106 protein-coding genes and 1 tRNA gene (2 of these 107 cut by a window edge) are annotated in these 115,343 nt (G+C 36.6%); 46 read left to right on the top strand and 61 right to left on the bottom strand.

Features of this window, described 5'->3' with window-relative positions; all coding sequences use genetic code 11:
- Together RNZ47_RS03755 and RNZ47_RS03750 are read left to right on the top strand one after the other, a co-directional pair.
- Window positions 1-907, top strand: the 3' portion of a protein-coding gene (locus RNZ47_RS03755; protein WP_376717812.1) for a S66 peptidase family protein. The gene continues 80 nt to the left of window position 1, outside the view; only the last 907 of its 987 coding nucleotides appear in the window; its start codon lies beyond the left edge, outside the window; the stop codon is at window positions 905-907.
- A 374-nt stretch (window positions 908-1,281) separates the two neighbouring features.
- Entirely contained in the window at window positions 1,282-1,665 is a 384-nt protein-coding gene (locus RNZ47_RS03750; protein ID WP_311936571.1) for a GreA/GreB family elongation factor, read from the top strand.
- Window positions 1,666-1,901: 236 nt separating this feature from the next.
- On the opposite strand, the gene RNZ47_RS03745 is transcribed toward RNZ47_RS03750, so the two are convergent.
- Window positions 1,902-2,678, bottom strand: a complete 777-nt coding sequence (locus RNZ47_RS03745) for a TerB family tellurite resistance protein (RefSeq protein WP_311936570.1) — start codon at window positions 2,676-2,678, stop codon at window positions 1,902-1,904.
- Between the two features lie 281 nt (window positions 2,679-2,959).
- Here RNZ47_RS03745 and RNZ47_RS03740 point away from each other — a divergent pair, with 281 nt between their 5' ends.
- The 3 genes from RNZ47_RS03740 to RNZ47_RS03730 all read left to right on the top strand — a co-directional run bounded on the left by RNZ47_RS03740 (window position 2,960) and on the right by RNZ47_RS03730 (window position 6,613).
- Window positions 2,960-3,370: a BrxA/BrxB family bacilliredoxin gene (locus RNZ47_RS03740; RefSeq protein ID WP_311936565.1), complete on the top strand. Its 411-nt coding sequence runs from the start codon at window positions 2,960-2,962 to the stop codon at window positions 3,368-3,370.
- A 146-nt stretch (window positions 3,371-3,516) separates the two neighbouring features.
- Window positions 3,517-5,637 (top strand): Tex family protein, encoded by a 2,121-nt coding sequence (locus RNZ47_RS03735; RefSeq protein WP_311936562.1) that lies wholly within the window; start codon window positions 3,517-3,519, stop codon window positions 5,635-5,637.
- Between the two features lie 106 nt (window positions 5,638-5,743).
- Window positions 5,744-6,613, top strand: a complete 870-nt coding sequence (locus RNZ47_RS03730) for a DMT family transporter (protein ID WP_311936559.1) — start codon at window positions 5,744-5,746, stop codon at window positions 6,611-6,613.
- Between the two features lie 145 nt (window positions 6,614-6,758).
- On the opposite strand, the gene RNZ47_RS03725 is transcribed toward RNZ47_RS03730, so the two are convergent.
- The 3 genes from RNZ47_RS03725 to RNZ47_RS03715 form a co-directional block, all read right to left on the bottom strand.
- Window positions 6,759-7,190, bottom strand: a complete 432-nt coding sequence (locus RNZ47_RS03725; RefSeq protein WP_311936556.1) for a TerB family tellurite resistance protein — start codon at window positions 7,188-7,190, stop codon at window positions 6,759-6,761.
- Window positions 7,191-7,457: 267 nt separating this feature from the next.
- A complete protein-coding gene (locus tag RNZ47_RS03720; RefSeq protein WP_311936553.1) occupies window positions 7,458-8,102 on the bottom strand; it encodes a porin family protein in 645 nt (214 codons plus the stop codon).
- 119 nt (window positions 8,103-8,221) lie between these two features.
- The gene (locus RNZ47_RS03715; protein WP_311936550.1) at window positions 8,222-9,004 is read right to left on the bottom strand and encodes a hypothetical protein; all 783 of its coding nucleotides are present in this window, start codon (window positions 9,002-9,004) and stop codon (window positions 8,222-8,224) included.
- Between the two features lie 243 nt (window positions 9,005-9,247).
- Here RNZ47_RS03715 and RNZ47_RS03710 point away from each other — a divergent pair, with 243 nt between their 5' ends.
- Complete coding sequence (locus RNZ47_RS03710; protein WP_311936547.1) at window positions 9,248-9,718, top strand: Lrp/AsnC ligand binding domain-containing protein; 471 nt, start codon at window positions 9,248-9,250, stop codon at window positions 9,716-9,718.
- 5 nt (window positions 9,719-9,723) lie between these two features.
- Here RNZ47_RS03710 and RNZ47_RS03705 read toward each other — a convergent pair whose 3' ends face one another.
- Window positions 9,724-10,287, bottom strand: coding sequence for a hypothetical protein (locus tag RNZ47_RS03705; protein ID WP_311936544.1), 564 nt, complete (start codon window positions 10,285-10,287; stop codon window positions 9,724-9,726).
- Window positions 10,288-10,443: 156 nt separating this feature from the next.
- Entirely contained in the window at window positions 10,444-11,985 is a 1,542-nt protein-coding gene (locus tag RNZ47_RS03700) for a glycine--tRNA ligase (RefSeq protein WP_311936541.1), read from the bottom strand.
- Between the two features lie 129 nt (window positions 11,986-12,114).
- Here RNZ47_RS03700 and RNZ47_RS03695 point away from each other — a divergent pair, with 129 nt between their 5' ends.
- Together RNZ47_RS03695 and RNZ47_RS03690 are read left to right on the top strand one after the other, a co-directional pair.
- Window positions 12,115-12,795 (top strand): ComF family protein, encoded by a 681-nt coding sequence (locus tag RNZ47_RS03695; RefSeq protein ID WP_311936538.1) that lies wholly within the window; start codon window positions 12,115-12,117, stop codon window positions 12,793-12,795.
- 190 nt (window positions 12,796-12,985) lie between these two features.
- Window positions 12,986-14,596, top strand: coding sequence for an Ig-like domain-containing domain (locus RNZ47_RS03690; protein WP_311936535.1), 1,611 nt, complete (start codon window positions 12,986-12,988; stop codon window positions 14,594-14,596).
- Here the strand turns inward: RNZ47_RS03690 and RNZ47_RS03685 are convergent.
- The 3 genes from RNZ47_RS03685 to RNZ47_RS03675 all read right to left on the bottom strand — a co-directional run bounded on the left by RNZ47_RS03685 (window position 14,583) and on the right by RNZ47_RS03675 (window position 17,050).
- Window positions 14,583-15,362, bottom strand: a complete 780-nt coding sequence (locus RNZ47_RS03685) for an amidohydrolase (protein ID WP_311937486.1) — start codon at window positions 15,360-15,362, stop codon at window positions 14,583-14,585. The genes RNZ47_RS03690 and RNZ47_RS03685 overlap by 14 nt on opposite strands.
- Before the next feature lie 5 nt (window positions 15,363-15,367).
- Complete coding sequence (locus RNZ47_RS03680) at window positions 15,368-15,844, bottom strand: hypothetical protein (protein ID WP_311936532.1); 477 nt, start codon at window positions 15,842-15,844, stop codon at window positions 15,368-15,370.
- Window positions 15,845-15,907: 63 nt separating this feature from the next.
- A complete protein-coding gene (locus tag RNZ47_RS03675; RefSeq protein ID WP_311936529.1) occupies window positions 15,908-17,050 on the bottom strand; it encodes a methionine aminotransferase in 1,143 nt (380 codons plus the stop codon).
- A 78-nt stretch (window positions 17,051-17,128) separates the two neighbouring features.
- On the opposite strand from RNZ47_RS03675, the gene RNZ47_RS03670 reads away from it, so the two are divergent.
- Entirely contained in the window at window positions 17,129-19,216 is a 2,088-nt protein-coding gene (locus RNZ47_RS03670) for a S46 family peptidase (RefSeq protein ID WP_311936526.1), read from the top strand.
- Between the two features lie 127 nt (window positions 19,217-19,343).
- Here the strand turns inward: RNZ47_RS03670 and RNZ47_RS03665 are convergent, their stop codons facing one another.
- Entirely contained in the window at window positions 19,344-20,039 is a 696-nt protein-coding gene (locus tag RNZ47_RS03665; protein WP_311936523.1) for a LytR/AlgR family response regulator transcription factor, read from the bottom strand.
- Window positions 20,040-20,076: 37 nt separating this feature from the next.
- Entirely contained in the window at window positions 20,077-21,048 is a 972-nt protein-coding gene (locus RNZ47_RS03660; protein WP_311936520.1) for a sensor histidine kinase, read from the bottom strand.
- Window positions 21,049-21,230: 182 nt separating this feature from the next.
- On the opposite strand from RNZ47_RS03660, the gene RNZ47_RS03655 reads away from it, so the two are divergent.
- Window positions 21,231-22,118 carry a thioredoxin domain-containing protein gene (locus RNZ47_RS03655; RefSeq protein WP_311936517.1) on the top strand — a complete coding sequence of 296 codons (888 nt, stop codon included), beginning with the start codon at window positions 21,231-21,233 and terminating at the stop codon, window positions 22,116-22,118.
- Window positions 22,119-22,173: 55 nt separating this feature from the next.
- On the opposite strand, the gene RNZ47_RS03650 is transcribed toward RNZ47_RS03655, so the two are convergent.
- The 4 genes from RNZ47_RS03650 to RNZ47_RS03635 all read right to left on the bottom strand — a co-directional run bounded on the left by RNZ47_RS03650 (window position 22,174) and on the right by RNZ47_RS03635 (window position 28,551).
- A complete protein-coding gene (locus tag RNZ47_RS03650) occupies window positions 22,174-23,943 on the bottom strand; it encodes a MutS-related protein (protein WP_311936514.1) in 1,770 nt (589 codons plus the stop codon).
- A gap of 145 nt (window positions 23,944-24,088) precedes the next feature.
- Window positions 24,089-24,787 carry a zinc metallopeptidase gene (locus tag RNZ47_RS03645; RefSeq protein ID WP_311936511.1) on the bottom strand — a complete coding sequence of 233 codons (699 nt, stop codon included), beginning with the start codon at window positions 24,785-24,787 and terminating at the stop codon, window positions 24,089-24,091.
- Window positions 24,788-24,885: 98 nt separating this feature from the next.
- Complete coding sequence (locus RNZ47_RS03640) at window positions 24,886-25,140, bottom strand: SWEET family sugar transporter (protein WP_311936508.1); 255 nt, start codon at window positions 25,138-25,140, stop codon at window positions 24,886-24,888.
- A gap of 363 nt (window positions 25,141-25,503) precedes the next feature.
- A complete protein-coding gene (locus RNZ47_RS03635) occupies window positions 25,504-28,551 on the bottom strand; it encodes a leucine--tRNA ligase (RefSeq protein WP_311936505.1) in 3,048 nt (1,015 codons plus the stop codon).
- A 370-nt stretch (window positions 28,552-28,921) separates the two neighbouring features.
- Between RNZ47_RS03635 and RNZ47_RS03630 the strand changes: the two genes are divergently transcribed.
- The 5 genes from RNZ47_RS03630 (at window position 28,922) to RNZ47_RS03610 (ending at window position 32,477) form a co-directional block, all read left to right on the top strand.
- Entirely contained in the window at window positions 28,922-29,800 is an 879-nt protein-coding gene (locus RNZ47_RS03630) for a cell division protein FtsX (protein ID WP_311936502.1), read from the top strand.
- 73 nt (window positions 29,801-29,873) lie between these two features.
- Window positions 29,874-30,140: a DUF3098 domain-containing protein gene (locus RNZ47_RS03625; RefSeq protein ID WP_311936499.1), complete on the top strand. Its 267-nt coding sequence runs from the start codon at window positions 29,874-29,876 to the stop codon at window positions 30,138-30,140.
- Between the two features lie 51 nt (window positions 30,141-30,191).
- The gene (locus RNZ47_RS03620) at window positions 30,192-30,989 is read left to right on the top strand and encodes an undecaprenyl-diphosphate phosphatase (RefSeq protein ID WP_311936496.1); all 798 of its coding nucleotides are present in this window, start codon (window positions 30,192-30,194) and stop codon (window positions 30,987-30,989) included.
- A gap of 1 nt (window position 30,990) precedes the next feature.
- The gene (truB, locus tag RNZ47_RS03615) at window positions 30,991-31,707 is read left to right on the top strand and encodes a tRNA pseudouridine(55) synthase TruB (RefSeq protein ID WP_311936493.1); all 717 of its coding nucleotides are present in this window, start codon (window positions 30,991-30,993) and stop codon (window positions 31,705-31,707) included.
- Window positions 31,708-31,748: 41 nt separating this feature from the next.
- Window positions 31,749-32,477, top strand: coding sequence for an energy transducer TonB family protein (locus RNZ47_RS03610; RefSeq protein ID WP_311936490.1), 729 nt, complete (start codon window positions 31,749-31,751; stop codon window positions 32,475-32,477).
- Here RNZ47_RS03610 and RNZ47_RS03605 read toward each other — a convergent pair.
- Complete coding sequence (locus tag RNZ47_RS03605) at window positions 32,461-33,078, bottom strand: thioredoxin family protein (RefSeq protein ID WP_311936487.1); 618 nt, start codon at window positions 33,076-33,078, stop codon at window positions 32,461-32,463. The two genes, RNZ47_RS03610 and RNZ47_RS03605, sit on opposite strands and share 17 nt — an antisense overlap.
- A 131-nt stretch (window positions 33,079-33,209) precedes the next feature.
- On the opposite strand from RNZ47_RS03605, the gene RNZ47_RS03600 reads away from it, so the two are divergent.
- Window positions 33,210-33,773: a DNA-3-methyladenine glycosylase I gene (locus tag RNZ47_RS03600; protein ID WP_311936477.1), complete on the top strand. Its 564-nt coding sequence runs from the start codon at window positions 33,210-33,212 to the stop codon at window positions 33,771-33,773.
- Here RNZ47_RS03600 and RNZ47_RS16260 read toward each other — a convergent pair.
- A complete protein-coding gene (locus RNZ47_RS16260) occupies window positions 33,754-33,909 on the bottom strand; it encodes a winged helix-turn-helix transcriptional regulator (protein ID WP_376717811.1) in 156 nt (51 codons plus the stop codon). The genes RNZ47_RS03600 and RNZ47_RS16260 overlap by 20 nt on opposite strands.
- A 64-nt stretch (window positions 33,910-33,973) precedes the next feature.
- Between RNZ47_RS16260 and RNZ47_RS03595 the strand changes: the two genes are divergently transcribed.
- Entirely contained in the window at window positions 33,974-34,276 is a 303-nt protein-coding gene (locus tag RNZ47_RS03595; protein ID WP_311936471.1) for a monooxygenase, read from the top strand.
- 335 nt (window positions 34,277-34,611) lie between these two features.
- Here the strand turns inward: RNZ47_RS03595 and RNZ47_RS03590 are convergent, their stop codons facing one another.
- The 8 genes from RNZ47_RS03590 to RNZ47_RS03555 all read right to left on the bottom strand — a co-directional run bounded on the left by RNZ47_RS03590 (window position 34,612) and on the right by RNZ47_RS03555 (window position 38,686).
- Window positions 34,612-35,070, bottom strand: a complete 459-nt coding sequence (locus RNZ47_RS03590) for a YHS domain-containing (seleno)protein (RefSeq protein ID WP_311936467.1) — start codon at window positions 35,068-35,070, stop codon at window positions 34,612-34,614.
- 40 nt (window positions 35,071-35,110) lie between these two features.
- Window positions 35,111-35,323 (bottom strand): hypothetical protein, encoded by a 213-nt coding sequence (locus RNZ47_RS03585; RefSeq protein ID WP_311936463.1) that lies wholly within the window; start codon window positions 35,321-35,323, stop codon window positions 35,111-35,113.
- A 24-nt stretch (window positions 35,324-35,347) separates the two neighbouring features.
- The gene (locus tag RNZ47_RS03580) at window positions 35,348-35,476 is read right to left on the bottom strand and encodes a hypothetical protein (protein WP_311936455.1); all 129 of its coding nucleotides are present in this window, start codon (window positions 35,474-35,476) and stop codon (window positions 35,348-35,350) included.
- 12 nt (window positions 35,477-35,488) lie between these two features.
- A complete protein-coding gene (locus RNZ47_RS03575) occupies window positions 35,489-35,842 on the bottom strand; it encodes a SnoaL-like domain-containing protein (protein WP_311936450.1) in 354 nt (117 codons plus the stop codon).
- A 112-nt stretch (window positions 35,843-35,954) separates the two neighbouring features.
- A complete protein-coding gene (locus tag RNZ47_RS03570) occupies window positions 35,955-36,530 on the bottom strand; it encodes a Crp/Fnr family transcriptional regulator (RefSeq protein WP_311936448.1) in 576 nt (191 codons plus the stop codon).
- A 134-nt stretch (window positions 36,531-36,664) separates the two neighbouring features.
- Complete coding sequence (gene aat, locus RNZ47_RS03565; RefSeq protein WP_311936444.1) at window positions 36,665-37,294, bottom strand: leucyl/phenylalanyl-tRNA--protein transferase; 630 nt, start codon at window positions 37,292-37,294, stop codon at window positions 36,665-36,667.
- A 92-nt stretch (window positions 37,295-37,386) separates the two neighbouring features.
- Window positions 37,387-37,764, bottom strand: a complete 378-nt coding sequence (locus tag RNZ47_RS03560) for a DUF3127 domain-containing protein (protein ID WP_311936441.1) — start codon at window positions 37,762-37,764, stop codon at window positions 37,387-37,389.
- Window positions 37,765-37,816: 52 nt separating this feature from the next.
- Complete coding sequence (locus RNZ47_RS03555; protein WP_311936436.1) at window positions 37,817-38,686, bottom strand: flavin reductase family protein; 870 nt, start codon at window positions 38,684-38,686, stop codon at window positions 37,817-37,819.
- Window positions 38,687-38,896: 210 nt separating this feature from the next.
- Between RNZ47_RS03555 and RNZ47_RS03550 the strand changes: the two genes are divergently transcribed.
- Window positions 38,897-40,054 carry a sensor histidine kinase gene (locus tag RNZ47_RS03550; RefSeq protein WP_311936432.1) on the top strand — a complete coding sequence of 386 codons (1,158 nt, stop codon included), beginning with the start codon at window positions 38,897-38,899 and terminating at the stop codon, window positions 40,052-40,054.
- Window positions 40,055-40,067: 13 nt separating this feature from the next.
- On the top strand, window positions 40,068-40,418 hold the full coding sequence (locus tag RNZ47_RS03545; RefSeq protein ID WP_311936428.1) for a hypothetical protein: 351 nt from the start codon (window positions 40,068-40,070) through the stop codon (window positions 40,416-40,418).
- On the opposite strand, the gene RNZ47_RS03540 is transcribed toward RNZ47_RS03545, so the two are convergent.
- Entirely contained in the window at window positions 40,413-40,802 is a 390-nt protein-coding gene (locus RNZ47_RS03540) for an HIT family protein (RefSeq protein WP_311936423.1), read from the bottom strand. The two genes, RNZ47_RS03545 and RNZ47_RS03540, sit on opposite strands and share 6 nt — an antisense overlap.
- A 122-nt stretch (window positions 40,803-40,924) precedes the next feature.
- The gene (greA, locus tag RNZ47_RS03535; protein WP_311936421.1) at window positions 40,925-41,398 is read right to left on the bottom strand and encodes a transcription elongation factor GreA; all 474 of its coding nucleotides are present in this window, start codon (window positions 41,396-41,398) and stop codon (window positions 40,925-40,927) included.
- A 195-nt stretch (window positions 41,399-41,593) separates the two neighbouring features.
- Here greA and RNZ47_RS03530 point away from each other — a divergent pair, with 195 nt between their 5' ends.
- Window positions 41,594-42,019, top strand: coding sequence for a Rieske (2Fe-2S) protein (locus RNZ47_RS03530; RefSeq protein ID WP_311936416.1), 426 nt, complete (start codon window positions 41,594-41,596; stop codon window positions 42,017-42,019).
- 50 nt (window positions 42,020-42,069) lie between these two features.
- Here RNZ47_RS03530 and RNZ47_RS03525 read toward each other — a convergent pair whose 3' ends face one another.
- From RNZ47_RS03525 to RNZ47_RS03490, 8 genes are all read right to left on the bottom strand, one after another.
- Complete coding sequence (locus RNZ47_RS03525; RefSeq protein WP_311936412.1) at window positions 42,070-44,259, bottom strand: TonB-dependent receptor; 2,190 nt, start codon at window positions 44,257-44,259, stop codon at window positions 42,070-42,072.
- Window positions 44,260-44,674: 415 nt separating this feature from the next.
- Window positions 44,675-45,082, bottom strand: coding sequence for an alternative ribosome rescue aminoacyl-tRNA hydrolase ArfB (gene arfB, locus RNZ47_RS03520; RefSeq protein WP_311936408.1), 408 nt, complete (start codon window positions 45,080-45,082; stop codon window positions 44,675-44,677).
- Complete coding sequence (locus RNZ47_RS03515; RefSeq protein WP_311936402.1) at window positions 45,079-46,632, bottom strand: DUF4301 family protein; 1,554 nt, start codon at window positions 46,630-46,632, stop codon at window positions 45,079-45,081. The genes arfB and RNZ47_RS03515 overlap by 4 nt, the downstream gene beginning before the upstream one ends.
- Window positions 46,632-47,201 (bottom strand): AAA family ATPase, encoded by a 570-nt coding sequence (locus tag RNZ47_RS03510; RefSeq protein WP_311936398.1) that lies wholly within the window; start codon window positions 47,199-47,201, stop codon window positions 46,632-46,634. Before RNZ47_RS03510 ends, RNZ47_RS03515 begins: the two co-directional genes overlap by 1 nt.
- Complete coding sequence (gene pnuC / locus RNZ47_RS03505) at window positions 47,162-47,794, bottom strand: nicotinamide riboside transporter PnuC (protein ID WP_311936396.1); 633 nt, start codon at window positions 47,792-47,794, stop codon at window positions 47,162-47,164. Before pnuC ends, RNZ47_RS03510 begins: the two co-directional genes overlap by 40 nt.
- The gene (locus RNZ47_RS03500; RefSeq protein ID WP_311936391.1) at window positions 47,778-48,038 is read right to left on the bottom strand and encodes a thiamine-binding protein; all 261 of its coding nucleotides are present in this window, start codon (window positions 48,036-48,038) and stop codon (window positions 47,778-47,780) included. Before RNZ47_RS03500 ends, pnuC begins: the two co-directional genes overlap by 17 nt.
- 102 nt (window positions 48,039-48,140) lie before the next feature.
- Window positions 48,141-48,872, bottom strand: a complete 732-nt coding sequence (locus RNZ47_RS03495) for a phosphoglycerol geranylgeranyltransferase (protein WP_311936389.1) — start codon at window positions 48,870-48,872, stop codon at window positions 48,141-48,143.
- A gap of 108 nt (window positions 48,873-48,980) precedes the next feature.
- A complete protein-coding gene (locus tag RNZ47_RS03490; protein WP_311936385.1) occupies window positions 48,981-49,604 on the bottom strand; it encodes a 4'-phosphopantetheinyl transferase family protein in 624 nt (207 codons plus the stop codon).
- 132 nt (window positions 49,605-49,736) lie between these two features.
- Here RNZ47_RS03490 and ahcY point away from each other — a divergent pair, with 132 nt between their 5' ends.
- Window positions 49,737-51,053, top strand: a complete 1,317-nt coding sequence (gene ahcY, locus RNZ47_RS03485) for an adenosylhomocysteinase (protein ID WP_311936381.1) — start codon at window positions 49,737-49,739, stop codon at window positions 51,051-51,053.
- 399 nt (window positions 51,054-51,452) lie between these two features.
- Window positions 51,453-51,923, top strand: a complete 471-nt coding sequence (locus RNZ47_RS03480) for a very short patch repair endonuclease (protein ID WP_311936378.1) — start codon at window positions 51,453-51,455, stop codon at window positions 51,921-51,923.
- Between the two features lie 10 nt (window positions 51,924-51,933).
- Here RNZ47_RS03480 and RNZ47_RS03475 read toward each other — a convergent pair whose 3' ends face one another.
- Entirely contained in the window at window positions 51,934-52,203 is a 270-nt protein-coding gene (locus RNZ47_RS03475; RefSeq protein WP_311936373.1) for a hypothetical protein, read from the bottom strand.
- Between the two features lie 80 nt (window positions 52,204-52,283).
- Between RNZ47_RS03475 and RNZ47_RS03470 the strand changes: the two genes are divergently transcribed.
- Window positions 52,284-52,757: a DUF1569 domain-containing protein gene (locus RNZ47_RS03470; protein ID WP_311936370.1), complete on the top strand. Its 474-nt coding sequence runs from the start codon at window positions 52,284-52,286 to the stop codon at window positions 52,755-52,757.
- 76 nt (window positions 52,758-52,833) lie between these two features.
- Here RNZ47_RS03470 and rpmA read toward each other — a convergent pair whose 3' ends face one another.
- From rpmA to RNZ47_RS03455, 3 genes are all read right to left on the bottom strand, one after another.
- Window positions 52,834-53,094, bottom strand: coding sequence for a 50S ribosomal protein L27 (gene rpmA, locus RNZ47_RS03465; protein WP_311936367.1), 261 nt, complete (start codon window positions 53,092-53,094; stop codon window positions 52,834-52,836).
- A gap of 42 nt (window positions 53,095-53,136) precedes the next feature.
- The gene (gene rplU / locus RNZ47_RS03460; RefSeq protein ID WP_311936365.1) at window positions 53,137-53,808 is read right to left on the bottom strand and encodes a 50S ribosomal protein L21; all 672 of its coding nucleotides are present in this window, start codon (window positions 53,806-53,808) and stop codon (window positions 53,137-53,139) included.
- A gap of 75 nt (window positions 53,809-53,883) precedes the next feature.
- The gene (locus tag RNZ47_RS03455; RefSeq protein WP_311936362.1) at window positions 53,884-54,336 is read right to left on the bottom strand and encodes a DUF4199 domain-containing protein; all 453 of its coding nucleotides are present in this window, start codon (window positions 54,334-54,336) and stop codon (window positions 53,884-53,886) included.
- Window positions 54,337-54,772: 436 nt separating this feature from the next.
- Here RNZ47_RS03455 and RNZ47_RS03450 point away from each other — a divergent pair, with 436 nt between their 5' ends.
- Window positions 54,773-55,267, top strand: coding sequence for a heavy-metal-associated domain-containing protein (locus RNZ47_RS03450; RefSeq protein WP_311936359.1), 495 nt, complete (start codon window positions 54,773-54,775; stop codon window positions 55,265-55,267).
- A gap of 110 nt (window positions 55,268-55,377) precedes the next feature.
- Here the strand turns inward: RNZ47_RS03450 and RNZ47_RS03445 are convergent, their stop codons facing one another.
- From RNZ47_RS03445 to mutY, 6 genes are all read right to left on the bottom strand, one after another.
- The gene (locus RNZ47_RS03445; RefSeq protein ID WP_311936356.1) at window positions 55,378-56,706 is read right to left on the bottom strand and encodes an outer membrane protein assembly factor BamB family protein; all 1,329 of its coding nucleotides are present in this window, start codon (window positions 56,704-56,706) and stop codon (window positions 55,378-55,380) included.
- Between the two features lie 516 nt (window positions 56,707-57,222).
- Window positions 57,223-58,347, bottom strand: a complete 1,125-nt coding sequence (locus tag RNZ47_RS03440) for a helix-turn-helix domain-containing protein (RefSeq protein ID WP_311936353.1) — start codon at window positions 58,345-58,347, stop codon at window positions 57,223-57,225.
- Between the two features lie 72 nt (window positions 58,348-58,419).
- Window positions 58,420-59,001 carry a gliding motility lipoprotein GldD gene (gene gldD / locus RNZ47_RS03435; protein WP_311936351.1) on the bottom strand — a complete coding sequence of 194 codons (582 nt, stop codon included), beginning with the start codon at window positions 58,999-59,001 and terminating at the stop codon, window positions 58,420-58,422.
- Window positions 59,001-60,305: a gliding motility-associated protein GldE gene (locus RNZ47_RS03430; protein ID WP_311936349.1), complete on the bottom strand. Its 1,305-nt coding sequence runs from the start codon at window positions 60,303-60,305 to the stop codon at window positions 59,001-59,003. The genes gldD and RNZ47_RS03430 overlap by 1 nt, the downstream gene beginning before the upstream one ends.
- A 59-nt stretch (window positions 60,306-60,364) precedes the next feature.
- A complete protein-coding gene (locus RNZ47_RS03425; protein ID WP_311936347.1) occupies window positions 60,365-60,817 on the bottom strand; it encodes a single-stranded DNA-binding protein in 453 nt (150 codons plus the stop codon).
- 90 nt (window positions 60,818-60,907) lie between these two features.
- The gene (mutY, locus tag RNZ47_RS03420; RefSeq protein WP_311936344.1) at window positions 60,908-61,948 is read right to left on the bottom strand and encodes an A/G-specific adenine glycosylase; all 1,041 of its coding nucleotides are present in this window, start codon (window positions 61,946-61,948) and stop codon (window positions 60,908-60,910) included.
- A 139-nt stretch (window positions 61,949-62,087) separates the two neighbouring features.
- Here mutY and RNZ47_RS03415 point away from each other — a divergent pair, with 139 nt between their 5' ends.
- The 8 genes from RNZ47_RS03415 to RNZ47_RS03380 all read left to right on the top strand — a co-directional run bounded on the left by RNZ47_RS03415 (window position 62,088) and on the right by RNZ47_RS03380 (window position 71,709).
- On the top strand, window positions 62,088-62,378 hold the full coding sequence (locus tag RNZ47_RS03415) for an HU family DNA-binding protein (protein WP_109681930.1): 291 nt from the start codon (window positions 62,088-62,090) through the stop codon (window positions 62,376-62,378).
- A 411-nt stretch (window positions 62,379-62,789) separates the two neighbouring features.
- Window positions 62,790-64,337 (top strand): Rne/Rng family ribonuclease, encoded by a 1,548-nt coding sequence (locus RNZ47_RS03410; RefSeq protein ID WP_311936337.1) that lies wholly within the window; start codon window positions 62,790-62,792, stop codon window positions 64,335-64,337.
- A 465-nt stretch (window positions 64,338-64,802) separates the two neighbouring features.
- On the top strand, window positions 64,803-65,966 hold the full coding sequence (locus RNZ47_RS03405) for a beta-ketoacyl synthase N-terminal-like domain-containing protein (RefSeq protein ID WP_311936334.1): 1,164 nt from the start codon (window positions 64,803-64,805) through the stop codon (window positions 65,964-65,966).
- A gap of 31 nt (window positions 65,967-65,997) precedes the next feature.
- Entirely contained in the window at window positions 65,998-67,098 is a 1,101-nt protein-coding gene (locus RNZ47_RS03400; protein WP_311936331.1) for a serine hydrolase, read from the top strand.
- A gap of 181 nt (window positions 67,099-67,279) precedes the next feature.
- Window positions 67,280-67,900, top strand: coding sequence for a hypothetical protein (locus RNZ47_RS03395; RefSeq protein ID WP_311936329.1), 621 nt, complete (start codon window positions 67,280-67,282; stop codon window positions 67,898-67,900).
- Window positions 67,869-69,311, top strand: a complete 1,443-nt coding sequence (locus RNZ47_RS03390) for a flotillin family protein (RefSeq protein WP_311936326.1) — start codon at window positions 67,869-67,871, stop codon at window positions 69,309-69,311. Before RNZ47_RS03395 ends, RNZ47_RS03390 begins: the two co-directional genes overlap by 32 nt.
- A 57-nt stretch (window positions 69,312-69,368) precedes the next feature.
- Window positions 69,369-70,466, top strand: a complete 1,098-nt coding sequence (gene bioB / locus RNZ47_RS03385) for a biotin synthase BioB (RefSeq protein ID WP_311936323.1) — start codon at window positions 69,369-69,371, stop codon at window positions 70,464-70,466.
- Window positions 70,467-70,839: 373 nt separating this feature from the next.
- The gene (locus tag RNZ47_RS03380) at window positions 70,840-71,709 is read left to right on the top strand and encodes a cupin-like domain-containing protein (RefSeq protein ID WP_311936321.1); all 870 of its coding nucleotides are present in this window, start codon (window positions 70,840-70,842) and stop codon (window positions 71,707-71,709) included.
- Here RNZ47_RS03380 and RNZ47_RS03375 read toward each other — a convergent pair.
- Complete coding sequence (locus tag RNZ47_RS03375) at window positions 71,702-72,175, bottom strand: regulatory protein RecX (RefSeq protein WP_311936319.1); 474 nt, start codon at window positions 72,173-72,175, stop codon at window positions 71,702-71,704. The two genes, RNZ47_RS03380 and RNZ47_RS03375, sit on opposite strands and share 8 nt — an antisense overlap.
- A 64-nt stretch (window positions 72,176-72,239) precedes the next feature.
- Here RNZ47_RS03375 and RNZ47_RS03370 point away from each other — a divergent pair, with 64 nt between their 5' ends.
- Together RNZ47_RS03370 and RNZ47_RS03365 are read left to right on the top strand one after the other, a co-directional pair.
- Window positions 72,240-74,579 carry a RemA C-terminal-like gliding motility protein gene (locus tag RNZ47_RS03370; protein ID WP_311936317.1) on the top strand — a complete coding sequence of 780 codons (2,340 nt, stop codon included), beginning with the start codon at window positions 72,240-72,242 and terminating at the stop codon, window positions 74,577-74,579.
- A gap of 193 nt (window positions 74,580-74,772) precedes the next feature.
- Complete coding sequence (locus tag RNZ47_RS03365) at window positions 74,773-76,683, top strand: RemA C-terminal-like gliding motility protein (protein ID WP_311936316.1); 1,911 nt, start codon at window positions 74,773-74,775, stop codon at window positions 76,681-76,683.
- 348 nt (window positions 76,684-77,031) lie between these two features.
- Here RNZ47_RS03365 and RNZ47_RS03360 read toward each other — a convergent pair whose 3' ends face one another.
- From RNZ47_RS03360 to gdhA, 4 genes are all read right to left on the bottom strand, one after another.
- Entirely contained in the window at window positions 77,032-79,443 is a 2,412-nt protein-coding gene (locus tag RNZ47_RS03360; protein WP_311936314.1) for a TonB-dependent receptor plug domain-containing protein, read from the bottom strand.
- A 3-nt stretch (window positions 79,444-79,446) separates the two neighbouring features.
- A complete protein-coding gene (gene recO / locus RNZ47_RS03355) occupies window positions 79,447-80,166 on the bottom strand; it encodes a DNA repair protein RecO (protein WP_311936312.1) in 720 nt (239 codons plus the stop codon).
- Window positions 80,166-82,505 carry a type IX secretion system anionic LPS delivery protein PorZ gene (gene porZ / locus RNZ47_RS03350; protein WP_311936311.1) on the bottom strand — a complete coding sequence of 780 codons (2,340 nt, stop codon included), beginning with the start codon at window positions 82,503-82,505 and terminating at the stop codon, window positions 80,166-80,168. The genes recO and porZ overlap by 1 nt, the downstream gene beginning before the upstream one ends.
- A gap of 125 nt (window positions 82,506-82,630) precedes the next feature.
- Complete coding sequence (gene gdhA, locus RNZ47_RS03345; RefSeq protein WP_311936309.1) at window positions 82,631-83,974, bottom strand: NADP-specific glutamate dehydrogenase; 1,344 nt, start codon at window positions 83,972-83,974, stop codon at window positions 82,631-82,633.
- A gap of 200 nt (window positions 83,975-84,174) precedes the next feature.
- Here gdhA and RNZ47_RS03340 point away from each other — a divergent pair, with 200 nt between their 5' ends.
- Entirely contained in the window at window positions 84,175-85,002 is an 828-nt protein-coding gene (locus tag RNZ47_RS03340) for a THC0290_0291 family protein (RefSeq protein WP_311936308.1), read from the top strand.
- An 82-nt stretch (window positions 85,003-85,084) separates the two neighbouring features.
- Here RNZ47_RS03340 and RNZ47_RS03335 read toward each other — a convergent pair whose 3' ends face one another.
- Window positions 85,085-86,275: a cystathionine gamma-synthase gene (locus RNZ47_RS03335; RefSeq protein WP_311937482.1), complete on the bottom strand. Its 1,191-nt coding sequence runs from the start codon at window positions 86,273-86,275 to the stop codon at window positions 85,085-85,087.
- Window positions 86,276-86,420: 145 nt separating this feature from the next.
- Between RNZ47_RS03335 and RNZ47_RS03330 the strand changes: the two genes are divergently transcribed.
- Window positions 86,421-87,140, top strand: coding sequence for a PdaC/RsiV family protein (locus tag RNZ47_RS03330; RefSeq protein ID WP_311936306.1), 720 nt, complete (start codon window positions 86,421-86,423; stop codon window positions 87,138-87,140).
- On the opposite strand, the gene RNZ47_RS03325 is transcribed toward RNZ47_RS03330, so the two are convergent.
- Window positions 87,120-87,584: a DinB family protein gene (locus RNZ47_RS03325; RefSeq protein WP_311936304.1), complete on the bottom strand. Its 465-nt coding sequence runs from the start codon at window positions 87,582-87,584 to the stop codon at window positions 87,120-87,122. The genes RNZ47_RS03330 and RNZ47_RS03325 overlap by 21 nt on opposite strands.
- A 109-nt stretch (window positions 87,585-87,693) precedes the next feature.
- On the opposite strand from RNZ47_RS03325, the gene RNZ47_RS03320 reads away from it, so the two are divergent.
- From RNZ47_RS03320 to RNZ47_RS03305, 4 genes are all read left to right on the top strand, one after another.
- Window positions 87,694-88,044, top strand: coding sequence for an arsenate reductase family protein (locus RNZ47_RS03320; RefSeq protein ID WP_311936302.1), 351 nt, complete (start codon window positions 87,694-87,696; stop codon window positions 88,042-88,044).
- A 174-nt stretch (window positions 88,045-88,218) separates the two neighbouring features.
- Window positions 88,219-88,551, top strand: a complete 333-nt coding sequence (locus RNZ47_RS03315) for a YtxH domain-containing protein (protein ID WP_311936300.1) — start codon at window positions 88,219-88,221, stop codon at window positions 88,549-88,551.
- Window positions 88,552-88,554: 3 nt separating this feature from the next.
- Window positions 88,555-88,902, top strand: a complete 348-nt coding sequence (locus tag RNZ47_RS03310) for a hypothetical protein (RefSeq protein ID WP_311936297.1) — start codon at window positions 88,555-88,557, stop codon at window positions 88,900-88,902.
- Between the two features lie 2 nt (window positions 88,903-88,904).
- The gene (locus RNZ47_RS03305; RefSeq protein ID WP_311936294.1) at window positions 88,905-89,105 is read left to right on the top strand and encodes a hypothetical protein; all 201 of its coding nucleotides are present in this window, start codon (window positions 88,905-88,907) and stop codon (window positions 89,103-89,105) included.
- A 177-nt stretch (window positions 89,106-89,282) separates the two neighbouring features.
- Here RNZ47_RS03305 and RNZ47_RS03300 read toward each other — a convergent pair whose 3' ends face one another.
- Together RNZ47_RS03300 and RNZ47_RS03295 are read right to left on the bottom strand one after the other, a co-directional pair.
- Window positions 89,283-91,229: a RagB/SusD family nutrient uptake outer membrane protein gene (locus tag RNZ47_RS03300; protein ID WP_311936291.1), complete on the bottom strand. Its 1,947-nt coding sequence runs from the start codon at window positions 91,227-91,229 to the stop codon at window positions 89,283-89,285.
- A gap of 10 nt (window positions 91,230-91,239) precedes the next feature.
- On the bottom strand, window positions 91,240-94,410 hold the full coding sequence (locus tag RNZ47_RS03295; protein ID WP_311936289.1) for a SusC/RagA family TonB-linked outer membrane protein: 3,171 nt from the start codon (window positions 94,408-94,410) through the stop codon (window positions 91,240-91,242).
- Window positions 94,411-94,640: 230 nt separating this feature from the next.
- Between RNZ47_RS03295 and RNZ47_RS03290 the strand changes: the two genes are divergently transcribed.
- A complete protein-coding gene (locus tag RNZ47_RS03290; protein WP_376717810.1) occupies window positions 94,641-97,646 on the top strand; it encodes a ligand-binding sensor domain-containing protein in 3,006 nt (1,001 codons plus the stop codon).
- Window positions 97,647-97,823: 177 nt separating this feature from the next.
- Here the strand turns inward: RNZ47_RS03290 and RNZ47_RS03285 are convergent.
- Together RNZ47_RS03285 and rseP are read right to left on the bottom strand one after the other, a co-directional pair.
- Window positions 97,824-97,897: transfer RNA gene (locus RNZ47_RS03285), tRNA-Asn, on the bottom strand.
- Between the two features lie 72 nt (window positions 97,898-97,969).
- Window positions 97,970-99,316 (bottom strand): RIP metalloprotease RseP, encoded by a 1,347-nt coding sequence (gene rseP, locus RNZ47_RS03280; protein WP_311937479.1) that lies wholly within the window; start codon window positions 99,314-99,316, stop codon window positions 97,970-97,972.
- A gap of 185 nt (window positions 99,317-99,501) precedes the next feature.
- Between rseP and RNZ47_RS03275 the strand changes: the two genes are divergently transcribed.
- Window positions 99,502-100,173, top strand: a complete 672-nt coding sequence (locus RNZ47_RS03275) for an SCO family protein (protein ID WP_311936285.1) — start codon at window positions 99,502-99,504, stop codon at window positions 100,171-100,173.
- A gap of 249 nt (window positions 100,174-100,422) precedes the next feature.
- Here RNZ47_RS03275 and RNZ47_RS03270 read toward each other — a convergent pair whose 3' ends face one another.
- A complete protein-coding gene (locus RNZ47_RS03270) occupies window positions 100,423-101,031 on the bottom strand; it encodes a superoxide dismutase (RefSeq protein WP_311936282.1) in 609 nt (202 codons plus the stop codon).
- Window positions 101,032-101,320: 289 nt separating this feature from the next.
- Between RNZ47_RS03270 and RNZ47_RS03265 the strand changes: the two genes are divergently transcribed.
- The 4 genes from RNZ47_RS03265 to RNZ47_RS03245 all read left to right on the top strand — a co-directional run bounded on the left by RNZ47_RS03265 (window position 101,321) and on the right by RNZ47_RS03245 (window position 109,911).
- The gene (locus RNZ47_RS03265) at window positions 101,321-104,458 is read left to right on the top strand and encodes a UvrD-helicase domain-containing protein (protein WP_311936280.1); all 3,138 of its coding nucleotides are present in this window, start codon (window positions 101,321-101,323) and stop codon (window positions 104,456-104,458) included.
- 388 nt (window positions 104,459-104,846) lie between these two features.
- A complete protein-coding gene (locus tag RNZ47_RS03255; protein WP_311936278.1) occupies window positions 104,847-106,208 on the top strand; it encodes an OmpA family protein in 1,362 nt (453 codons plus the stop codon).
- A gap of 94 nt (window positions 106,209-106,302) precedes the next feature.
- Window positions 106,303-109,062, top strand: coding sequence for a PD-(D/E)XK nuclease family protein (locus RNZ47_RS03250; protein ID WP_311936276.1), 2,760 nt, complete (start codon window positions 106,303-106,305; stop codon window positions 109,060-109,062).
- Window positions 109,063-109,911, top strand: coding sequence for an alpha/beta hydrolase family protein (locus RNZ47_RS03245; RefSeq protein ID WP_311936274.1), 849 nt, complete (start codon window positions 109,063-109,065; stop codon window positions 109,909-109,911). It abuts the gene before it with no gap.
- 19 nt (window positions 109,912-109,930) lie between these two features.
- Here RNZ47_RS03245 and bglX read toward each other — a convergent pair whose 3' ends face one another.
- From bglX to RNZ47_RS03225, 4 genes are all read right to left on the bottom strand, one after another.
- The gene (bglX, locus tag RNZ47_RS03240) at window positions 109,931-112,249 is read right to left on the bottom strand and encodes a beta-glucosidase BglX (protein ID WP_311936272.1); all 2,319 of its coding nucleotides are present in this window, start codon (window positions 112,247-112,249) and stop codon (window positions 109,931-109,933) included.
- Window positions 112,250-112,263: 14 nt separating this feature from the next.
- Window positions 112,264-113,118, bottom strand: a complete 855-nt coding sequence (locus RNZ47_RS03235; RefSeq protein ID WP_311936268.1) for an endonuclease/exonuclease/phosphatase family protein — start codon at window positions 113,116-113,118, stop codon at window positions 112,264-112,266.
- Between the two features lie 6 nt (window positions 113,119-113,124).
- Window positions 113,125-114,717 (bottom strand): glycerophosphodiester phosphodiesterase family protein, encoded by a 1,593-nt coding sequence (locus RNZ47_RS03230; RefSeq protein ID WP_311936266.1) that lies wholly within the window; start codon window positions 114,715-114,717, stop codon window positions 113,125-113,127.
- 143 nt (window positions 114,718-114,860) lie between these two features.
- Window positions 114,861-115,343: the end of a RagB/SusD family nutrient uptake outer membrane protein gene (locus tag RNZ47_RS03225; protein ID WP_311936265.1), read on the bottom strand. The gene runs 1,119 nt beyond the window's last position; the window shows 483 of its 1,602 coding nt (coding positions 1,120-1,602); its start codon lies off the right edge, out of view; its stop codon occupies window positions 114,861-114,863.

Below are 115,343 nucleotides of genomic sequence, written 5' to 3'. Positions count from 1 at the left end.
ACCACCTTATTTAAAGGCTGGAGATACGGTTGCTATTGTTGCGCCTTCGGGCATTTTAAAAAATAAATTAAAGGAAATGGAAGCCACCAAAACACTTCTTAAAAGTTGGGGCTTGCACACCGTTGTTGGAAAACATGTTTTTAACCAAGCAAATCATTTTGCGGGAACCGATAGCGAGCGTTGTGAAGACTACCAAAACGCTCTGGACGACCCTACAATAAGTGCCATTATGTGCGCTCGCGGTGGCTACGGAACGGTTAGGATTCTTGATAAATTGGATTATACAAAATTTAAAAACCACCCAAAATGGCTGATTGGATATTCTGATATTACGGCTTTGCACAATCAATTGCATAACGAAGGTTTTGAAAGCCTTCATGCTATGATGTGCACGAGTATGATTGATGATTTGGAAGCCATTAAAGAAACAATTTCAACCTTTAAAGATGCTATTTTCGGAAAGCCTTTAAGCTATACCCTAGAAGGTTCTGAGTATAATAAATCGGGCAGCAGTTCGGGACAGTTGGTTGGTGGCAACTTAACTTTATTGCATACCATGTTGGGCTCTGAAACCAGTATAGATGTGTCTGGAAAAATACTGTTTATTGAAGAAGTTGGTGAACACAAATACCACATAGACCGGATGTTACAAAGCTTAAAACGTGCTGGTTATTTCGATAACTGTAAAGGCGTAATTGTGGGCGATATAAATAAGATACGAAAAAACACAACGCCTTGGGGAAGCTCGATAGAGCAGCTTATTTTAGATGCTTTGGCAGATTATGATTTCCCGATTGCGTTTAATATGCCCGCCGGACACGAGGACGATAATCGTGCTTTGATTTTGGGACGAACAATTAAATTGACCGTTGATAAAGATAAAAGTTTGGTTGTTTTTGAGGAGTAATAAAATATAAACACCTAAAAACCAGTATGTTTTGCTAATGTCATATTTAAAGGTTATCTTTGTGCCAATTCGTGATACAACATGACAACAAATTATTTTTTATATAAACAAGCAAGTTCTGTTGAGGTATTTCAATCAATACCTTATTTGCACGATGATATTTTTTTAAATCACTCCAAAGAGTTTATTCTATAATCCCTGTCAAGACTCAAGACAGGGCATTTATACAGTTTTACAGAATACATTTTAATCATTATTTTCCTTTTTTTAATGCTGCTTTTTACGGTTAAACGCCTGCATGATTTATGCTGTGTTTAATGGTTTGGGTCAAAAACAAAAGCCTTAAAAAAAAGAAAGTTTTAAATATCAATATTATGTCAGATCAAGTTATTTTAACAACCGGAATTTACGATATGATCAAAGATCACGTAAGAAGAAAAAAAGTAACCCAACAAGAAGAAGAGCTATTGCTTGAAGAATTAAGAGGGGCAAAACAGGTGCGTCGAAGAGAATTACCAAACGACGTTGTAACGGTAAACCGTAGAGTAAAAATTATGGACCACACAGCGAATAAAGAAGAGGAATACATTTTCGTTTCAACCGATAAAAAGAATAACAAAAAGCGTAAATCTTCAATTTTAAGTGATGTTGCCGTGGCTACAGTGGGCCGAAAAGTTGGCGATATTATTACTTGGCCTTTTAGAAATGGTGAGAAAAAGATGGAGATATTACACGTTGAAGAATTTCACCAAGCTTAACTATAAGCTACTCTAATATTTTTAAAAAACCTTGGATTTATAAATCCAAGGTTTTTTGTTTTTAATAAAAATTTCTTGAAACGAACCATCCTCGAGACAGAGTCATAGAGGTATTTCGCTCGTATCATTTTGACCTTAGAATCAAAAACCGAAATTTGGTATTTAGATTCCCGATTTCTCGGGAATGACAATTTCAACGGAAACCCCGAGGCAGAGCCTCAAGGAATTCTTTTCGATTAAAACCCGCGCTCCTTTTGCAACTGCTCATAAGCCATTTGCACTTGCCTGAATTTTTCTTCGGCGCCATTTTGGTGTTCTTTACCTAAGTGAATTACTTTATCGGGATGGTATTTTTTTGCCATTTTACGGTAGGCTCTTTTTACGTCGTCGTTGGTAGCGCTTTTATCAATCTCCAATATTTTATAGGCGTTGTCGCTGCTGTTATAAAACATGGCTTTAATGCTCTCATAATCGCGCGAACTAATACCCAAATAACCAGCAATGGTATAAATTTGTTTCACCTCGTTTTCGGTAACAAAGCCATCGGCTTTGGCTATACCAAATAAAAAATGGATGAGCTGTAAACGCGATGGATGATCCATCATTTGTTTAATTTGCAAACACACCGGTCTTACCGAAATGTTTTGTTTGCTTATATTTTTAAACAATTTAAAGGCTCGATTTGCACGTTCTTTGCCGTACATGTTCAAGAATTGCTGCCGTACGAAATCCAGTTCGCGTTGGTCTTGTTTTCCATCGGCCTTGATAACTACCGATGCCAAAACCAAAAGACTTACTTCAAAATCGCCCGATTGTGTTTGTGGACGTTGTCTGGGTTGTGTTCTGTAGGTCGATCTTCCGCGGCTTTTGGATTGCCTTTCGCCCAAAAGCGGATCGCTACTACCGTTTGTCATTGAATCTATTAGGCTTCCAATGGCTAATCCGATGATGGCCCCAATTGGCCCACCGAACGACCAGCCTAAAGCACCACCTATCCATTTTGAAAAACTCATGTTGTTTTCTTGTTTTTATTATGGTTCAAATATACTATTGTTAGTTGAAATTTATAAGGTTTTGTTACATTTCGACGGTGTCTGTGTTGAGCAAAGTTGAAATGCTCAATGCAAACCCCTGCGTTAAGGATAGAAGCGGCATCCTATTGCTTTTTTGCAAAAGATATAGCGGATAGCCTGACCTTATAACGCCATAAGCGTTTTAAGGGAACGCCCTAACCCTAATTACACGTTTTTTGATTAACTTTGCAGTATAATTATTAATAATAAAAAATTAAGATATGTATCCAGCAGAATTAGTAAAACCAATGCGCGAAGATTTAACCAATGTTGGTTTTGAAGAGTTACAAACTGCCGAGGCTGTTGATGCTGCTTTAGCAAAGGAAGGAACGACTTTAGTGGTTGTAAATTCGGTTTGTGGTTGTGCAGCGGCCAATGCGCGCCCAGGGGCGAGAATGAGTTTGCAAAATGCCAAACGACCAGACCATATTACAACTGTTTTTGCAGGTGTTGATAAGGAGGCTGTTGATAAGGCACGAGAATATATGATTCCCTTTCCTCCAAGTTCACCATGTGTGGCCTTGTTTAAAGATGGCGAATTGGTGCACATGTTAGAGCGCCACCACATTGAAGGCAGACCAGCAGAATTAATTGCTGAAAACTTGGTTGATGCCTACAATGCGCACTGTTAAAATTTAGATGTATTTTAATTGGGCTAATTATGTAGCCCAAAAAAATATAAAATGAAAATTAGACCTGTTATGTTAAAACATGACGGGTCTTTTTAGTTAAATTAAGTTTGAAATCGCTTAGATTTGATTAAAATTTAGATTTTTGCATGACCTTGATTAAATATATCATCCAGCACACTAAGCTGCCAGAGCAGGCCGTAAAAAACACCATCGAGTTACTTAACCAAGACTGTACCATTCCGTTTATTTCACGCTACCGAAAAGAACGCACCGGAAATTTGGATGAAGTTCAAATTGGAGACATTGTAAAATACAAAGATCAATTTGAAGCGTTGGAAAAGCGAAAGGTTGCAATTTTAAAAGCACTTGAAGAACAAGCTGTTTTAACAGGGGAATTAAAACAGAAAATCGAATCGACCCAAGATTTAACCGCACTAGAAGATTTATACCTGCCCTATAAAAAAAGTCGAAAAACAAAAGCTGAAAAAGCGCGACAAAACGGTTTGGAACCGCTCGCAAAAATTATTATGGGTCAGAATGCAAACGATTTGGAATCTATTGCATTGAGATACGTAAAAGGCGATGTTAATTCAGTTGACGATGCTTTGGAAGGTGGGCGTCATATTATTTCAGAATGGATAAACGAGCGTACCGATATCCGGAACAATATCCGCCATCAACTAGAGCGATTTGCCATGATTTCCACAAAAGCGGTAAAAACAAAAGCAAGTGAAAACGCCCAAAAGTTTAGAGATTATTTTGATTGGGAAGAAAATTTAAGCAGAATCCCATCACACCGATTATTAGCTATTTTAAGAGCTGAAACCGAAGGCTTTATTCGCGTAAAAATAAACATAGATGACGAGCGCGCTCTAAATCACATGGAAATACGCCTTATTAAAAGCAATAACGCTTGCGCGGAACACATAAAAACCGCCATTCAAGATGCGTATAAACGCTTGTTGTTACCATCGTTAAGCAATGAAGCACTACAAATAGCCAAGGAAAAAGCCGACGAATCTGCCATTGGTGTATTCGCTAAAAACCTAAAACAATTGCTATTGGGTGCACCGTTGGGCGAAAAACGTGTGTTGGCTATCGACCCAGGATTTAGAACTGGTTGTAAAGTGGTGTGTTTAGATGCGCAAGGGCAATTAAAATACAACGAAACCATTTATCCGCATCCACCAAAAAACGATAGCCTTGGCGCCATGAAAAAAATAAGTTCGCTTGCTGATGCCTATAAAATTGAAGCCATTGCCATTGGTAACGGCACGGCATCCCGCGAAACCGAAGCCTTAATTAGAAAAATTAGATTTAAAAACGACATTCAAGTATTTGTCGTTAGTGAGGCTGGCGCGAGTATTTATTCGGCATCTAAAATCGCACGGGAGGAATTCCCCAATTACGATGTTACGGTTCGTGGTAGTGTTTCCATTGGTCGGCGTTTGCAAGACCCACTAGCGGAATTGGTAAAAATTGATGCCAAATCTATTGGCGTAGGGCAATATCAGCACGATGTCGATCAGACCAAATTACAAAAGTCGTTAGATACAGTGGTTGAAAATTGTGTGAATTCGGTTGGGGTAAACATCAATACTGCCAGCAAACCGTTATTGAGTTATGTGTCGGGAATTGGCCCCAAACTAGCCGAAAACATTTTTAATTACCGAAACGAAAACGGGTCGTTTACCTCAAGAAACGACATAAAAAAAGTACCGCGTTTGGGTGCAAAGGCCTTTGAGCAAGGTGCTGCTTTTTTAAGAATTAAAGGTGCCAAAAACCCGTTAGACGATTCGGCCGTACACCCTGAAAGTTATGGCATTGTAAAACAGATGGCGAAAGATTTGGGTAAAAACGTTGCGGATGTAATAGGGCATTCCGAATTGCTTAAAAACATAGATTTAAAACCATACTGCACCGATTCGGTTGGCTTACCGACGCTTGAAGACATTGTTAAAGAACTTGAAAAACCCGGTTTGGATATTCGCGAACAAGCCAAAGTATTTACTTTTAACCAAAATATAAAAACAATTAACGATTTGCGCGAAGGCCAATTGCTTCCGGGAATTGTCAACAACATCACTAATTTCGGTTGTTTTGTTGATGTTGGTATTAAAGAAAGCGGTCTCATCCATGTTTCAAATCTATCGGATACGTTTGTAAAAGACGTGAATGAGCACGTAAGTTTACACCAACAAATTATTGTAAAAGTTTTAGAGGTTGATGTTCCGCGAAAGCGCATTCAACTAAAGTTGCATAAGTAATAAAAACAGGATAATATACTATCATAAATTGCCAATTTAGTCTCATGAAAACGCGCTGTAGTCAACTACTTTTGCCGATTTATTTTTAGTCACTAATTTAATTCAAATGAAAAGGGCAAGAATCGCACTCGTTATTGGAATATTTTGCATTTCGGTATTCCCTATTTTGGTTAAGCTTAACTTAACGCCAGGGGTTATTTCGGCATTTTATCGAATGTTGTTTTCACTGTTGCTACTTTTACCCTATGTATTAATAACACGACAACTAAAAATTCCTAATTTAAAAATAGGGTTATTGGCGGTTTTATGTGGCGTTATTTTTGGTAGTGATGTGGCCGTTTGGAATATTGCCATACAAGAATCTACCGCTACGCAAGCCTCGTTATTAACCAATTTATCGCCTGTTTGGGTGGGTGTTTTAGCGTTGCTATTTTTAAAGGACAAGCCCAAAACCAATTTCTGGATTGGTACCGTAATTGCGGTTTTTGGAATGATTTTGTTGGTTGGTTTTTCGGTTTTTAAAAATTTAGATTTCGATTTGGCCTTTAGCTTTGGAGTACTTTCGGGGGTTTTATATGCATTTTATATGCTAATAAGCAAGGAGGTTTTAAAAAATATGGACGTTATCACTTTTATGACGATAAGTTTAGCCGCTTCTTCTTTACATTTAGGCGTTGTGAGTTATGCAATAAACGAACCTTTTTCTGGATTTTCAGATGCCGGTTGGTTGGTATTGGTTATTCAAGCTGTTGTTTGTCAGCTTTTGGCTTGGCTTCTTATTAGTTACGCCACTAAGCACATGCGCGCTACAAGGGTTTCGGTAAGTTTGCTGGGTCAAGGTATTTTAGCATCAGCTTTAGCGTGGTTATTTATTGATGAAACCATTACCCTAAACATGGTGTTGGGCGGTATTATTTTATTAATAGGCATTGGTGTTACTTTTATAGAAAAACAGCTCGTCACTTTTAAAAAATAACACGGTATATTTTTTTTAACCGAACAAAAAATGAAGGGTTTTTAAAGGTTGATGTTTCCGCGAATGCGTATTCCCTTTAATAAATACAAATAAAAAATGCGAACTTTAAAGTTCGCATTTTTTTATGTTTCGTAACAAAAAGAAACTATCTGTTCATGTTTTTCATTTCATCTTTAAAGGTGTCCAAATCAACACCGTTGCTTACCAAAGTCAAGGCTTTATCCACAATGTACTTTACGTTTTCGGGGTGAAAACCCAAGCCCACACTAATTTTACCAAGCAACACCTCTTCATGGTCGCCCTTTATATGGTCTACATAAACCATACGTGCCAAATCGTACAAACGCTCTAACCGTCTATCGTAAGACATGGGCGGATTTATGGGGTGCGATTGGTAATCTTTTAAGATTTGGTTATAATCGCCTTCACTAATACTTAAATTACGAGCCAATCTATCTAAAAAGGCTTTTTCTCCCTCAGAAATCACACCATCGTCCATGGCAATACGCACAATGGCCGCAAAATGGTTTTTATTGCGCTTTTTAAACCCACTATCAAATAAATCTGAAAACGACATATATTTTTGTTTTAAAGGTCATGCAAACCTACATATTTTTTTTAATATTCTAAACCGAAACGTTTATTTTTTTGGGTGTTACCGCAAGGGTCGCGCTTTTTGTTGCAATCTTTTTTTCGTGCCTCAAAAAAGGATTTCCACTACAATCGCTAACGCGGAAATTTGGAGGTTCGTTTAATGTTTTTAGGGGCAGTTCAAAATTCGTGAAGATTTTTGTAAGTAGGTTTGAGCTAGCAATTAATTTTATAGTTGTGGGACAAATCGTTATTATATTCCAAAATTCCATCCTAACACTAATTTTATAGTATTGGTTTTAATTGTTCCTCCAATTGGTCTAGGAACACCACCTGTATCTAAAATTCCGAAATCATCTCTTATTTCAATTGTTAAGTCATTTTTCTCATTAAGAGAAATATTAGTGCCAATTCCGAGAGAAAGTCCGAAATCAATTTTTTTCAGTTCTGTAATAAGATCACTATCGTCATTTGGGTAATCTGGCTCAATTTTATTGTTTAATAGATAGTTGAAAAACGGTCCGCCATTTATGAAAAAATTTGAGCTTTCAAATTCATATTTTAATAGTATCGGTATATTTATATATTCATAAATTTCGTTGAAATTTTCTCTTCCTGTTTCTTCTGCCTCATAATTAAAGTACGTAAGTTGTATTTTCTTAATTTTCCTTTCGTAATTTATATTAGTCTTCAAGGATAGGTTTTCTTTAAAATAATAATCAAAAGTAACTCCTAACAAATACCCAACCTTAAATTTATTGTATTTTGCATATTCGTATCCTCTAATATCTGGGTAGTTTATTCCAGCATTTAATCCAATTTTAAAATCATTTTGAGCACTTAAATTCAATGAAAACATTAATCCTAAACCGATTAATAATAATTTAATTTTGTTCATAAGGGTATTTTAATTTTGAGTGAGTTTTAATGTTTTTTGAGGAAAGTTCAAAATTCGTGAAGATTTTCAGAAGTTAGCGAGAACAAGCAATTGCCTGTGTCTGTTGTTGAACATAATGCTTATTTAGTTAATTCTATTTGAAATTTTGTAGCATCAAATGCCATTTTTAATCCTCTAAGATTAGGTTCTGTTTTATTGGTTTCAAACAATTCATTTAGATATTCGGTTTGCTTATTTATCTTGTCGTTATCTTTTTGGAAAATTTGATATTTCAAGAGAAGTAAATTCGCCATAATTTTATCTGAGACACTTAAATGGCCTTCATTTAGAATTTCGTTTAACGTGCTTTTTATCGCATTATCATTTTCGAAAAGTTCATCAAATAGATAAGCATTAGCCAAATCAGATTTATTCATCTTTGAGTAATCATTCTGATCAGACATATCTTTTCTATAGGTCATTTTGTTTCCATTTAGAAAATACCATCTCGTGTAGGAGTCATTTTCTATTTTTATTTCTTTCTCAAATTCCTTTTTATTCGCACTCCAATTTGTAAAAGCTATCAAAAGCTCAGTGCCATCATCTTTCTTCAAGATTGCAAAGCGGATTAAGTAATTCCTTTTACCAGGTTTTTCAATTTCAATGTCTAAATTATTTTCTATTGAAACATATTTTTTCAGAGCTTTCAAGATTGAAGAAACATCTTCTGGATTTGCTTCTGGAAATAAATTTTCTCTTAAAAATAGGTCGATGTACAGATAATGAGTTAAATAAAAATCATCTATTTTCAGATAATTCGACTCATTTAAATGATCCGTTTTTATCTTAATTTTTTCAGATTGAGCATATCCAAAATTTGTGAATATTGCTAATAGTAAAATCGTGATTATTTTTCTTTGCATTCTATTGGTATATATTGTGTACAACTTTTAAGTATACCAATCCGTTTTAATGATTGATACACTGCGCTAAACGAAGATAGAAGATTTTTTCTACAATTTCAAGCAATTATTTTGATTTGCGAATAAGGCTTTTTTATAACAGTTCGATTTCAATTTAAAATCAAATGTGTACTTTTATGTTTTAAAATCAAACAAAACAATACGATTTCCTTCTTTTAGGGAATGAAAAAAAATAAATTAGTTATGAAAGTTATAAATCAAAACATCCACATTGACGGTATCGATAAAAAGATACTTCGTGCCTTAATGCAAGATGCGCGAACACCAATTCTTGAAATTGCCCGTAACGTGGGTATTTCTGGGGCAGCTATTCATCAGCGTTTACGCAAATTGGAAAAATCGGGGTTAATCTCTGGTTCGAAATTTGTTATCAACCCCAAGGTTTTGGGCTACACCACGATGGCTTTTATTGGTATTTATTTAGATAAAGCCATGAGCAATCCCGAGGCCGTTAAACAGCTTAAAAAAATCCCTGAGGTTTTAGAATGCCATTACACTACGGGCAACTGGAGTGTTTTTATAAAAATTCTGTGTAAAGACAACGAACATTTAATGCATTTGCTCAACAAGGAAATCCAACCTATTTCTGGGGTGTCGCGTACCGAAACCTTTATTTCGTTAGACCAACAAATTGATAGACAGATAAGTATATAATATTTCTAAAACCTATAACCAAGTCGCAAATGCAGATTTGCTGCCACATCACTTTCGTTGTTTAAATATCCTGCGTCTTTAGCAAAGTAATATACATAGCCTATCCCTATCCCGGTTTCGTAAGTGAAGTGGTTCCCAATATTTCTTCTTATTCCCCAAGTCGGTACTATCGAAATATCACTAACAATGCGAATATTGTTATAATTGGAAATAACAAACCAATTTGGGTGATAACCTATTTTAAGTGATACAAAATTTCCGCTGTTGCCATCTACTCGTCTCGACTTGTTTTTGCGTTTATTTAGATTGTAATACCACCGAGGCTCCAAATTAATTACAGGAGCTAACAAAAACCCTGTGCCATCGTAAAAATCCCCGCCCCAAATTCCAGCATCTAACCCCAGTTCGCTTCGCAATGCAATCTGATTTGATAATTTAGATTCATTATGCATCCAGATTCCTAAAAAACCTGTTTGAATGCCATAAGTTGACTTTTCTACGCTTGTATTTTGGGACATAGAAATAAAGGATAATCCGCAAAAAATTGATGTGAGTAATATTCTTTTCATTTAGTTTTGGTTTCAGTTTTAAAAATACGGGAAAGTACTAATCAAAAATTATACCGAATAAGAAAAAACAACTTTTATTTAAAGAAAAACCCCAAACGAATGGCTTGGGGTTTAGAATTTATTTTTTTTTAAAGATTTCTGCCTTCGCAGGACTATTTACATTTTCATCAACCAAAAACGCACATCTACTTCTTGTTTTATAATTTGGCGTAAATCTTCAATTTTAACACGTTGCTGTTCCATGGTATCGCGGTGGCGAATGGTAACGGTGTTGTCTTCTAAAGTATCGTGGTCTACAGTGATACAGAACGGTGTTCCGTTGGCATCTTGACGTCTGTAACGTTTTCCAACGGCATCCTTTTCATCGTAAAACACATTAAAATCCCATTTTAAATCTTCAACAATTTGTTTTGCAACCTCTGGCAAGCCATCCTTTTTAACCAAAGGAAAAATGGCGGCTTTAACCGGCGCTAAAACACTTGGCAATTTTAAAACGGTTCGTGTTGTTCCGTTTTCTAATTCTTCTTCCTGTAAAGCGTTTGAGAATACGGCCAAAAACATGCGGTCTAAACCAATCGATGTTTCTAAAACATAGGGTGTATAACTGGCTTTTTCTTCGTGATCGAAATACTGTAATTTTTTCCCAGAGTATTCTTCGTGGGCTTTTAAATCGAAATCGGTTCGCGAGTGTATACCTTCCAATTCCTTAAACCCAAATGGGAATTTAAACTCAATATCGGCCGCGGCATCTGCATAATGCGCCAGTTTTTCGTGATCGTGAAAACGGTAATTTTCCTCGCCCATCCCTAGGGATAAATGCCATTTTAATCGAGCTTCTTTCCAATACTCGTACCACTCTTTTTGGGTACCCGGTTTTATAAAAAACTGCATTTCCATTTGCTCGAACTCGCGCATTCTAAAAATAAATTGGCGCGCCACAATTTCGTTTCTGAAGGCTTTCCCTGTTTGGGCGATACCAAACGGAATTTTCATGCGTCCCGATTTTTGTACGTTTAAAAAGTTTACAAAAATACCTTGGGCCGTTTCCGGGCGTAAATATAAATCCATGGCCGTATCAGCCGATGAACCCAACTTAGTGCCAAACATTAAATTAAACTGTTTTACTTCCGTCCAATTTTTGCTTCCGGTTAGCGGGTCGGCAATTTCCAATTCTTCAATAAGGGCTTTTACATCGGCCAAATCTTCGTTTTCCAAAGATTTTGCCATCCGCGAAAGCGTTGTGTTTATTTTTTCTTGATAACCTAAAACACGTCCGTTTGTAGCAACAAATTCGTCTTTATCAAACGCATCACCAAAACGTTTTGCCGCTTTAGCTACTTCTTTATCAATTTTAGCTTCAATTTTAGCACAATAGTCTTCAATTAAAACATCGGCCCGATAGCGTTTTTTAGAATCTTTATTGTCAATTAACGGGTCGTTAAAGGCATCAACGTGCCCCGACGCTTTCCAAATGGTTGGATGCATAAATATAGCGGAGTCAATGCCCACAATATTGTCGTTCATTTGCACCATGGCCTTCCACCAGTAGTCGCGTATATTTTTCTTTAACTCTGCGCCGTTTTGTGCATAGTCGTAAACAGCACTTAATCCATCGTAGATTTCACTACTCTGGAACACGTAACCATACTCCTTAGCATGAGAGATTACTTTCTTAAATTGATCGTCTTGATTTGCCATAAATGCAAAAATATGAAACCGTTTAAATTCAATGCTATAAATCGGTTAAATTATTGCTGCTTTTATCAAAGTTTTTGTAAAATCTTTTTTTAATTATAAATCGTTAATTTTATTGAAGAAATTAAATTTATGGGTCTTCAATCTGTTATCAATCTTTTCTTCCCTAAAGTATGCTATGCGTGCCTTAATTTATTGGAAGACAACGCCGATACCATTTGCATTGATTGCCGCCACGATTTGCCCGTTACCAATTTTCATTTTGATGATAACGATGCGGTAAAAAAAGTGCTTTACGGACGTGCAAAAGTTGAAAACGGCACTGCGCTTTTTAGGTTCGAAAAAAAAGGATTGGTACAGCACCTCATCCATGGATTAAAATACAAGGGTTATGATAATATTGGGTATTTCTTGGGAAATTGGCTTGGTGGCGAATTAAAAACGGTTGATAATTACAGTACTATTGATGTTGTAATTCCTGTGCCGCTTCATAAAAACAAGTTGAAAAAAAGAGGGTTTAATCAAGTGGCAAAGTTTGGGCAACAAATTGCGAAAGCTTTAAACACTGATTATAGAGACGATGTTTTGGTTAAAATAACCAATACAAAATCGCAAGTCGATAAAAAACGTTTTGCCCGTTGGAACAATAACGACGAACTGTTTACTTTACAAAAGGCATCAGCCATTGAAAACAAACACATTCTTTTGGTGGACGATATTATTACAACCGGCGCAACCCTCGAAGCTTGCATTGCCGTTTTAAACCAAGCAAAAAACACAAAAATAAGTATTGCAACCATGGCAATAGCCTAAGCAGATTAGCCGTTATAGCTCTAAAATTATGCAGGTTTATTCAGTAAAGTTAAATTTTGCTCCAAAAAACACAATATTTAGTTTCACTTTGGTAACCGTTTCGCTAGTATATAAATTTTCTTATTCTGTTTTTTGTGAATTTCAGAACAAAAAAATTCATGTACTTTTGCTAAAAATTTAAAATGAGTCGATGAGCAAGACCCTTTCTAACTTTATTTTTATCGCATTTATAAGCTTGGTTTTTATTAACTGTGCCAATCGGGGTACACCTGGTGGCGGACCAAAGGACGAAACGCCTCCAAGCATTGAAAAATCGACTCCGGAAAATTTCTCGACCAATTTTAAAGGCAACGAAATCAAGATTGTTTTTGATGAATACATCAAGATAAAAGACTTGCAAAAACAATTGATTATCTCGCCGCCCATGACCTATCAACCCGATATAACGCCACTTGGTAGTGCGAGCAAAGAGATAAAAATCAGAATTAACGATACGCTGAAACCCAATACAACCTACGCCTTTAACTTTGGAAATAGCATTACCGACAACAACGAAGGCAACCCATTTCCTTATTACCGATACGTATTTTCAACGGGCGATTACATAGACTCGTTAACCGTAAAAGGGCAAATTGTCGATGCTTTTAAAAGACAGCCCGAAACCTTTGTATCGGTGGCTTTATACGAAATAGATTCTACCTTTAACGATTCTATCGTTTACAAAGAAGCCCCCAAATACATTACCAATACCCTCGACAGTGTTACCACGTTTTCCATTGAAAACATTAAAGCCGGAAAATATATGCTCATGGCGTTGAAAGATGCCAATAACGACAATAAATTTCAGCAAAAGACCGATCAGATAGCCTTTCATAAAAACTTTATTGAAGTACCCAACGATTCGCTTTACACCTTAAAATTATTTTCTGAAGCACCCGATTTTAAAGCCGTAAGACCGCGTTTAGAAGCTGGCGAAAAAATTGCTTTTGGTTACGAAGGCGATTATAAAGACATGAAAATTAAAATAACTTCTGAAACTCCGGAAGATTTTAAACATCGCATTACCAAAGATGAAAAAACCGATACGCTTTACTATTGGTACAAACCCAGATTACAGGTGGACTCGTTACTGTTTAACGTGTCGCATCCCACTTTTGAAAAAGATTATACCGTGCGCATTAGCGAACAAAAAAGAGATTCCTTAATATTTAAAGCGCAACCGTCTGGAAATATTGGTTACGAAGCGCCTTTTAAGATTTTTGCCAACATTCCGTTTACCGATTTCGACGCTTCAAAAATGCGTATTTTAGATAGGGATTCCACAAATGTCGATTTTACAACAGCCTACGATACGATTACAAATACATACCAGTTCGACTTTAATAAAACCGAAGACAACAGTTATAACATACAAGTGCTGCCCGAGGCGTTTACAGATTTTTTTGAGAATAAAAACGACACCTTAAACTACGCTGTAAAAACTAAAAAAGAGTCTGATTTCGGGTCTGTACGGTTCACCCTTGTAAACGCGAAATATCCTATTATTTTTCAATTAACCAATGCCAATGGCGAAGTTAAATACGAAAAATATGCCACTAAGCCCGAACCCTTGGATTTTTTAACTTTAGATTCTGGAAAATATTTTATCAGAGTGATTTTTGACACCAATGGCAACGGCAAATATGATTCCGGGAATTATTTAAAAAAGATTCAGCCAGAACGTGTAAGCCATTTTGAATTGGATGACGACGTACGATCGGATTGGGGCTTTGTACAGACTTTAATCTTTAATGAAGAGTAAAGGCATCCCTATCATCTAAAAACTTAAGTTTATTTCGGTATTTCGAAATGTGGTTTTTTTCCAAAACAACGATTTCAGTCTGTTCTTTATTGGGTTTAAATGCTGTTATTAAATTCCCTAAAACATCGTAAACCGCTGAATGCCCTGAATACGCACTATTTACACCATCAATCCCCACGCGATTTACGCCAATGCAGTAACCCATATTCTCGATAGCGCGAGCTTTTAATAAGGCATCCCACGCCGAAACTCTGGGCTTGGGCCAATTGGCAACATATATTAAAACGTCGTAATCTTCAGTATTTCTTGCCCAAACGGGAAAGCGTAAATCGTAACAAATTAACGGGCAAATGTTCCAGCCTTTATAATTGACGATGATTTTCTCCGTCCCAGCGGCAAACACTTTATCTTCGCCAACCAAAGTAAAGGTGTGTCGTTTGTTGTAAACCGTTATTTTTCCGGAAGGCTCAACAAACAACAAGCGATTAAAATATTTGTTTTCTTCAGAAATAATTAGGCTTCCAACCATAGCGGTATTGTTTTTTGAAGCTGTATTTTTCATCCACTCTACCGTTTTACCTTGCATGGTTTCGGCTACAGCTTTGGCATTCATAGTAAAACCTGTGGTGAACATTTCGGGTAAAATAACCACATCGACCGCACTGGGAATACTTTCGATTTTTTCAGTAAAATGTTTTCGATTCTGTTCTGGGTTTTCCCAAACCAAATCCGATTGTATCAATGCTATTTTAAGTTGCTCGTGCACCATAACTAAACATGTTTTAATTTCTTTTCGGCTTTTTTATGCGCTGCTTTAAGCTTTTCAATTTTTTTAAGCCACTTTACTTCATCTTCGGGAGATAAATCACCTTTCTTTTCTAGCCTTTCGTACTTTTCAATGGCATGCTCGTATTTTTTAGCGGATTTATCAAAATTCGATTGTGCTTTTCGTTTTCTTTTTAAAGCTTTTTCAGCCTTTTTTTGCTTCTTTTCGGCTATTTTTTGACTTTTTTTAGCCTTTTTTATCTGCTTTTCCTTTTTTTCCGATGCTTTAGCCAACATCCTTTTCTTATTAAAAGCGGCCCGTATTTGCTGTTGTTCTTCAACAGTTAACGTGCTTGTAACATCAGTGCCTTTTTTTAAAATACTTTTCCCTTTTACAGTATACGTATGCCCGTTAAAATTTACCTCTTGGGCATTTAGCAAAAAGCCAAAACCCATCATGAATATGATAATAAATAGTTTCATTTTTTTCTGATTTATATGTTAATATTCTTTTTAGACACCACTTTTACAAATAAGTTACACACTTTAAATCTGGTTTAAAATCTCAGCAGCTTGCTTTAAAGTTTCATCTTTTTTGGCAAAACAAAACCTGAGCATTTTACTTTCAATTTTAGTATCATAAAAAACCGAAATGGGTATCGATGTCAATTTATTATCAACAGTTAAGCGTTTTGCGAAATCCACATCATTTTCTTGGGTAATCCCTGAATAGTCCAAAAGCTGAAAATACGTGCCTTTTGATGGCGTAAATTTAAATCGCGAATCTTTAATTAAACTTAAAAACAAATCCCGTTTTTGTTGATAAAAGGCCGATAATTCTAAATAACGGTTTTCATTTTGCAAATACGCCGCTAGTGCCTTTTGCATAGGATGGTTAACGCTAAAAACATTAAACTGATGTACTTTTCTTAACTCGCTCATCAAGGGTTGTGGCGCGCAACAATAACCCATTTTCCAACCTGTATTATGGAAGGTTTTACCAAAAGATGCCACTATAAAACTTCTGGATTTTAAGTCGGGAAACAAGCAGGCACTTTGGTGTTTTTCGCCATCAAATACCATATGCTCGTAAACCTCGTCGCTCAAAATTATAATATCGGTGCCTTTGGTTATTTGTTGCAATTGACGCATATCAGCTTCAGAAAAAACAGTGCCGATTGGGTTTTGTGGCGTGTTGATAACCATCATTTTGGTACGACTATTAATTTTCGATTTTACTTCGTTCCAATCCACTTTAAAATTAGGGGATTCCAATGCAACCGAAACTGTTTTTCCGCCGTTTAATGCAATGGCCGGTTCGTAACAATCGTAAGCCGGTCTAAAAATAATAACCTCAGCGTTGGGTTTAATAAATGCCGAAATAATACTAAAAATAGCTTGGGTTGCACCCGTGGTTATGGTAATCTCATTTTCCGGATGATAACTTGTGGCATACAACAAATCGAACTTTTTGGCAATCGCCTCGCGCAATCCTAAATCGCCTTGCATGGGCGCATATTGGTTATGCCCGTTTTGCATCGCCGAAGTAACCAAATCGATAAGGTTTTTATCCATTTTAAAATCAGGGAAACCCTGCGCTAAATTTATTGCATGATGCTTTTTAGCCAAAGCGCCCATAACCGTAAAAATGGTTGTGCCAACATCGGGTAATTTAGAAATATACCGCATTTTATAATTATTATTAGCAGTAAATTTACACAATAAATAAATGCTTTATATATTTGATTTTATTATAAAATGGACACCATGAGATTTCTTAAATTTTTATTGCTTTTTGTATCGCTAAACGCCTTTGCACAACAAGGTGGTATGTGGATTCCTTCGCTTTTGGAAGGGATGAATGAAAACGAAATGACCAGTTTGGGCAGCAAGCTAACGGCCAAGGATATTTACGATGTTAACAACTCCTGCTTAAAAGATGCCATTGGGCATTTTAACGGTGGCTGTACCAGCGAAGTGATTTCGCCCAAAGGCTTGATTTTAACCAATCACCATTGCGGATTTAGCCAAATCCAATCGCATTCCTCACTTGAAAACGATTATTTAAAGCATGGGTTTTGGGCGAAGAATTTTCAAGAAGAACTTCCCAACAACGGCTTGTTTATTGAGTTTATTGTGAGCATTCACGATGTAACCAACGATGTTTTAGCGGCCATAAATGATAACATGATCGAAAAAGAAAAACAGTCGGTTATTGATAAAACCAGCAACGGTATTTTAAAAACATGGCCCAAAGAAACTTGGCAAGACGCTAAGATTAAATCCTTTTACAAAGGCAATCAGTACTTTTTATTTGTTACCGAACGATTTGATGATATCCGTTTAGTTGGTGCACCGCCAACCAGCATTGGTAAGTTTGGTAGCGATACCGATAACTGGGTGTTCCCGAGACACACGGGCGATTTTGCTTTATTCCGAATTTATGCCGATGCCAACAACCGTCCAGCAAAATACAGCGAAAACAACAAACCGTACACGCCAAAACATTATTTACCTATATCGCTTGATGGCGTTGAAGAAGGCGATTTTACCATGGTATTTGGTTTCCCCGGTACTACCAACGAATATTTACCTGCCGTTGCCATCGAACATATTACAGAAGCCTATAACCCTACAAATATCGCCATTCGTGAAGCGGCTTTAAAAGTAATTGATGAAAAGATGAAAGCCAACGACGAGGTACGCATTAAATACGCCTCTAAACAAGCAAGAATTGCCAATGCTTGGAAAAAATGGATAGGTGAGAATTTAGGTATTGAAAAAAGCAACGCCGTTGAAAAAAGACGCGCTTTTGAAGCCACTTTTACCAAAGCATTAAAAGAAAAAGGATTGGAGAAAAAATATGGCGATATCCTTCCTGAATTTGACCGTTTGTACAAAGAATTTGAACCCGTAAACATTAAACGTCGAAATTTTATTGAAATCTTTTTAACCACTAATGAGTTGATGCAAATGACTTTTAGAACGTATCAAATCGTGGAGGCCATCAACAACAACCCCAATGTTTTTGAACCTGCCAAAGCAGATCTTACAGCAAGGTTAAAGGGCATTCATAAAAATTATAATGTCGATGTGGATAGAGGCGTGTTTAACAGCGTGATGCCTTTATATACAAATCATGTGGATGCTTCAATTTATGATAAAACTGCCTTTACGGATTTAGATTCGGCTTTAAAATTATTGGAAGGCACCCCGGAAGACGTCTTAAAAAACATTAATAACGACGCCGCTTACCAATATGCCAAACCGCTTATTGATGAGTTTTTCAATGTAATTGACAAAGAATTTCAGCAAAAAAACGAGCCGATTACGGCGCTACAAACCAGATACATGACGGCTTTAATGAAGGCTTTACCCAATGCGCGTTATTTCCCAGATGCGAACAGTACACTTCGCGTTACTTATGGTCAGGTTCGTGGTTATTCGCCCAGAGACGCGGTGTATTACAACCATGTGAGCTATTTAGATGGTGTTATTGAAAAATATATTCCTGAGGATTACGAGTTTGATGTGCCCCAGAAACTACGCGAATTATACGCTGCAAAAGATTATGGCCAATATGCTGATACCAACGGAAAAGTACCGGTTTGCTTTTTAGGCACCAACCACACTACGGGTGGGAATTCGGGAAGTCCAGCTATTGATGCGCATGGGAATTTAGTGGGCTTAAACTTCGATAGGGTTTGGGAAGGCACGATGAGCGACATGAATTACGACCCCGAAATTTGCAGAAATATTATGGTGGATGTACGTTACATTCTTTTTATAATCGATAAATATGCGGGTGCCAAACACTTAATTGATGAAATGGAATTGGTGCATCCTAAAAGATAGTTTTTAGTAACATATTATTCAGCTTATCCTGCAAGGTCTCTTTTTGACCTTGTAGGTATTTTGACAAAGATTTCTTTATTAAGCTAAAAAGACCTACAAGGTTTTTAAAACCTTGCAGGTTGAAAAATTATATAATCTTCAACTGTTTTAACAAATTCTGTTTGTAGGTTCTGCCAATGGGAATTTTATTGTCTTTTATAAAAAGTGTATTTCCTGAGATTTTATCAACAAATTTTCGATTGACTATAAAAGATTTATGCACTTGAAAAAACTGGGTCTCAGGCAACTTGGAATGCCAATTTTTTAAGGCATCAATATACGATAGCTTTTGGGTTTCGGTAACCACGGTAATGTAATTCCTATCCGATTCAATAAAAAGTATCGTGTTTAAAGTGAGCTTGTGCAGTGTTTTATCCACATTCAAAAAAATAGAGTCTTCGGCTTTTTCTTCGGTGGCGATTTTTGGCGTTTCAATTCTATCTTTTGCTTTATTGATGGCTTTTAAAAACCTATCGAACGAAAAGGGTTTCACCAAATAATCAACAATGGTATCCAACTCAAAACTAGACACCGCGTAATCGGGATAGGCCGTCGTCATAATAATTGCCGGTGGATTTGCGATGGTTTTAATAAAATCCAGTCCGGAAATATCGGGCAGATTAATATCCAAAAACACCACATCAACGGTGTTGGTATTCAAAAACGAATGCGCTTCAATGGTCGCTTTAAACGTATCGATTAAATTGAGATGAGGCACTTTATCTATAAAATGCCTTAGAATATTTTGAGCAGGAATTTCGTCTTCAATGATGATGCAATTCATATATCCTTTTTTGATGTCAGTTCGAGTGAAATTCTTTTTAATTCAAATTTAATCTTAAATACACTTTAAACGTTTCAGCTTTTAGAATTTTAAACTCGTATTTATCTTTATAAATAAGTTTCAATCGTTTTTCTAAGTTTTGCAGGCCTATTTTAAAATTGGTTTCGCTTACTTTTTCTTTATTGAAATCATTCTCGCAAATACATTCCAAAATATTGTTTTCAACATGAATAGCTATCGAAATATCGCTGTTTAAAGTACTGTGTTTAAACGCATTTTCTATGATGGTTATCAACAGTAACGGCGCGATTTTATACTGCAACGCATCAATGTTTTTCGTATAATGAATCTGTTTTGTGCCTTCTGTTCGTAGCTTTTGGAATTTCATGTAATTATCAATAAATTGAATCTCTTTTTCCAAAGAAATCGTTTCTGCATTGCTTTCGTAAAGCACGTGTTTCAAGTTGTCAGACAGCATCAAAATAAGGTCGGCGGCTTCGTTTGGTTTTTCTAAAGTATAGGAATAAATGGTATTCAAATTATTGAATAGCACATGCGGATTGATTTGCGATTTTAAGAATTTCAGTTCCATTTCGGTATGTTCTTTTTTAATCTGCACCACTTCGGCCTGTTCGTCCAAAAAACGATAGAGCATCCAAATAAACGAGAAAAAAATAAGTGGCACCAGGGTTTGCCACAAGTAGTCGCTCAAACATTTCATAATGGAGCAACCGCATTGGGCAAACACGTTACAATACAATTGGGTTGCCAAAAATGAGATAGCCGTAAACACAAAAACGTATAAAATATAAAGGCGCTTTTTAACAAAAAAGGGAAGTAGAATAAAATGGTTGGCGTAAACTATAATGACGAGAATGGAAAGGTATTGCAAAAACGGATTGTCGTGCCAATAATAATCTGAAAACAAAAAAAGCGACACAAAAATAAACAGCATCCAAAACAGGACGTGTACCAAAATTTGCGAGGTATGTTTGTGTAAAGTTGGCATTTATTCCTGCTGAAAGTAATCAGAAATGCATAAGCATCAAAAAATTATGTACAAAAAACGGTTATAGTATTGCAAACTGCATAAATGTTGCCGTTTGTAAATTTAAGTACGCTGTTTGTAAACTTTATTGGTGTGGCTTGCAAAACTGTTTTAGGTTTGAAAATCATCAAAAAAAATCAATAATGAAACGAACTGTTATCTTATCTATCCTTTTACTTAACCTACATGTTGCCTTTTCCCAAACGGTAAACAAACTAACAACCGATAAAAATGGGAACGAACTTTTATTGGGAGAAATTTCGAAATCTGACTTAACCCAAAACACATTCAACATTTGGTTTTCTAAACATTACGACGATTATTTAGTTAATAAAGGAGTTGTTAAACAAATAAAAGGTTCTTTAAAAGCTTATGAAATTAAAGTCTTTCTCGGCACTTGGTGTGGCGACAGCAAACTTGAAGCGCCTAGGTTTTACAAGGTTTTGGAAGCTGCAAAATATCCTGAAAACCAATTGCAGGTTATTGCGGTTAACAGAACTAAAGAAGCTTACAAGCAAAGTCCGAATGGCGAGGAAAAAGGATTGAACATTCATCGGGTCCCAACCTTTATTTTCTATAAACATGGTAAGGAAATCAATAGAATTGTAGAGCATCCCAAAGAAACTTTTGAGCGCGATATGTTGGCCATAGTAACCAAAAACAAGTACACGCCAAATTATATGGCGGCCAATTATATGCACTATTTACTCAGCTCGAAAACCTTGGACAGCTTAAAATTAGAAGAACCGATTTTGGTTTCAAGATTAGCGGAATTTGTAAAAGGCAGTCGCGAATTAAACACGTTTGGATATGCGCTTTTACGCTCTAATCAAACGGAAAAAGCCTTGTATGTTTTCGGTTTGAACACCAAAATATTTCCTTATAAATACAATGTTTACGATAGTTTGGGTGAGGCTTATTTTGAAACGAAAAATTACACCGAAGCTTTAAAAAACTATTACAAAGTGTTGAGTTTAAAACCAGACGACAAGAATGCCAGAGAAATGGTGGATAAGATTATGAAGTTATAAGCATGAAAATTATCTAAAAAACAACTTCAAGCTTCAGTCTTCGTGCTTCAAACTTCTAAACAATCTCCATTTTCTTCAATAAAAAAGACGCATTCATATTTTGGCAAATGCCTTGTTTCAACGTGTAATCAAAGTGAAGTTCGTCGTTTATAATTTTGGCATCAAAATAGTAGTTTTTCACATCGTCGAGTTCCTTTTCAATGTCGCACAAACTCAAATCGTGTGTGGCAATAATACCCGTGGCATTTGAAGCGACCAGTTTTTCGACAAATTTTCTGGAACCAATCGCTTTATCAGTGCTGTTTGTGCCTTTTAAAATTTCATCTAAAACAATAAAATACGGCTCGCTTTTAATGGCATCAACAATATATTTCAAACGTGTTAATTCTGAAAAGAAATACGAATTATCATCGGTTAACGAATCCGAAGTACGCATACTCGTTATCAGTTTTACCGGCGAATAATGGCTTGAATTGGCGCAAACGGGCAAGCCCACGTTAGCCATAACAATATGCAAGGACACGGTACGTAAAAAGGTGCTTTTTCCAGCCATATTTGCACCGGTAACAATAAAGAACTGTTCGTTTTCAATGGTTAAATTACTATCCACACGTTTGCTTCTATTTAGTAGCGGATGCCCTAAACCTTCTGCTTTTATAACCGTTTGCGACGTGTTGATTTCCGGAAACACAAATTCGGGATGGTTATATGCAAAACCGCCAAGTGAATTGTAGGCATCAAAAAAGGAAACCACCTCAAACCAATCTTCAACCTTAGCGCCATATTGTTTAATCCATTGCTCAATGTGGTAACTGTTTTTTATATCCGAAAGGAACAATCCGTTTCCAAAAATGGCGGAAATCAAATTATTCCTATTGTCCAAAGCATCCAACGATTTTGAAAGTTCGTTAAAAATAGACGATGCTTTTTTGGTGTCCGATTGAATTTGCTGTTGTTTTTCTTGCAATAATTCCGATGTAAAATCCTCATTTTCAATTCGCTTTAAAAGTAATGCATATTGACGAAAGGTGTCTTTTACCCTATCCGAATTCACCGAAAGCACATTGGTTTTTTTAACATAAATCCCTGTAATTCCCAAGCCAACAAACAACCAATAGCCCATAAAAACCATATCGATGAGCTTGAAAAAAGTTAATGCAAACAACGCCAAGGAAAGCAAAGTAAACACCAACGGAAACCAGCGCATCATTTTTGGTAAAAACGGTTTGTAATGTTGCAGCCAATTAATAATATCTTTTGCGGGTGTTTCAACTGCAACCAAACTTGAGGTTGCCGAATACTGTTGGCGCCATTTGGGTTTACTGCTCAATTCTTTAATAGCCGCCTGCCGTGAAACAATACCATCGGTGATATTTGCCAACAAGGCATCTGCTAATTTTTGGGTACCTTCGTTAACGGTGGTCCGGTTTATAAATTGAAAAAACGAACCGCGACCAAACAAATCGATATCCAAACTATAAAAGTGGTTGGGATCTTGAAATTCCAATCCTTCATTTCTATGATGAAAATCGCCCAAAGCTATTTTAATTTCCTCTTCATTAATCGCAACAAGTGCTTTATTAAACTTCCGTTGGGCTTTAACATCGGTATATTTTGAAAGCAAAAACACAAAAACACCAATGCCAATTATTAAAATTAAAACCGCTAGTTGCCAAAAACCAAAACTTAAATACACGCCAAAACCGGTGGTTAAAAACACGATAACCCTAAGCAGACTTAAAGTTGTCATGCGTTTGTAAAGCTTGTCGGCTTTAGTTTTATAGCTTTCTAAATGCTGTTGATAATATATTAAAGGATTGTCCATTTTTAATTTTGATTCTGTTTCCCGCAATTGCGAAAAAGATAATGTGATTGACAACCTTAAGACCACGCTTCAAAGCATGATTTTAGGTAAAGAAACAAAAAAGCCCTGAAAATTTTCAAGGCTTTTTAGCTGTATATCTATAAACTTAATCGCGGCTACCTCCAAAAACTTGTAGCGCCCAATACAACAGTGTTGCCAAAGCACCAATGGCGGCCACTAAATAGGTTCTTGCGGCCCATTTTAAAGCATCTTCAGAACCCGCATATTCCTGCTGAGACACCATGTTTTTGTTTTTTAACCACGCTAAAGCACGATTACTCGCATCGTATTCAACCGGTAATGTAATAAAGCTAAATAAAGTTGCAAAACCCATCATTACCACACCGGCAACAGCAACCCACCAGCCTAAACCTAAGCCAGCAGCACCACCCAATATGAGGCCTCCAATAATGAGCCATTGCGACATACCCGAAGTTACACTTACAACCGGCACTAAAGCAGAACGCATTGTAAGCCATTCGTAAGCCTGGGCATGTTGTACGGCGTGTCCACATTCGTGTGCCGCAACCGCAGCTGCGGCCGCATTGCGCTGGTTGTAAACCGCTTCACTTAAATTAACCGTTTTGTTTTTGGGGTTATAGTGGTCGGTTAAATGCCCCGGCGTCGAGATAACCTCAACATCGGTAATACCGTGGTCTGCCAACATTTTTTCGGCAATTTCGGCACCGCTCATCCCGTTGCGCAATTGTACTTTAGAGTACTTCTCAAACTTCTTCTTTAAGGTATTGCTCACCAACCAGCTTACCAAAGCAATCGCACCAATTAATATATAATATCCAATCATTTTTTTAAATTTTAAATTTATTTTTTCAACCTTCTTAAATATAGCAAAAATAACGCCAATTTTACGGTCTGAAGTTTTGTCAGTCTGTTAAAGTATTGCTAATTATATTTCACCTTAAAATAGATCAGCAAAAACGCTGAAACAATGGTTATCGCATTGGCGGTAATCATAGACGGGCTATCAATAAACACCCCATAAACCAACCATAATGCAATGCCCACAAAAAACATAATAAGCATGGGTAACGACAGCCCCGAAACGTCTTTGGTTTGCCACGTTTTAAACACTTGTGGTAAAAAAGCAGCCGTGGTTAAAATGGCGGCTGCAAAACCTATAATTTCTATGTAATCCATAATGTTGTTTCTTCAATAAAATAATTATTTGGGCGTTACCCCAACCCTTCGACTCAGCTCAGGGCAAGTGGGGTCGGGCTTTCACTACTCGCTCCTTCCTGCGTCGGGGAGCTCAAACATACCGTTCAATCCCTAACGCGGAACAAACCGTAATCCATTAGCCTTTTGTCATTCAATCAAATCTGTTATAATAAATTACAACTTGCACTGAGCGCAGTCGAAGTGTGGTTATCTTTTTAATTCGAACTCAAAACGTCATTGCGAAACTTTTGATAAAAAGTTGTGGCAATCTTTCAATTTGAAATTACTATTCGACAGATTCCCACGTCGTCCCGATAGCTATCGGGACTCCTCGGCATGACGTTATCCCACAATATTCACGATTTTCCCGGGCACCACAATTACCTTTTTGGGTTCGCGCCCTTGTAATTGGTCTTTGGTTTTCTCGTGTGCCAAAACCGCTTTTTCAATGTCTTCTTTACTCATATCCAAAGGCAATTCCATCGTAAAACGCATTTTACCGTTAAACGAAATCGGGTAATTCTTGCTGCTTTCAACCAAGTGTTTTTCCTCGAATTTCGGGAACGGCGCGGTTGAAATCGACCCGGTATGTCCCAATTGATGCCATAATTCCTCGGCAATATGCGGCGCATACGGCGAAATTAAAATCAAAAACGGTTCGAGTATCTCTTTCGATGTGCATTTTTGAGCCGTTAGCTCGTTAACCGCAATCATAAAAGTCGATACCGAAGTATTAAACGAGAAACTCTCAATATCTTCCTGTACCTTTTTAATGGTTTTGTGCAGTGTTTTTAAATTGTCCTTTGTTGGTTCAGCATCATTTACATGCAATCCGTTTTCGCCAACATACAATTTCCAAAGTTTTTTAAGGAAGGAATGCACACCCGTAATACCAGCGGTATTCCAAGGTTTGTATTGCTCCAATGGTCCGAGGAACATTTCGTATAAACGCAAAGAATCAGCGCCGTAATCTGAAACAATATCGTCTGGATTTACAACGTTGTATTTGGATTTCGACATTTTTTCGACGTCGCGTTTTACTTTAAATGTGCCATCTTCTTCAGTAATAAACTCAGCGTCTTTATATTCTTCTCTCCAATTTTTAAAAGCTTCAATGTCTAATTCATCAGATGAATTTACAAAAGACACATCAGTATGCAATGGCCTTATATATAGAGCAGTTACATTACAATTTTCAATATCGTCTACATATTTTTGAGACATGTCAAATTCATCCTTTAATACTTTACCTCTTAAAGATTCTCTAATAGTTTGAGTTAATTTATCTTGAATTTTGGTATTATGAAAAAATCTAGAATCTCCATACTCATGAATTTCATCTGCATTAGCAATATAGTTAAAGCTTATTATATAAATTTTGTCATATATTGGTAGTGAAACTGGAATCGAGTTTATCATTCCATCTCCTTTGTAGGTCATAAAAGGTTCTAAAACATAAACAAAAGCACTAGTCCCCAAAATCATCCCTTGGTTAATCAGCTTTTTGGCAAACTCATCAACGGGCACCAAGTTTTTATCAAACAAAAATTTCTGCCAAAAACGCGCGTACAACAAATGCCCTGTGGCATGCTCGCTGCCGCCAATGTACAAATCGACATCCTTCCAATAATTTAGTGCTTCTTGGCTTGCAAATTCGTTTTCATTACTGGCATCCATATAGCGGTTAAAATACCAGGAGCTTCCCGCCCACCCGGGCATGGTGTTTAACTCTAATGGAAAAACGTTTTCATTATCAATCAAACTATTTGAGACTACTTCCGCCTTGAGGCGGTCCCAAGCCCAAACGGTGGCGTTCCCCAATGGTGGCTCGCCGGTTTCGGTTGGTAAATATTTTTCAACTTCGGGCAGTTTAATGGGTAAATGCGCGGCATCAATCATTTGTGGCATACCATTTACATAATACACCGGAAAGGGTTCGCCCCAATAACGCTGGCGCGAAAACACCGCATCGCGTAAACGGTAATTGGTTTTTCCTTCGCCCTGACCTATTTTTTCCAATTCGTAAATAACGCGTTTGGTGGCTTTTTTATAGTTTAATCCGTTAAGGAAATCGCTATTCCCAATTACGGTTTTTTCTTTATCGGCAAAGGCTTCTTCACTTATATCAACCCCATCAAAAATATTTGGAATGGGAATTTTAAAATGTTTTGCAAAATCGTAATCGCGCTGATCGCCGCAAGGCACCGACATTACCGCACCTGTACCGTAACCCGCCAACACGTAATCGCCAATCCAAATAGGAATAGGCTCTTTTGTAAACGGATGTTCGGCGTAAGCGCCCGTAAAAGCACCCGAAATGGTTTTTACATCGGCCATTCTATCGCGCTCGCTACGTTTTGCCGTGGCTTCAACATAAGCGTCCACATCGGCTTTTTGCTCGGGTGTTGTAATTTGCGATACCAATTCGTGCTCTGGTGCAAGCGTCATGAAACTAACGCCAAAAATGGTATCGGGCCTTGTGGTAAACACAGAAATTTTAGATTCTGAATTTGGGATTTTGAATTCGACAGATGCTCCAACCGATTTTCCAATCCAGTTGCGTTGGCTTTCCTTTAAAGCGTCGGTCCAATCTATCTTATCCAAACCTTGTAGCAAACGCTCTGCATAAGCCGAGATGCGCATGCTCCATTGGGTCATTTTTTTACGGATTACGGGATGGCCGCCACGTTCTGAAACGCCATTAACAATCTCATCGTTAGCTAAAACCGTACCTAAAGCGGGACACCAATTCACCTCGGTTTCGGCTAAATAGGTTAAACGGTATTGCAATAGTATTTGTTGCTGTTTTTTAGATGAAAACGATTTCCAATCTTCAGCAGAAAACGGTTCGATATTATCATCACAAACGGCGTTTACTGTTGAGTTTCCTTCAGCTTCAAAAAGTTTTATCAATTCTGAAATATCTTCAGCTTTATCGCTGTCGTTATTGTACCACGAATTGAACAATTGGATAAAAATCCACTGCGTCCATTTGTAATAATTGGGGTCGGAGGTTCTTACCTCGCGCGACCAATCGAATGAAAACCCGATTTGATCGAGCTGACGGCGGTAGGTTTTTATGTTTTCAGCAGTTGTAATGGCAGGGTGTTGCCCCGTTTGAATGGCGTACTGTTCGGCAGGTAAACCAAAACTATCGTAACCTTGCGGATGCAAAACATTAAACCCTTGGAGGCGTTTGTAGCGTGCATAAATATCGGAAGCGATATAACCCAACGGATGCCCAACGTGCAAGCCCGCACCGCTTGGGTAAGGAAACATGTCCAATACATAATATTTTGGTTTGTCGCTACCGTTTACGGCTTTAAAGGTTTTGTGGTCGCGCCAGTAATCTTGCCAATCTTTTTCTATTCTCCTAAAATCGTATTTCATTTTCTAACAAAAAATATTAACGTCATTGCGAAAGAGTACCGTCCCGATAGCTATCGGGAGTTATCGGAACGACTGTGGCAATCTTTTGATTTGAACTTCAAAATTAACAGATTCCCACGCTCCGCTCGGAATGACGAATTCGATGGCAAATTTAAGCTTATTATAACAATGTTGAAAGTTTAAACGTTGTAATCCTTAAACATCAGTAATTATTCTAAATATTTAATTTGAAAAACGAAAAAACGCCCTTAAAAGGTGAGATTCCAATTTTCAAGGGAATGACAAATTCAATTGAAATCAAAAGACTTATCGCTTTTGAAGTCTCTTTTCAATTTCTTTACTATTTTTACACCGTTAATCCCATTATTTTATGAGTACATCTTTCGAAAAACACCAAAAACGCAGGCTTATTTCTTCCTATTTTTCGGTGGTACTAAGCATTGCACTGGTATTGTTTTTATTGGGTTTATTGGGCATGCTCATTCTGAATGCCAAAAAGGTGTCCGATCATTTTAAAGAACAGGTCGTATTAACCATTTACCTAAAAGAAAACGCCAAAGATGTTGAAGTAAAACAGCTTGAAAAAAGTTTGGCGATGGCAGATTATGTTAAATCGACCAAATATGTTTCGAAAGAACAGGCTGCCGAATTTATGAAAGCTGAAAACGGTGAAGATTTTATGGATTTTGTGGGTTACAACCCCTTGCAAAACTCTATCGATGTGCATTTAAAAGCCGATTTTGTAACCTCGGAGCATCTCGAAAAAATTTCCGCGGAAGCGTTAAATAAAAACTTTGTTGATGAAGTTACCTATGATAACGACCTGGTTAAATTGATGAACGACAACGTTAAAAAAATAAGTTTTTGGGTATTGGTAATTAGCGGTATTTTTACGTTAATAGCGGTGTTGTTGATTAATAGCTCGATACGACTGGCAGTGTATTCTAAACGATTTACCATTAAAACCATGCAAATGGTTGGCGCTACCAAACAGTTTATTCGTCGTCCATTTGTTTGGAAAAGCGTGCGGTTGGGCATTATTGGTGCGATATTGGCTTTAATTGGTATGGCCATTGTTTTGTTTTATCTTAATAAAACATTTACCGAATTAGAGTTGCTAAGCAATCCTGTTTTAGTAGGCGCATTGTTTGCTTTTATTTTTGCCTTGGGCATTATAATTACTTGGATAAGCACCCATTTTGCAACCCAGCGTTTTTTAAACTTGAAAACCGACCAACTGTATTATTAGGTATTTTACCATGGTATTAACACTTCTATTTAAATAAATCCGTTAATTTGCACTACTTATTTTATAAAGCATTATGGGAGATAAAAAACGTAAAGAAAACACAAAACCAGTTTTTGTTTTTGGAAAGAAAAACTATAAATTCATGTTTATTGGTTTAGCGTGTATCGCACTTGGTTTTATTTTGATGGCCGGTGGCGGTAGCGACGATCCCAACGTTTTTAATCCTGAAATTTTTAATTGGAGACGTATCCGGTTGGCGCCAACCTTAATTTTGATTGGTTTTGGTATTGAAATGTATGCCATTTTATTGAATCCCGATAAATCAAAGTCCAAAAAATAAATCCCAATTGGTTTTAAAACTTTACCATTTCAATTTTAATATTTTTGACCCATGGATATAATCGACTCAATCATCCTTGGCATTATTCAAGGCCTTACCGAATTTTTACCAGTATCATCCAGTGGGCATTTAGAACTGGGAAAAGCAATTTTAGGCGATAATTCAGTGCCTGAAGAAAGCTTGCTATTTACCGTGGTTTTGCATTTTGCAACCGCTTTAAGCACCATCGTTGTTTTTAGAAAAGATATTTTAGACATTTTAAAAGGCATTTTAAAATTTGAATGGAACGAAGACTTACAGTTTGTTAGTAAAATTGCCATTTCCATGATTCCTGCGGCCGTAATTGGCTATACCTATGAATCTCAATTTGCCGAGTTATTTGGTGGCAACATTAAGCTTGTTGGCTTTATGCTAATTATTACAGCGCTTTTGCTTTATTTGGCAGACAAGGCCAAAGACACCAATAAAGAAGTGTCTTTTCAAAATGCTTTTATTATTGGTATTTCCCAGGCTATTGCGATGTTACCCGGAATTTCACGTTCTGGTGCAACCATTTCAACATCGGTATTGTTGGGGAACGATAAAACCAAAGCAGCCCGTTTTTCGTTTTTAATGGTGGTGCCGTTAATCTTCGGGAAAATCGCCAAAGACATTTTAAGCGGCGATATTTCGATGGAAAGCCATAATATCACATCGCTTTCTGTGGGGTTTATCGCGGCCTTTGTAGCGGGTTTATTTGCCTGTACTTGGATGATTGCCTTGGTTAAAAAAAGCAAACTGTCCTATTTCGCTGTCTATTGCGCTATTGTTGGCGTTATTGCTATTATTTTTTCTGCACTAAACTCTTAACATGATTTCGAAAGAAGCCTATCTTTCCGGACAAGTTTTACTTATCGATAAGCCTTTAAACTGGACCTCGTTTCAAGTGGTTAATAAACTCCGTTGGGAAATCCGTCAAGCTTTCAACATTAAGAAAATAAAGGTGGGTCATGCCGGTACTTTAGACCCTTTGGCGACGGGTTTATTAGTGATTTGCACGGGAAAAATGACGAAGCAAATCGATACGTTTCAAGGACAGATAAAAGAATACACGGGCACCTTTGTTTTAGGAAGCACCACGCCATCTTTTGATTTGGAAACCGAGATAAATGAAACGTTTCCAACAGAGCATATTTCAAATGAATTAATACAAGAAACCACCAAACAATTTATTGGCGAGATTCAACAATATCCACCAGTTTTTTCAGCTTTAAAAAAGGATGGAAAACGCTTATACGAATATGCAAGAGCTGGCGAATCGGTTGATATTAAAGCGAGAACGGTAAATATTGAAGAATTTGAAATCACTAAAATTGATACTTCAACGGGGGGCAATACCGGCGCAATACATTTAGACTTTAGAGTGGTTTGCAGCAAAGGCACGTATATACGGTCTTTAGCCAACGATTTCGGTAAAGCATTACAGTCCGGTGCGCATCTATCATCACTCCGAAGAACAAGAATTGGGGCGTTTCAAGTTGCCAATGCGGTATCAATTGAAAGCTTCATTGCATCGCTAAAAGACTAAATTGTTTATTTTTACGTATATTTCATATAGAATTGCACTAAATGAACACAGATTTGAACCTAACAAATCAACATAAAGCCCTACTTATCACCTTGCTATTAGCGGGTACCGTAGTACTTTCTATTTTCAATTTAAGCCTTAAAAAACAAAGTGCATTTATGTCTGAAAGCTACTATGAAATGGAGCCCGAAGAAGAACTCACCGAAGAAGAAATAAAAATACTTGAAGCCTTAGAAAACTTAAATGCCAGTAAGGCCGAAACCAATAACGCCTATAACGAAACCAGCAACAATAAGCAGTTTGCCCAGGCCTATAAACCCATTGCACCACCAGAAGATTATGTGCCAAAAAACAGCAGTGTACCCGAGCAGAATGATGCCTTTAAGAAAGCCTATGAAAGCACTGAAGATTCTAAATTAAATACCGAAGAACTCTCGTCGTTTAGCAAAGTAAACGACCTGTTAAAAAAACAGCAAGACGAAGGCGACAACACCAAAAGCACCATTAGTTTTTCGTTGGTAAACCGAAAAAAAGTGTACATTCCAATTCCGGTTTATCTTTGCGAAATTGGCGGAAAAATAGTTATAAATATTACCGTAAATGCCCAAGGCGATGTTACTGATGCCTACGTAAACTCGTCTTCATCCACATCAAACGAATGCTTGGTAGAGCACGCTTTGGAGTATGCAAAAAACGCTCAGTTTAGTTCCGATGCCTCTAAAAAAAGTCAGATTGGTTCTATTACGTTTAACTTTATTGGCAAACGCTAGGCTGCAATTCGCACAACAATTCGGTAAGGTCGCTAATTACATTTTGCCCTTTATCGTTGTTGTACCAATGCTGCAAATCTTCTTTAAATTCTGGGGTTAATGTCCCGTATTTCGCCTTAAATCTATTTACATAGTTTGTGGCTTCGGTTGGACGTGGCCCAAATGTACATACAACATTTCCGGTTGCATTTTCAACCATGATTAACTTCGGGATTGCTCTTCCGCCGTTGGTTAAAAAAGCATTCATTAAATCTGGATTGTCATCACGAAGTACCACTCTTAAATCAATATGGCTGTTTAAATCGGTTACCTTATTTATGGCTGGCACCACATGTGCCGCATCGCCACACCAACTTTCGGTAATGAGCAACCAAGTCATGTTATCCTCAAAAGACTCAATTCTTTTTTTAGCCTCGTCCGAAATTTTTATGGTTTTATCCCAACGGTTCATCCGTCTATCGTTAAGCTTGGTATAGTCTACCATCGCTTCACTTTTATCGTCCCCAGTGGTCGAATTGTCTTCAACCAACTGCTTTACCAAACTTCTGTATTCGGGATACGACATGCTATTCTTTAAACTATTTTTTATAATAGAATCCATGATTTTATGTTTTAATGACAAAATATGATGGCACAAATTTAGTACCTTGGTATTTTATTTAAGATGATATTTGTCATGTTTTAAATTTAAACCTTACAAGCGCCCAAAATGGGCATTTAATACGTTTTAATATGGAAAAACATAAATGCGGTTGGTGTGTTGGCGACGCTTTGTATGAAGCTTACCACGATGAGGAATGGGGCGTTCCGGTTTATGACGATGCGACGCTTTTTGAGTTTTTAATTTTAGAAACCTTTCAAGCGGGTTTAAGTTGGATTACCATTTTGCGTAAACGCGAAAATTTCAGGAAAGCCTTTGATAATTTTGACTATAAAAAAATAGCCAATTACAACCAAGATAAAATGGATGCTTTATTGCAAGATGCCGGTATTATAAGAAACAAACTGAAAGTAAAAGCCACCGTTACCAATGCCCAGGCTTTTATGAAAATTCAGGAGGAATTTGGGTCGTTCTCAAAATACATTTGGGGGTTTGTTGATGGCAAACCCATTAAAAACAAACTTAAAAACTATAAAGACGCACCTGCCAACACGCCATTAAGCGATGCCCTAAGCAAAGATTTAAAAAAGCGTGGTTTTAAGTTTGTGGGCTCAACCGTGGTTTATGCGCACATGCAAGCAACGGGTATGGTAAACGACCATGAAATGGGGTGCTTTAGGTATGCTGAGGTTTGATTTTTGCAGGGTCTTGTCCGTTCGCCCATCGAATGTTTAACTCTAAATAGTTTTTTTCCTTGAAATAACCCCAATCCATTAGTTCTGCAATTAAGCTTTCCAAAGTTCTCCCGCGCTCAGTCAATGAATATTCCACTGTTTATAGTGCGAAAATAATCTGATGTGCTTAAATTTACGGTCTAATTTTTAAATTAAATATTATGGCCGTAATTATGTATGTAGATTTTCCTCATAGGGAGGTTTGGGGAAAAGAAATGGCAGTTCAAATGAAAGAACTTGCACAAAGTATTGTTAATGAACCTGGTTTTGTTTGGAAATTCTGGACTGAGAATAAGAATGAAGAAATGGCAGGAGGTGTTTATATGTTCGATTCTCGGGAAAACGCAGAGAACTATCTTAAAATGCATACAGATAGATTGGTAAAATTTGGATACTCAAATATTAAAGGAAAAGTTTTTGAAATAAATGAAGAACTTTCCAATATTTGTAAAGCTCCTCTTTAATTGATTATAGGGTTTAGATAAATATAAAATCATTTGTTGTTCTTAGTTTGTCTAAATCCTCAAATTAAGTGGAATGTTTTTTTGGAATATGAATCCGTTTTAATTCTGAAACGAGTTCGAAATAAGTGATTCATATTGAAACTTAATCAAAATTATCGCTTTCACGAAAAAGTCAAGTTTCAACTGGAAACAGTCCTTCAGGTACTCCAAAAATCATTACTATTCCCGAACAAATAGATAAATTTTTAACTGAATTTTTTTTCATCTAAAATCTTTTTGAACAAAAAAAGGCACTTGAAACTTTCTCAAATGCCCTTTTCAGAATTAGTCGCCTATTAGTCTTTTTTTAATTTAGTCCAATTGTTGTCTGCTTTGGCTACCAGCTCTTTATGATTGCCATCTAACCAAAGTTGCTGTGCATCCACTTCCAAATCATAAAGGAACAAATAATATTTTCCGTCTTTTACTACAAATTTATTTGGGTCAACTCTAAATTTTGCTCCAACGGAAATTCCAAAAGCGCAATAACCACCATATTCTGGCAAATACTTTTTTGGGTTGGCTTCAAACGCTTTTTTTTGGTCTTCGCTTGTAAAATAATAGGCCAATCCGCTATAAGTTGCCTTAAATTCTTTCACTCCTTTTTGAGCGATGCCCAAATCTAAATAAGATACCGGACTATAACCTTGTAAGGCTATTTTACTGTCGTCAATATTATGACTGGCTTTGCTTTGTGAAAAACCTATGGTTGTAAAAAGCAGCATTGTTACGAATACTATTGATAATGATTTCATGATTTTTGTGTTTTAATTTGTGAATTTTTTATTTAAGTTTTTAATTTTTAATCTTCGTTGTTGCAGCTGGTTTGTGTAAACCAACTACAGTTAAAACTGTTGCGCCCAATATCCAATAATAGTAAGCATCGGTACCTTTAAATGAAAAGATAAAAGGCACTACGAGGAATACCAGCCCAACCAGCCCATCAACTATTAAATGCCCTTTGTAGGGAATAATACGGTAAACACCCAAATGGTGGTCGGTAAGCAAGGTTAATATAAAAGCAGCAATTCCTCAGGTGACTGAAAGTTGCCATGCCAAAGGCTGCGTGCTTCCCAACCCAAATAGAAATGGCAAAACCATTAGCGCAATGGCTACTGGGTAATCCAGATAAGCATGCATTGTTTTTGTTACGAATTTCATATTGGTTTCGGTTTAAGATTTAAAATATTGTTCCTCAATGATTTTTCCGTTTTCCCAGACCGAACGGATAATTTCGTGCCATAGAATTTTACTTCCGTCTTTCATATCAAAATCAAAAGTAAATTCGGAAAAAGAAACATTTCCGTTGAGTGAAGCGTGATGTAAAGTTATTCCGTTAACGTTGGTTATGGCACCTGCAAAACCCAGCATTTTTGTAAGCATTTCAGATTTACCGTTCGTTACCGTGCCATCAAAATCTATAGTTTTAGCGTTTGAAGCAAAGTATTTTTCGGTAGCATCGACAATCTGTCCTTTTTTTACCATCTCATTCTTTGACGAGAAAATTTCGTTTAATGATTGTTCCATTTTAGTTCATTTAAATTGTTTGCCAATATTGACAGTACAAATGTCTATCAATAGCAAGCCAATAAAAATGAAGTAAATCAAGAAATTTTGTTGATGTAGTTCAACTTTTCTGCTAGGTTTTTTTATTTCTGATTCTTGACAGGAACTCTGTTGACATTCCTAAATAGGAAGCCAATGCGTATTGAGGTACACGCTGAACGAAGTTTGGAAAGTTCAACAAAAAGTTTTCATATCTAGCTTCTGCCGAGTGTATGAGATTGAACAATATTCGTCTATGTTCAAAAGCGAGACCCTTTTCGGCCATGATTCGAAAAAAGGTTTCAAATTTATGGTTGGATGCTTTTAACTCTTGTTCCTTTTCATATTCCAGTTGTAGAATAACACTGTCTTCAAGAGCAACGATAAAAAGTGTTGCTGGATGTTGGTAAATGTAACTATTGAAGTCCGAGACCCACCAATTTTCAATCGCAAATTGAAGTGTGTGTTCTTGTCCTTCATCGGATATGGCATAGGCCCTAAAAGCGCCTTTTACAACGAAATTTCTGTATCTATCGGTAAAATTCGGCTGAACAATAAATTGTCTTTTTTTTACTTTAACCTCTTTAAAGCTGGAACACAACTCCATGGCTTCGTCATCAGTCAGCGAAACAAAGTTTTGTACATAGTTTAAGAGTTGATCTTTGTTCATTTACAGAAGTTGGTTTTTTTTGCATTGCAGGTAATGCTCTAAATCCCGAAAACTATCGGGGCAGCACAAGTAATTTATACTCAACCTTAAACAAAATTATCATTTTTTCCCGAAAAGTCAAGTTACAACTGGACCTAGTCTTTCAAATACTCCAAAAACAAGTCCCTGGAAATCTCCTCGGCACCCAAACTTTCTAGGTGATTGGTGTACACTTGGCAATCTATAAGTTTGTAATTGGTGTTTTGGATAAAGGTTATAAAACCGGCTTTACTGGCATTGCTTTCCTTGGTGAACATGCTTTCGCCACAAAATACATTATTGCCCAAATCGATGCCGTACAATCCAGCAACTAGGGTGTTTTCTCGCCAAACCTCAACGGATTTTGCATAGCCCAATTCGTGCATTTTCACGTAGGCTTCAATCATATTATAGGTTATCCAAGTGCCTGCTTGTCCGCTGCGCTTTATTTTTGAGCATTCGGTAATTACAGCTTTAAATGCTTTGTTAACGGTTACGGTATAATCGCGATGACGCATTATTTGTTTCATGCTTTTGGACACTTTTAGCTTTTCCGGAAACAGCACAAATCGCGGATGCGGCGACCACCATAAAATAGGTTCTTCGGCTTCAAACCATGGGAAAATACCGTTTTTGTAAGCATGCAACAAGCGCTCGACCGATAAATCGCCACCAATGGCGAGCAGTCCGTCTGCGGTGGCTTCATTTGCATTTGGAAACCATATGTCTTTGGTTAATAGTTGCATTTATTGTAAATATAAAAACCTCAACGTTAAAATAAACATTGAGGTTGGTTTTATAAGATTCCCGCCTTCGCGGGAATGACAAACTAGTTTTATTAAAAAGGCAAATCGTCGTGATCGTCTTCTTTTAAATCGCCTGCAGGCTCAAACGCATCCATTGGCGGCACTGGTGGCAAGTTTTCGCCGGTAGCTTCAGTTTGTAAAGCCTCAATTCTCCAGCCTTGAATAGAGTTGAAATATTTGGTTTCCCCTTGTGGATTAACCCATTCTCTACCTCGTAAGTTGATGCTTATTTTAACCTGTTGACCAACTTGATAGCTGTTTAGTAAGTCTGTTTTATCTTGTACAAACTCCACCATAATATGTTGCGGATATTGCTCTTCAGTAGTTACAACTATTTCTCTTTTTCTAAACCCATTGTTTCCAAAAGTTTGAGTTTCTCCTACCATTTTAATTCTTCCTTGAACTTCCATTTAATCTATTTTTATTCTTTATTAATATTCTCTTTTTAGTATGGTTTTTAATTTAAGACAGTAATATTTTCCATGCACTTTCAACATCACCAAAACTTAAATAATTACGTGCCAATTTATGTTTTTGCCTGTGCGTTGCCGTTTTTATATTGGGGTAACGCTCACCCAAATCCTTTACAAATTCATTAACGCTGGCTTCGGTTGGTAAGGCTTCAATATTGCCCAACATGCCTAGGTCGTTTCCTGTTAAAACCATGCTGTTTTTTACAAAATCAGGAAAATTATCTACGCCAATGCCCAGTGTTGATAGCGGTTTTGGAATTTCAAAAAATCCTTTTTTAGCACGCGTATAATAACTGCCACCGGCTCGGGCCACCAAATCCAGTTTTTTCTGATTTATGGCGCCATCTTCATTTAAAACCTCATTATCGATATGTAGTTTTACAACTTCGCAAATAATTAAATTGCCTGCGCCACCTTCGGTTCCCAATTTTACAATCTCGTTAACCTTACATTCAAATTGCACAGGCGATTCGGCCACACGAAACGGTTTTACAATATCGGATTTCAACATGGTTAAACCCGCTTTTTCAAACTCGTTAACACCTTCGGCATATTCGGTACTACTCAACGATGCCTGATGCACCATATCATAATTCACCACGTTAATAACCACTTCTTTTAGGGCTTCTACATTTTCCAAGGTGTGTTTGGTGGTGTTATCTCTAACCCGACGCGCCGGCGAAAAAATCAGAATGGGTGGATTCGCACTAAACACATTAAAAAAACTAAATGGCGATAAGTTTGGGTTGCCTTCGGCATCTAAAGTACTCGCAAAAGCAATAGGTCGCGGTGCCACGGCGCTTAACAAATAACTATGTAATTTGCCTATTGAAAGGTCTTTAGGTTCAAACGACGTCATTTAACTTTTAAAGTTTCCACAAAACTAATCAAAAAAAACATGATAATTTAAACTAGTTTTCAACATTAATTTGCCGCTGTCAACAATTTACAATTATTTTCGTTCAAGGAAATGTAACAATGCCGGCAAACAACTAAAAACCGATTTACCAACAGCTTGCGCAATAATATTAGCAGATTTGCATTATATTACTGATTAATTAAAATTTGAATGATTTTTACCGAGTACAGAAATACGTTTCGTTGGATTATGATAGCCGCATCGTTTATAATCGTATCGCTTATCTTATGGAAAACCTATGAGTTTTTTCAGCATTTTAAAGAAGAGGAACGTGTGAAAATGGAAAATTGGTCGTTTGCCCAAACTGATCTGCAAAAAATGAACAACCTTAATGCTGATATGGGCAATTTGCCGTTAAAGGTGATTACGAGCAACACAACAACACCGATGATTCTCGTTGATTCGGATGGCAACATTTCGAGTTTTAACAACATCGACGAAACCAAAGCTGTAGATTCAACTTATGTTAAAAGCCTGATTTATAAATTTGAAAAAGAAAACACACCCATTCAAGTAAAACAAGATGGGAAAATTATAAGCACGATATATTATGGCAATTCACCCTTGTTAAACAAACTTGTCTATTATCCGTTTGCATTAATTTTAATTGTCGTTTTGTTCGGTGCCGTTATATTTTTCTTTTATCGCAGCAATAAAAATGCCACCCAAAACAAATTGTGGTCTGGTATGGCAAAGGAAACGGCGCATCAAATCGGCACACCTTTATCCTCTTTAATTGGGTGGACGGAGATTTTAAAAAGCGAACAGGTAAACCCCGAGTATATTGTTGAAATTGAAAAAGACGTGGACCGCCTACAAACCATTACCGAACGTTTTAGCAAAATAGGCTCCATCCCTACTTTAGAGGTTGCCGATATTATAAAAGAAACCATTGATGCTTACGATTATTTAAAATCGAGGTCCTCAAAACTCATCGATTTTGAAATTATAACCCCAAGTGGCGATATCCCGGTTAACCTCAATAAACAACTGTACAGTTGGGTTATTGAAAATCTGGTAAAAAACGCTATTGATGCCATGAAAGGCAGAGGAAAACTTAGCGTTGAAATCTCTCAGCTTGAAAACAACGTAAAAGTAAGTGTAAGCGATACCGGAAAAGGCATCCCGAAAAGTCAGTTTAAAAAAATATTCGAACCCGGATTTACCTCAAAAAAACGCGGCTGGGGATTGGGCTTATCGCTTACAAAACGTATTATAGAAGATTTTCACGATGGGCAAATTAAAGTGCTGCAATCTGAAATAAACAAAGGAACAACCATACAAATTGCTTTAATGCGAGCCGTTTAAAAATTGTTGATTTATGTCTGAAAAATTTATAACCATAAAAGAAGTTGCGCTAAATAATAACTGCCCCGAATGTTTTAGTAAAGATGGGTTACGATTAACCTTTAAACAGAAATTTTTAGATACGAAATTTTACAAATCCATTACTGCCGATGTTAGTCACAGTATTGCCTGTAAAACCTGTAATTCCACCATTTATCCTGTGCAATGGACGGATGACATTGAACGCGTTTTTGAATACCATCAAAGAGCATTCGAACCTAAAAAAGCATCAACCTATTTAAAAAAACTATCTTGGATTGCCATCCTTTTCATAGCCGTAGTTATTGCCGGCATAGTATTTACGGTGCTTTATGCCAAATTATAAATGCGCCTTTATAGCATCGGCCGTAGCTTGAAATTCTTCAGCAGTCATTTTTGTTTTTTGAATAAAGCGCGCATCTTCCATAGAATGCAACGGAATTAAATGTACGTGCACATGTGGCACTTCCAGCCCAATAACACTCATACCGACACGTTTACACGGAATAGCCATTTTGATGGCCAAGGCCACTTGTCTTGAAAATTCCATCAAACCATGGTAAGTGACGTCATCCAAATCGAAAATTTTATCCACTTCCTTTTTAGGAATGCAGAGCGTATGCCCTTTACTGTTAGGGTTTACATCAAGAAATGCTAGAAAATCATCGGTTTCGGCAACCTTGTAACAAGGGATTTCGCCATTTACTATTTTAGTGAAAATTGATGCCATAAATCTTGAGGGTTTTGAGAGTATATGTAAATATAAAAGATTCCTGCTTAACTTAAACAGGAATCTTTTCAATATATTTTCTTATTTAAAAGATTTCCGCTTTCGCGGAAATAAAAAAATATTTATCTGGAAATCTCGATAATATCAAATTTCATTACGCCATTTGGCACTTGTATTTCGGCTACTTCGCCAACCGATTTGCCCAACAAGCCTTTTCCGATAGGTGAATTTACCGATATTTTACCCGCCGCTAAATCTGCTTCGCCATCGGCAACCAAGGTATAGTTCATTTCCATGCCATTGGTTTGGTTTTTAATTTTAACTTTCGACAGCACCAATATTTTTGTGTTATCCAACTGCGATTCGTCAATAACGCGTGCACCAGCCAAGGCATCTTCTAATTTTGCAATTCGCATTTCCAACATCCCTTGCGCCTCTTTGGCGGCATCGTATTCGGCGTTTTCACTTAAATCGCCTTTATCTCTGGCTTCAGCAATAGCTCTCGACGCTTTTACGCGTTCCACATCCTTTAATTGCTTTAACTCTGCTCTTAATTTTTTTAACCCTTCTGGTGTATAGTATGATACTTTACTCATAACTTCATCGTTTATTTAATAAAAAGATGCTGAAACCAAAGATTCATGAATATCTGATTTAAATGGATATTTTATGAATAAACAAGTTCAGCACATAAAAAAAATCCCGCGTACACGAGATTGCTTAACAAATATACAAAATATTTGTCTCAATTTCCTTTTTGTTAGTAAATTGCGATTTAATTTTAAAACCTCATGAAGCCTTATTTCTATCTTTTAATTCTTATAATTTTCACGGCGTGCAGTAAAAATTCCGATGATAAAAACTGTAAATTTTTATTGGATGTAAGCGTAAATGTGACGATTAATTTAAATTTACCGCAATACAATCAACTTAATTCGATAGGAAATTCGGTTTATGTGGCCAATGCGGGAAATGGCGGAGTTATTGTTACCAATGCCGGTTCCGGGTTTTTAGCTTGGGATGCTGCCGATCCCAACCACACGCCAACTTCTTGCTCGATAGTTTCCGGCTCTGGTTTAGAGGGCACTTGCGGTTGTACTGATGCCAACAAATATAGTTTTGTAACGGGACAGCCATTAGAAAATTCAACCCTGCAATGTGGTTTAAGAAATTATCGCGTTGAACAAAACGGGAATACCCTTTTAATTTTCAACTAAAAAGCCCCAGTATAAATACTGAGGCTTTGATGTAAAATAAATCTATTTTTTTAGAACTTTAATGTTGCTCCAAGCAAAAAGTTGGTAGTTGCTTGCGGATAATAGCCAGCACCTTCAATAGTCGTGGTAACTCCTGGCGCGCTCCAAGTATCATCGTAAGTGTAATAATAGCCGTTTGACACATATTTTTCTCCAAAAATATTATTTACCAGACCAGAAAAGGCAATGGATTTAAATACTGACTTGGTTTTAATCTCGTAAGTTATATTAAAGTCATTTACAAAATAACTGTCTAATTTTGAAGCTTCCGAATCGTTATTCCCCATAAATTGTTCACCGACGTATTTACTTAAAAATGACATTTGAAAGTGTGTTGCTGGACTATAAACCAAAGCATTCGCTGCAACCAATTCCGGTGAAAATGAAATATTTGTTTTACCCAAGTTTTCCAAAACACCATCGCGCTGAAAAAACGATTCTTTGTTTTTATTCGAACTTATTGTAAAATTTGGTTGAACAGCAAACTGCTCAGAAATCCGTATCGCTGCATCAACCTCTAAACCCAATCGGTAACTATCGCCACTATTGGTTCTAATAGGTGTGCCCGTATTGTCTATGGCGCCTGTTAAAACCAATTGCTCGTTGTATAACATATAATAGGCATTGGCGTTAATTCTGAATCCTCTATTACGGTGCCTCCAGCCTAATTCGAAGTCATTTAACTGCTCCGGTTTAATATTTGGGTTGCTTTCAAAATCGCTACGGCTTGGTTCTCGATTTGCCCGGGCATAAGAAAAATACAGGTTGTTATTAGAGTCTAATTCATAGGTAATTCCTGCTTTCGGATTGAAAAAGTTATACTGCTCATCAACCAATAAATTAATCCTATCTGATGTTAACCCTGTGGTTTTATAATTTACAAAGCGCATTTGCAAATCGCCATATAAACTCACTTTATCGTTAAGTCGATAGGTAGCCTTTGTAAACAGGCTAAAGTCTTTTTTCTTTCCTTGTCCGTTATAATAATAGTTGCCAATTTCAGAATCACTTGCAAAGCGTGCCCATATTATTTCGCCAAAATGATCGCCAATATAACTGCTGTACGACAAACCAAAATTCATGTCCAATACATTCTTTTTGTAATTTACGCCCGCATTTACCACATAGAAATTGTTGTCTAACCACCGGCGACGGATTAAATCGGTTTCATCAATGGTTTCGCCACCAATATTAATTGGGGTTAAATCATATTCATCAAAAGGTTCATCTTCTTTATATTGCTCAAAATAACCGCGCCCTTTGGTATAATTCAAAGCTAGGTTTGTAGACCAATAGTTGTTGTAACGCTCGTTCCAATGTAACTGATAATGGTCTTGTTGATAGTTATCCTCTTCGTTTTCATGAAATCGGGTAACGCCATTTTCATCGGTGTATTCGCCTGCGGTATTATAAGTTCTGTGGTTTGCCAAAAGGTCTAAATCTTCCAAACCGTTCCAAGATTGATACGTAATTTCATGGCCGCTAAATGTAATGGCCTTTATTAGCGTATTACCATCCACGTAGGCCCCTTGAAGGAAATACGATTTTAAATCGGATGAAGCTCTGTCAATATAACCATCGGATTTAATTTTAGATAATCGCCCTGCAATCTCTATATTGTTATTGAGTTTACCCGTGCTAAATTTAATACTGTGCTTTCTGGTATTATAACTTCCGAAGGTGTTGGATATTTCAGCTTTTGCCTCTTCTGAAACCGCATCGGTAAGCACATTGATACTCGCCCCAAAAGCACCCGAACCGTTGGTTGATGTACCCACGCCACGTTGCAGTTGTAAACTTTCAACCGAAGACGCAAAATCGCCTAAATTCACCCAAAATGTCCCTAAAGATTCCGCATCGTTGTACGGTATGCCGTTGAGTGTAATATTGGTTGATTGCGCATTAATACCACGTATGCGAATACCTGTGTAACCCACGCCAGCACCAGCATCGGTGGTAGTAACAACTGATGGCAAATAGTTTAATAAAACAGGAATGTCCTGTCCTAAATTACGTTTTGACAACTGTTTTTTGGTAAGGTTGGAGTGTGTGATGGGCGATGTCGCATTTACACGAACGGCTTTTACTAAAACTTCGTCTAGATTTTCAATTTTTGTTGTGTCTTGCTGGGTTTGATTTTGTTGTGCTGTTGCACGGACTGATAACACTAAAAGTGTTAAAAAAAGAAAAATGTTTTTCATTACGATTATGTTTATAATCGAATAAAAAGAGGCAATTATTCTTTAATTGTTATTGATTTGTTTTTGAGCGTAATACTTATACGATATTGTAAAGTTAATTTCCATTTTGAATCCTTAATTTAAACCAATTAAAATTCAGAAGTAAAAACCAACATTGATGACCTTATCGCACTCGCTAAAAATATCCACTGGATATTTTCTTAACGCTCGATTCCTAAACAGCATTACCTGTTCTAGGTTCAATGGGTATGATCTCAGCCTTTTTGGAAGTTAAAAGTTAAACGTTTTATAGTAAAAGTATACATAGACTGTTTACTGAAAACCGATGACTGCTAACTGAAAAAGCACCCCTTTTTTGAGAACGCTGCAAAGTTAGTTAACAATTAATAATTAACAGAGAAAAAGCAATAGTTTTTTAGTCTAAGTCTGGTTTTTTTCGGTTCGCCTTTTTTTCTGAACGGTTGCGCTTGTTTTTCAATCGTTTTCTAATAACCGATTTTGGAATTCTGGTGGGAATTCTTCTTTTTGGGATAATTAACGATGTTGTTACTAAATCGAAAAACCGCTTAATTACCAAATCTTTGTTTTTGTGTTGGCTGCGGCTTTCATCGCACTGTAAAATTAGCACGCCGTCTTTGGTTAACCGATGTTTTAGCTTGTTTTGTAAGCGTTCTTTTTGATGCTCGTTAAGCGCGAACGATTCCAATACATTAAAAGTCAACTCAATTTTTGAAGACACTTTGTTTACATGTTGTCCGCCAGCACCAGAACTTCTAACGGCTTTAAATGTCAACTCTTGCAAAAGGGCTTCTTTATTAATCATGCCAAATCTTGGTGCTCGGGTTTTAGCAAATCGTTTACCGTTTTTACAGGATTAAAGGTTTCTACGGGCACTTCAACAAAAATGGAGTTCCAATAGGCCATACTGCCATTCCATAGCCCGGGCAGTTCCAGTGCTTTTATATCAACACCGTTTTGGGTTTTCATGGTTATAAAAGCCGCTTCGGGATCGACAAAATTTAAAAGATTGAATTTTTCGCCTTTGTAGTTTTTGGTGCCGCAAACCAAATCGGTTGGGTTAAAATGGGTTGCGTTTTTAACAATTTCGGCTTGTTGGGTATTATCAATATCAATTTGGGCAAACTCCGCTATTTGTAGCGATATGTTGCCGTTTTCGTCCTTAACCCAAAATGGGCCACCTCCAGGTTCGCCTTCGTTTTTAACCATGGCACAAACACGAATGGGTCGGTTTAATTTTTCCTTTAAAAACCGTTTCTTTTTATCTGAAGGTAAATCATCAAATTCATCGCCAATGGAAACATTCATTTTTGTCGATAAAAACATGGCTATGGTAAGCATATCTGCTTCTGAAACAGATTCATCATCTAATTTATGTAAAAACGAAAAAGCTTCCTCTTGGGCTTCAATAAGCACGCCGGCAATGAGTTTTTTGTACTTGACTAGTTTTTTGTTCCGATTAAAAACCACGATATTATCGACGTTTTTAATAAAAATAAGATCGCTGTTTATGGCATTCAAATTTTCAATTAACGCGCCATGGCCTGCGGGACGGAATAAAATAGAGCCATCTTCATTTCTGTAAATCTCATTATTTGTTGTTAAGGCTACGGTTTCGGTTTCTTCTTTTTGATACGAATACGTTACGTTAAAAACCGTGTTTGTTTTTTCCTCTACTTCCTTTTTGATTTTTTCTAATTCTGAATCAAAATACGGATGGTGCTTTTTAGAAACCGTAAAGTGAAGGTTCGCTTTGTTGTTTGATGAAGCGTACAAAGTCGATTCCAATAAACGCTCATGAAACGCCGTAATGGCACCCGTTTTATAGTTATGAAACGGCAGTAGTCCTTTTGGGAAAAAACTATAGTTTAAAGCATCTTCGCTCAACATGGTTTTCACAAAGGCCAAACAGGCTTCATCTTTTGTTAAACTCTCAAAATTGGGGTGTATCGCTTTTGCTTTTGATAAGACTTCGCTGTAAATCGGAAAGCTTTCTAAATTTGAAACAAAGGTTTTTATGAGCCTGTCGTTATGTCTTTTAGCATATTCTTCGATGGTTTCTTTTGAAGGGTTGTAGTTTTTTAAAAACTGAAACAAAAATTTGAACATACGCGTAGCCGCACCCGATGCGGGCACAAACATGACGATGTTTAAACTGTCTCTTTTGGCATCAAATAATGTAGCAAAATTCTGTATTTCAGTTTCATTATAACTTTTAATGCCATTTCCAATATTTGCTGCTTCCACCAAATTAGAATAAGACATCCCGTTTTTTATGCGGTTAACCTGGGCTTCAATCTGCTTTAGGGTTATGCCTTTTTTTTCAATATGTTGGATATCTTTTTCTGAAAACATTAGTTTTTGTTTTTTAGTAATTCATCAATATGTTTTACGGCTTTTTGCAATCGGGCTTGTTTATCGCCTTTTAACAAAACATAAGGTCTGTTGTTATCTTTTAAAGCACTCTCAAAAGCCCGAAACATTTCTTTTCTATGTTCTGGTTTATCACGCAAATCGTCAGCTTCCCAAGGTGTATCAATATACGTTAAAAAGTATAAATCGTAAGTGTTTTTTAAGGCGTATTTTTCCAAAATCGCGTCGCAGGTGCCTAAATAATAGGTCTCCGAATAGACTTTGGTTTCCAGCAAATCGGTATCGCAAATTAAAACGGTATTGGTTTTTTGTGCTAATTCATTTTCAAGTTTCATTTGGCCTTCGGCTATGGGCAATAAATCTTTTGGTTCGCAAGTTTTGCGCTCGTTATTCCATTTGTTTTGCAAATATTCGCGGGCATATTCGGGCACCCAAACCGAATTGTAATAACGCGCCAACTGGCGAGACAGTGTTGTTTTACCCGTTGATTCCGGGCCAAATAAAACTACTTTTATGCAGTTTGCGGGTTGCTGTTTAAGTTTTTCTTCCATGCTAAATAACCGAATATGGCGATAAAGGTAAAGCCAAAATACTGAAAACTAGTAAATGTAAAGCCTTTGTAAAAATATAACGGTATGGAAATCAAGTCTCCGACAATCCAAAAAATCCAATTCTCAAGTTTTCGTCGTGCCATAAGCCACATGCCAACAAAAAATATGGCAGTTGTAATGGTGTCTATATAGGCTACGACACTGGTCCATTTATCAAAGGTTTTATACACCAAATAAACAAATAAAAGGGTTGCTATAAATATAGCTGTGCTTATTTTTTTCTCGCTGAACGTCATTCTAGAAATTGGCGTTACCTTTGTGTCATCCACTTTTCTCGACCAAATATACCAGCCGTAAACACTCATTATAAAATAATAAGCGTTTATCATCATATCGCCCAACAATTCCCATTTAAACAATAAATACACAAAAATAATAGTGCTAATCATGCCCGTTGGAAACACTAAAACTTTATTCTGTTTTGAAAACCAAACGGAAAGAAAGCCAAAAATAACGGCTATAATTTCTAGGATAACATCAACAGTTTGATAATCGGCATATTGCTCGAATAAAAAATCAAAAATGGGGTTCATAATCCTGTCTATCTGTTTTAACTATTTTCATGTATAGCAGACCATTTTCAATGAGTTGGAAGGCCTCTTTTATTTCGTTGCTGAGTAGTTTCATCACCTCATCGTAATCGCCATAAACCTGTGTGCTCAATGGATTTTCTAGAACCTTGAGATTTGATGCTCTTAATTTTTTTATAAAATGAATGATTGCTGGTTCGAACTCGTCTTGCAACGGTGTTAATGTTAATTCTACTGATATTTTCATAATTTATTTTTGTCATTCCCACGAAGGTGGAAATCTTTATCTATTTAATGAGATGCTAAAATACCGAAACAAGTTAAGTACGGGCACCTTCAGCATGACGTTTTACTTTCTTAAGTCGTCAAAAAACGATTCGTCCTCCTCAAAGGCGGTTCCAATAACCACCATATCGGCTCCCGATTGGTACGCGCTTTCCAATTGTTGTATGTTTTTTATGCCACCGCCAACTATTAACGGAATTTTTATGTCTTGTTTTACTTTTGTAATTATTTCTGCACTTACAGGATTTAAAGCGCCACTTCCTGCTTCCAAATAGATGAGATTCATTCCTAAAAATTCTCCCGCTTTTGCGGTATCGGTTATATTTTGAAAGGCATTTCTAGCCATTGGCTTTGTATTTGTGACGCGCTGAACGGCTGTTTCCTTGCCGCCTTCAATTAAAATATATCCTGTTGAAATCACTTCCAAATTGCTGCTTTTTATTTTTGAAATAGACGCCACGTGTTTCCCAATTAAATACTCAGGGTTTCTTCCGGAAATTAGGGATAAAAATAAAATCCCATCGGCTTTATTGGTAATTTGGGATGTGTCTCCGGGAAATAAAATAACAGGTAAACTGGTCTGCTTTTTTATTTCGGAAACCACGTTTTCAGTCGCTTGAGCTTCAACGGTACTGCCTCCAACAAAAATATGGGTGGCAACCGATTGGTTTACTTTTTTAAAGAAACGCACCGCATTTTCAACGGAAAACTTTTCAGGGTCAATTAATACCGCCAATAACCTTTCTTCGGCAGAAATAGACTTTATTATGTTTTGATATATTCTTCTATTTGTCACAAATACACGAATGATGGTTTGAAAATTCCAAAAAGCAAATTCTAAATATCAAAATGCCTAAAAGTATTTTCATTTATCTGTTTTCTTTTCTCTTTCTTCTTGATTCTATTAAATGGCATACGCACAAGTAAAACCTTCAAACTCTAAAAAGCGAATATTGTACCGGTGTTTTCTGGTTTTATAATCAATCCAAGCCACGGTTTCTTCATCATGTAAATTAAAAGGAATAACCAAGCAATGCTTTTTAAAACTCAATCCCGGTGTGGCATAAAGCTTATACAACGATTCTTTTACACACCAAATAGTGGTTAGTTTTTTTATGTAATCGGCATCGTTTTCATCTAAATAATCAAACTCGTAATCAATAAATTTATGCGCGATGATATTAATTTTCTGCCGTTGTTTTTCAATATCTATCCCAACGGCTAAATCACTTACAATTACTGCCGAAAACTGAAACGAATGGGTAATCGAAATCTGTTTCCCATCTTTTAAATGGGGCTTTCCACAGTCATCGTAAAACAAATCGGCATCGGTATAACCGAATGCCTCCAATAATTTCCTAACGCTTAAAAACCCGCGTTGGTGCATTTCGCTTTTCATACCCAAAACACGCTCCAAACTTTTGGGTTTTAAGCTAACGGACTGAAACAAATCGCTATACGGCTCCGAAATCTTCCAGATTTTAACAGTAGTTTGTGAGTTTGGTGTAATGGTTTTATAAAGTGGCATTTACTATTCTGAAAGTTATTGATTATCTTTGCACTGCCTAAGGCAGATTTGGCATTTTTAATGAGCGAATTTAACTAAAATAAGTACCAAATCCCAAGGGCAATCTATATAAAAACATTAAGAAAAAAGAATATGAGCACAAAAACAATTCCTTACGTAGCCAATAAAGTGAAAGATATATCGCTTGCCGATTGGGGACGCAAAGAAATAGAATTAGCAGAAGCCGAAATGCCGGGGTTAATGAGCCTTCGTGAAGAGTACGGAAATTCGCAACCGCTTAAAGGCGCGCGTATTGCCGGCTGTTTACATATGACTATTCAAACGGCAGTTTTAATTGAAACCTTGCAGGCTTTGGGTGCCGAGGTAACTTGGAGTTCTTGTAATATTTTCTCAACACAAGACCAAGCTGCTGCTGCCATTGCTGCTGCTGGAACCGCAGTTTACGCATGGAAAGATATGACCGAAGAAGAATTTGATTGGTGTATCGAGCAAACCTTATTTTTTGGTAAAGACCGCAAACCATTAAACATGATTCTTGATGACGGTGGCGATTTAACCAATATGGTTTTAGATAAATACCCAGAATTAGCTGCAGGAATTAAAGGCTTGTCTGAAGAAACCACAACAGGTGTTCACAGACTGTACGAGCGTGTAAAAAACGGTACGTTGCCTATGCCAGCTATAAACGTAAACGATTCGGTAACAAAATCGAAATTCGATAATAAATACGGTTGTAAAGAATCTGCAGTTGATGCGATTCGTCGTGCTACCGATTTAATGCTAGCCGGAAAACGTGTAACCGTTTGTGGTTATGGCGATGTTGGTAAAGGTACAGCGGCTTCTTTTAAAGGTGCCGGAAGTATTGTAACGGTTACAGAAATAGACCCAATTTGTGCATTACAAGCGGCGATGGATGGTTTTGAAGTGAAGAAATTGGAAACCGTTGTTGCTAATTCTGATATTGTAATCACCACCACAGGGAACAAAGACATCGTTCGCGCTGAGCATTTTAAAGCGATGAAAGACAAAACCGTTGTGTGCAACATTGGGCATTTTGACAACGAAATACAAATGGCTTGGTTAAACGACAACTACGGAAACACCAAAAATACCATTAAGCCACAGGTTGATAAATATACCATTGACGGGAAGGACATTATCATACTAGCCGAAGGGCGTTTGGTAAATTTAGGATGCGCCACAGGCCACCCGAGTTTTGTAATGAGCAACTCGTTTACCAACCAAACCTTAGCACAAATCGAGCTTTGGAACAACGCCGACGCGTACCAAAACGATGTGTATATGCTACCAAAACATCTTGATGAAAAGGTTGCTAAATTACACTTGGAAAAAATTGGTGTTGAGCTTACCGAATTAAAACCGTATCAAGCCGAATATATTGGCGTAACGGTTGATGGCCCTTATAAGCCAGAACATTACAGATATTAATTTTATCATTCCCACGAAGGTGGGAATCTTATTAATCGAAACTATATTATTATAAATTAAATCCCGAGCAGCAATGTTTGGGATTTTTTTTTGCACCGTCATTGCGAGCCAGTAACTAAGCCTGCACTGAGCGAAGTGGAAATGTGCAAACTTTTAAATTGAAACTGTAAATAATTTGGGCAATTTTATTTTGGCAGAAAAAGCCAAAATAAACCGCGCTTTACACTATATCTTTTTAAAACATTTGGGTTAAGGGCAAGCGAGGTAACAATCTGTTATTCTTTTCTCTAATCAAGGTTTATAGTTTTTATATTTTTAAAAAGGATGCCGTTACAATCGCTATCGCACAATCTGCCATGGCTTGCTACACTTCCCTTTTTTCGTTATATTTATTTACAAATGGGCTATAACGAAGAAAAAATAAAAGTGCCTCGGTTTAATGAAGCGTCTGGTTTCTATACCACCAAAAAACGCTCTAAAATAATGAGCCGTATTCAAGGTAAAAACACCAAACCCGAACTGATGTTCAGAAAAGCTTTATGGGCAAAAGGCGTAAGGTATCGCGTAAACTCAAAAAAACTTTTTGGCAAACCCGATGTGTCCATTCAAAGGTATAAGCTTGCTGTTTTTATCGACGGTGCATTTTGGCACGGGTACAATTGGCAGGAAAGAAAAGCTAAACTTAAATCCAATCGCGGTTTTTGGATTCCTAAAATAGAACGCAATATGCAGCGCGATAAAGAAGTAAATTTAGAATTGAAAAATTTGGGCTACACCGTTTTCAGGTTTTGGGACCACGACATAATAAAAGAACTCGACAAATGCATTAATGATGTAATGGTATATATTCATACGGGCGAAAACCCGTGAACGATGAAAATCAATCCACCATATCCTCTTCAAAATACCACCACAAACTAGAGTCGATGGATTGCTTCATTTTATTAATATCTACATCGTCTTTCAAGAAAACCGTAATGTTTTCAGGAACTCGGTTTTGCCCAATACTTTCACTTATTTCAATCATTTCAATCTCGTTAAAATGCTCTAAATGCCTTTTTATCTTAGCACCTGAGGATTCATCACTCAAAAAAATCTTAATGGTTTGTTGGTTCGGAGAGTTTCTAATTTCTGATCTAAACGGTAGCATAATCAATAATTTTAAGTAAAACAATATGCAATAGCCTAAGTTAAGAATTTAATCAATATCTTTTGAAATAAATTTAAACCATGTCGAATAAAAAAATCAAAGATTTACATGCTTTATTATCTGAAATAGAGCAACATATACCTCTTAAGGACCAAACCAACCCTAAGGTTACTAAATCTGATATTGGTTGGCAGCTCGACCATAGCTTAAAGGTATTTAACGCCGTTTGCGAATGGACCATAAAATCGAACCCAGCAGATTATGAGCGAAAGTTTAGTTTTTGGCGCACGGTTTTATTCCCCATAGGCTATATCCCAAGAGGGAAGGTTAAAGCCCCAAAAATAGTGCGGCCGCCAAATGTTATTTTAGATGAAGACTTAAAAACCCAATTGCAAACCGCAAAAAACCATATTGATGCTTTAAAACCCTTACCTGAAAAAGCGTATTTCAAGCATTTTATATTCGGGAAATTATCTAAAAAGCAAACGCTACGGTTTTTAGAAATGCATACCAATCACCATTTAAAAATCGTGAGGGATATTTTGAAAGCATAAAAAAAACCTTTCTGTTTCCAGAAAGGTTTTAAATGCCCTGAGACATGCTCAGGGTTAATTTTAAAGAAAGTGTTTATTAAGCATCAAAAGGCTCAATAGAAACGTAAGATTTGTTGTCTTTTTTCTTTGTAAATTTTACAAGACCATCAACTTGCGCGTGCAATGTGTGATCCTTTCCTTGGTATACGTTTTCACCTGGGTGATGCGTGTTACCACGTTGTCTTATGATAATGTTTCCAGCAATGGCAGCTTGTCCACCAAAAATCTTAACACCTAAGCGTTTCGATTCTGATTCTCTACCATTCTTAGAACTACCTACTCCTTTTTTATGAGCCATTGTCTTAAGTATTTATATTGTTAATATTAAGTATATGAAAAACTATTTTTCAATACCGCCTTCTAATCTGTCTTGTAATTCTTTAAGCTCGTCCCATTTTCCATCTGCAGCTAATTTAGCTTGCTTTGGCCAAGTATCAGTCACAATGTGAGCTAATCTTGAACTTGCTTCTGAAAGAATATTACTTAAATCTTCTGGTTTTGCTTTTGCCACCTTAGCAAAAGTATCTAAACCTGCGTTTACTAAAGCTTCTGCCGCTTTAGGCCCTGCACCTTCGATTTTCTTTAAATCGTCAGCTTTTCCTGTTGCTTTTTTAGCAGCTGGTTTTGCTTCGGCCTTTGGTGCTTTTGCTTTTGGTTCTTCTTTTTTAGCTTCTTTTTTTGGAGCAGCTTTTTTAGCTCCCGAAGCAACGATGCTTTCGATTACGATTTCAGATAAAGATTGACGGTGTCCGTTTTTTACACGATAACCTTTACGTCTTTTCTTTTTGAAAACGATTACTTTATCACCTTTAAGGTGCTTTAAGACTTTTGCACTAACCTGTGCTCCGTCTATAGCTGGGGCGCCTACAGTTACTTTGTCGCCATCTCCAATTAAAAGAACGTTATCGAAATCTACTTTCTTACCTTCTTCAGTTTGCAAACGGTTAACAAAAACTTTTTGGTCTTTTTCAACTTTAAATTGATGCCCTGCTATCTCTACAATTGCGTACATAGCGAATTTTTATTAATTAAATTTGTTCAAAAAATGAGTGCAAATATACGGCTAAATAATTAAACTGCAAACGTTTTATTTCTTTTGAAGAATATTTCCGCTGTTTTTAAAAAATTGCATCACGGTTAAGGTTGAAATCACCGTTGTAGCAACCCCCATGATCGCCACAATAAATGTGACCATGCCTATATCAACATTAAAAACACCATCAATGTTTTCCAATAATTGCGATAAAAAGCCAGGGTTGACTTCGGTGGCATAAAACAAAAAGAATACCGTAAAAAAGAAGGTGGCAACAAAGCCGGTAATGATGCCTGTTTTAAAGCCTTCGCCATAAGAAAACGATTCGGCATCCTTAAGCTTTTGCAATCTAACGGCGTCAAAAACACCAAAAACGGTTATTACGGCGTTAAAAAAGCTAAAAACGGGATTTGTATGTTTGTCAAACAAGGCCAAAATTAAAAAATAAGCAATGAGTACCGCACTTGTAACGAGGCCAAAACGAATGGGAAGTGAAAGCGTTTTCATGATTTTATATCTATATATTTTTAGATTTAAATGCGCACTATAATTAGGTGGTTTGAAGATAGATTTCTCTAAATTTCGTAAAAAAAATCGATTAATAATAATTTAGCACAAACTATTTTAAAATAAACGCCTTGGCACAATACCAAAACGTATTAAAACTCAAAAAAAGAAAAACGATGTTTTGCTATTCATTTCATTCGTGGTTTTTTAATCCGTTTTAAACAAATTTTCACAGTTAGAGCAAGCCTAAAAAGAGTTATGCATTTTAAATGGACAGGGTTTAGTTTAGGTGTTTATCGAGAATTATAAAATTATACTTTTTTGTGCATTAACCGTCTTTATTTAGTAGCTTTGTAGCTACAATGGGCATGCAAAGCTTCCAAGTAAAACGCAATACATCCCATAGATTTGATAAATTAATTTAAAACACACCCAAATGAAAACATTTAAGAATATTATAGCCATTACTATAATTACACTTTTTGCTTTTAGCTGTAAAAACGAAACCAAAGCTGAGATTAAAACGGTTGAAGTAGCCTCGGAGACCGTTAAAACACTAGACCCAAATGCGACTTACGCTAAAGCGGAATTCACTATTGATGGCATGACCTGCGAAATTGGATGCGCAAAAACCATCGAGAAAAAAATAGCCAAAATGGAAGGCGTAAAATCGGCTAAAGTAGATTTTGACAGAAAACTAGCTATGGTTGAATACAACGACGCTAAGGTTACCCCAACAGCGCTTGAAGAAACCGTAACCAAAGTTGCCGATATTTATAAGGTTAGCGACATGAAGACCGTTGAAGGCTTTTCGGCTAAAAAAGCCTGTGATGCAGATTGCGCCAAAGCCTGTTGCGCCAACAAAACCGATGCCGAGAAAAAAGCCTGTGCCGCCGATTGTAAAAAGGCGTGTTGCGCTAAAAAAGCATAACTCTTTTTAAGACCTGTCAGTCCCGAAACTTCAGAACTGACAGTTTTTTTTGCTTAAAAAATTCTTCTTAACGCGTTCTTAAACGGTTTTATGGTGTTTGTATGTTTTTATTAATAAATTGGTGAAATAGATGGAATTTTAAAACTAAAATAGTAATCATCATAGTCGTCGTAGGATATTACCACAGGAGAGCTTTTAGCAAAACCATCGGCAGGCACAGGGTATTCAGATTGTATCTCGCCTGTTTCGGTGTTCAACCCAAATACCCCTAGTGGCGTATTCACATAAACTATATCATAATAATATTCTACGGTAGGCGAACTTTTTATAGGGCCAGCATTAAGATTGGTTTTCCAAATTAAAGCCCCATCGTTACTATCAATACAGTACAAAAATCCATCATCACTACCAAAGTATATTCCGTTCTCTGATGCCGTACCAGTAGAAATATTGTAAACTGGAGAGCTTTCTATAGCACCACCAGCTTGAAATTCCCAGATTACACTGCCGGTATCAGCATCTAACTTATACATTTTCCCATTGTTACAGCCTATGTAAAGCTCATTAACACCTTTTAAATCTTTAATAAATGGCGAACTTTTAAAAGCACTTCCTGAATCAAGCTCCCATATCACTTCTTTTTTAGGAATGTCTAACGCATAAAGTTTTCCTATATCATTTCCTACAATGATTTTTCCTGATGCCTCATCAAAATTCCCTACCCTTACAGTAATGTTCACAGGGCTACTTCTTACCGCTCCTCCGGTATCGAACCTCCACCATAAATCTCCAGCATAGGCATTAAGGGCGTAAACATAACCATCGTCGGCACCAAAAACTACTAAGCCATGTCCGTCCACATGTACAGCGCTACTGTGTATGGGTGCATTATTTTCAAGCGTGTAGCTCCAATATTCATCTCCGTTGCCATGTAAGCTTACAAATTTGCCTGCGGTATTGCCCGCATATACAAAATCTTCTTGTCTGTTTTCACCAGAATTTGCACTTCCATAAGTATGGTAAAAATGATACGTAAAAGCGGTAACTGTGGCGGTTAGTGCTGCACCCGTATTATAAGCCCAAAGGCTCTCAATTGGTTCGTTTATACGTTTGTGGTATTTGTGTATGTGCCCATCTCCACCTGCAAAGTAAAGTTCAAAATCTCTAGTTCCAGACTCATGACCACCATAATATGTAACAGGAGTTACGGTGCCTTCGGAGTTAGGGCCTACATTAAAATTATCGAAGGCTTCAATATCGTTTACAATGCTAAAATCTTGGTCGTCTACGCGCGAGTCCTTTAGAGCCGATAAACCATTTTCGGTAACCACATAAATATCTATGTTGAAATCTGAATCAATTTCTGATAGGGTTTCGGTTTTATCACAGGCAAAAAAACATAGTGCGCCAATGGTAATTAAAGTTTTTAATGTTTTCATTTTTAGCTTTTTTAATTAAACAATACGCTATTGTTAACACAGAAGAAAGGAGGTGCTTACCAAATCTAAGACTGAAAACTTGGGATGCAGTCCCGATTTATGGGAATATCAAAAATTAGGAATCATTAAAAGTGTGTATTTGCTTTTTTAACCCACCCCCCTCTTAATCCCCTCCCAAGAGGGGAAGCGTTGCGTGTATTTTTAATCGATATTTATTGGCAGAGAGAAATATACTTGCGGCTATTCCCCTCCTTAGAGGGTTTAGGTTTGGGTTTTATTCATAACAATTTACTGAGCTCTAGTTGAAGATTTGTTATAATAAATTACCTGTTATGTATTTTGAATGAAATTAATTTCAATAGGTCAGTTCGAGTGATTTTGAGGAACGAAAAATTGAATTGAGAACCCATTAATGGTTCAAAAATTCTTATTCTCGATACAAATTTTACTCATTTTAATCGTAAAATTCACTCGAATTGACAAATTTGGTCAAAACGCTGAACAGGTTAATTAATTCTAGTTTTCTTTCAGCTGTCCCTTTCTATATTCATGTGGCGTTTTCCCTGTTATTTTTTTAAATACATTAAAAAATGCCGATTTTGAGTTAAACCCTGCTTCCAACCCTATGGCTATAATGGTATAATTAAAAAAGTCTGGGGTATTTAATAATCTTTTTGCTTCTTCTACCCTAAACCTATTAAGGTATTCGGTAAAGCCCACACCCAATTCTGTGTTAATAATTCTAGACAAATGGCTGGTGCTTATATTTAATGTATCGGCAACACGATCTAATGTTAAGTTGGGATTTAAGTATATTTTATCCTTCTGAAAAAGATCTTCCAGCTTTTGGATGTATTCGTTTTTTTCAGATTTAAGATGTATTGGCTGTTGGGTTTTATTTACACTTCGCCGTATTGTTTTGCGTTGTTCCAATACTTTAAATTTATAAATACCTATATACCCAAGCCAATAAATAGTTGCAGAAATGCTTACCCAAAGCGCATAGAATGAGGTGCTGAAATTTGAGAAAAAAATGTTATCTATGGCGAGTACCATCCATAAAAGGGTTAAGGCTACAAATATGATTAATGTAATGGTAAGCCAATTCAAATCACCATGTATGATATTGAAATCTAAACGATTCTGGCTTTTTTTAAACTTTTTAAGCTTAAAAATCAAATAGGTTAAAATAGCAATAGTGAGTATAAGTCCGCCCAATTCCTGAACACTTAAAAAGTAGCCGAAAACCGTATAAGACACCTTATTTTCAACATGGGAAATTATACTAACCCTATAAACAAAAGTGAAGATAAGGAAAAACAAAAAAGGAATGTACAGCAGCTTTTCCTGAGTTACTATTTTTTTTGAAGGATATAAAAAGATAATGACGTAGAAATAGATAAGCACTGGTATTAAAGATCCCAAAGGAAAAAAGATGAAGTTGTGCATATCAACTCGGGTGATGATTTCGGCGTCCGACAAAAAATACTGAAGGTTGCTAAGTGTGAAACACAGAATAAGAGCAATGAGATAATAAATACATCTATGCCTGTATTTTTTAGAAGTAAAAACAACAATAGAAAATATAAAACCTTGTATAATGCCCGCCAGTATTAGGGTGTTATATATATTAAGAGTCATTAAATTTTTAATTATCTTTTATAAATATACAACTTTACACCTCTTAAGAGCAAATTGTGCGAGTAAAATGGATTAGCGCCACCTTAACGTTTCCATAATATGCTTAATGTCTTTTTGCAGATAATTTGCTGCCGGAAGAATAGAATCGTAATTGGGTTTGGCGTTAAAATATAACGAGCCCGTTAAGAAATGATTAACGCTATCGGTTACATAAAACTGTACGGGCGACGCCACATTTCCCTTTACTTCGGATAGCAAACCGTAAACCTTTCTTTTATCATCTTCAAATGGATATGCAGGAATTTCGTCTGCTTTTTTGGTGTGCTCCAAGGTGAATTTTTGGGCATCCCTTAAAAAGCTTATCAGGTTTTTTTCGTCCTTTTCAATAGCCTTATAGGTTAAAAAAATGGTGCCTTTTAACGCTGCATATTCCAAGTTTATACCGTAACTTTTTGTTGGTGCTTTGAGCTCTTTTAAGACCGTTTTTGAGGACAGTAAATTTTTCTCGAAAGTGAACGGCAATTGCAAATTGGCATCAACATATTTAGCCTTCGGGTATTCTAATCGTAATTCTGCCTTAGGTTTTGGGGTTGTTGTTTCTCCGCAAGACAAACAGACGATTATTAATAGCCAAACGTAAAAATTCTTATTCATTAAGTCTTGGTTAATTTTATGCGCTTTATACGTTTATTATCTAAAGCTTCTATAGTAAAAACGTAATTTTCGAAATTTATTTTACTGTTTAACTTCGGAAAACTTTTAGATATTTCCAGAACAAAACCGGCAATGGTTTCGGCTTCGCCTTTATTGTCCTCAAAAAGAGTATCATCTTCAACTTTAACAACCTTGTAAAAATCCTTTAAAGCGGTTTTCCCTTCAAACACATAATTGTTCTCGTCTAATTTTGAATACAATAAATCTTCATCATCAAACTCATCACTAATATCGCCCACAATTTCTTCAATAATATCTTCTAAGGAAATCAATCCCGAAGTACCTCCATATTCATCAACCACAACGGCCAAATGCACTTTTTTCTCTTGAAATTCCGCCATTAAATCATCCAGCTTTTTATTCTCTGGCACAAAAAAGGGCTCGCGCAACAAGGTTGACCAATCAAACTGTTTCCGGTCTATATATGGCAATAAATCCTTAACGTACAAAACACCTTCAATGGTATCAATATTATCTCTATAAACCGGGATTCTGGAGTAACCGTTGGCAATGATTTCGGGCATAATTTCGGCATATTTTTGCTCGATATTAAGCGCAAAAATATCTATTCGCGGCCGCATAACTTGCTTGGTATCGGTGTTTCCGAAAGAGACAATACCCTGCAATATTTTTTGCTCTTCTTTAGTCGTGTCGTCTTCGCTGGTAAGCTCTAAAGCTTGCGACAATTGATCGACACTTAAATTCGATTTTTGCTTGCCCAGTTTTTTATGAATGGCCAATGTAACACCGCGCATGGGCATACTTATAGGCGTAAGCAACACATCTAAAACACGCAACGGATAGGCCATAAACGAAGCAAACTTTAGCTTATTTCTATTGGCATAAATTTTAGGTAATATTTCGCCAAACAATAAAATAAGAAAGGTTACAATTATAACTTCTATGGCAAATTTCAATACCGGAGATGCAATGGCATTAAACAGATTGCCGCCCAAATACGCGAACAAAATAACAATGGCTATGTTTATAAAATTATTGGATACCAATATGGTTGCCAACAACTTTTTAGGGCGTTCTAAGAGTTTTGCTATAATTTGAATGCGTTTAGAATTGGCTGCCAAACCTTCGTCAATATCCGCTCTTGTGAGTGAAAACAAAGCAACTTCAGCACCCGAAATAAGTCCGGAACAAATTAACAGTAAAAACAGTAATGCAAAACCACTAACAACTGAAAAATCAATTGCCAAAACTAATGCTATAAAACTCGCGGGGTCAGGATCCAATTACCATGGTATTAGTTAAACATAGGTTTCGACACACAAATCGAGAACCACTTTTGATATTAAAACGGAAGGTCATCACTATCTTCTTCAACAGGTTTCGCCGGTCCTGATGGTTTTGCAGCAACATTGGTATTTTGCGCTGCAGGTTTATTGGCCGCATTGGTATCGCTTTCTTTTTTAGTACTTAAAAACGTAAAATCGGTACAATGGATTTCGGTCGAGTACCGGTCTGCACCTTTATCGTCTTGCCATTTTCTGGTTTTCAATCGGCCTTCAATATACACTTTATCGCCTTTGCTTAAATATTTTTCGCAAATTTCGGCACCTTTATTACGCACCACAATATTATGCCATTCGGTATTTGTAATGCGCTCGTTGGTTTGTTTGCTGGTATAGGTTTCGTTTGTTGCCAACGGAAAGCGACCAATACATCCGCCGCCTTCAAAATAGTGCATTTTTACCTCATCTCCCAAATGCCCAATAAGCATCACTTTATTTAATGTTCCTGACATAATCTTTTTTAATTTAATACTGCAAAATTACTCTTTTGCATTTGATAAACTTAAAATTAGTAAAAAAATATGACTGTTTAAAATCGAGTATCAAAAATTAAACGCCTCAATAAAGTTTCCTATTATAATTGGCACGGGAAAGTCGTGTATTTTATCAACTGAAATTGCGTTACCATTTAAACGCTCAACATTTACAATCCAGAATTTTGTGTGCAAATGCTGGTGCGATAATTTATGAACCATCACGTCCTTATTATATAACAGCAATTCAAACGGCATACCTTCCAACAAAGTATGGTTTTTTACAAGCGTTTTAAATTGGTTGTAATCTAGGTTTTTATCGGTTTCAACTAAAGGAAATTGATACAGGTTTTGCCAAATCCCTTTACCCTCGCGCTTTTCCAATACGGTTTTCTGGTCTTTTGATACGAATACCAAAAAGTTAAAATGCTTTTTTTTCGCTTTCGCGGATTTAATTTTAACCGGTAATTCGGCTATTCTATTCTTGTTAAAAGCAATGCATCCCTTATTTAAAGGGCAAATGCGGCAATCTGGATTTTTGGGTGTACACTGTACCGCACCAAACTCCATAATGGCTTGGTTAAAATTGGCCGGATCCTCTTTATCGATTAATTCTTGGGCCAAAGCCTTAAATTCCTTCACGCCTTTTGATGAATTTATGGGCGTGTCAATTCCGAAATATCGCGATAACACCCTATACACGTTACCATCAACCACGGCTGTGGCCTCGTTAAAGCAAATTGAAGCGATGGCACTGGCGGTATAATCGCCAACCCCTTTTAGTTTTAGCAATGCTTTGTAGTTGTTGGGAAATTCCCCGTTAAACGCGCTTACAATATACTTTGAAGTCGCGTGCAGATTTCTGGCACGGGAATAATACCCGAGCCCTTGCCATAATTTTAGCACTTCACTTTCATCGGCTTTTGCCAAATCAAAAACCGTTGGATATTGGGCAACAAACGCTTGGTAATAGGGCAATCCCTGTTTAACTTGGGTTTGTTGCAAAATAATTTCAGACAACCAAATAAAGTAAGGATCTTGGGTTTGTCTCCAAGGAAGCATTCGCTTATTAATTGAGTACCAGTGTTTTAGTGTTTTTGAAAAAATCATTGATTCGTTAAATAAAGCAAACAAAAATAAACGTTTATAATCTTAAATTTTAATGAATTAGGTTTGAAATATTGAATTTTAAATTCCTATATTTGCATCCCTTAAAAACTATAATAGTAACTTAAAATAATATATTAAAATGACGAAGGCTGATTTAGTAGCAAAGATTTCAGAGAAATTAGGAATTGAAAAAGGTGATGTTCAAGCAACTGTTGAAACATTTATGGAAGAAGTAAAAACCTCTTTAGAAAGTGGTGACAACGTTTATTTAAGAGGTTTTGGAAGCTTTATTGTAAAAACAAGAGCTGAAAAAACGGGAAGAAACATCTCTAAAAACACAACCATTAAAATACCAGCTCATAACATTCCTGCATTTAAGCCTGCAAAAGTTTTTGTAGAAGGCGTTAAAACAAATGTAGAAGTGAAGTAAACGAGCTTCAAACGAATTATTAATTTAAAAAGACACTATTTATGCCAAGTGGTAAAAAACGCAAAAGACATAAGGTAGCGACGCACAAACGTAAAAAACGTAGACGCGCTAACCGTCACAAAAAGAAAAAATAAACCAAAAAAGTAGTTAGATCAGCTACTTTTTTCGGTTTTAAAAAACAACAAGTTCTTTGAAATGAGTTCATTAAAATTTTTAGCGTCTTTTTTAGATGTTTTTTGAACTCCACGGATTTAAAAATCCTGTGAAATACCTTAGTAAAAGGTTAATCTTAAATCACTTAGATTAGCTTAAGGTATTCAATCCGATAATTAAAAAAACATCAATTATCAGATTAAAAATAATGTATAATCCATCTGTCGCTTATTAAAGTGATGGATTAAAATTAACTAAATGGATAAAGAATTGATCATTAGATCTAGTTCTAACGACGTTGATTTTGCCTTATTAAAAGATGGAAAACTTATTGAATTACAGAAAGATGAAGATAGTAACGACTTCTCGGTTGGCGATGTGTTTATAGCCAAAATACGAAAAGCCGTTCCTGGACTAAACGCCGCATTTGTAAATGTAGGCTACGAGAAAGATGCATTTTTGCACTATCACGATTTAGGGCCAAAACTACCTTCGCTTTTAAAATTCACAAAACGTGTAAGCACAGGTAAACTAAAAGATTTTTCTTTAAAAAACTTCCCATTTGAAAAAGATATTGATAAAGACGGCAAAATTGCCGATGTCTTAAAATCAAATCAATCGCTATTAGTACAAATAGTAAAAGAACCCATATCCACCAAAGGGCCCAGAATTAGTTCTGAGCTTTCTATAGCCGGTAGATATATTGTTTTGGTCCCTTTTTCCAGTCGCATCTCTATTTCTCAAAAAATAGAAGACAAAGCAGAAAAAGACCGATTAAAACGATTGGTTAAAAGTATCACGCCGCAAGGTTTTGGTATTATTGTTCGTACGGTAGCACAAGGCAAAAAAGTAGCTGAACTAGATAAAGATTTGCAAAATTTGCTCCAGCGATGGAATGCAATGTGCAAAAAGCTACACAGAGCACATCATCCAAGTAAAGTATTGGGAGAAATGAATAAAGCCTCGTCCATTTTACGAGACATATTCAACGACAGCTTTACAAGTATTCATGTTGATGATGAAGAGCTTTACTATCAAATTAAAGATTACGTGCAGGAAATTGCACCAAAAAAAGAATCAATAGTTAAATTGTATCAGTCTAAAGTTCCAATTTTCGAGAAATTCGGGATTGAAAGACAAATAAAAACCTCCTTTGGTAAAACCGTTTCTATGGCAAAAGGTGCGTATTTGGTAATTGAACATACCGAAGCGCTCCACGTAATAGATGTAAACAGCGGAAACCGCTCTAACAAAGCAAACAACCAAGAGGATACCGCACTTGAGGTTAATTTAATCGCCGCTACCGAAATGGCGCGCCAGTTGCGTTTACGCGATATGGGCGGCATAATAGTAGTAGATTTTATAGATTTAACAAGAGCAGAAAACAGGCAGAAGCTCTTTAATCACCTTCGCGACGAAATGAAGGACGATAGGGCAAAACACAAAATACTGCCTCCAAGTAAATTTGGCTTGATACAAATAACAAGACAACGTGTACGTCCAGAAATGAACATTAAAACCCGTGAGGAAAACCCTGACGAGATTATTAATGGTTCTGAGATTGAAGCACCCATAGGATTGGTGCAAAAAATAAATCACGATCTTGAAAAACTATTAAAAAAAGACTATAAAAAGCTGACTTTAAACACACATCCTTTTATAGCGGCCTTCTTAACAAAAGGTTTTCCATCAGTACGCTCAAAATGGTTTTTTGAGCACAAAAAATGGGTTAAAATTTTACCAAGAGATGCTTACACATACTTAGAATACCACTTTTTCGATAAAGACGGTAATCAAATTAAATAACTTAAAACGCCTTGCTAACTGTTTAGCAAGGCGTTTTTGTATTTAATAACTTTTGTCACTTCAAGTGATTACGATTATTTCTATCGGAATTGTACTTCGACAAGCTCAGCAGAACTATCCAGAAAATTTGGGCGTTACCCCACCCTTCGACTTCGCTCAGGGCAAAAAAGGTCGGGCTTTCACTACGCGCTTCCTCCTACGTCGGCGAGCTCAAACATTTAGCCTGCGGTGAGCGCAGTCGAACCGATCAATCCCTAACGCGGGTTTAGTACTTGCCACCAAGATTATAGAATTCCATTTACTTTAAACTTAATTTCGCCTCCACAAAACAGACCCTTGCGGTAGCGAAGCGGCAAACAACGAGATTGTCCAAAAACAAAAGCACAATCCAAAGTGTTTATATTTTTATATTCGGTTGTTATTATAGCACACACATAAGTATTACTTTTACCAAAACTTAAAACGTTGCAAAAACCAGTCTCCATAACCGCCATGGCATCCATTTCCCCGTTAGGAAAATCGTTGGATCACATTTGGGAAAACTATCAAAACAACCAACATTACATTACCGAGAAAAGGTTAAAAAACGAATCCGTTTTAGTGGCCCAAATTCCTCAAGAAGCAAAACAAGATATTGAAGCTTTACGGCTATCCGACAACAAATACAAATCGCTGGACAATACCGTTTTATATGCGATGTACGCCTCACGACAAGCCATAAAAGATGCCTATTGGAAAGCTTCAGACAACTTCGGCATTAACATTGGGTCGTCTCGGGGCGCCACGCAACTTTTCGAGGATTACCATAAAGATTTCCTAAAAAACAATAAAGCAAAAACCTTAAGCTCGCCAACCACAACACTGGGAAATATATCCTCGTGGGTGGCACACGATTTACAAACCAATGGCCCAGAAATAAGCCATTCCATAACCTGCTCCACAGCCTTACACGCTCTGTTAAATGGCGTGGCTTGGTTAAATTCCGGCATGTGCAATAAGTTTTTGGTTGGTGGCAGCGAAGCGCCATTAACACCGTTTACCATAGCACAAATGCAGGCCTTAAAAATTTATTCAAAAGCCAAATTAGACGAAGAATCTTTTCCCTGTCGAGCTTTAAATCTTTCAAAAAAGCAAAATACCATGGTTTTAGGCGAAGGCGCATCCATGGTTTGCTTGGAATACGGTAAAACAGAAAACGCTTTGGCTTACATAACGGGCATGGGTTACGCCACCGAAATTTTAACGCACAACATTTCCATTTCTACCGATGCCAAATGCTTTCAAAAATCGATGAAAATGGCATTGGGCAATCTAAATCCAAGCGATATTGATATTATCGTCATGCACGCTCCGGGCACCGTAAAAGGCGATCATTCGGAATATAAAGCCATTGAAGCTGTTTTTAAAAACAACGTTCCAGCATTAACAAGCAACAAATGGAAAATAGGGCACACCTTTGGAGCATCCGGCGCATTAAGTATTGAGCTGGCAATTTTAATGTTACAGCATCAAAAATTTATTGGAATACCATATTTAGAGCATCAAAACACACCTAAAAAAATTAAACATATTTTAGTGAATGCCGTTGGGTTTGGCGGTAATGCCGTTTCAATCCTGTTAACAAAATAAAATGTTATATTTATTGAAACAAATGGCTACCATGAGATATTTTGTTTTAATCGCTATAACCTTCTTTTCAAGTTGTAAAAGCGAAAGCACAGACCCTATTGAAACCGTTTTGGCTTCCAGCAACCCAAAAATTAAAACCATTGCGGATGCTATCGGGAACCACGAGGTTCAAATTTTATTTACTGAAGTTAAAAGGGAAAAGGATTCCGTTTACTTTAAAGATTACAGTTTTCAGGTTGACGACAATACCTATTTTTATCCTGCGAGTACCGTAAAATTACCCATTGCTATATTGGCTCTGGAAAAAATTAAGGACCATACGCTTATCGATAGAAACACCCTTTTTAATGTTGAAGGTGACAGTACAAAAACAACAGTATCCAATGCCATAAAAAAAATATTTGCTGTAAGCGATAACGCTGCATATAACAGATTGTTTGAGTATTTAGGTAAAGATTTCATTAACAGAAAACTGAAAGAGAAAGGCATAAACGCCAGAATTTCCCATAGATTATCGGTTGATAATTCTGCCGATTTAAAAACCAAACCGCTTATCTTTTACAATCAAAATGAGGTTATTTTTAAAACCGATTCCGTTATCAATCAACCCATAAATCCTTTAAAATTAAACAAAATCACCAAAGGCAAAGGCTATATGGCTAATGATAGTTTGGTTAATAATCCTATGGATTTTTCGTTAAAAAACTATTTGCCCGTAACCGCTTTACACCAAATTATGAAACGGCTCATGTTTCCTGAATTATATCCACATCGCCAACAATTTCATTTAACACCAATCGACAGGTCGTTTTTAATTAACACCATGAAAATCTTGCCTCATGAAGCGGGTTACACTACCGACGATTATTACGAAAGCTATGTCAAGTTTTTGGTGTTTGGCGATTCCAAAAAACCATTGCCCAAACACATAAAAATATACAATAAAGTAGGTAATGCTTATGGTTACCTAACCGATTGCGCGTATATTGTAAATGAAAAAACCAAAAAAGAATACATAATAACCGCCACCATTCACGTAAATAAAAATCAGATTTTTAACGATAATAATTACGAATACGATACGGTAGGTTTTCCTTTTTTAGCTGAGTTGGGTAGACAGTTAATTGAGTAATTCCCGTAAAATTTTACATGGTTTTGTAACAAAATACAAATCCCAACTACTTATAAGTAGAAAATAAGCTACACTATATTTTATTTCTGACAGAAATGTTACGCTTATTTTTCTTTAAAGATAAAGTTGAAAAACTTTATAAAGGTTGTATATTTATTCCGTAATAATTATCGTTTTCACAATGGCAGAATGGTTTTCAAATCTAGATTTACTTTTAAAAATATATTGGCTCATTGCCATTATAGGCTCACTTGTTTTTACCATTGTAATCATTTTAGCATTTACGGGTGGCGACACTGATGAATTTGAGGATTTAGATGCCGATACCGGTATTGGGTTTCAATTTATAACCTTTAAAAATTTAGTGGGATTTTTTACCATTTTTGGTTGGAGCGGCATAGCTTGTATTGAAGCTGGATTATCAAAACCCCTAACCGTTATCATTTCTTTATTATCCGGAATGGTGATGATGGTCATTATGGCCGCTATGTTTTACTTTATGCGAAAGCTAACCGATAGCGGTACTTTAAACTACAAAAACGCTATTGATGCCATTGGCGAAGTATATTTAACCATTGGTGCCAACCGCTCTAAAATGGGAAAAGTTAGCATACAGGTTCAAGGGTCGTTGCGCGAACTGGATGCGCTTACCGATTCTTTTACACCGCTAAAATCTGGCACCATTATAAAAGTTGTTGATGTTACCAACAACGGTATTTTAATAGTCGATCAAACAATAAAACCAATAGAACCCACAAAACCACACACTTATGAGATTACTGATAATTCAGGAGGGCTTTAATTTCGGACTCCCCATGGCGCTAATTTTTGGCGTATTATTTATATTCCTTTTTCTAATTGTATTAATAAGACGCTACAAACGCTGTCCGTCCGACCGGATTTTGGTCGTTTACGGTAAAGTTGGCGGCGGGCAATCGGCTAAATGTATTCATGGTGGTGCTGCCTTTATTTTACCTGTTATTCAAGACTACGAGTTTTTAGAATTAACCCCAATTTCCATTGAAGTTAATTTAGTAAACGCTTTATCAAAACAAAACATTCGTGTTAATGTGCCATCGCGTTTTACCATTGGTGTTTCAACCGAACCGGGAATCATGCAAAATGCTGCCGAAAGACTTTTAGGATTAGGGCAAAACGAAATTCAGGATTTGGCACAGGAAATCATTTTTGGTCAGCTGCGATTGGTTGTCGCATCCATGGATATTGAAGAAATCAATAACGACCGCGATAAATTTTTGGCCAACATTTCACAAAGTGTCGAGACCGAATTGAAGAAAGTAGGACTAAAATTAATCAACGTAAACATTACCGATATTGTTGATGAGTCTGGATATATCGAAGCTTTAGGAAAAGAAGCCGCGGCACATGCCATAAATGCCGCCCGTAAATCGGTGGCCGAAAAAACCAGGGATGGTTCCATTGGTGAAGCCAATGCGGTGCAAGACGAAAGAACCCAGGTTGCCGCTGCAAATGCCCAAGCCGTTGAAGGTGAAAACACCGCAAAAATCGCGGTTGCAAATTCCGATTCGTTACGTCGTCAACGCGAAGCAGAAGCCGAACGTGTAGCGATAGCCTCAGAAAAAGTACAAAGCGCAAAAGCCTTGCAAGAATCTTATGCTGCGGAACAGGAAGCAGAAACCGCCAGGGCCGAAAGAGAGCGCTCATCACAAATGGCCGATGTAATTGTACCTGCTGAAATAGATAAAAAGAAAGTAGAAATAGATGCGGAAGCCGAGGCCGAAAAAATTAGAAGACGCGCCAAGGGTGAAGCCGATGCGATACTCTTTAAAGCCCAAGCCGAAGCCCAAGGGTTGTACGAAGTACTAACCAAACAAGCGGCCGGTTTAGATCAAATCGTGAAAGCGGCTGGCAACAACTCAAAAGATGCGGTGTTGTTATTGATTGCCGATAAGTTACCGGAATTGGTTAAAACACAAGCCGAAGCGATTAAAAACATTAAAATCGATAAAGTGACCGTTTGGGAAAACGGTGGCGGGAAAGATGGTAAGTCGTCAACCGCAAACTTCCTTTCCGGTATGTACCAATCGGTGCCGCCTTTGCAGGAAATGTTTAATATGGCTGGCATGCAGTTGCCCGATTATTTAAAAGGAAAAGATCTTAAAGAGGAGGTCGTCAAGACAAAAAACGCCCCTTTTAAAGAGGATGTTGATAAATCTGAACATAAAGAATAAAATTAAAATTCCGCTTTTCCAGCGGAATTTTCTACTTTTACACCTATATTTAAGACTATGAGCGCAACCAAACACAACTGGACCAAAGAAGAAATTTTAGAAATATACAACAAACCATTTATGGAGCTGCTTTACGAAGCCGCTACCATACACCGAAAAAACCACGACCCAAACGTGGTGCAGGTTTCTACCCTTTTGTCCATTAAAACCGGAGGCTGTTCTGAAGATTGCGGGTATTGTCCGCAAGCGGCGCGTTACCACACCAATGTTGAGGGCAACGATTTAATGACGGTTAAACAGGTAAAAGCGCAGGCCTTACGCGCAAAATCGACAGGAAGCTCGCGCGTTTGTATGGGTGCCGCATGGCGAAATGTAAAGGACGGCGAAGAGTTCGACCAGGTTTTGGAAATGGTGCGTACCATTAACAAATTGGACATGGAAGTATGCTGTACGCTTGGGATGATTACCGAAAACCAAGCGCAGCGTTTAGCCGAAGCAGGCTTGTATGCTTACAACCATAATTTGGATTCTTCGGAAGAATATTATAAAGAAGTGATTTCTACACGTGGTTACCAAGACCGTTTGGACACTATTGATAACGTGCGCAAAACCAACGTTACGGTTTGCTCTGGCGGTATTATTGGAATGGGCGAAAATATTGAAGACAGAGCGGGCATGCTTGTGGCACTTTCCACGTTAAACCCGCAACCCGAATCGACTCCCATTAATGCGCTGGTGGCAGTTGAAGGTACTCCGCTAGAAGACCAAGAACCGGTTTCTATTTGGGAGATGATTAGAATGGTGGCCACCACCAGAATTGTTATGCCGGAAACCCAAGTGCGCTTAAGTGCGGGACGCACGCAAATGACGCGCGAAGGACAGGCCATGTGCTTTTTTGCGGGCGCCAATTCTATTTTTGCAGGCGATAAATTGTTAACCACACCAAACCCGGATGTAAACGAGGATATGGAAATGTTTAAGGAGTTGGGATTAAATCCGCAAAAGCCTTTTACCAAAAAGGTACAGCCACAAACGGTTGAAGCTGCCGAATCGAAACTTGAAGCCTTGGGCGAAAAACCAAGATGGACACGCCCCGAACACACCATTGCCCGTAACGAAGTTGCCAAGGCTAAGGCCAAAGCGATGAAACAATAACCAGAGCTTGATAAAAACGGACTTATGGCAAGCCCGCGTTAGGGATTGAAGCGGCATCCTTTTTAAAACTTGAATACAACAAAGATTGAGGGAACTAAAATTTGGCAGATTGCCACGGCCTTCGTCATCGCAATGACGATTTAAAAAGATATAGCGGAAAGCCCAACCGAAGCGATCCTGCAAGGTTTTGCCTATACTGAGCTTGCCGAAGTGAAAACCTTGTAGGTATAAGCGTAGGGAACGCCCAAAACACGATTTAAATTCCTGTTTTCACGGGAACGGCCATTCCAAAAAATACCTTGCGCCAAACTGCAAGGCCTTATTTTATATTTAACAACGTTTTATTAACTTTGATTTACTAAAAGGTTAAGCATTGGCACTAAACTTACAAGACATTCCGCGGGTAAAAACGATTTCGAAACAGGACTTTTTAACGCAGTATTTTAAACCGCAAAAGCCTGTGGTTATCGAGCGTTTTATTGAGGATTGGCCGGCTTACACCAAATGGAATTTGGAGTATATAAAAAGTGTTGCCGGTGATATTACGGTGCCGCTTTACGACGACCGACCCGTTGATTACAAAGAGGGTTTTAACGAGCCGCATGCCAAAATGAAAATGGCCGATTATGTGGATTTATTAAAGCGCGAGCCTACCAAATACCGCATTTTTTTGTGGAATATTTTAAAGGAAGTACCCCAATTGCAAAACGATTTTAGCTTTCCGGATTTTGGGTTGCGACTTATGAAAGGCTTGCCCATGCTGTTTTTTGGCGGCAGGGATTCGTACACCTTTATGCATTACGATATTGATTTGGCAAACATTTTCCATTTTCATTTTGAGGGCAAAAAACAGATTATTCTTTTCGACCAAAAACAGAACGATTATTTGTATAAAATTCCGCATTCGTTGATTACCAGAGAGGATATTGATTTTAACAATCCGGATTTTGAAAAATGGCCCATGCTTAAAAAGGCCCAGGGTTTTAAAACCGAATTAAACCATGGCGAAGTGCTGTACATGCCCGAAGGTTATTGGCACTACATGCGTTATATTACGCCCGGGTTTTCCATGAGTTTGCGTGCTATTGCCCGTAACCCCAAAAACTTTGGTAAGGCCGTTTACAACCTTTTGGTTATGCGGAATTACGACAATGCCATGCGCCGCTTAAAAGGGCAACAATGGATTGATTGGAAAAACGAGCAGGCTATTGTTAGAACCCATCAAAAAAACGGTATTACTTAATAAGCTCGTTGGCCTTTTCGTACACCAAAGCCGATTCCCAACCGCGATATAACAGATAATCGATTAATTTTTTTCGTTTCTTAAAAACGTTGGTTTCTTTAATTGTATTGACTTTTTTTTCGGCTAAACTATTGAAAACCTCGATGTACTCCTCATTTTCAATGGCGTTAAGTGCTTGATTTATATTAACTTTGCTTATGTCTTTTTTCTTTAATTCGAAAGTTAAACGGCGGCGTCCCCAACGCTTAATCCTAAACTTACCACTTACAAATGTTTTGGCAAAACGTGCTTCGTTAAGATAGTTGTGTTTTAATAGGTGTACTATTATTACATCAATAGCTTCGGGTATCATATGCATACTTTCTAGCTTTTGCCTCACTTCTTGATGACAGCGCTCTTGATACGCACAATAATGCTCCAGTTTACTGGTGGCTTCTTGTAGGGTATATGTTTTTTTGGAATACATGTTTCAAAAATAACAATTGGTACATTAATAAAAACCAAATCTTGGATATTAAAACTTAACGGTTATGAAAAAAATTACTTTATTAATATTGCTTTTAACATTTAGCTTTGGGTATGGGCAAGAAATAGCTTCTTATAGCTCTGTTGCGAATGTTGGTTGCAGTGGAATAATTTCAGCTGATTCAAATCTCAATTTAGCAAGTACTTCTGGTATTTGTAGAGGTCCTGGTATTAATGTTAATGCCGGAACAACTTACAATTCTAGAGATTGGACAACAGCTGCCACTTTAGATACGGATGATTATTTAGAATGGACACTTACCCCAAATGCTGGCTATGAAATTGATTTAGCAACAATGGATATTACATATGACAGAAGTGGGCAAGGACCAACTATGGTGGATATTCAAATTGATATAGGCTCTGGATTTTCATCAATTTTTACTGATGCCTCTGTATCTGCTGTATCAGAAGACAACAATGGCATTGATTTAACCGCTTATACTAATATCACCGGAACTATTACATTTAGATTATATGCTTTCAGCGCAACCTCAGCTAGTGGTACTTTTGACATTGAGGAAAACACTGCCACCGATAAAGGAATAGTTATTAATGGTACAGTTAACGCACTTGCTACTTGTTCATCCCCAACCGTAACATGGACAGCGGGAGCATGGTCTCCATTAAGTGGGCCAACGATAAACACTCCAGTTATTATATCCGATAATTACGACACTGGTAATGGTGGCAGTGAAGTAAGTTTTAGAGCTTGTAGCTTAACTATAGACAGTGGTGCTAGACTAACTGTTGAAAATGGCGATTTTGTTGAAGTGGAAAATGATGTTACTGTGGATGGTCAACTATATGTTGATCCGCAAGGTAGTTTTGTCCAAAATAATGATACTGCTGCGTTTAATGATAATTCTACAAATGGTGTAAGAGTTCGTAAGTCTAAAACCATGCAAAATTGGTACAGTTATACATATTGGAGTTCTCCGGTTTCTGGAACAACTATTGAAAGTACTTTTGGTATTACGCCAACCGATAGGAGATTTAGATTTGAAGCTGCTAATTTTGTTGATTTACTAACTGAAATAGGAAATTCAAATACTTTTGTTTTTGGTCCTGATGATATTGACGATGATGGCAATGACTGGGTTTCTTTTTCCTCAGGAACGATGATACCTGGTGTTGGATACGCTACAACAGGCGCTGAATTTGTTGGTCCTGGTGGTTATCCAAACCCTGAAAGTTATGATTTTTTTGGCCCTTTAAATAACGGAACAATAACTGTTTCTCTTGTAGACAATAGTGGCGGTGCTTATAATGATTGGAATCTTATAGGAAATCCTTATGCTTGCGCAATAGACGTTGATCAATTTTTCACAGTAAATAGTGGATTAGTGGATGTCGTATATTTCTGGGATCAAGCAACCCCTCCAAATAGTAATGCTGGAGGCAGTCAAAACAATAATTTTTCTGTTGATGATTATGCCATTATTAATGCAGGTACAGGGGAAATAGGTGCTCGCGGAGATACTGGAACAAGACCAACAAGACATATACCTTCTGGTCAAGGTTTTTTCGTAGAAGCATTAGCTGCCGGAAATGTAATTTTTAATAATTCTATGAGAATTACTGGGAACAACACCCAATTTTTTAAAGGCAGCAAAGGCAAAAACTCCAACCCAGTTTTAGACCCTAATAAATTATGGATAAATCTATCTTCCGACAATGGTATTTCAAATCAAATATTAATTGGCTATGTTAATGGCGCATCAAAAAATGATGATGGCACTTATTACGATACACCTAGAAATCTTTCATCCAATGTTGCAGCAATTCTTTATTCGGTTGTGGAAAATTGTGATAAAAAATTCGCCATCCAAGGCAAAGCCCCGAGCGATTTAAATGAAAACGAAATCATCGATTTAGGCTTTAAAACCGCCATTGATGTGGCAACGCTTTATACCTTTTCAATTGCGCAATTTCAGGGCGCCTTTTTAAATAACAATCCCGTTTTTTTAATTGATAATCTTTTAAATAAAACCCACGATTTAAAGGTTTGCGATTATAGCTTTACTTCAGAAGTTGGCGAGTTTAACAACCGTTTTCAAATTGCGTTTAGCGATAAGGCGTTATCTACCAACGCTATGGGTTTAAACGACAATGCCCTTAAAATTATTGAATTGGCCAACGACCACGTAAACTTTAAATTGTCGGATAATCTAAAAATTAAGTCCGTTACTATTTTCGATCTTTTGGGCAGACAACTTTACAACTTAAAAGGCGCTAACAGTTCTGAAACCTATCAGCTTTCAAAGCTTAAAAACACGGTTTATATTGCCAAGGTGGAATTATCAAACGGTGCTGTTATTACCAAAAAAGCGATTAAGCAGTAAAGCAACATCGCGTCTATACTTTGTTGATATGATTTGGCTTACCTAAATTTTTAAAAAAATTACTTGTGAGCCAATCCCTTTTTTTTTAGTTTTGTTGGCTGAGTAACTTGTCGTTATTCATCAAGTTATGATTTTGCCCCAAAAAACCTCTCCAATTTCATAATATCTCTCATTTTTTTTAAAAATTAATATTATGAATGGAATTTCCTATTTCAAAAGGCTAGGCCTTTTATTTGTTCTTTTTATCAGTGCTTTTGGTTATGGCCAATGTGGTACAGAAACCGCAACCTGGAACGGCACAACCTGGATTTGGACCGGTGGCATTACCGCAGGTACCGTACCCACAACCGGAACCGCGCTATTAACAATTATAAACGGAAATTATACCACAAATGCTACAAACGGTAGTTTTTCTACTTGTAATTTAACCGTTTTAGGCACACTCAATGTTGCCAATGGCTATTATATTGAAATTGAAGATGGGGTAACCGTAGATAACGGCAACATAAATGTAGCCGAACAAGGTGCATTTATGCAAAATGGGGTGAACCTATTGGCGGGTACTTTTATTACCTTAAATTCAGGAAGCGCTTCTTTAACTAAAACAACCCGGAATTATGTGGACAGCGGATTGCATTATACCTATTGGTCGTCTCCCGTAACCAATAATGATATCACAACGGTATTTCCTAACCCTGACGATGGTAGACGTTTTTTGTACGACGGCTCTAATTTTTTGGATGAACACACCGTAGGAACGTCTAATAATATACCCGATGATATTGATGACGATGGGAATGATTGGCAAGTTGCAACTGGCGCCATGACACCGGGTTTGGGGTACGCCGTAACCGCTGTTGCCCCGCCTTTGTTGCCATTTCCATTTCCTTATAACGACTCCGCAACTTTTACCGGGGTTTTTAACACCGGTGATATTGAGGTGACCATTTATAGAAATGATACCGAATTGATGGATAGCAACTGGAATCTGATAGGAAACCCTTATCCGTCGGCCATTAATTTAGACGCTTTTCTTGACTTAAACACCTATGATTTAGCAACCAACCCAACCGGAACAATTGGCGGTGTTGTTTATTTTTGGACGCATATAAGAACTGCATCTGGGGCAAACCCGGGAAATCAAGTGAACAATTTTAGTCAAGATGATTATGCATCAGTCAATAAATCCGGTGGAACACAAGCGGTTAATGGTGGAGAAGTTCCAAATAAATTTATTCCTTCGGGCCAAGGTTTTTTTGTAACATTTGCCAATGATGCGCCCACTACAGGTGGTGTGTTTCCGGTTTTAAGCAATACGGTTAAGTTTAACAACGACATGCGCGTTACCGGAAATAATGATCAGTTTTTTAAGCCTTCAAATTCTAAAAACAACCCAAGCATCACCAATAGATTATGGATTAATTTAACTTCGGATAACGGTGTGTTTAATCAAGTTTTAGTGGCCTATGTCGATTCTGCCACCAGTGCTTATGATGGTGAAGCTTTTGACGCGCCCAAAAATTTATCCTCTGGTGCTCCAGCGGTTTTATACACGCTAATAGACAGTTCAAATAAAAAATTCGTTATACAAGGTAAGGCACCTAGCGATTTAAATGAAAACGAAATCATCGATTTAGGTTTTGAAACCTCCATTGATGCAGCAACACTTTACACCTTATCTGTGGCACAATTAGAAGGCGATTACTTAACCAATAATACCGTGTATTTAAAGGATAACTTACTTGCTACAACCCATAATTTAACAGCTTCGGATTACACCTTTACATCTGAAACCGGTGAGTTTAACAACCGTTTTCAAATTGCGTTTAGCGATAAGGCCTTGTCTACCAACGACATCATTGAAAATGAAAATAGCCTGACTATTACCGAATTGGAAAACGACCGCGTTAACTTTAAAGTGTCAAACCATGTAAACATTAAAACAGTAAGCATTTTCGATCTTTTAGGCAGACCACTTTACAACTTAAAAGGCGCTAACAACTCTGAAACCTATCAGCTTGCAAACCTTAAAAACACGGTTTATATTGCCAAAGTGGAATTATCAAACGGCGCGATAATTACTAAAAAAGTTATTAAAAGATAATTTTATTACCCGTTGTGCATTTTGGCAAAATTCTGTCAATTCGAGTGAATTTTACGATTGAAATGAGTAAAATTTGTATCGAGAATAAGAATTTTTAAACCATAAATGGGTTCTCGATACAATTTTTCGTTCCTCAAAATCACTCGAACTGACATTTGAAATTATTTTCATTCAAAATGCACAACGGGTTTTTATTGTCATTTCGAATCATACTTCTTTGTTTGAAGCTGTAACCATAGTGTTTTGGGTTTTTAGCTTTAATTAGAAAGATTGCCACGTCGTGCCTCCTCGCAATGACGTTTTTGATTCAATAAGAAAGATACCACTTTCTTCGTCATCGCAATGACGTTACAAACTATATTTTAAGGCCAAAATAAAGTTTCTTCCTGCTGCGGCAATACCCGACGAATAGGTTTTATAGCGTTTATCCGTAATATTCTCTAAACTGGCGGTAAGTGTTGTTGACTTTGTTAATTGGTATTGCGTTCTCACATTTAACGTGCTCCACGAGGGTGCGTACGGATTGCCGTTTTCATCTATAGCATAAATGTAATCTTTCCCAATTTCAGAAGGTGCCAATTGATTAAACGCCAATTCGTTGTTGTAATTGGCAAATACATCAATTTTTAAATCTTTATAATTCCAAATTAAGTGCGTGTTTCCAAAACTAGGGGCCACATGACGAATGGGCACTTCAATATTTTCTTTTTCTTCGGTGCCACCGGTAACGCTGTATTGCGAGGTTAGTTTTAGGCTTTTGGTAATATTCATATTCAAACCCACTTCAAAGCCATAAATCCACGCTTTCGATGCATTTTGTATGGCTTGCACATTACTTAGTTCGCCATCGTACATAATCTGTGTTTCGCCATTTAAGTTGTAGTGGCGGCGTACCAAAGCATTATCTAAATAGGTGTAATAAGTGCTCATATCCAAAATAAAATCATCGCTAAAGCTCAGTTTTAAACCCAGTTCGCCACCATAGGCATATTCGGGTTTTAGGTTTTCGTTGGGCACGACCACCGACCCGGGTTCGGAATCGAATACTTTACCAATATCATCAATATTTGGTGCTCTAAAAGCTGATGAGGCATTGAGTTTCCATTGCAAAATCTTGTTGGGCGACCAACTGATTCCCGCGGTTCCGGTAAAGGCGCCTGCCTTATTTTCAGAGGATTCAAAAGGTAAATTCAAATAGGCGTTATTCGCTTTAAAATCGGCTTTTGACACAATATGGTTGAAACGTAACCCCGATTGGAAAACAAACTTCGGATTGGGTTTGTATTTAATACTCGAATAGATGGCTGCCGATTGCCAACTCGCCCCGTTTGGGTATCTCGACACGGTTGGAAAGCTTGTGCCATTGCTAATGTTTTCTTCTTCACCGTGAGACATCACCTTGTTGTAAACATATTCCAGTCCGTAGAAAAATTGCGTTTTTGAACCTAGATTTTTTTCAAAATCCAAATTAATTGAAAAGGCATCGACAGTCTCTTCCCTTATATTTCTAATATCCGATTGAAAGTCTCTATCTCTTCTGCTTTCCTGAAAATTTTGGTACGCCAAGGTCGCCTTAATTTTATTGTACAAATTAGAACGACTGCTTAGTTTGGTGGCTTGAAAATTAGACATAAACCATTGCTGCGGCCCATAATTCCATTCGGCCGAACGCAAAGCATCATTCTTGTATCGGATCAATCGGTCGTATCTTGGTATGTCGGAAGTTGTGGTGTAATGCAAGCCCAGATCGAAACTTAAATTTTCGTACGGCTGATAATGTGCTTTTTGCATCACATTTAATTGATTGTATCCCGAATACCTTTGTTTTAAAGGGTTGTTGTTCTCAATAATAACATCGCCATTAGTTGTTGCCAATGCAAATTCTGGCCTTAAATAATTATTGGGGCCATAGCTTCCCATTCTTAAATCGTTAAAATCCGTATAGCTCACATTGGTTAAAAACGCCCATTTTTTGTAGCCTAAATTAAAGTCGAAATGACCTGTTTTTTCTTCGTTTGCCGTAGCATATCGCACAATAGCATTGGCTTTAAACAAAAGGGTATCGGTATTTGACAGTTTGGGTTTTAGGGTATAAAAACTCATTACGCCGCCAATGGCATCGCTACCATAAATAACCGAACCCGAGCCTAAAGTAACTTCGGTATTCTGAATGGCAAACGGATCGATAGCTATAACATTATGCAGGTTTCCGCCCCTAAAAATAGCGTTATTCATTCTTACACCATCCACCGAAATTAACAACCTATTTGTTGAAAACCCACGAATCATTGGGCTTCCGCCTCCTAATTGGCTTTTTTGAATATACACTTGCCCGGTGTTTCCCAATACATCGGCACTGGTTTGCGGATTTGTAAATTGGATGTTTTTTGAATTTAGACTTATAATTTTCTGTGGAATGTCTTTTTTGTTTTGTTCAAACTTTGATGCTGAAATTACAATCTCTTCCAAACCTTGCATATTGGCATCTAAATACACAATATTCAATGGGTTGATTTGTGATTTTGTGAGCTGTTTTAAAATATGGGACAGATGCTGAAAATAAATGGTTTCGGTATCTGAAAAGACTTCTAAATTAGCCTCTCCGTTAAGGTTGGTAATAACACTTTTAGTTTTATCGTTATTGTAAATGGCAACACCATAAATTGGTTCTTCGGTAAGTTTATTAAGCACCTGTACTTGTTGCGCAACCACACTTTGAGACACAAAAAACATTAAAAAAACAATGTAACGAAATGGCATACTTTAACTAAAAACTTGATTAAAAATCTGGAGTGATTTTGGGGTTTTAAAACTGCCCAAATGTAATTCAAAATAAAGCAAAATCATACTTAAAAACGATTGTCTTTGTTTTGCGTTAATTTTCACTGTAGATAAGCCATCAAATGTTGTGCCCAATAAGGTTTTTAGCAGTGTTAAATTTTCTCCCGAAACCGTGTATTTTCCATATTGTTTGGTTTCAAATTTTCCATCCAATAAATTAAAATAATTATACGAACTATGGATTTCTTCGGGGTAAAAGCCTAAATACTTGGTGAGGTTTAGTAAAAAAAGCAGGTGAAAATTTGAGTATTCAGTCTGCGCATCCAACCACAATAGGGTGGTTTCGATATAACTAAATAAGTTGCTGTTTTGTTCTTCTTCTTTTAAAGTATTTGCCAATACTTCAGCCAGAAACATAGCAATGGAACTTTTATAAATATTGGCGTGTAAACTAGTGTACAAATGATGGAGCTTAACCTCTTTTATACCTTGTAAAGAACGGTTTTCTTTATAATCGATTTGCATTTGCAGTTGCGACAATAGCTGAAAATATGCGATTTTTGAACTCCCTTTTTTGCTTTTAAACACACCTCGTAGCAAAAAACTAACCACACCTAATTGCTCGGTATAGCATTTTACGATTAAATCGTTATCGCGGTACTTTAATTTAGATAAAACAATAGCATTTGTGGAAAGTAGCATTATCTAACAACCATTAATTTTAACACTTTGGTTTCAAATGTATCCAAGTCTGATAGCATAACTAAATATACGCCTGAAGCTACGACGTTGTTGGCAAGGTTTTTTCCGTTCCAATACGCTGTTCCGCCGTCAATTTCGAGGTTGTAACCGCTGTATCGCAGGTTGTTTCTTGATTGTGCTTCGGCTACCAAATTCCCTTCGATGTCTGTAATTTTTATATTTACGTTTTCTGAAATATCCTTGATTTTTACTTTTTCATCAACAATATTAAAGGTTGGCCTTACCGGATTTGGATACGCGTAGGCGCTTTCTAAATCGTTTAACGGACTTGAGCCTCCCGATTGAAAAGACACCAAGCCTTTATTGGTTGCGATGTAAACAATGCCATTTGAAGGGTCTAATGAAATATCGTTTATGGTATTTGATGGCAATGGCGAATTGGATTTTGTAAAATGAAAAATGGTTTTTTGACCGTCTGCAGAAAAATAAAACAATCCGGAATCGGTAGTTCCAATCCATTTATTGTTGGAGCCATCAACTTCAATGTCAGTAATGTTTTGCTCAAACAACAACTCTTTGGCGATACCACCCTCTTCAATTATTATTTCCTCAGCTCGGATATTTTCTTCGGTAAAGAAATTTGAGGTGTTGTACAACACCCTTAATCCTCTAAAAGTACCAATCCAAAGTTGGTTTCTTTTATCTAATGCCAGCGTTGTAACATAATGCGTAGGCATATTTTCTTCTTCTTTGCTAATGCTTTTCATTAATGGCGTACTTCCGTTTTCATTAAATCCAATTACACCGTACTGATAACTCGCTATCCATTTGGTGTTATCGTTGCCAATAGCAATATCGCCAAAACCTAAATTAACATCATTTATTACCTCTGAAAGGCTATAAGATTGCCATTGATTATTATTGGGATTAAATGATTTTAAAGCTTTATCAACCCTACTGGTAACCGTCCATAATAACCCATTATTATCAAACTTTGTGGGGCCTACCCTAATGTCTATATAATTGGGGTTGCCAGAAATAATTAACGATTCTAAACCGCTATTGGTTTGGTTGTACAATATTGTTGGTACTTCATCAGTAACTTCCAATAAGCCGCTAAAAAATGAACTTATAAAAACTTGGTTATTATTGTTTGGGTTTATGGTAATGGTATTTAAACATTTGGCATCTAAAACATCTAGATAAGGCGTGTTTATCCAACTATCATCTTTAAAATGACTGATGCCTCTGTTGTTTAATGGGTAAGGATTGTAAAAAACATTATACTCTCCAAAGGTAACCCACAATTCATTTTCACCAGATTGAATTGCAAAAGGGATGTTTAACAATGGGCCTTGGGGATGGATTTCTTCATATTCGGTTGGGTTTGCAACTGGTGTCTTTAAAACACCGAAATCCTTGGTGCCTATATAAATCGAATCCAAATGAAAAGTAGCCGATGTAAATGCGGTACTAAACGTACTATTTACATTAGCCTGAGCAATAGAATTAAAACTACTATCGTACATGTAAACACTGTTTTGTGTAGTAACCAATAGCCTGTCGTTAACTGTTTTTACTTCAACTGGCAAGTCTGGAAACTGAAATACCTCGGTTAAAACATCGTTTACCACACGATACATTCTTCTGTTGGTTCTAAGCGTATATAGGCTATTCTCTACAGATTGAACGGTTAGAAAATCACCATTAGTAACCGTTTGCCAATTTTGATAATCAATTAAATTTGGGCTGGATACCTGTGCTTTTTTCAATCCGTTGCCATCTAAACACGCCGCGTAAATGTAATCATCTAAAATAGCGGTTTGAGTAACTCGGGTTTGACTGCCCAAGGTCCCTATAAAATAGGTGTCGCCAAATTCTAAACGTTCAATATCAAATACCGAAATACCATAATTGGTAGAAACATAAACCACATTGTTGTAAGCGTTGAAATGATTGATCTTTTTGCTGGTTGGCGGAATAGTTGGTTTATCAATAATATCGACAACGGAGAGAATATCGTCATCGTCATCAAAAGCTATTTCTATTAAACCATTATCGTAACCAATAAGCAACAACTCATAAACATCGCTATAATATATGGTTGAAATGGTTTCGCCGGATAATCCGTTAACGGTAGTAAGCGTGCTTAATTCGTTAGTTTGTAAATCCAAACTAAAAATGGCGTTTTCTGAAGCTGCATAAATTTTGTTATTGCCTTTTACAACATCCTTAATGGTATTGTATGAAAAATGCCCTTGCCAGAGTGCCGAGAAATCTTGGGCAAAAAGCAAACATGGCAATACAAACAGTATAAATACAGCAAGTCTTTTAATCATAAAAAATTATAATAAGAGCTAAAGATATTTATAAGAAACGAATTTTACTTTAAAATAATATAATTAAAATTAAAAAAGCCTCCTAAAATTCAGGAAGCTTTTATAGTTTTTAAGATGGTGCTTTATTAAACCACCCCTTGTGCCAACATAGCATCGGCCACTTTTACAAATCCAGCAATATTGGCGCCTTTAACGTAATCGATATAACCGTCTTCTTCTTTACCGTATTTAATACAGGAATCGTGAATATTACACATAATTTCTTTTAACTTATTATCCACCTCTTCTCTTGTCCAATTAAATCGCAAGGAGTTTTGTGTCATTTCCAAACCAGAGGTTGCTACACCACCCGCGTTTGAAGCCTTTCCTGGAGCAAATAATATTTTGGCTTTATGAAACGCGGTTATAGCCTCTTTAGTAGATGGCATATTTGCACCTTCGCTAACACAGATACAACCATTGCTTAAAAGCGTGTTGGCATCATCCTCGTTAAGTTCGTTTTGGGTTGCGCAGGGCAATGCGATATCGCAACTTACGTCCCATGGGGTTCTTCCTTTTACAAATTCTGCATTGGGGTATTTTTCAACATATTCATGAATTCTACCACGCTTTACATTTTTTAATTCCATAACAAAGGCCAACTTTTCGGAATCAATACCAACTGCATCATAAATATAACCTGAAGAATCGGACATTGTTAACACTTTGGCACCCAATTGTAAAGATTTTTCAACGGCAAACTGAGCCACATTTCCAGACCCGGAAACCACAACCTGTTTACCTTTAAAATCATCACCTTTGGTATTTAGCATTTTTTCGGCAAAATACACTGTACCATAGCCTGTTGCTTCTGGTCGTATTAAAGAGCCTCCCCAAGACATCCCTTTACCTGTTAAAACACCTGTAAATTCGTTTCTTAGTTTTTTGTACATCCCAAATAAAAAGCCTATTTCCCTGCCACCAACACCAATATCTCCGGCTGGAACATCTGTATTTGGGCCAATATGTCTGAATAATTCACTCATAAAAGCATGGCAAAAACGCATTATTTCATTATCCGATTTACCTTTAGGGTCAAAATCCGATCCACCTTTTCCACCACCCATGGGTAATGTCGTTAAAGAGTTTTTAAATACTTGCTCGAAAGCTAAAAACTTCAAAATACTGGCATTTACAGTTGGGTGAAAGCGTAAACCCCCTTTATATGGGCCAATGGCAGAATTCATTTGTACGCGATAGCCTCGGTTAACTTTAATTACCCCTTGGTCGTCAACCCAAGACACCCTAAACGAAATTAATCGTTCTGGCTCTACCATTCTGGTAAGTATGTTTTTGTCACGGTATATATCGTGTTCCAGAATATAGGGGATTACTGTTTCGGCTACTTCTTCAACCGCTTGTAAAAATTCTGGTTCGTGGCCATTTCGCTCTTTAACCATGCTTAAAAATGCTTCAATATTGTTTTTCATATACATGAATTATATTACTTAATTGTGGAAAATGTAATTTTAGGGCACAAATATACGTTATCTCTAAAAATTATATCATCTTTTTTTATAATTCGTAATAACCTACTTATGTCGCATTCCACAAAACGCACAAATATTTGTTTGTTAATTGCATTTTTATATATTTGTCCATATAATGCCTCAAAAAACAAAACCTTATTATGCTTAACTTGAAACATTTAGCTTCAGCGTTTTGCTTGTTTGTTATTTCTCAAACTGCATATTCTCAATTAGGCTTTTCCCACGAAATAGGCGTTATTGCTGGTCCGGTAGAATTTAGATCGGATTTTGGCAGTCGTGATGACGTAAAAACAAACTTTGGTAATTCCGGATTTGGTATTGGTATTGTTCATTATATAAACTTTTCATACAGAGCAGATTGTAACTGCTATACAACCGATACGTATTGGAATGATCATTTTAAATTAAGAAATGAGATTTCGTGGAATAAAACCACTTTAAACCATCACGGAAAATGGGTAGACCCTAGCCGTACAACACCTAATGCCGATAAACTTAGAGCACATTCTGGTATTGCACAAAATTTGGATATTGGAACGCAACTTGAGTTTTTCCCACGAAGTATTCGAGATTTCCAAGCGTTTGCCTACAGATTTGCGCCTTTTGCCAGTTTAGGTGTTCATTACACATCTTTTAGCCCTAAAGCGAGTACAACCTATGGCAATACGACCGACCCTAACTATCGAGGGGTTTTTGATCAGGCAAACATCTATTCTAATTGGTTTGACAATTTTGACCCTGCTGTAGACCCATACCCTGTTAACGTAAACGGAGGTAGCACATGGTCTATAGTTAGTAGTGCCGGTGTGCGCTATAAACTTGATAAATTATCAGATTTAATGTTGGATTTTAGATTTCAATATTACTTTAGTGATTGGGTTGATGGTTTAAACCACAAGTTAGAATACAATAAACATAACGACTGGCTTTTATGGTTTAATATTGGTTATGTTTATTATTTAGATTAAAAAAGATATTTATTGATATATAAAAACCCCATAATTGAAAGCTCAGTTATGGGGTTTGTTTTTTAATCGGGTTCTATAATATTTATCCGAGCGCTTGTTTTAAATCGGCAATTAAATCATCAATATCTTCAATCCCCACACTTAATCGTATTAAAGAATCAACAACACCGGTTTTCTCTCTTTCTTCTTTTGGAATGCTGGCATGCGTCATACTAGCAGGATGCCCCGAAAGCGACTCCACACCACCTAAAGATTCGGCTAAAGTAAAAACCTTTAAATTTTCAACTATTTTTATAGCTTCATCAAAATTATTCCCTTTTGAAGTAAACGAAATCATGCCTCCAAAATCTTTCATTTGCGATTTAGCTATGTGATGATTTGGATGGTTCTCAAACCCTGGCCAGTACACCTTTTCAACCTTAGGGTGGTTTGCCAAATATTCTGCTACAGCTTTCCCGTTTTCGCAATGGCGCTGCATTCTTACATGTAATGTTTTTATACCTCTTAACACTAAAAAACTATCTTGAGGCCCGCAAATGGCACCACTTGCGTTTTGGATAAAATATAATCTATCTGCCAACTCTTTGTCCTTAACAACCAAAGCGCCCATTACCACATCGCTATGCCCGCCAAGGTATTTGGTTGCCGAATGCATTACAATATCTGCACCCAAATCAAGCGGCTGTTGTAAATAAGGTGTGGCAAAAGTGTTGTCTACCGCTAAAAGAATGTTATGTTTTTTGGCTATTGTCGATACTGCTTTTATGTCTATAATAGTCATCATCGGATTGGTTGGTGTTTCAACCCAAATAAGCTTTGTATTGTTATTGATATAAGACTCTATATTTGCCGCATTTTCCATGCCTATAAAATGGAATGTAATGCCAAAATCCTGAAATATTTTAGTAAACAATCTAAACGAACCACCGTACAAATCGTTGGTAGAAACCACTTCGTCTCCAGGTTTTAAAAGTTTAATAACGGCATCAATGGCTGCCAAACCAGACCCAAATGCAAGACCATAATTTCCGTTTTCAATACTTGCAAAAGCATTTTCCAAAGCATTTCTGGTTGGGTTGTGCGATCTTGAATATTCGTAACCTTTATGCCCGCCAGGTGTAGTTTGGGCATAGGTTGTTGTTTGGTATATTGGCGGCATTACAGCGCCATAAGCGGGGTCGTGTTCTTGACCGCCGTGAATTACTTTTGTGTTAAATTTCATGTTTGTTGTATTTGTTACAAATGTAAGTTTTAATTCGTTGAAGTAAAAAATATTATTAATTCTCTGTCTGAATTTTTACTTAGATTCCCGCTTTCGCAAGAATGACAATTTCAATTGATACCTCGATAATCTATCGAGGAATTCTTTTGCAATTCAAATGCAATAATTACCTTTAACACGAGTTTATACTATGCTTATGCTAAAGAATAAATACCTTTTAATTGCCTGTGTTTTTTATATGCTTTTCAGCTGTAAAACAGATGTGCCAATTAATTTTACGGAAACTAACTTTACCTCGGAAAACAACCAGTTTGTTGAAATTAACATCCCGTTAGCCCAAACCGAAAGTGATGTTGCTAAATCTATAAATACAGCTATAAAAAACCAAGTGATTAAAGCATTACAAATTGGAGAACTAAACAATTCCACTGCAAAATCTGTTGAAGAAAGCATTGAAAACTTTAACCAAGAGTTCACCAATTTTATAAGCGATTTTCCGGAAAGCGCCCAAGAATGGGAAGCCCAAATTGATGGCGAAGTTATTTTTAAGGCACAAGATATTATAAGTGTTTCGTTAACAGCTTATACCAATACCGGCGGCGCTCATGGCAGTTTAAACATTTCACTTTTAAATTTTGATGCGGCAACAGGAAAATTGATTGATAACAACGCATTATTTTCAGACATTGAAGGCTTTAAAACCATTGCCAAAAAGCATTTTGAGACCTCAATAAAAGACAAAGACCTGTTGTTAGACCGTGAAACATTTCAGCTCCCCGAAAATATTGGGTACAGCGACGACGGTATTATTCTACTTTACAACACCTACGAAATTGCACCATACGCAACTGGCATTATAGAATTTAACATTCCTTTTGATGACGCCAAACCTTACCTAGTTTTTAACCGCTTTTAAAAGTGCCAAAATATAGCCGTAATGAATGCCCTCATGGGTGAGTATAAATTGCAGCGCTTCATCAATATTGTTTAATGTGTTTCCCGTTGTAGAAACGGTATACGCATTATAGGTTTTAAAAATACCATTTTTATAATCGGTTTTGGTATTTTCCAGTGCAGTGAACAACAAACCTTTTATCTGGTTTACCTCGTCTTGGGTTACCTCGCTTTCGGGTTTGGTATCTTTCCTGTATTTATCAATCATTTCATCTGAAAGTATCGATGGTAAACCCGATAACTTATACGCCAATAACTGCTCAGAAACCACAATATGGGCTATATTCCAGATAATATTGTTGTTAAAGCCTTTGGGTATTTTATTCAAATCCTTTAAAGAATTATCGTCGATTATTTTAGCTAAAATGGCTCGTGTATTATTTAGAACCTGAAATGTAAATTCCATATGATTTATTTTTTCGATAAATATAGTATTTATGCTATAATTGCCTTTATTTGTTATTGAAATTCTTTAGATTTCCTTTTCTCTACAAAACGAAAAAAATCAATTCATTATGAAAAAAGTATACTATTTAAAAACCTGCAGCACTTGTATTAGAATTTTAAAAGAGTTGAATTTACCCTCAGATTTTGTTTTACAGGATATTAAAACCGAAGACATAACGGTTAAGCAATTAGAGCAAATGAAAGCCCTTTCGGGAAGTTACGAAGCCCTTTTTAGCAAACGCGCTAAACTTTACAAGGAAATGGATTTAAAAAACCAACAGCTTGAAGAGCGCGATTACAAACACTATATTTTAGAGCATTACACCTTTTTAAGCAGGCCGGTAATTATTATTGATGATGCTATTTTTATTGGCAATTCCAAAAAAGTAGTTGAAGCTGCAAAAGCTAAGTTGCTTTAAAAAAACTCTACAAAACGAAAATCGAGCTCCACGTAAAAATCCTTGTGCAAAAAAACGGGTGATTTGGCTTTTTAAACAAGTCAACATTTAAACCTTTTGCGTTAACACAATTGCTTATAATTGCTTATATTTAGTGTAATAACAAGTTAAAGTTTAATTAAAACACAAAATATTATGAGTAATAACGGAAATACAGTATTAGGTATATTAGCAGGAACAGCCATAGGCGCCGTATTAGGCATTCTGTTTGCGCCCGATAAAGGCAGCAATACCAGACAAAGAATAAGCGACGAAGCACAATTGGCCAAACAAAAATTAGCCGATAAAGCGACCGAGCTTAAAGAGCAAGTGGTTTCATCTGCTTCGGCAAAAAAAGCCACAATAGATGAGCAAGTAGATTCTATAATCACAAATGCAAGTTATAAGGCAGACGATGTTATTTCATCTTTAGAGCGCAAATTAAAAGATTTAAAAGAGAAAAATAAGCGGTTACAAAAAACATCATAATACATGAGTTTAAGTGAATCTATAGGCAAAACAAATGCAAAGGCATCTGAAATTGGCGAGAAGTATTTAAAGACTTCTTACGATTACTACAAGCTTAAAATCTTTCAGCAATTATCCATATCCATCAGTATGGTTTTTAAAGCCATTATTATAGGCGGATTATTGCTTATGGGATTGTGCTTTTTAGGCATTGCCTTGGCATTTTCCATTGGAAAAGCTATGGATAGCTATATGCTGGGTTTTGTTATTGTTGGTGCTGTATTTATCTTGCTATCAGTAATCGCACTGCTTACAAGAAAGCACATAAATAATATTACCGTAAAAGCCTTATCAGAAAAATTTTTCGATTAAAAATGAAAACATATCAAAATATAGAAAGTGTAGAACGCGATTTAAAAATTTTAAACTTAGAGCGCCAAATAGCTTTTGAAGAGATTAAAGCTTTGAGAGAAGAATACAAACAAGATTTGAAGCCATTAAATTGGATTCAAAGTGGCCTTAAAATTTTTGGTAAACTTGGAGGCATGATTTTATTGAAAAAGATAATTAAATAACCGCCTTTAAGTTAAAAGAAACTGCTTTTATAGTACAAAATAAAAACCATCTAACGTTAGATGGTTTTTTTGGTTGATGCCTAGGCTTAAAGCATTAATGGCTCTCTGAATAACAAAAAACCCCGCCATTTATTGAAAAATGACGGGGTTTAAAAACTAAATTCAAAAAAAAACTAATTATTGTGCTGCTGTTCCGGCTTCAATTAACCAACCTGGGTTTTGATAGATAACCGAATTGTTGGCATCTCCGCCTTCACTTGTAATTAAAAAGTGATTAAAGGCAATCGGACTTAAGTAATGCGCAGGATTCCAATTATAACCATTATAGAAATTGTTATTGGCTTGAACTATTTGATAAGGTCTGATATACATGCTATTTGATTCTGGCGATACGTTAGGGCTTGCGTCTGGCTCAGCTCTTAATTGCGAACTGCCATCTGGATTCTCGTACCACGCTTTCATAGGGCCCCAAACTTTGAAACCTTCTATAACATAGTTAGACACTTGGTCCAGAGCTCTCCATCGCTTTAAATCGTCTAAACGCATGCCTTCAGCAATAAATTCTGATCTACGCTCTCTTCTAATATTATAGAGTGTTGGATCTACCATACTCCCTTGCGAATATTTAGCCCAATCGTTTTCTTGAGACAAATCGGTTGCTGCAACGGTAACACTATAATCGGCCGGAAGTCCCGCTCTTGTTCTTAATTGCCCCCAGTAACTTGCTGAGTTGCCATCTAAACTTCCGTTTTTCACATAATCTGCTTCAATATAATTTAGATAAGCTTCAGAGGCTCTAAACACTATAGCCCCAGTAGCGGTAGGATTTGCACCATCTAACATGTTGGCATCAGGATATATCCCTTTTCTAACAGAATAGCCTGTTACTGCTCTAATCTCAGAAATTTCAAACAAGCCTGGTATTTCCTCAAAGGTTTCACCATTTATGTAAGTAATAACATCACCAGGTTCTTTGGTGAACAGGCGTAATCTATCATCTCTATCGTCCAGTACATCAGCGATGTAATCATCACCATTGTAACCCGATCCACCGGCATAAATAGGTAAGCCATTCTTCATTAAATAGCTATCTACATAACCTTTGGTATATCCTGTATTTGCACCATTTTTCAAGTAATGCATGGTGTGGTGAGACACTAATGCTTCATCATAATCTCTCCACAACAACACCTCGGAATAACTAGACATATCTAGGTCTCCAAACATGGCGTAGTATGGATTGTTAAACACGTCGTTTCCTTCGGTGTTACCGTCACTTGGTGTTAAATTAACACTGCTAGTAACAACTTCTGCAGCATTCATAGCTTCTGTTAAAAAGAAATCTATCTCACTATCAATATTAATGCTAAAACCAGACAAATAGTCTTTATTTGCCCCAGGCCAACCTGAGCCACCTGGTACATGGGCAGTTCCTTTGTGATAGTTTAACCAAGTACCTTCATACAATGCGACACGCGATTTAAAAAGCTGTGCCACCATAGGGTTTATCCTGTTTTTGTTAGGATCTATATTGGTTAACATATCAATAGCTTTATCTAAATCTGATAAAATAAATCGGGCTACCTCATTTCTTGGACGCCTTTGTGATGCTATAATCAACTCTTCCTTAACATCTGGTAATAGGTTTTTAACAATTGGAAAATCGCCTACGCTTTTTAGCTTGTTAAAGTACTCATAAGCTCTTAGGAAGTATATTTCGCCAATGTAATGCTTGATATAAGTTTCGTTTCCGCTTATTTCGCCTGCTTCATATCTCGGCAGAACCACATCTAAAAAGTAGTTTAAGGTACGGATTCGATCAAAATTCCAAGCACCTCCATTTGTACCCACTCTATACTGCCCAGGCACCCACAAATTGCTAGCGTCAGTACTGGCCTGATTGTCTGTACCGTTATCGGCTATAAAGGTACCTGCATTCCACCCTGCATGCGAAGGAAATGAGTAATTTGAAATTGCGTATGCTGCTAAATCTGCCTCGGATTTTAAATAAAATTCTGGCGTTACATCAGAAAGAGGTGCTCTCTCTAAGAAGTCTTCACTACAGGCGGTAAAACCGACTAAAATTAGACCTAAAATAAAAATATGTTTATATGATTTTTTCATTTTTTAAAATTTAAAAAGTTAAACTAAGACCAACAGAAAACACTTTGGATAGCGGATATATTTTACCATTACCCCATGATCCACCAGTAGTTTCAGGATCAAAAATATCACTCATTTTTGTGAAGGTCACCAAGTTCTCTCCAGATAAGTAAATTCGCATTTTAGAAATTCTCACTTTTTCTGTAACGTCTGCTGGTATGGTGTAGCCCAATTGAATGTTTTTTAGTCTTAAATATGCACCGTTTTGTAAAAATCGTGTTTGGGTAGCAAAATTTTTCCATCCAGAATCGAAAAGCGGTCTTGGATAGTAAGCATCTGTATTTGCTCCAAATGGACTTGTAGTGTCTTCAGGTCTGAAATAATCCAAGTGCTGTGTAAAACCTGCAGATTGCCACATGTTTGAATTGGCACCTGAAAAGTACGGCCCCCCAACAGCTACATCGCGTTTACCTACACCTTGGAAAAATGCTCTAAAATCGAAGCCTTTATAGTTGGCGTCTAAATCGATACTATAACTATATCTGGCTTGGCTATTACCGATTATAGACAAATCGCCATGGTCGTCTAAAGTATTAGAACCATTGTTAATGGCAGGATCATCATCTAAGTTTTGGTACATAATATCGCCAGCAGCCCAGTTAGAGCCCATTCTGTCTTGATTATGCATAGCCAACCAATCGTTCATTTCGGTATCCGATTTAGCAATGCCTTGTGTAGTGTATCCCCAAATCTCACCGAATTCCCTACCTGTGTACCATTGGTTTAAATCACCAGTTTCGTTTGGATAAGATTTTACAAATTGTCTGGTGTCTGATAAAATAAATTTAGCACCATAAGAAAAATCGTTGAACGTATCTCTCCAACTTATCTCTAAATCGAATCCTTTTGATTCCATGTCGGTATTGTTAATTCTTGGTGGACTAGCACCCAAAATCGCTGGTAATTCTGGTGCGGGACCAACCATATCAAAAGTGGTTCTGTTATAAATATCTAGGCCAACACCCAATCTGCTGTTAAAGGCACGCAGGTCTAAACCAACATTCCAAGAGGTAACTCTTTCCCAAGTTAACAATGTGCTCACAAGTCCTGGAGGATACGCTGTGTTTGGTCTTGATCCGTTTACTAACCAGCCACCATTATCTACACCAATGCCCATACTCGGGTAAAATGGGTACCAATTATTGGTGTTTTGATTTCCTAGTTCACCGTAAGATCCTCTTAGTTTTAAAAAGTTAACATGTTCTGATAACTTACTGTCTTTGTAGAAATTTTCGTTAGAAATATTCCAACCTGCCGAGAAAGAAGGGAAAAACTGCCATCTTTTATCGTCTAAGAAACGTGAAGACCCATCATATCTGCCATTAACTTCTAATAAATACCTGTCCTTATATGCGTAATTTAATCGGCCAAAATAACCTTGTATGGCCCAATGTTGGTAAGCTCCATAACCTCTCGTATCACCTGTAGCCGTATTAATTGTAGGAAGGCTAGGCGTTATCACATCATCTCTGTTTACACCTAGGTTACGTGTTTTTGTTAATTCTGATTGATAACCAGCCATTACTTTAAACTCGTGGTCTTCATTTATAGTTAAGGTATAGTCTGTATAAACGTTAGGGCTGAAATAGTTGGTCTTGTATGCACTTTCGTAAATTCTTGAAGCACCTGGTGACCATAATACATGTTGTAATGCAGCAGCATGCGCAACACCATCTTCATCGTACCTGTAGATTGGTAAAAACTCGTTATGATTAAAAGAATTACTTATTTTATAATTCAGATTAGCATAGATGTTCCAATTTTCTAATGGTGTAAATTGAACATTTAATTGTTGTACGAATTCATCATTTTGGTCTTTGTTTCTACCGTTTTCTAAATGTGCAATTTCGTTACCATAAACATAATTTCCATTAGGGTCTTTAAATGGCATTGTGGGCCATCTTCTAGCGATATTATGGAAAAACAAACCGCTTTGGTAAGACGATCTTTCGTAATCTATTCTTGTTAATCTGCTTAAATATGTTAAGCTTATTTTATCAGATATTTTAGAACTTATTTTAGAATTTATGGAATAACGATCATATTGGTCGTTACCATAATTAAGTAGCCCTTCCTGATCTAAGAAATTGGCAGAGAAATAGTAATTTACTTTTTCTGTACCTCCGTTTAAACTAAGGTTATGCTCTTGAGAAGCTGCTGAATCTTTATAAAATATATCGAACCAGTTGTTATCGGAAAACCCATTTGGATACATATTCCAATTGTTATTGGAGCTATTCCAATCGGTTTCATTAGGTAGAACTCCTGATCGATGATCTCTTATTTTTTGCAATACCTCTTCAGAAAATTTTGGAGATTGACCAGCATTAGCAGCCGCCTCATTCCAATAGGTTGCAAAAGATTCTGAATCTAACATTTGTGGTTGCAATAACGGACTCGTTAGCCTGAAGTTATTGTTATAATTAATGGTAATCTTACCGTCTTTTCCAGATTTAGTGGTAATAAGAATAACCCCAAATGGTGCTCTAGAACCATAAATGGAAGAAGATGCAGCATCCTTAAGCACAGAGATACTTTCTATATCTTGTGGGTTTAAGGTATTCATATTTCCTTCCATACCATCAATTAAAATTAATGGAGCTCCAGAAGACCCGGAACCAATAGTACCAGAACCTCTAATGTTAAAGCTAACGGCATTATTAAGCTCACCACCGCTATTGTTTACAGAAAAGTTCATACCTGCTACCGTTCCCTGTAAAGCGGCAGCTACGTTTGTTACCGGTCTGTTTTCCAGGGCTTCGCCATCTACAACCGATACCGACCCCGTTAGGTTAACCTTTTTCTTTGTACCGAAGCCTACTACTACAACCTCGTCAAGCAGAGCGGCATCCTCTATTAGTACAGTTACAATTTTAGAATCGCTAGTGGTTACCGTGTGTTCTTTTGTCTTCATACCTATATAAGAAAAAACAAGCACGTCGCCTATTTTAACAGTTAAGGTATAATTTCCATCAAAATCTGTTTGTGCGCCTGTAGTTGTTCCTCTAACAATAACGTTTGCCCCGGGTAGAGGCGCATTGTTTTGGTCGGTAACAGTACCACTAATTACTTTTTCTTGTGCCATTAAACTCATAGTGCTCAATAACAAGAAGAAACTAATAAAAAAGTTGATTTTCTTCATACTTAATAATTGTTTAGTTAATTGTTTTGGTTTGTTCTAATCTTTTAGTTTGTCCTACAAACAAAATTTGTTCACAAAATTAAATATGTATAACATAAAAACACGAAAAAATAGGTTACATTTGGGTTACATATCGTTACATTTTGGTTACATAAAAAACCGTATACCCTACATAAACAGTTATTTAAGTTATTTTTACTCAAATTTATTAACAAAATATTAAGTTAACAATGCGCATCCATTTACTTCTTTATTTTTTCATCTGTTTTATTTTTAATTCTTTAGTATTAACAGCTCAAAATGTAAGTATACAATTTCAGAGTATTACTTTTGAAGATGGGATTTCTGACAGTAGAATAAACCATGTCATGCAGGATAAAGAAGGGTTTTTATGGTTTGCGACAAGGTTAGGGATAGATAGGTATAATGGTCAAACCATGAAGACCTATCAGTTTTTGCAAGAAAAACAGGCAGAGATTAACACCATGTTACAAAGCCAAAAAGGACATATTATAGTCGCTACAACCAAGGGGTTGTATTTTTTGAATATCGAAAATGACCGTTTTGAGCTATTGAAATCTCAAAACGCCGAGCTCGACACCCATTTAGATACTAATATACACAGCATCATTCAATTAAAAGATGGTCGGTTTTTATGCAGTTCTGCTACTGGAACCATCTTTAGCCTTTCTTTAGAAGAAAGCAAAACCGAATATCACATATTTAATTTCGATAAGGGCTCTAACAATAATTATGCTTCGGCTTTATTTCAAGACGTAAATGGTGTTATTTGGATGGGTACAAGCCAAGGGGCTTTGTGGTTTTATAACGAATCTGAATTCGTGCCTTCTGGTTTTTCCAAATTTAATAACACCACTTATATAAATGAAATTACTGCGGATGCAGACGGAAATCTTTGGATTGCCACCAACGGCAATGGACTCTTTAATTTTAATGCTGATTTAGAACAAGCCAAACATTATAAAAAGACCAATAACAACCATTCTGAAACCATTAACAACAATATGGTCTTAAGTCTTTATGCCGATAAAAATGATAATATATGGATTGGCACCGACGGTGGCGGCCTTAATCTTTACAAAAAAGCAAAAAGCAAGTTCCACCATTTTCAAAGTGATGGTTACAATGAGTTTTCAATTTCAGACAATGCCATTTTAGACATAAGTCCAGGAGAAGATAATGTAATTTGGACAGGTACGGTTCACGGCGGGGTAAGCTATTTTAAAAACAATATTAGTTTATACAATATTCCACCGTCTAAATTGGGCATGGACCATAAAGACAAACAAGACTCCCGGATTTTAGAGGCTAAAAATGGAGAATTTTGGCTTACAGCCGGAAGAAATGGCTTAAGACGATTTAATCCAAAAACGGGTAAGACAACGATTTTTAAAGACGACCCAAGTGACAAAAACGATTTAAGCGGAAATAATATATTGTCGTTATACGAAGATAGCCTGGGTCGCATTTGGATAGGCACCTTGTACGGTGGCTTAAATATTCTAAACCCAAAAACCAACCAGTTTTTAAAGGCTGAAAATTGGTCTGGTTTAAAGGCCATTTTTGCAATAGAAAAAGATGGAAAGGGTAATATATGGGTGGGCAGCAATTCAGGAATTACCGTGTACGCTACGCAATTAAACATATTGCATACTTATTCGGTAAATTCCAATATAGGCCTTAGCAGCAATGTTATTACCTGTCTCTATAAAGATGTAAAAGACGATATGTGGGCAGGTACCGCCACTGGACTTAATGTATTTAAGCAAGATAAGTTCACATCCTATTTGCCCATAAAAGAAGACAAGACCTCGCTAAGCGGAAGCCGAATCCTTTCAATCGCCGAGGACGACGACCTCTCTATTCTCGTGGGCACTTACGGTTACGGTTTAAACCGCTATGTTAGAAGCAGTGACAACTTTATAAGGATAGGTAAAGATAATGGTCTGGAAGCAACTTTTATCAGAGGTATTTTTTTAGATGATGAAAAAAATATATGGTGCAGCACCAATTTAGGATTGAGCAAAATCTCCCCCGAGGGAATCGTTCAAAACTTTGATGGCCATGATGGAATTGAACCCTTTAACAATAATAAAGCCGAATTTGGACGTGACGGATATATATATATGGCAGGCACCTTTGGGATTACTTATTTTAAAGCCAAAGAATTAAAAAACAACTATTCAAAAAATCCAAACGTTTTTTTTACAAGCATATCGCTTATTAATGAAAATGGAATAGAGCAAGTGCCTTTTGAAAACCATTTAAAAACCAATCGGCTTACGTTACCTCAAGATAATGTCGTGTTTAACATAGGTTTTGCCACTTCAAATTATTGGGATCCGGAAAAAATTATATTTGCTTACAAATTAGAAGGATTGCACGAACAATGGCAAACCGTTGGTAGCCAACAAACACTCTATTTTTCCAATTTAGATCCAGGTGATTATACCCTTAAAGTAAAAGCCATTAACAATGCTGGTAACGAAAGTTCGCATATCGCGTCTTTAAAAATTACTGCAATGCCTTCTTTTTGGGAAAAAATCTGGGTAAAAATACTGATGTTCTTATTTTTTATAGCCACAGTAATTGGATTCCTCAAATGGCGGATATCGGCCATAAAGAGACAAAAACTTGAACTTGAACTTCGTGTAAATCAAAAAACGAAATTGGTAGAAGAACAAAACAAAAAAATCTATAAGAACAACCTAGATTTACTTAACGCAGAAAAGGCGAATCAGGAATTAAAGCGAAAACAGCTTGAAAACGAACTCAACTTTAAAACCGACGAGCTTACCAACCGTACTTTAAGGGAAATTCATAAAAATAATTTGCTCGATAAAATTAAAAACGATATTTCAAAAGTTGCAAAGCGCAATGAGGATAGCGAAAGGTTAAAATCCATTGTAAACCTTATAGACGATACTTTAAACCTGGACAAAGATTGGGATGATTTTTACAATTTATTTCAGCAAGTACAACCCGCGTTTATATCCAACTTAAAAAAGATGTGCCCAAACATAACAGATAGAGATGTTAAGCTCTGTGCATTAATTCGCTTAAATTTCTCGTCGCAGCATATTGCAACGCTTTTCGGTATTTCAGAGAGCTCGATTAAAGTCGCTAGACACCGATTGAGGAAAAAACTTAAAATTGAAGAAAACCAGAGTTTTCAGGAATTTTTTGAAAGTTTACGACCAAAAACCGCAACATAACATTTAAATAATCTAAAAATTAAAAGAACAGTTACAGCATCATTGTCTTTATAAAATCATCTTATTGCTCATGCCTTTAGTAAAAACATTCAGATGCACTGAACAAGCCAGCGATAAAAAACCTTAAACCTAGTTTTTAAGCACAAAAAAACCACCTAATTTCTTAGGTGGTTTTTGCTCCTCTTCTTGGGCTCGAACCAAGGACCCTCTGATTAACAGTCAGATGCTCTAACCAACTGAGCTAAAGAGGAAGGCTATTTTCGCTTAAGCGAGCGCAAATATATATATATTTTTATTTACTACAAATTTAATAATTAAAAAATTTAATTAAAAATGGCTTTATAAATATCGTTTCCGTTGGCGAATAATACCAAGGCGATTAATATAAAGAAACCAACCACTTGTGCATACTCCAAAAACTTGTCTCCCGGTTTTCTTCCAGAAATCATTTCATACAGTAAAAACACAACATGGCCGCCATCTAAAGCCGGGATTGGCAGTAAATTTAAAACCCCAAGCATTATGGATAAAAAGGCTGTTATGCCCCAAAATGCTTGCCAACTCCAAACGTTGGGGAATATGTCGAATATGGCCTTAAACCCTCCTACGCCCTTGTAAGCGCCCGTGCTAGGCGTAAAAATAGCTCCTAATTGATCCCAATACGACAGCATTCTATCTTTGGTTTTCTTTAATCCTACGGGAAACGATTCGAAAAATCCATACTTTTTGGTATCGTACTTGTAATACCCTAAAGCTTCTAATGTTTTTGGAGTAGAACGGGAGGCATAGACCAACCCAAGTTTACTTTCATCACTTATTTTTAATGGTAAAGTTATTTCTTCATTTTCCCTTATAACCGTAGCCTGAACATCTTCTCCTTTAAATTTTTCTAAACCTAATCTTACTTCGTCTGCATATTTGGTTTTAAAATCGTTTAACGCAATTATAATATCCCCTTTTATTAAGCCCGCATTTTTATTAAACGATGTGTCCGGAACCTCAACTACAATAAACGGTTCTCTTAAATCTATAAATCGTTTTTCTTTCGAATCTATAAGTTGCGCTAAAAAGTCTTCCGGTAAGGTTACCGTTGACGTGTTTCCGTTTCTTTCAATAGTAATGTCTTTTCCAAATAGCACTTTCTCAGAAACCTGAGAAAAGTTTTCGATTTTCTCCCCATCAACTGCTAAAATTTTATCTCCGGTTAAAAGCCCCGCATTGTTAGCTACCGTACTTTCTATTAAAAGCCCGTCTTTAATATTGTCGTTTGGCAGAAATTTATCGCCATAAAAATAGCTCATTCCTATGTAGATAAGGATGGCCAGTAAAAAATTTACCGTAACACCGCCCAACATGATAATTAAACGTTGCCATGCCGGTTTAGAGCGAAACTCCCATGGTTGCGGTTCTTTTGCCATTTGTTCGGTATCCATGCTTTCGTCAATCATACCAGCAATTTTAACGTAACCGCCCAAAGGCAACCAACCTATACCGTAAACCGTATCGCCAATTTTCTTTTTAAACAGTGAAAATTTTACATCAAAAAACAAGTAAAATTTTTCTACTCTGGTTTTAAAGACTTTTGCAGGAATAAAATGCCCCAATTCGTGCAAAACAATCAATAATGAAAGACTCAATAAAAATTGAGATATTTTAATAACAAACTCCATATATCTTCTGTCAGATTTTAATAATCGCACAAAAGTAAGCTTTTAAACCAACTTTAAAAAGACAATTATTTAATGCGCTTTTTTTTAACACGATTTTAAGTTTCGCTTAAATCTTAAGACTTTAAATTTTTAGTCGTGCCGCTTTCATTGTATTTTTGCATTTGTTAAATTTTCAATTTCTATCAATGTTTTCGTTTTTTAAAGAATACAAAGGGTTTGCAATTGTTTTTGCAGGTATTTCACTCGTTATTGTGCTTATTATTTACAATACTTTAAATGTTTATAAACCGTTGCCCATTTACCAACCCGCCATGGTTAGTACCGAGTTGGTGGACAGCACCATTCAGCACAAAAAAAAATACCATAAAATAGCCGATTTTAAGCTTATAAACCAAAACGGAAAAACCATTACCCAAAACGATTACAAAGACAAGATTTATGTCGCCGATTTCTTTTTTACCACTTGCCAGACGATTTGCCCGATTATGACCGATCACATGGCTCAAATTCAAAAAGAAATTATGAATGACAACGATGTTATGTTGCTTTCGCATACGGTAACACCCGATATTGATACGGTGGCGCAACTAAAACGCTATGCTGAAAAAAAAGGGGTTAACGACGCGAAATGGAATTTGGTTACCGGCGATAAAAAGCAAATTTACAGGCTTGCCAGAAAAAGTTATTTGGCTGTTAAAGATAATGGCAATGGCGATGCTTTTGATATGATACACACCGAAAACTTTATGCTTATTGATAAAAAGCGACAGATTCGCGGGTTTTACGATGGTACAAATCCTGAGGATATCGAAAGGCTTCTTAACGATATTGTGGTTTTGAAAGCAGAAAAAAAATAGTGTTTCATTTTAAGCTTTTAAGTGTAGCAAATTGAACTGCTTTTTTGTTTTTACCCGTTATTTGGCGGACAGGTGCGCTAGGGATATCAGCCCTTCGACAAGCTCGTGATAAACTCATCCTTTTTTGAGGTACGAGAAAAAGATACAACGTCCCGATAACTATCGGACAGCCCGACCGCTTGGTAGTGTCATAAAAAAAAGCAAACCCATTACTGAATTTGCTTTTGTATTTAATATAATGAATAAATTCTATTTTGCTTCTGCGTAACGTCTTTCAACCTCATTCCAGTTAATTACCTTGAAAAAAGCACTGATATAATCTGGACGACGGTTTTGGTAGTTTAAATAATAGGCGTGTTCCCAAACATCCAATCCTAAAATTGGTGTGCCACCGCAACCAACACCTGGCATTAATGGGTTGTCTTGGTTTGGCGACGAGCAGATTTCCACTTTACCGCCTTTATGTACACATAACCACGCCCAGCCTGAGCCAAAACGTGTGGCTGCAGCTTTACTAAAAGCAGCAATAAATTCATCCTTTGAGCCATAAGCAGCCTCAATAGCATCCTTTAAATCGCCCGACAAGTAACCCCTATCTTCAGGGTTCATAACCTCCCAGAATAAGCTGTGGTTGTAAAATCCGCCACCGTTATTTCTAACGGCACCGTTGTTCATATCTAAATTCGTTAGAATATCTTCAATGGATTTACCGTCTAAATCTGTACCGGCAATAGCGTTATTTAAGTTGTTTGTATAGCCTTGGTGGTGTTTTGTATGGTGTATTTCCATTGTGCGTGCATCAATATGAGGCTCTAAAGCGTCATAAGCATATCCTAATTTCGGTAATTCGAAAGCCATAATTTTCTGTTTTTAAAATATTAGTATTTATTTTCATTCAAATTTACGCATAAAACACATCAATTAAAAATAATAAATTGTTATCCACGCATTGATAGTTTCTATATTGTCCTCTTTTAAACATTTTGAGTTTAAACGAAAATTAGAAGTTTTTAGTTCTGTTGAAGTCTTTTTTGAGTTGCATAGCATCGCTACGGAAGAAGAAAAAGACAAAAAGAGGGCTGGAAACAGCAATTTTTTAGCATATTGAAAATGTTTAAATGAGTACATTGTCTTTAAATTTGTTTTTATGCAGCCTAATCACCCTTTTACTATTTACAATGCTTCTGCCGGTAGCGGAAAAACCTACACCTTGGTAAAGGCGTATTTAAAAATCCTTTTCAACTCAAACAACCTGTATCTTTTTAACCGCATTTTAGCCATTACGTTTACCAATAAAGCGGTTGCCGAAATGAAAGACCGGATAATCGAAACCTTAAAGACGTTTTCTGATGAGGCGGTATTAAAAGGTTCAAATAGTATGTTTGATGCAATTTGTGAAGAACTTGACATGGAACCTAAACAGCTCCACGAAAAAGCTGAAAAACTACTCAATACCATAATACATAATTATGCGGCCTTCGATATTTCGACTATTGATGGTTTTACACATAGATTGATACGCACCTTTGCACACGATTTGAAATTACCATTGAATTTTGAAGTTGAACTGGACCAAGACGCGCTTTTAAGCGAAGCGGTTGATAGCTTAATAGCCAAAGCCGGAACTGATGATGCGCTGACCAAAATTTTGGTGGATTTTGCCATTGAAAAAGCCGATGATGATAAAAGTTGGGATGTGTCTTTTGATTTTAACAAGATTGCAAAATTGTTGGTTAACGAAAACGATATGCCCTTTATTGAAACCTTAAAACACAAAACTTTAAACGATTTTAAAGGACTAAAATCTCATTTGAAGAAAGAGATTTTAGATTTTGAATCCTCTATTGTTGAAGAAGCTCAAGGTGTTTTAACTTTAATTGACGAGGCTGGTTTAGAGCAGAACGATTTTTCGAGAGCTTCGTTGCCCAAGCATTTTCAAAATCTAAACAATAAAAAGTTTGATATTAAATTTGATTTGAATTGGCAAGCCGATTTAACGGAAAACAACCCGCTTTACCCAAAACGCGTTACTGAAGATGTGGCATCAATAATCAATCAAATCCAACCGCAATTGGCAGCGGCCTTTAGCCATACCAAACAAGCGGCTTATCATCTTAAATTTTTAAAGGCCTTTTACAAAAACGTTACGCCACTATCGGTTTTAAACGCCATAAATAATGAGTTAAGTGTTTTAAAAACGGAGCAGAACAAAATGCTGATTTCAGAATTTAATGCCATTATTAGCAAGGAAATAAAAAACCAACCTACACCTTTTATTTACGAACGTATTGGCGAAAAATTCAAGCATTATTTTATTGATGAGTTTCAGGATACATCGGTTATGCAATGGGAAAACTTAATTCCGTTATTAGAAAATTCACTATCTGCCGAAAACGGTACTACCATGTTGGTGGGCGATGCCAAACAAGCCATTTACCGCTGGCGCGGTGGTAAAGCCGAACAATTTATTGATTTGTTTAATAAAACCAAACAACCTTTTCATATTAAACAAAAAGTAGAAACACTTGATGAAAATTACCGGAGTTTTAAAGAAATCGTCAATTTTAACAATGGCTTTTTTAAATTTTTGGCAAACCAGGTTTTTTCGGCTAATGACTATAAAATACTTTACGAAAATGCACAGCAAAACATCACCAAAACCGAAAAAGGCTATGTGAGTTTTTCGTTTTTAGAAATTGAAAAAGAAGACGATAGAGACGAACTGTTTTCAGAACACACCTTAAACACCATTAATAACTGTTTAGAAGATGGTTTTGATTTGGAGGATATTTGCATTTTGGTTCGCAAGAAAAAAGAAGGCGTTGCGGTGGCCAATTATTTGAGCCAAAACAACATACCTATCGTATCCTCGGAAACCTTATTGCTAAGTAATTCCGACGAGGTTAATTTTATAAACAATGTGCTGGCACTTTTAAATCAGCCTAAAAACAACGAAATAAAAATTGCTGTTTTAAATTATTTAACGACGCTTTTCAGCATTGAAAACAAACACGAATTTTTTACCAATCATATTAATCTAACACTGCCTCAACTTTTTAAAAGTTTTGAAAAATTCAATATTCAAATAAGTAGCAGCGATTTACTGCAACTGCCGCTTTACGATTTGGCCGAAACCATTGTGCGCAGCTTCAATTTAGTAAAAGCATCAAACGCTTACATTCAGTTTTATTTAGATGTGGTTTTAGATTTTTCACAAAAAAAAGGATCGGATATTTCTGGGTTTTTACAGTATTTTGACAAGAAAAAAGAAAGCTTGAGTATTGTATCGCCCAAGGGACAAAATGCGGTTCAAATTATGACTATCCATAAATCGAAAGGTTTGGAGTTTCCAGTGGTGATTTTTCCGTTTGCCGATTTGGATATTTACAGAGAGTTGGAACCCAAAGAATGGTTTGCTTTAAACAAAGAAACATACAACGGTTTTTCGCATACTTTATTGAATTTCAATAAAGATTTCGAGTTTTATGGCGATGAAGGTTTGCGTATTTTTAACAAACATCAATCTGAACAGGAATTAGATAATATTAACCTGCTTTATGTAACGTTAACGCGGGCTGTAGAGCAATTACATGTTATTTCAATTAAAGATATTTCATCAAAAGGCGAGGTAAATACCAAAAGATATTCGGGTTTGTTTATTGCGTATTTAAAACATATCAATGAATGGGAAGATTCTAAATTATCGTACAGCTTTGGAGACTCTAAAAGAACTATTGAAAAAGAAACTCCGAAAAAAGAAACACAAATTCAACACGAATTTATTTCAACAGCAAAAGAAACGCATAATATAAAAGTAGTGACCAAGTCCGGTTTACTTTGGGACACCGCTCAAAAAGAAGCCATTGAAAAAGGGAATCTTGTCCACAATATCCTGTCTAAAATCAATACCAAAGATGATATCGATTCAGCTATAAACGATTTTATCAATACGGCTTCAATAAATCAAGAGCAAGCCGCCATTTTAAATGCAACTGTAAACGAAATTGTTAATCATTCAAAGCTTCAAGAGTATTACACGCTGAAATATACCATTTATAATGAGCGTGATATTATTACAAAAGAAGGTATCATTTTACGTCCGGATCGCGTGGTTGTAAACGCAAACAACGAAGCTGTTATAATAGATTACAAAACAGGTTTTGAAGATAAAAAGCACTCCCAACAATTACAATTGTATCAGGATGTTTTAGAAAATATGCACCTAAAAGTGACCAAAAAAATTCTCATTTACATAAATGATGACATTGAAATAAAAGAAATATAACTTCATTAATTACAAAACCATGTGCAGCTCTATAAAAGGAAATTAAAATATACTACACCCACCATCTAGATCTTAGAAAATTGTCGCACACCAAAGCAAATATACTTTTAAAAGAAGGTGTTTACGCTATTGAGTTCTTTTTTTCCGTTGCCTGAAAGGCAAAGCAAGAATTCGCGTACAACTAACGTCAGTTCTTACAAAACCACATTTAGACAAGGCTATTGCTGCGTTCGCCAAAGTTGACCAACTACTCAACGCAATCTAAAATCCTTCTGAATTACTTATTATTAAAAGGATTCATCAATATTTTTATATATTTGTCTTTGTTAATAACATTTAACAACTTACTTTTGCTTACAATTAACACTTAAAAATTAAACTTTTGAATATGAAAAATCTTAGCAGATTATTGTTCGCTATGTTGCTTGTACTTGGTTATAGCAACGCTAATGCGCAAGACGAAAACAACCCATGGCAAATTACCATAGGGGCAAACGCGGTAGACTTCTATCCGACAGGTGAAAACGCGCCACTTGGTGATACTTTTGATGAGTTCTTTAATGTTAAAGATCATTGGAATATTTTACCATCTTTATCAACGATTTCTGTATCTAAATATTTAGGTGACGGTTTCTCATTTGGAGTTGCTGGATCTTTAAATAAAATCGATAAGTGGGGAGATGCTTCAGTTGATGATTTGTCTTACTACGGTTTAGATGGTACTATTAAGTACAGCCTTGGTAATTTACTTAACTCAAACACGCTTGAGCCTTATTTAGGTGCAGGAGGTGGATACTCTTGGGTTGACGAAGTTGGTGCTGGTACTGTAAATGGTACTTTAGGCTTAAATGTTTGGTTTAACGAAAACATTGGCTTAACACTACAGTCTGCATACAAACATGCATTTGAAGACTATTTACAAACTCATTTCCAACACACTGTTGGTATTTCTATCAAATTTGGTGGAACTGATACCGACGGCGATGGCATTTACGACAAAGATGATGCTTGTCCAGATGTAGCTGGTTTACCTGAGTTTAACGGTTGCCCAGATTCTGATGGTGATGGTATTGAAGATTCTAAAGACGATTGTCCTAACGAACCTGGTTTAGCTGAGTTTAACGGTTGTCCTGATTCTGATGGTGATGGTGTTCCAGATCATTTAGATGAATGTCCTACTGTAGCTGGTTTAAAAGCTTTAGCTGGATGTCCTGATGCTGATGGTGACGGTGTTGCTGATAAAGATGACAAATGTCCTAACGAAGCTGGTCCTGCTGCTAACAACGGTTGTCCTTGGCCAGATAGAGACGGTGATGGTGTTTTAGACAAAGACGATAACTGTCCAGACGTTAAAGGTACTGTAGCTAACAACGGTTGCCCAGAAGTATCTGAAGCGGTTCAAAAAACGCTTAACGAATATGCTAAAACCATCTTGTTTGATACAGGTAAATCTTCTATCAAAAGTGAATCGGCTAAAGTATTATCTGATATTACAGCCATCTTAAAAGAATACACAAATTCTAAATTTACCATAGAAGGTCATACTGATAGTACTGGTAGTGCAAAATTAAATCAGTCATTATCTGAAGCTAGAGCGCTTTCTGTAAAAGAATATTTAGTTAAGAATGGTATCGATGAGTTTAGATTATCTGCACTTGGTTACGGAAAAGACAGACCAATTGACACCAACAAAACTAGAAAAGGTAGAGCTAACAACAGACGTGTTGAAATTAACTTAGTTAAAGAATAATACTCTATTTTTAGTTAAAAAATAAGTTTTTAAAAACGCTTCGGTTATCCGAAGCGTTTTTTTATTTTTATATGGTAGTAACAACTAAGCTTTAATGACAACTTTTATTTTTGATGTTTTAAAAGATTTAAAGGATTCCGAAATAAATCTTTCAAAACTAACCTTTATTTTACCCAGTAAAAGGGCTGGTTTGTTTTTAAAGCATCAACTTTATAAAGTTGCCGACGAAACCATTTTTTCCCCTGAAATTATTAGTATAGAGGAATTTGTAGAAAACACGTCCCAACTTAAGCCCATCTCGAATACAGAGCTTTTATTTGAATTCTATAACAGCTATGTAACGCTTACCAAAAAAGAAAACCAAGATACTTTTGAGGTCTTTTCAAAATGGGCACAAATTTTACTTCAGGATTTTAACGAGATTGATCGCTACCTTATTCCGCAAGAAAATATATTTAATTATTTAAGTGATATTCAAGAACTAAAACATTGGTCTTTAGAACAAAACAAAACCGATTTTGTTAAAAATTACTTATCGTTTTGGAACAAACTGTATACGTACTACACCCATTTTACCCAGCAACTTTTAAATAAAAATAGCGGCTACCAAGGGCTGATTTACAGAGAAGCGGTTAAAAACTTAGAATCTTATATTCAAAGCAACACCGAAAAAAAACATGTTTTTTTAGGTTTCAATGCGTTAAATACCGCTGAGGAAACCATCATTCAAAAACTACTTGAACATGATGTGGCAAAAATTTATTGGGACATCGACCAAGTTTTTTTTAACAACCAAAAACACGATGCCGCATTATTTACAAGGCAGCATCAAACCCGTTGGAAATATTTCGAAAACAATCCGTTTCATTGGATTACCAACAATTATTCAAAAGAAAAAAACATTTCAATTTATGGTGTTCCAAAAAACATTGGGCAATCTAAATATATCGGAACCCTTTTAAATAATTTAAGCCAAAGCGACCCGTCGCTGCAAAATACTGCGGTAGTTTTGGGCGACGAAAATTTATTGATTCCCGTATTAAATTCGCTGCCATCAACTATCGAAGCCCTTAACATTACCATGGGGTTTCCACTAAAATCCATTCCGCTTGCCTCCCTTTTCGAGAGCTTGTTCAAACTTCATAAAAACCCATCAAAATCATTTTACTATAAAGATGCAATCAACATTATAGCGCATCAATTTATAAGACCTTTATTTTATTTTGACGACACCGATTACGCTTCAAAAATAATTGAAACCATTGAAGCCAATAACATCATTTATTTAACTTCCGATAGATTAAAACAAATTGCCGCAAAGGCTGAAACAATTATCGATATTCTCTTTACCAATTGGGAAATAGCTATTGATGACGCCTTAAAAAACTGTTCGCAATTAATCTTGACTATTAAAAATGATTTAATTGAAAACAAAGCTTCAAACCTATTACCCTTAGAATATTTATTCCGATTTAATGAATTGTTTAACGAGTTATCGCGATTAAATTCAGAATACCACCACATCAAAGACATTTCAGCCTTATTTAGCATTTACAAAGAATTGTTAAGCACCGAAACACTCGATTTTCAAGGCGAACCCTTACAAGGTTTACAAATTATGGGTATGTTGGAATCCCGGGTTCTGGATTTTGAAACCGTTATTATTTCCTCGGTAAACGAAGGCATATTGCCCTCTGGAAAAAGCAACAATTCCTTTATTCCGTTTGATGTTAAATTAGAAAACAACCTGCCCACGTATAAAGAAAAAGATGCGGTTTACACTTATCACTTTTACAGGCTTTTGCAACGCGCCAAAAACATCCATATTATATACAATACCGAAGCCGATGTGTTGACCGGTGGCGAAAAAAGCAGGTTTATTACGCAGTTGCAATTAGAAAATATTCATAAAATTAACCATCAAATTATAGCGCCCCATGTGCCAGTAATACAACCGAAATTAAACCAAATAAACAAAACGCCCCAGTTATTAAATCAAATTATTGAGGTGGCAAAACAAGGGTTTTCACCTTCCTCACTTAGCAACTATATCAGGAATCCTATTGATTTTTATTATCAGAAAATATTAAAAATAAAAGAGCACGATGATGCCGAAGAAACCGTTGCGGCAAACACCTTGGGAACCGTTGTACACAACACGCTTGAAGATTTTTACAAACCATTTATTGGTGAGTTTTTAACGGTTGAAAATATTAAAAATTTAAAGCCTAAAATTAATGAAACGGTAAGTCATCATTTTAAAAATGAATATAAAGAAGGTGATATTACCAAAGGTAAAAATCTTATTGTTTTTGAAATAGCAAAACGTTACGTATCTAACTTTTTGGATTTGGAAATTCAAGATTTAAAAGCTGGAAACCAAATAAAAATGATTGCCGTTGAAGCCGAAAACAACGTGTTTATCGATATTCCCGAACTTAATTTTCCCATAAACTTAACAGGAAAAGTAGATCGGGTTGATGAGTATAATGGTGTAACCAGAATTATTGATTACAAAACGGGGCAAGTAAGCCAAAGCAGTGTAGAAATTGTAGATTGGGAAGCCATTACTACCGATTACGATAAATACAGCAAGAGTTTCCAAGTACTCACTTATGCGCTCATGATGCATCAATCCAATCAAATTCAACTTCCTGTTGAAGCTGGTATTTTCTCTTTTAAAAATTTACGTCATGGGTTTTTAAAATTTGCACAAAAAGACAAAACGGGACCTTATGCCAAAAAAAATGCGTTGATTACTGAAGACACAATTGATAAATTTAGTATTGAATTAAAAAAGCTCGTTTTAGAAATTTGTAATTTAGATATACCTTTCACTGAAAAAGAAATATAAATGATTATTGAAAAAAACATAGTTGTTGAAGGCAAGCACGAAAAACCCATTTTAACCGATTTGTTTTTTAAAGACGATAGCACTAAAAAACCTATAATAATATTTTGCCATGGTTACAAAGGTTTTAAGGATTGGGGCGCTTGGGATTTAATGGCTAAAGCATTTGCCGAGGCTGGTTTTTACTTTGTGAAATTCAATTTTTCGCACAATGGAGGCACTGTAAAACAACCTATCGATTTTCCTGATTTGGAAGCTTTTGGAAATAATAATTACACCAAGGAATTAGACGATTTAGAATCTGTTATCGATTGGGTGTGTTCGAATTCTGAGTTAAAAAAGAATGCCAACACAAATCATATAACTTTAATTGGGCACAGTAGAGCTGGCGGGATTGTAACTATAAAAGCCGAAGAAGATAACAGGATAAAAAACGTAATTAGTATAGCTGGCGTATGCGATTTTGGAAAAAGAACAGCAACAATTGGCGATTTAGAAAAATGGAAAAAAGACGGTGTAAAATATGTTTTAAACGGACGAACAAAACAACAAATGCCACACTACTATCAATTCTATGAAGATTTTATTGCCAATGAAATCAGACTCACTATTAAGCGCGCCGTTTCTAATTTAAAAATACCGTATTTAATTATTCATGGCGATAATGACACGAGTGTTTTTATAGATGAAGCAAAACAACTTCATAGTTGGAACCCGAACAGTCAACTTGAAATTATTGAAGGTGCCAATCATGTTTTTGGAGCACAACATCCTTGGGAAAAACCAACGCTTCCCAAGCATTTAAAAGCTGTTATAACTAAGATTACAGATTCTCTATCGCAACAAAACTAATTATTGATGGATTGTTTGCTTATTCAATGACAGTGAAACTTTTCTTTAAAGTGGTTGTAGAATCGCCTCCAACCCAAACATTAAATTCACCGGGTTCTACTTCCCATGTATTGTTTGCCGTATAAAATTGAAGTGTTTTTTCGTTTATAGTAAAACTGACCGTTTTGGTTTCCCCAGGGTTTAGCATTATTTTTTCAAATCCTTTTAACTCTTTTACTGGTCTCACAAAACTACCAACCAAATCCCGAATATAAAGTTGCACGACTTCTTCTCCTGCTCTATCACCGGTATTGGTTACATTAACAGATGCTTTTATGTCGCCGCCAGCTTTTATTTCATTTTTATCCAATTGCAAATCATCGTAACTAAAAGTGGTATAGCTCAAGCCAAAACCAAAGGGGTATAATGCCTTTTTCGGAGCATCTCTGTAACCTGAAAATGTAACGTGTTTATTGCTGTATGGTCGTCCGGTATTTTTTTGGTTGTAATACAAAGGCTCCTGACCAACGTTATGCGGAAATGATACCGGTAATTTTCCCGACGGATTATAATCTCCAAAAACAACATCGGCAATGGCATTTCCAGATTCAGAACCCAAATGCCAACACTCTAAAATGGTTGGTGCAATTTCAGAAGCGCGGCTTAAATCCATGGGTCTGCCGTTCATTAAAACAATTACAATGTTTTTATTCACTTTATAAACGGCTTCCAATAATTCATTTTGAAGTCCTAAAAACCCAATATTGGTTTGACTGCGGCCTTCGCCTGTTTGATACGCATTTTCGCCTATTACCAATAAAACAACATCTGATTTTTTAGCAACCTCAACAGCTTTTGCAATTCCGGAGTCGTCTGTGGTATTAAATTTTAAAGGCAGTAAAAACTGATTCGCACCAGGTGCAATAGTCGGTATGGTTAAATCAACGCCTTTTGCATAATGTATTTTAGTGTTCTCGCCAACGGCGTTTTTAACACCTTCCAATAATGAAACTGCCGAATTATATTCCCCTTTGGCACGCCAGTTTCCCAACGGCGAATCTTTATCATCGGCCAAGGGTCCAATAACCGCGATGCTTTTAAGTTGTTTTGACAGCGGCAATAAACTATTTTCATTCTTAAGCAGGACTATGGATTTTCTTGCAACATCGCGAGCTACGGCTAAATTTTCTTTGGAGTAAACGTTATCTTTTTCACGTTGCTCGTTGCAGTATTTATAGGGGTCATCAAAAAGTCCCAATTCAAATTTCAGCCTTAAAACCCGTCTTACAGCATCATCAATTTGATGGATTGAAATCTTTTTTTCGTTAAGCAACGTTTCCAAATGCGCTTCATAAGCATACGATTCCATATCCATATCGCTCCCCGCATTTAATGCTATTTCGGCTGCGTGTTTTTTGTCTTCAGCATAACCGTGCGCCCTCATTTCACCAATAGAACCCCAATCTGAAACCACTAATCCACTCCAGTTCCATTCCCCTTTCAAAATATCGCGTTGTAAAATTTTATGTCCTGTCGCCGGAATACCATCAATATCGTTAAAGGCATTCATAAAAGTTGCCGCGCCAGCTTCGGCGGCAGCCTTAAAAGGTGGTAAAATGGTGTTGTGCAGTTCGTTTGCACCAACATTAACGGTGTTATAATCCCGACCGGCCTCACCAAAGCCATAGCCCGCAAAGTGCTTAGCGCAGGCTGCAATGGTATTAATATCGGACAAATCATCGCCTTGAAATCCTTCAATACGCGCCACACCAACAACAGCGTTTAAATACGGGTCTTCGCCAGCGCCTTCCATAACGCGCCCCCAACGGGCATCTCTGGACACATCAATCATGGGAGCAAAGGTCCAATTTAAACCTGAAGCTGCGCTTTCTTTGGCTGCAATTGACGCCGATTGTTTCATAATATCTAAATCCCAACTCGCCGTTTCCCCTAACGGAATGGGAAAAATGGTTTTATACCCGTGAATCACATCATAAGCGAAAATCAAAGGGATTTTAAGTCTTGAATGCTCCATAACTATTTTTTGGGTTTCCCGAATACTTGCCACAGAAGTGATATTTAACATCGAGCCCACCTCGCCCTTTTTAAGCTTTTCAAGTTTATGTTGATCGCCTTTTGTTGATGAAGGCCCGGTAGCATTCCACTTCCCGCTATATTGCACTAACTGTCCGATTTTTTCATTAATCTGCATGAGTGCCAAAACCGAATCTACCTTTTTTTCAATACTTTCATTTAAAGTTGAATGCTTGGGATTTGTTGTTTCGTTTTTACAGCTAAGCACGGTAAAAATTAGACTTGAAATAATGATAAGCTTTAAAGGAAGGATTGCTATTTTCATGTTTAAATACGGTTCTATTTTAATGTTAATTCTACAAATACGGGAAAATGGTCTGATGGATATTTTAAATCTATGGAACTGGATAAAACACCGTATTTTTCGACTTCAATTTTTGTGGATTTTGACAACATAATATAATCTATACGTCGTGTAACAGGCTCGTTGAACTTAAATCCATTGAATGTTCCGTTTGACCCAAAAACAAGTTTTGCTTTATCTTTTGAATCGTTAAGGGTTTGCTTAAGATTTGCAATAAGTTCGCTTTGGGGTTCTACATTAAAATCGCCCATTACAATTACCGGAAAATCATCGGTATTTAAAGTCTCTATTTTTTTAAGAATAAGTTGCATGCCTTGTAACTGTGCTCCTTTTCCAACATGGTCTAAATGCGTATTGAACACCCATATTTTTTGATTGTTTTCGAGTACAGTGAAAAGTCCGTAAGTACAAATTCTTGGATAGGCGGCATCCCAACCCATTGAAATTTCACTTGGAGTTTCCGACAACCAAAAGGTATTTTCTTCTTCAACTTTTAGTTTTTTTGCATTGTAGAATATGGCTGAAAACTCACCTTTATTATCGCCATCGCGACCAATTCCAATGGTTTTGTAATCTTTTAGAGCCTCTTTTAAATCGGTCATTTGATTGGGTCGCGCCTCTTGCACGCCCAAAATATCGGGGCTGTAAAACAGAACTTGCGAACTTAAAAACCCTTTCCGGTTTGCCCAGGCGTTTTCACCATCGGAAGCGACATCCAAACGGATGTTGTAAGTCATTACATTTAGGCTTTGGTTTTCTTGTTGTTTTTCATTTTTACAACTTAAAAAACTCATGACCAAAACCAATACTAGTAGCGTATAATGCTTCATTGTTTATTATTCTTTTTGTTGAAAAACCCTAACATAATCGATTACCATTTGCTGCGGAAAAACGGAATCGTCAATCCCCTTTTGTCCCCCAAGCATCCCACCAACGGACACATTCATTATCAAATAGAACTCTTGATCAAACGGCCATTCCGCCACGGTTTTATGCTCGTTTTTTATATGATTGTAAACGGTATCGTTTAAAATAAAGTCCATTTTTTCGGGTGTCCATTCTACAGCAAACACATGGAACGTATCGTAAGGTTTTTCAATAAAAATCTTTTTTCCTTTTTCTGTGCCTTTCATGTGGTTAAAGGCTTTTGTATGAATGGTTCCAAAAATAGAGTCTGGGTTAAAACCAACATGTTCCATAATATCTATCTCGCCGCATTCTGGCCAGCCAACTTCTTTTCTGTTTTCACCCAGCATCCATATTGCCGGCCACAAACCAACACCCCTTGGTAACTTTGCCTTTACTTCAATGCGCCCATATTTCCAGGATGCCAAGCCATCGGTTTTTAATCTTGCCGATGTGTATTGCGCAGTGTCAATTTCAGCGATATACTGTACCCAACTTTTGTTTTTAAACTCGTCGCTTTTGTATTTTGCGTTTGCAATTTTTTCTTTATGTGCTTCAATTATTAAAGACCCATTCTCGACCCTAACATTTTTTAAGCTATCGGTGTAATATTGCTCTTCGCGGTTACTTAAAAAACCGTAATCGTAAGCCCATTTGGTAGAATCTGGTTTTCCTTGGTAGTTAAACTCGTCGCTCCAAACCAATTTATAACCTCTTTTTGTTGGGCTTTTTTCGCTTCTTTCAAAAACAAGTTCCGGTTCATCTGTAGTAATGTAATCAAAATCGTTTGCTAAAAACCAATCGATATCTTCAATTGAATTGGCTGTCCAAACGTTTAATATTAAACCTTTTTCTTTGGCACTTGTTATCCATTCTGGCTTCACTTTGTATTTATAAACCAAGTAGTCTAATCCTGTTATACCATCTTCTATTAATCGTTTTGGTGGTTTTGAGCCATCTAAATATTGTGTTCTGGCATTGGCATCCAGTTCCTTTATTCTTTGTAAAATGGCATAACTAAAACTGATGTAAGACAATATATAATTTTCGGCTCTAAGTTCTTTTACCAATTTCAGCACGTTTTCGGCCATTAAGGCATTTCGGCCTTCGGTTTTTGACGGTTTTATTTCGCAGACCAAACCCGTGGAAACGTTATTTTGCATTCCGGCAATTATATAATCTCTTAACGTGGGTAAGGTTTCGCCGTTTGAAAGTTTAAATTTTGATAATTGGGCATAGGTGGATTTTTCTATAATTAAATCGTGATAATCGGCATCGTGGGTAACAATCAATACGTTATCGGCCGTCATTCTTACATCAAATTCTGAACCCGTACACCCTAAGTTTATGGCGTGTTTTAATGCCGCTATTGAATTATGTGGTAGGTTTTTTTGTTTCCAAGCGCCACGGTGTGCCACCACGACATTATCGGCAAAAGTGATTGTTTTATGCGAACTGGATTGGCACCCATAAAGACTTATAAATACGACCAATAAAAACAAATGAAGTGTGCTTTTTAGCATAAGAATACAATTACTTTTTAAAACGAAATTTACGAAGTTACTAAAAGTGTTGAAATCTAAGGGCAAAAGACTTAGTTGCCCTTAGATTGAAAACCAACACATCTAAACTAAATGAAAAAAAATGCTATTAATTTGTTCTTTAGTTAATAACCGTCATTCTGTGGATAATCTGGACCCAATAAATCCAAATCTATTTGTGCTATAGGAAAATTAATAAAGTAAGGTTGCCAATTGGTTCTAGGGTCTTTCGCTCCTAAATTTGGTGGGAAAAACTCCCCATCACCTGCATAACTTGTAATTTGTCTGTCTATAACATTCTGTCCCATTCTTTTTAATGTGAACCATCTTTGACCTTCAAAAGCAAGTTCCCTTGCACGCTCATCTAAAATAGCTTGCTCATCGACACTGGTTAAAGGTGCTGCACCTGCTCTTGTTCTAATCGCGTTGATATAGGGTAAAGGATCGCCAGAAGACCTCATTATGGCCTCGGCGGCAATTAAATAAGTTTCTGCCAATCTATAAACTAAAATGTTACTTCTATTTCTATAGTTTTTAGGGTCGTCATCCTCTTGGGCAAACTTGATACAAGAAGGGTGCAATCTTTGATAATATCTTGCTAGTTGAAC

Origin of the sequence: Hwangdonia seohaensis (assembly GCF_031932625.1) — a bacterium.
GTDB lineage: Bacteria > Bacteroidota > Bacteroidia > Flavobacteriales > Flavobacteriaceae > Hwangdonia > Hwangdonia seohaensis.
Note: the sequence above shows the minus strand (reverse complement) of the source record. Positions and strands in the feature narration are given on the sequence as shown.

Excerpts from the sequence above, each read along its gene's own strand:
- RNZ47_RS03750 (WP_311936571.1), top strand. The coding sequence starts at position 1,282 with ATGTCAGATCAAGTTATTTTAACAACCGGAATTTACGATATGATCAAA.
- RNZ47_RS03745 (WP_311936570.1), bottom strand. The coding sequence starts at position 2,678 with ATGAGTTTTTCAAAATGGATAGGTGGTGCTTTAGGCTGGTCGTTCGGT.
- RNZ47_RS03740 (WP_311936565.1), top strand. The coding sequence starts at position 2,960 with ATGTATCCAGCAGAATTAGTAAAACCAATGCGCGAAGATTTAACCAAT.
- RNZ47_RS03735 (WP_311936562.1), top strand. The coding sequence starts at position 3,517 with ATGACCTTGATTAAATATATCATCCAGCACACTAAGCTGCCAGAGCAG.
- RNZ47_RS03730 (WP_311936559.1), top strand. The coding sequence starts at position 5,744 with ATGAAAAGGGCAAGAATCGCACTCGTTATTGGAATATTTTGCATTTCG.
- RNZ47_RS03725 (WP_311936556.1), bottom strand. The coding sequence starts at position 7,190 with ATGTCGTTTTCAGATTTATTTGATAGTGGGTTTAAAAAGCGCAATAAA.
- RNZ47_RS03720 (WP_311936553.1), bottom strand. The coding sequence starts at position 8,102 with ATGAACAAAATTAAATTATTATTAATCGGTTTAGGATTAATGTTTTCA.
- RNZ47_RS03715 (WP_311936550.1), bottom strand. The coding sequence starts at position 9,004 with ATGCAAAGAAAAATAATCACGATTTTACTATTAGCAATATTCACAAAT.
- RNZ47_RS03710 (WP_311936547.1), top strand. The coding sequence starts at position 9,248 with ATGAAAGTTATAAATCAAAACATCCACATTGACGGTATCGATAAAAAG.
- RNZ47_RS03705 (WP_311936544.1), bottom strand. The coding sequence starts at position 10,287 with ATGAAAAGAATATTACTCACATCAATTTTTTGCGGATTATCCTTTATT.
- RNZ47_RS03700 (WP_311936541.1), bottom strand. The coding sequence starts at position 11,985 with ATGGCAAATCAAGACGATCAATTTAAGAAAGTAATCTCTCATGCTAAG.
- RNZ47_RS03695 (WP_311936538.1), top strand. The coding sequence starts at position 12,115 with ATGGGTCTTCAATCTGTTATCAATCTTTTCTTCCCTAAAGTATGCTAT.
- RNZ47_RS03690 (WP_311936535.1), top strand. The coding sequence starts at position 12,986 with ATGAGCAAGACCCTTTCTAACTTTATTTTTATCGCATTTATAAGCTTG.
- RNZ47_RS03680 (WP_311936532.1), bottom strand. The coding sequence starts at position 15,844 with ATGAAACTATTTATTATCATATTCATGATGGGTTTTGGCTTTTTGCTA.
- RNZ47_RS03675 (WP_311936529.1), bottom strand. The coding sequence starts at position 17,050 with ATGCGGTATATTTCTAAATTACCCGATGTTGGCACAACCATTTTTACG.
- RNZ47_RS03670 (WP_311936526.1), top strand. The coding sequence starts at position 17,129 with ATGAGATTTCTTAAATTTTTATTGCTTTTTGTATCGCTAAACGCCTTT.
- RNZ47_RS03665 (WP_311936523.1), bottom strand. The coding sequence starts at position 20,039 with ATGAATTGCATCATCATTGAAGACGAAATTCCTGCTCAAAATATTCTA.
- RNZ47_RS03660 (WP_311936520.1), bottom strand. The coding sequence starts at position 21,048 with ATGCCAACTTTACACAAACATACCTCGCAAATTTTGGTACACGTCCTG.
- RNZ47_RS03655 (WP_311936517.1), top strand. The coding sequence starts at position 21,231 with ATGAAACGAACTGTTATCTTATCTATCCTTTTACTTAACCTACATGTT.
- RNZ47_RS03650 (WP_311936514.1), bottom strand. The coding sequence starts at position 23,943 with ATGGACAATCCTTTAATATATTATCAACAGCATTTAGAAAGCTATAAA.
- RNZ47_RS03645 (WP_311936511.1), bottom strand. The coding sequence starts at position 24,787 with ATGATTGGATATTATATATTAATTGGTGCGATTGCTTTGGTAAGCTGG.
- RNZ47_RS03640 (WP_311936508.1), bottom strand. The coding sequence starts at position 25,140 with ATGGATTACATAGAAATTATAGGTTTTGCAGCCGCCATTTTAACCACG.
- RNZ47_RS03635 (WP_311936505.1), bottom strand. The coding sequence starts at position 28,551 with ATGAAATACGATTTTAGGAGAATAGAAAAAGATTGGCAAGATTACTGG.
- RNZ47_RS03630 (WP_311936502.1), top strand. The coding sequence starts at position 28,922 with ATGAGTACATCTTTCGAAAAACACCAAAAACGCAGGCTTATTTCTTCC.
- RNZ47_RS03625 (WP_311936499.1), top strand. The coding sequence starts at position 29,874 with ATGGGAGATAAAAAACGTAAAGAAAACACAAAACCAGTTTTTGTTTTT.
- RNZ47_RS03620 (WP_311936496.1), top strand. The coding sequence starts at position 30,192 with ATGGATATAATCGACTCAATCATCCTTGGCATTATTCAAGGCCTTACC.
- truB (WP_311936493.1), top strand. The coding sequence starts at position 30,991 with ATGATTTCGAAAGAAGCCTATCTTTCCGGACAAGTTTTACTTATCGAT.
- RNZ47_RS03610 (WP_311936490.1), top strand. The coding sequence starts at position 31,749 with ATGAACACAGATTTGAACCTAACAAATCAACATAAAGCCCTACTTATC.
- RNZ47_RS03605 (WP_311936487.1), bottom strand. The coding sequence starts at position 33,078 with ATGGATTCTATTATAAAAAATAGTTTAAAGAATAGCATGTCGTATCCC.
- RNZ47_RS03600 (WP_311936477.1), top strand. The coding sequence starts at position 33,210 with ATGGAAAAACATAAATGCGGTTGGTGTGTTGGCGACGCTTTGTATGAA.
- RNZ47_RS03595 (WP_311936471.1), top strand. The coding sequence starts at position 33,974 with ATGGCCGTAATTATGTATGTAGATTTTCCTCATAGGGAGGTTTGGGGA.
- RNZ47_RS03590 (WP_311936467.1), bottom strand. The coding sequence starts at position 35,070 with ATGAAATCATTATCAATAGTATTCGTAACAATGCTGCTTTTTACAACC.
- RNZ47_RS03580 (WP_311936455.1), bottom strand. The coding sequence starts at position 35,476 with ATGAAATTCGTAACAAAAACAATGCATGCTTATCTGGATTACCCAGTA.
- RNZ47_RS03575 (WP_311936450.1), bottom strand. The coding sequence starts at position 35,842 with ATGGAACAATCATTAAACGAAATTTTCTCGTCAAAGAATGAGATGGTA.
- RNZ47_RS03570 (WP_311936448.1), bottom strand. The coding sequence starts at position 36,530 with ATGAACAAAGATCAACTCTTAAACTATGTACAAAACTTTGTTTCGCTG.
- aat (WP_311936444.1), bottom strand. The coding sequence starts at position 37,294 with ATGCAACTATTAACCAAAGACATATGGTTTCCAAATGCAAATGAAGCC.
- RNZ47_RS03560 (WP_311936441.1), bottom strand. The coding sequence starts at position 37,764 with ATGGAAGTTCAAGGAAGAATTAAAATGGTAGGAGAAACTCAAACTTTT.
- RNZ47_RS03555 (WP_311936436.1), bottom strand. The coding sequence starts at position 38,686 with ATGACGTCGTTTGAACCTAAAGACCTTTCAATAGGCAAATTACATAGT.
- RNZ47_RS03550 (WP_311936432.1), top strand. The coding sequence starts at position 38,897 with ATGATTTTTACCGAGTACAGAAATACGTTTCGTTGGATTATGATAGCC.
- RNZ47_RS03545 (WP_311936428.1), top strand. The coding sequence starts at position 40,068 with ATGTCTGAAAAATTTATAACCATAAAAGAAGTTGCGCTAAATAATAAC.
- RNZ47_RS03540 (WP_311936423.1), bottom strand. The coding sequence starts at position 40,802 with ATGGCATCAATTTTCACTAAAATAGTAAATGGCGAAATCCCTTGTTAC.
- greA (WP_311936421.1), bottom strand. The coding sequence starts at position 41,398 with ATGAGTAAAGTATCATACTATACACCAGAAGGGTTAAAAAAATTAAGA.
- RNZ47_RS03530 (WP_311936416.1), top strand. The coding sequence starts at position 41,594 with ATGAAGCCTTATTTCTATCTTTTAATTCTTATAATTTTCACGGCGTGC.
- RNZ47_RS03525 (WP_311936412.1), bottom strand. The coding sequence starts at position 44,259 with ATGAAAAACATTTTTCTTTTTTTAACACTTTTAGTGTTATCAGTCCGT.
- arfB (WP_311936408.1), bottom strand. The coding sequence starts at position 45,082 with ATGATTAATAAAGAAGCCCTTTTGCAAGAGTTGACATTTAAAGCCGTT.
- RNZ47_RS03515 (WP_311936402.1), bottom strand. The coding sequence starts at position 46,632 with ATGTTTTCAGAAAAAGATATCCAACATATTGAAAAAAAAGGCATAACC.
- RNZ47_RS03510 (WP_311936398.1), bottom strand. The coding sequence starts at position 47,201 with ATGGAAGAAAAACTTAAACAGCAACCCGCAAACTGCATAAAAGTAGTT.
- pnuC (WP_311936396.1), bottom strand. The coding sequence starts at position 47,794 with ATGAACCCCATTTTTGATTTTTTATTCGAGCAATATGCCGATTATCAA.
- RNZ47_RS03500 (WP_311936391.1), bottom strand. The coding sequence starts at position 48,038 with ATGAAAATATCAGTAGAATTAACATTAACACCGTTGCAAGACGAGTTC.
- RNZ47_RS03490 (WP_311936385.1), bottom strand. The coding sequence starts at position 49,604 with ATGCCACTTTATAAAACCATTACACCAAACTCACAAACTACTGTTAAA.
- ahcY (WP_311936381.1), top strand. The coding sequence starts at position 49,737 with ATGAGCACAAAAACAATTCCTTACGTAGCCAATAAAGTGAAAGATATA.
- RNZ47_RS03480 (WP_311936378.1), top strand. The coding sequence starts at position 51,453 with ATGGGCTATAACGAAGAAAAAATAAAAGTGCCTCGGTTTAATGAAGCG.
- RNZ47_RS03475 (WP_311936373.1), bottom strand. The coding sequence starts at position 52,203 with ATGCTACCGTTTAGATCAGAAATTAGAAACTCTCCGAACCAACAAACC.
- RNZ47_RS03470 (WP_311936370.1), top strand. The coding sequence starts at position 52,284 with ATGTCGAATAAAAAAATCAAAGATTTACATGCTTTATTATCTGAAATA.
- rpmA (WP_311936367.1), bottom strand. The coding sequence starts at position 53,094 with ATGGCTCATAAAAAAGGAGTAGGTAGTTCTAAGAATGGTAGAGAATCA.
- rplU (WP_311936365.1), bottom strand. The coding sequence starts at position 53,808 with ATGTACGCAATTGTAGAGATAGCAGGGCATCAATTTAAAGTTGAAAAA.
- RNZ47_RS03455 (WP_311936362.1), bottom strand. The coding sequence starts at position 54,336 with ATGAAAACGCTTTCACTTCCCATTCGTTTTGGCCTCGTTACAAGTGCG.
- RNZ47_RS03450 (WP_311936359.1), top strand. The coding sequence starts at position 54,773 with ATGAAAACATTTAAGAATATTATAGCCATTACTATAATTACACTTTTT.
- RNZ47_RS03445 (WP_311936356.1), bottom strand. The coding sequence starts at position 56,706 with ATGAAAACATTAAAAACTTTAATTACCATTGGCGCACTATGTTTTTTT.
- RNZ47_RS03440 (WP_311936353.1), bottom strand. The coding sequence starts at position 58,347 with ATGACTCTTAATATATATAACACCCTAATACTGGCGGGCATTATACAA.
- gldD (WP_311936351.1), bottom strand. The coding sequence starts at position 59,001 with ATGAATAAGAATTTTTACGTTTGGCTATTAATAATCGTCTGTTTGTCT.
- RNZ47_RS03425 (WP_311936347.1), bottom strand. The coding sequence starts at position 60,817 with ATGTCAGGAACATTAAATAAAGTGATGCTTATTGGGCATTTGGGAGAT.
- mutY (WP_311936344.1), bottom strand. The coding sequence starts at position 61,948 with ATGATTTTTTCAAAAACACTAAAACACTGGTACTCAATTAATAAGCGA.
- RNZ47_RS03415 (WP_109681930.1), top strand. The coding sequence starts at position 62,088 with ATGACGAAGGCTGATTTAGTAGCAAAGATTTCAGAGAAATTAGGAATT.
- RNZ47_RS03410 (WP_311936337.1), top strand. The coding sequence starts at position 62,790 with ATGGATAAAGAATTGATCATTAGATCTAGTTCTAACGACGTTGATTTT.
- RNZ47_RS03400 (WP_311936331.1), top strand. The coding sequence starts at position 65,998 with ATGAGATATTTTGTTTTAATCGCTATAACCTTCTTTTCAAGTTGTAAA.
- RNZ47_RS03395 (WP_311936329.1), top strand. The coding sequence starts at position 67,280 with ATGGCAGAATGGTTTTCAAATCTAGATTTACTTTTAAAAATATATTGG.
- RNZ47_RS03390 (WP_311936326.1), top strand. The coding sequence starts at position 67,869 with ATGAGATTACTGATAATTCAGGAGGGCTTTAATTTCGGACTCCCCATG.
- bioB (WP_311936323.1), top strand. The coding sequence starts at position 69,369 with ATGAGCGCAACCAAACACAACTGGACCAAAGAAGAAATTTTAGAAATA.
- RNZ47_RS03375 (WP_311936319.1), bottom strand. The coding sequence starts at position 72,175 with ATGTATTCCAAAAAAACATATACCCTACAAGAAGCCACCAGTAAACTG.
- RNZ47_RS03370 (WP_311936317.1), top strand. The coding sequence starts at position 72,240 with ATGAAAAAAATTACTTTATTAATATTGCTTTTAACATTTAGCTTTGGG.
- RNZ47_RS03365 (WP_311936316.1), top strand. The coding sequence starts at position 74,773 with ATGAATGGAATTTCCTATTTCAAAAGGCTAGGCCTTTTATTTGTTCTT.
- RNZ47_RS03360 (WP_311936314.1), bottom strand. The coding sequence starts at position 79,443 with ATGCCATTTCGTTACATTGTTTTTTTAATGTTTTTTGTGTCTCAAAGT.
- recO (WP_311936312.1), bottom strand. The coding sequence starts at position 80,166 with ATGCTACTTTCCACAAATGCTATTGTTTTATCTAAATTAAAGTACCGC.
- porZ (WP_311936311.1), bottom strand. The coding sequence starts at position 82,505 with ATGATTAAAAGACTTGCTGTATTTATACTGTTTGTATTGCCATGTTTG.
- gdhA (WP_311936309.1), bottom strand. The coding sequence starts at position 83,974 with ATGAAAAACAATATTGAAGCATTTTTAAGCATGGTTAAAGAGCGAAAT.
- RNZ47_RS03340 (WP_311936308.1), top strand. The coding sequence starts at position 84,175 with ATGCTTAACTTGAAACATTTAGCTTCAGCGTTTTGCTTGTTTGTTATT.
- RNZ47_RS03330 (WP_311936306.1), top strand. The coding sequence starts at position 86,421 with ATGCTAAAGAATAAATACCTTTTAATTGCCTGTGTTTTTTATATGCTT.
- RNZ47_RS03325 (WP_311936304.1), bottom strand. The coding sequence starts at position 87,584 with ATGGAATTTACATTTCAGGTTCTAAATAATACACGAGCCATTTTAGCT.
- RNZ47_RS03320 (WP_311936302.1), top strand. The coding sequence starts at position 87,694 with ATGAAAAAAGTATACTATTTAAAAACCTGCAGCACTTGTATTAGAATT.
- RNZ47_RS03315 (WP_311936300.1), top strand. The coding sequence starts at position 88,219 with ATGAGTAATAACGGAAATACAGTATTAGGTATATTAGCAGGAACAGCC.
- RNZ47_RS03310 (WP_311936297.1), top strand. The coding sequence starts at position 88,555 with ATGAGTTTAAGTGAATCTATAGGCAAAACAAATGCAAAGGCATCTGAA.
- RNZ47_RS03305 (WP_311936294.1), top strand. The coding sequence starts at position 88,905 with ATGAAAACATATCAAAATATAGAAAGTGTAGAACGCGATTTAAAAATT.
- RNZ47_RS03300 (WP_311936291.1), bottom strand. The coding sequence starts at position 91,229 with ATGAAAAAATCATATAAACATATTTTTATTTTAGGTCTAATTTTAGTC.
- RNZ47_RS03295 (WP_311936289.1), bottom strand. The coding sequence starts at position 94,410 with ATGAAGAAAATCAACTTTTTTATTAGTTTCTTCTTGTTATTGAGCACT.
- RNZ47_RS03290 (WP_376717810.1), top strand. The coding sequence starts at position 94,641 with ATGCGCATCCATTTACTTCTTTATTTTTTCATCTGTTTTATTTTTAAT.
- rseP (WP_311937479.1), bottom strand. The coding sequence starts at position 99,316 with ATGGAGTTTGTTATTAAAATATCTCAATTTTTATTGAGTCTTTCATTA.
- RNZ47_RS03275 (WP_311936285.1), top strand. The coding sequence starts at position 99,502 with ATGTTTTCGTTTTTTAAAGAATACAAAGGGTTTGCAATTGTTTTTGCA.
- RNZ47_RS03270 (WP_311936282.1), bottom strand. The coding sequence starts at position 101,031 with ATGGCTTTCGAATTACCGAAATTAGGATATGCTTATGACGCTTTAGAG.
- RNZ47_RS03265 (WP_311936280.1), top strand. The coding sequence starts at position 101,321 with ATGCAGCCTAATCACCCTTTTACTATTTACAATGCTTCTGCCGGTAGC.
- RNZ47_RS03255 (WP_311936278.1), top strand. The coding sequence starts at position 104,847 with ATGAAAAATCTTAGCAGATTATTGTTCGCTATGTTGCTTGTACTTGGT.
- RNZ47_RS03250 (WP_311936276.1), top strand. The coding sequence starts at position 106,303 with ATGACAACTTTTATTTTTGATGTTTTAAAAGATTTAAAGGATTCCGAA.
- RNZ47_RS03245 (WP_311936274.1), top strand. The coding sequence starts at position 109,063 with ATGATTATTGAAAAAAACATAGTTGTTGAAGGCAAGCACGAAAAACCC.
- bglX (WP_311936272.1), bottom strand. The coding sequence starts at position 112,249 with ATGAAAATAGCAATCCTTCCTTTAAAGCTTATCATTATTTCAAGTCTA.
- RNZ47_RS03235 (WP_311936268.1), bottom strand. The coding sequence starts at position 113,118 with ATGAAGCATTATACGCTACTAGTATTGGTTTTGGTCATGAGTTTTTTA.
- RNZ47_RS03230 (WP_311936266.1), bottom strand. The coding sequence starts at position 114,717 with ATGCTAAAAAGCACACTTCATTTGTTTTTATTGGTCGTATTTATAAGT.